Source organism: Rummeliibacillus sp. TYF-LIM-RU47, from assembly GCF_008638315.1.
Lineage (GTDB): Bacteria > Bacillota > Bacilli > Bacillales_A > Planococcaceae > Rummeliibacillus > Rummeliibacillus stabekisii.
Genome location: NZ_VVIR01000005.1, coordinates 1 through 115,343 on the forward strand (window position 1 = coordinate 1; position 115,343 = coordinate 115,343).

Genomic DNA, 115,343 nt, shown 5'->3' on the forward strand with positions numbered 1-115,343 from the left:
TATTAGGCACGCCGCCAGCGTTCGTCCTGAGCCAGGATCAAACTCTCCATAAAAGTGTTTGATTGCTCAAAATTTCACTAGCGCATCATCTTTACGATGATGACTTTAAAACTAACAATTGTTAGTAAGTTTAAATGATTAACATCTTGCTTGTTCAGTTTTCAAGGTTCATATAATGGAGCGGGTGAGGAGAATCGAACTCCCGACAACAGCTTGGAAGGCTGTGGTTTTACCACTAAACTACACCCGCGTAGTTAATATATTTTTTTGAATAAATGGTGCGCCCAGCAGAAGTCGAATCCACAACCTTCTGATCCGTAGTCAGACGCTCTATCCAATTGAGCTATGGGCGCATATATAATTTTTGGTGCGATCGAGAGGACTTGAACCTCCACCGAGTTGCCCCGACTAGGCCCTCAACCTAGCGCGTCTGCCATTCCGCCACGACCGCATTTCGACTTAACGAACAATAACTATTTTAGCATGTTCAACTTAATGTGTCAAGAAGAAAAATGGTGAGTCATGTAGGATTCGAACCTACGACCCTCTGATTAAAAGTCAGATGCTCTACCAACTGAGCTAATGACTCGTAGCTATTAATAAGAATGGCTGGGGTACCTGGATTCGAACCAGGGCATGACGGAATCAAAATCCGTTGCCTTACCGCTTGGCTATACCCCATTCATAATGGCGGTCCGGACGGGACTCGAACCCGCGACCTCCTGCGTGACAGGCAGGCATTCTAACCAGCTGAACTACCGGACCGTTATGAAAATGACCCCTACGGGATTCGAACCCGTGTTACCGCCGTGAAAGGGCGGTGTCTTAACCGCTTGACCAAGGGGCCATGGCTCCGAAGGCAGGACTCGAACCTGCGACCCTCTGATTAACAGTCAGATGCTGCTACCAACTGAGCTACTTCGGAAAAGTATTATTTTGTCGCGTCAGTGTGTTATCACCCTGTCGACTTTTATAAGTATAATGGGTTGTCCATAAAACGTCAACCCTTATTTCAAAAAAAGTTTATTTAATTATCTTTAGCTTCCCTAAACACTTGCCGCATCTATATCGATCTGTGTTCATACGTATCTTACGACTATACCTTAACCCGCATTCTGTGCATACATAAATATATTGAGCACGCTTTACCGGTCTCTTCTTTTGTTCTAAATTCGAACAAAATCGAGGAGCATTTGTTTCTTTTAAAAGTGTCCGAAAATCTGCATCACGATGTTTATATCCCTTTCCTTCTATATGAAGATGATAATGGCATAACTCATGACGGATGATTCCTTCTACTTCTTTCAAACCAAATTGCACATAAGCTTTCGGGTTAACCTCTATATCATGAGATTTAAGCAAATAGCGTCCACCTGTTGTTCGGAGACGAGAATTAAAATATGCCCGATGGCGGAATGGTTTATGAAATACTTCTCTGGAGATTTGGCGGACGAGCTCTTGTAGTTCGCAATCTGTCATATTATGTCCCTCCTTATAAATAAGTATACTCTCGTTTTGAATATTGTTGTTTTTTAATTTAGCAAGAAAAAACAAAGAGACTAGCGGTGGAAGCCAAGATTTTAAATGGACAGATGGCTGTACTTACCTCATAACAAACCACCGCTAATTTTCTTTGCCTCTTTAAATATGAAAACTAATCATTATTGATTAGGTGGAAGCATCGTTAGAGCAATTCTACCTTTATCCTTCTCTACATTGTCTACCCAAACAGTGACAATGTCCCCCAATGAAACTACATCTAATGGATGTTTAACAAAACCTTTTTTCAGCTTTGAGATATGGACAAGTCCATCTTGCTTTACGCCAATGTCGACAAACGCCCCGAAGTCGACTACATTGCGGACTGTTCCTTGAAGTTCCATGCCTGGCTGTAAATCCTCCATTTTTAAAACATCTTTTTTAAGCAAGGGCTGTGGAAAAGCATCTCGCGGATCTCGAGAAGGTTTCATTAATGAATCAATCACATCTTTCAATGTAACCTCGCCAATCTCCCATTCTTTACTTAGCTCTTTTATATTTAAATTTGAAATTGCTTGTTCTGCCTCAGCCGTGCCTATTTGTTTTTTATCCAACCCTACCGCTTCTAATATGCGGTTTGCTAAATCGTAGCTCTCTGGATGTATAGCAGTTGAATCTAATGGATTCTTTGCATTTGGGATTCTTAAAAATCCAATGGCTTGCTCATATGTCTTAGCACCAAGTCGAGGTATTTTCTTTAACTGCGTGCGGGCAGTAAATTTCCCTTGTTCTCCTCTTGTTTTGACGATATTTTCTGCTACTGTTTTTGATAGCCCTGAAACATATTGAAGCAATGAAGAAGAAGCTGTATTCACATCTACCCCCACTTGGTTTACTGCTGTTTCTACAATAAAGGTGAGTTGTTGTGCTAGTTTCTTTTGAGATACATCGTGTTGGTACTGGCCAACACCTACTGCTTTTGGTTCAATTTTTACCAACTCAGCTAGTGGGTCTTGCAATCGCCTTGCAATAGAGACAGCACTCCGCTGTTCTACCTGTAAATCCGGGAATTCCTCTCTAGCAATTGGCGAGGCAGAGTAAACACTTGCACCTGCTTCATTAACGATTACATAAGCTGCACTCGCATTGGATTCATTCAAACATTCCGAAACAAATTGTTCTGTCTCTCTGGATGCAGTACCGTTCCCTATCGCAATAATAGAAATAGGATAGCGATTCAACAAATCATTAAATATAGATTTGGATTTGTTAATGTCTGCTTTTGCTGTATGTGGATAAATAACCGATATCTCAAGCATTTTACCAGTATCATCAACTACAGCTAATTTACAGCCAGTCCTATACGCAGGGTCTACACCTAAAACATACTTTCCTTTCATTGGAGGCTGCAATAGAAGATTTCTGAGATTTTCAGAAAAAATATGGATAGCCTGTGTTTCGGCTTTATCTGTCAATTCATTGCGTATCTCACGCTCAATTGATGGCTGGATTAATCGTTTATATGCATCCTCTATAGCCACTTCAACTAGTTTGGAAGAAGGTGATGAGGTAGATACAATCCATTTTTTCCGCATGAGTTGATAGATAGATTCAGTCGGCACTTCAATGCCGATCTTTAATATATCTTCTTTTTCTCCACGATTAATAGCTAAAATTCGGTGGGGAACAATTTTATTTACCGGTTCTTGATAGTCGTAATACATTTCAAATACACTTTTTTCATCGAGTTCTTTAGCTTTCACAGTGGATTGAATGACTCCCTGTTTCCAAGAAATCTGACGAATGCTCTCTCTTATCGCTGCATCATCAGCAAATCTCTCAGCTAAAATGTCACTCGCTCCCTGCAAGGCCTCTTCAACACTTTCTACATTTTCATTAATAAAAGGCTGAGCTAGAGATTCTACTTCTGTTTGGTTAAATTGCAATAGGCTATCGGCCAATGGTTCAAGTCCTTTATCCTTTGCAATCGTCGCCTTTGTTCTTCTTTTTTGTTTGTATGGTCGGTATAAATCTTCTACACGTTTCAAAACAGTAGCTTCATTAATATCTTTTGTAAGTTCTTCAGTTAACTTCCCTTGTTCTTCGATAATACGAAGAACCTCTTGTTTACGTTGCTCTAACTGCATTACATAATGATAGCGATCTTCAATCGCTTTAATTTGGACTTCATCTAGTGATCCTGTAGCTTCTTTTCGATAGCGAGCTATAAAGGGTACAGTATTTGATGCTTCTAACAATTGAATTACTTGGTCTACTTGTTGTGTGCGAATGCCGATTTCTTTCGCAATAAGTTGATGCATTTTTTGAGTGTCCATATATTCACTATCCTTCCTTTGACTTCCCTATTTTAACATAGAGCAGCTATTGCTTATTCGCAACAAAAAAGAACAGTTCAACAAAAGTTGAACTGTCCTTCTTTTAAATACCACCTGACGCAACAATAATTTGCTGCAGTTTCTTGATAGCTTTACGCTGCAATCTTGAGACATGCATTTGGGAAATACCCAGCATCTCCCCAGCTTCTTTCTGGCTAAGCTGTTGAAGGTATGTAAGCTGAATAATTTGACGTTCTCTTTCTGACAATTCCTTCATTGCGTTTTCTACAATAATACGGCGGTTTGTCTTTTCGAATTCATCATCCTGCTTGCCTACTATATCAAATAACGTTGCAGTGCTACCATCGCCATCAGAATCAATAGGTCTGTCCATTGAAAGCGCTTGATAACTTTGGCTCATTTCCATCGCTTCCAACACTTCATCTTCTTCTACTTCAAGATATTCTGCAATTTCTGCAACTTGGGGTGAACGTTGCGTTTCGGTTGTTAAAAACTCAACAGCTGCTTTAATTTTGGGGCCAAGTTCTTTAATACGCCTTGGCACATGGACATCCCATGTTTTATCTCTTAAGTAGCGTTTGATTTCACCGATAATCGTCGGTACCGCAAAAGCCTCAAAACTACGACCAAAGGAAGAATCAAACCTTCTAATAGCACCAAGCAGGCCTAACATGCCAACTTGTACTATGTCATCATGATAAGAGCGCCCATTAGAATACTTTCTTGCGATGGATTCAACCAAGTATTGATAATGCAAAACTAAATTCGTTTGCGCCTCGTCGTCTTCAGTTTGTTGAAAACGCTGGATCCATTCTAATACTTGCTCTTTTGATGCCGAACTAGAAGGAGATTGTTTCCGCATGGTCATTCACCTGCTCTCGTGATACAAATTTTGTCATGAAAACAGTCACGCCATTGTCGTTGAGTACTTTCACTTCATCCATAAGGCTTTCAATAAGGTATAGACCTAATCCTCCTTCACGAATAAATTGTACATCTTCTTCTTCGTGATAAGGACCGACCTTTTCTTTTACCTCTTCGAATTTAAAACTGCGTCCATAGTCGGCCACCATGATTTCCATTTTGTCCTTATACAAGGCACAGCCGATTACAACTTCTCCATCTTCTTTGTCTGCATATGCGTGCTGAATCGCATTGGTGATTGCTTCACTCGCTGCAATTTTCACATCTTCAATATCATCATATGAAAAACCTACACGGTTCGCCAATCCTGAAATAGCAAGTCGAGCAACACCAACATATTGCGTTTTAGCAGGAACGCGCATCTCCATATAATCAAATTCTCTCATTGTTTGAAATCACCTTCCTAACTTCGATGTTCATAATATCCGTTAAACCTGTGATGTCAAATAAGCGTTTTAAGCGTTCAGATAGGCAAGTAAGTACGATTTCCCCACCATTTGCTACAACGCTTTTATAAAAAGCAACGATAACACTTAAACCTGTGCTATCCATATAATTTACATTTGAAAAGTTCAATTCTACTTGAGTGCCTTCTGATATAGAAATACCATCCAATTGCTCTCTTAAAACAGGAGCAGTATAAGCATCTATTTCTCCTTGAAGAATTGCTTGAACCTTTCCTGTTTCTTCTACTACGTCTAATTTAAAGTCCATCTCTATCCCTCCTGTATTGTTCTCTATAAAAATGCATAAAAAACCGATGCATTATCTAAAATACTACAAGTTATTGTTCCTGTTTGAAAGTATGTATATCGTTTATTGCTTTCAATTTTTAGACCAACATATATGAAATACCCGCATTATATAAGGGTTAAACCTAAAAATAAAACTTTTTTTATTTTTTTTATTCTTCTTTGTTGATTGATAGCCATTTTTTAATTTTCACGGTTGTTCCTATAGTAAGTTGTGAATCTAACTGGAACTCGTCCATGATTCTTTTTACACCAGGCAGCCCAAACCCAATGCCTTTTGTTGTGGCCAAATCCTTTTGTAACAATTCATCGATTTGTGGAATACCTGGTCCATTATCAGATGCTATTACATAAATGCCAACTGATTTTTCCTGTATTAATTTTTTCACTTCAATCTTCCCACTCTCTGCATATAAGTGAATGTTTCTGGCTAGTTCACTGATCGCTGTAGCAATAAGTGCTTGGTCAATAATATCGAATCCAATCGACTTAGCTTCCTTGCGGCCAACCTGCCGTGCAGTAACAATATCCCACTCCGTTAAAATATCTATCGAAGAACCTTCCATGAGCGCCTACCTCCAAATCCTTATTTAATAACAATCTATTTTAATGTCAGATGAATATTTTCCCTTTTTCACACACACAAATCAGGCATCATATAAAAATATGATGGTTAGGGACTTAATAGTTTATACGTTAAATAAACTGAAAATATTTAATTTCTCTATAATGGATTCTTTTTCTAATTGTATAATATAGTTACAAATATTACACTCCATTTTTTGAATATTCATTGTAAATAAGTTGTAAAGAGACAAAGAAAAACACCAGATGACTAGCATCTGGTGTTTCAATATGTATGCTTAAAATTTTAAAAGCCCTAAACTTATTTCCAAAGCTTCTTCTACCTTTACCATTAAAGGGCCATCTAGCTGCGTGATTTTATCTGTTAATCGTGATTTATCGATCGTCCGCAATTGTTCCAACAAAATAACTGAATCCCGTTCAAATCCATATTTCTTAGCGTCAATTTCCACATGAGTTGGGAGTTTCGCCTTTTGAATTTGAGCTGTAATTGCTGCGATAATAACAGTTGGACTAAACCGATTTCCGATATCATTTTGAATAACCAGTACGGGTCTGGTGCCACCTTGCTCAGACCCGACTACTGGTGATAAATCTGCAAAAAAAACGTCTCCACGTTTTACGTTCAAGTTTTCATCCTCCGCTTACGAGTCGCTCCACCATATGTTCCGCTTCATACTCAACATGTAAGCATTCACTACATATAGATAAGTTAATCTGTGACATTTCTACATATCCTTTAACCATTGCTTCTCGCATGTGATTTTTTTGTTTCGTATGAATAGATCTTTTTGTCGGAATATATACTAAATCATTTGCGTCTTTTATTACTATTTGTCTATATGCTTGTTCTATACTTTCAGAAACCAATCGTTCTGGCATCTGAATCAGAACGTTTTCGAGTCCTTTGTGGTTCACAGCCAACACCTCCAGAAACAAATCGCCAATATGTTCTCAACTATCATAATCCTAACATTAAAATATAATATTGAAAAGACAATATCAGTAAGCATTTGACATTATCGCGGTTTTTTTTCTGAATTTGTCGACTACTAGGAAACTCTGTTGCTCTTTATCGCTATTTATATTCCACTTCAAGTTGGCGCGAGGCCAGAAAAAATGATTATTGCTCTTTATATACCCGCGGAACCCGCTCTGAAATCATACATGGTATTTCATAGACGATTGTATGAAGACGGTCTGCCCACTCTTGTATATGAATTTCATTTCCATGTTGTTTGCCAATTAGTGTCACTTTCTCACCAATCTCATACTTTTTAGGCAGGCGTACCATACACTGATCCATACAGATCCTTCCTACAATTGGTACCCTTATACCCTTTATTAAAACTTCTTGACCAGAAAGACAGCGCAGCAAACCATCGGCATAGCCTATTGGCAACGTACCAATCCACTCGTCTTCTTTTGCTATATATGTACCTCCATAGCCGACTCTGTCGCCCTTTTGAATCTTCTTAACATGTACTAATTCACTTTCTAATGCGAGCGCTTCTTTTAAAGGGTATGGAAGATTTTCTTCAATATAAGTAGATGGTGCAAGTCCGTACATAGAAATCCCAAAACGCACAGCGTCAAATTGGGCACTTTCTTTAACTAATGCAGCAGCTGTATTTGCAGCATGCACTAAGCGTGGTTTTTCAGGCAAGCTGGCGATCATCTTTTGGAATATCGCCAATTGCATTTCGTACTGCTCTTGATTCTCTTCATCCGCTGTAGCGAAATGTGTGAAAATACCATCCACTTCTATATTATTAACCATTTTAGCCGCATCATATACAGCCTGTAATTCTTTTTCTTGGCGCACACCAATACGATTCATCCCGCTATCAACTTTTATATGAACTTTAAGCGGCTGTTCGAAATTTTTGGCTAATGGAGCCACTTTGCGTACCCAATCCTCTGAAAAAACCGTTAGGATAATGGCTTCTTTTGCTGCGATAGGTGCAAAAACAATTGGAGAAGCACCTAAAATCATGATTGGAGTATGCGGTATTTCCTGCCGTAAATGCAATGCTTCTTCAGGAGTGGCTACTGCTAAAATAGTAGCACCTGCTTTTAGTGCCTCTTTGGCCACCTGTACATCGCCATGACCGTAAGCATTTGCTTTTACTACTGCAATAACAGAGACATCTGAATGCAAATGCTTACGCAAGTTTACAATATTATGGCGAATAGCTGATAAATCAATAATTGCCTTAGTGGGTCGAAATATTTCATTTTCTTGCATGTCTATACCCTCTTATTAGTTTTTATCTATTATCGTCCCAACCAAGGATTTGGTCAAACATAATGATGTAATAATATAGCCCATCATTCATGATCAGAAGATCAATTTCTGCAGCAAAAAGGGACTATCACTCAGTAAGAAATTCTACAATCTTACCGAGTGATGCTTCCCTTACTATTTCATTTCTCCATTTACCATTGAGGATGCTACTTCTACTAACTCCGTCTTACTTAGATCGTTTGAGGCGATAAAGTATGATACACCATCCGCTTCCCAGCTAATAGAGTTGTCCGTGATCGCTCCTACTGTAAATCCTAGATCAGCAGGGTCTCCCGGAGAGAATACTGGAATATACAGTTGTTCCGCTCTAGTTGTTTTTTCTTGGATAATAGTGAAGTTCTTATCTCCCTCGAATGATAAAATTTTACGAGTACCAGCAGTTGTGTTCATTGATTTCTCATCCGTTAATTTTAAATTCCAATCCACTACCGGATAGTGCGTTTCGAAATCTGTATTGGTAGCTTCTTCACCGGAGGCATCTGCATCTGCTGAAGTTGCCACTTTTTCACCGTTTTCATCAGCTGTGCTTTCTTCATTAGAAGCATTATCTTCCGCAGCCTCTTCTTGAGCTGTTTCGCCTGCTGCTTCCTCTTCATTTACAGCTGCTTTGTCATCTGTTCCTTCTGTTTTTCCTTCTGTTTTTCCTTCTGTATTACCTTCTTTATTTTCCTCTGCAGTAGCTTCTCCGTCTGCATCTTTAGCTGCATCTTCTGCGGCTTTCTCATCTACATTAGCTTTATCTTTGTTCGCCTCATCTGCGTCGCTAGGTTTTGTGAAATCTTGCAAGTCATAATCCCCAGCTTTTTTAGCAACGCCTAACGTGATTTTTTTGAAGGTGATTTTGATTTGCTCTTCACTTGCTTCGTTTAACACAACTACTTTCGTAGGTAGCAAGGTCTTTTTATTAATGTAGACCTGTTGTGTTGGCAACATCTTCGAATGTGTATTACGTGTCTTCGCTTTAAAGATGTATGAATCCTTTGTTTCTTTCATAGTAGCCTGTGAATCAGAGGCTAAATCTTTCGCCAAAGAATTGATTAAGTAGCCCTGGCTGTTTTGCTTTGGCCAATCACTTTGGAACTTGTACGTCTTTTTCATCGAAGGCGTAACTACAAATACTCCTTCTTCATTGCGGATAATCATTTGAGATGTTTCTTGTCCTTCTTCTGAAACAGCTACACGGTAAAATTCTGGCTTCGTATGCCATACATCAACGTTATACTTTTTAGTATCACCTGTTGTTTTAATTTCCATATTTGCTTTGACTTCATAGCCCTTTGAATCCGCCCATTTCTTGCTTGTCTTTTTGACAATATCCTCCTTTGAATCTGATCCACATGCTGCTAACATCAATACTGCTGCGAAACAAAGCAATCCTAGTGTGAGAAGTTTTCGCAAAACCCCATCCTTTCTCATTTTCCATAAGACATCCTATGAACGAGCTCTACGTTTTATGCAAGCAGTACAACTTGAGCGGCCGCATACTCCTTTGAATGCGTAATACTTACAAAGCCTTGGACAATTTCTTGTTTAAAATATAATATCGGCTGGCCTTTGTCGTTTGGCAAAATTTCAATATCCTGCAATGAACACTCCTTTCCAATTCCTGTGCCGTTTGCCTTTGAATATGCTTCTTTAGCTGAAAACCTGCCTGCAAGAAATTCTAGTTGGCGTCTTGTTTTTAACTGATTGAAAATCGCTAATTCATTTTTTGTGAGGATTCTTTCTTTGAAATGTGGATTGAGATCATTCGCTTTCATTATTCGAGAGATTTCTACTATGTCTAGTCCTATTCCTTTGATCAACTTGGTTTCTCCTTTCATTCAGCCATTAAAACAATGTATAATAATCATATTAAAGTTGAGGTGAATACATGTTTAATCGGACAGAAAAACTTTCACAATACATATTATTATATCCGGTGATTTCGATAATAATAGGTATTAATATCGCAGTCTATTTAATTGGGCTCATTCCTCCGTTAGGCCTCAATATTGTTATTAAAGGCGCAGCAGCAAATTATTTAATTGCTGATGGCGAATATTGGCGGCTGCTCACTTCTATGTTTATCCACGGAGGATTTTTCCACTTGCTCTTTAATATGTTTTCATTGTACGTTTTCGGTCCTGAGTTAGAGCGTCTTGCCGGAAAACTCCGATTCTTCACTATTTATTTTGTATCTGGTTTCATGGGGAATGTCGTTTCGTATTTAATCCAGCCAGCAAATTATGTGAGCTATGGGGCAAGCGGTGCGGTTTTTGGTTTGTTCGGCGCCTTTTTGGCATTGGTGTACTATACGAGAAAGACCATGCCGCAGCTTAAACAAATAATTATGCCAATTGTTGTGATCTCTGTTATTATGACTTTCTTGCAGCCCAATGTGAACGCAACTGCACATATTGCAGGATTAGTGACTGGATTGATTATCGGATTATTTGACTTTCATCCCAAACGTGTCCTTCGCTGGATTAAAAAAAATTAATATACATAAAAGCTGGTGAGGTTTCTAAGAAACTCTACCAGCTTTTTGTATGTTCACTTTCTCTGTCATTCGGCTTATACCATTCAAAAATATCTTTTACTCTCTCATCATCAAAATGTCTAACCTTCGCATGACTTCCCGTCTTTCCTGACATCATCACAACTTTAGCAGAAGCGACATGCTTTTTTTTCGCATAGTAGCTTTGGGACATCGTGAGAGATTGAATTCTCTTTTTCCACACAACAAGCGTTGTTCGGCTAAGTCCTCTTTCAACAATCGTAAGCTGCTGGGAGGTTATGTTAAACCCTGCAGTGCGATATTGCCAATACCCTAGCAACACAGCAATCGGTATTAAAATTAAAGACCATGCCCCGTAAGGAAATAGGAAAAAACATAAAGCTGCTGCAAGCGGGATAGACCAATAAAGATGGATCTTTATATAACGAAATAAAGCTCTTTGTGGAGCTTTTATTAATTGAGACTCCGTCCAAATACCATTCGGAAAAATTTCTCGTAAGATGAAAAAGCTATTTTTCTTTTTAATGAGTGGAAGCAGAACAATTTTCTTTTCATTTTTTTCACCAGAACTTCCAGCACTCTCAATAACAATCGAGACATACCCGAACAACTGTCTAAACGGCGACTCCACAATGCGAACCCCTTGTATCCTATTCAAAGGAATAGTGAGTCTTTTTTTCTCTAGTAACCCTTTCGACACGAAGAGCCGCTGCTCCTCTTTCTCTATACGAAAGCCAAAATTATTGATAAACGTAACGGCAACAGATAGCATCCACGATACAAATAAAATGAGAAGCGTTATAACACAAATAAGTACGACCCCAAATTTTATATAGTTTTTCACTTCTCCATAAATTTGATCATACGGAATCCAATCGTTTAATTGTGATAGCACAGCAGCCAAACCTGAAAATACAACACCAATACTGCTAGATGTTGTGGCCAGCACTAACAGATCTTTTTGGGACATTTGATGAACCAATGTACGGGTCGGTATCTGTTCTTCTTTATCATCCTTCGCAAGGATAGGTTTGTCATTTTCTGATGCCTTTTCAATATGGTGGTGTTCTTTTGCTCGCTTCATTTGTGCCTCAATCAGATCAGCTTGATTTCTAGTGATAGCAGTCAGGTCTGCTTCCGCCTCTCCGCTATCAGCCGCTGTTTCAATCTTTACTTTTACTAACCCAAATAGTCGATGAAGTAAGCTTTCTTTATAATTTAAGCTCTGTATTCGTTCCAGAGGGATATAGCGCTTCTTTTTTACGAATAAGCCATATTCTATTCTCAATTCTTCCTCTTCAAACCAATAAACAAACTTCTTCCACTTTATAAAAGAGAAAATCAAAATAAGGACTAATAGCAACAAGATACCTGAAAACAGCAAAAGGGTCACCATAAATTTCGGGCTGCTTGGACTAAATGAATAGCGAAATCCATTTCCGACCAAGATTACAACCCCTGGAATCACCAAGCCTTTTAAGGTTTGAAGAAAACCCATTAGGATAGTAATTGGATGGAGATGATTCATTTTATTAGACATCGTCTTCTGCCACCCTTGCCAAATCTGAAATACTCGCTCGCAATCCATCTGCTTCCTCTACCGTTAAAGCAGGGATGGTATGTATAGTGGCAGCTGTGGAAATAGAAATGCTCGCCAAATGGTAATGCTTTAATATGGGACCTTGGGAAGAGTCGACATGCTGCACACGCACCATGGGAATCAATGTGCGCTTCACAATAAAAAGGCCGTGTTGAATTTCAATCTCTTGTTCTCTCACTTCATAACGCCAATGGTCCCAGCGAATATTTGGAAATAAATACATATTTAAAAAACTATAAATAATAACGACTGCAATGCTTACTGCATAGATCCAGTACGGACCCTCAAAATAATAAGTGAGTGCGCATGCAATGAGAGCGATTACTAATACACTGAGACTTTCAATCGCCGCATGGATACGCCAAACCGTTAACCCCTTCTTAGATAGTTGATATTTAGGTTGCAATCTTAGAACACGTCCCTTCTTTTAATCTTCGCGCTTTTTACCTACTTCTACTATACGGTATGATAGGTGCTTTTGTTTCATAAAAAAACATCTTGCTTCGATTGCTCGAAACAAGATGTCTTGTATATTAGTCTTCGCTACGACGAGGTTGGCGACGTCCGCTATCACGGCGTCCACCTTCACGACGGCTACTGCTGCTACGATCGCTGCGGCGACCGCTGCCGCTGCGTTCTCCGCGTTCACCGCGAGAGCTACCGCTTCTATTGCCACGGTAATTGCCACGACCTTGACTACGACCGCCACCATTACTATTGCCGCGAGAAGATGTGCGACGCATAGGTAATGGACGTTCTTCAGTAATTTTGATTGGTGTATCATCAGGTTCTTTTGTTAGAGATTTCAAAGCAGCAGCTATTAAATCAACTGCATCATGTGTAGTCAACAGTTCTTCTGCCATCGCTCTATAATCACTTAGATGATTTTTCTCTACTAGTTCTTTTAATTGCTCCACTGCAAGAGCTTGTTGGCCAACCAACGCTTCATCAGCAGTAGGTGGTTTTAGTGGCGTCATGCGTTTTTTCGTTGTTTCTTCAACGATGCGCAGATAACCCATTTCACGTGGTGTCACAAATGTAACAGCAAGGCCTGATTTACCGGCACGGCCAGTACGTCCAATACGGTGAACATAGCTTTCAGGATCTTGTGGAATATCAAAGTTGTACACATGTGTTACGCCTGAGATATCCAAACCACGAGCAGCAACATCTGTTGCTACAAGAATATCGATTTTATTTTCTTTAAACTGGCGCAGTACAGATAGACGTTTTGCTTGGCTCAAGTCACCATGAATGCCTTCTGCTAAATAACCACGGATATTTAAAGCATGTGCTAGCTCATCTACACGGCGTTTCGTACGTCCAAAGACAATAGCTAATTCCGGTTGATGCACATTCAAAAGACGAGATAAAACATCGAATTTTTCACGTTCTTGCGCTTTCACGAAGTATTGATCGATATTTTCAACTGTCATTTCTTTTGATTTGATTTTAACGATTTCTGGATCCTTCATGAAAGTTTCTGCAATTTTACGAATTGGTGCAGGCATTGTTGCAGAGAACAACAATGTTTGGCGTTCTGATGGCACGTTTTCTAAAATTGTGTTGATATCTTCAATGAAGCCCATGTTTAACATTTCGTCCGCTTCGTCTAAAACAAGTGTTTCAACGTTTTCTAGTTTTAGCGTACGGCGTTTGATATGGTCAAGAATACGGCCAGGCGTACCTACAATAATTTGAGGTTTATTTTTAAGCGCGCGAATTTGGCGGCTGATATCTTGGCCTCCGTATACTGAAAGAATGCGAGCGCGTTTGTCATATCCAATTTTGTAAAGTTCTTCTGAGCTTTGAATCGCTAGTTCGCGAGTTGGGGCAATAATTAGAGCCTGTACGACTGGATTTTTAGGGTCAACTTTTTCAATAAGCGGAATCCCGAAAGCAGCAGTTTTACCAGTACCTGTTTGCGCTTGACCGATAATGTCGCGTCCTTCTAGGGCGTATGAAATAGTACCTTCTTGGATGGGTGTAGCTTCTTCAAATCCCATACGTTTAAGGGATCTTTGTGTAGAAGCGCTAATATTTAATTCTGAAAAATTTGTCAAACTTCTCATTCTCCTTCTTTGCTATGCAGTTGACAAATGGTTACATTTTCAGATGAATATAGGGCAAATCGAGCCTTTATGGTAGGAACGTTTCCGTTACATATACTATCTCTGCTTTTTGCAGAGGAATTTTATATAAAAAGGGAAAGCCCGGTCTTTGCCGAGCGGTTTAATTCTGAAACATTTCATAATAAATGTAGAATAAACCGTAATGTTCAAAAAAAAGTACTCTCCATCCATTTGGAGAGTCTCCGCACAAAATGTATCCATTGCTTTCAATATTCTAACACGGTAAATACTTTCTTGCAATTATAACGTACATGAAACTCTATATACTTTTTTTATTTATACACACCCTCTCATAAACTCTAACACCTTTGGAAACCACTCTTTTGTATCATCGCTGTAACAGATGAGATGTTTTCCTTCAGGGGAGAAAATTAATTCTTTCTTTTTGCTTGCTACAGTTTGGTATAGGTAAGTTGCTGTGCCATATGGAACAAGCTCATCTTTTTTACCTTGTACAAAACAAACCGGTGTATTTATTTTGTGATAATATGGCGACACTATACGTACTAGGCGCGTGAATTCTGTCACCGAATGTAAGGGAACCTCTATAACCTTTTTTTCATACAGCCGAAAAAAATCATTTTTTTCATAATCTCCATGAAGGGTATCCATAAATAATTTACTTAAATCAATCGCAAATTGTTTAGTGCGAATATATCTGGCTGCGGGACTCAATAGAACAAGAGCTTGAACTTTATAACGCAATGCCAAATACATAGCGATAATCCCACCCATAGAGAAGCCTACTATGTAGACCATATCTACTTTCTTATACAATCGTCTGTAGGCTATTTCTGCATCCATTAACCAATGCTCTGCTGTATAGTGACTAAGATTAAGTTTGTCGCCGTGTCCAGATAAAACGGGGACATGGAGAATCCAATCTGTTTGTTGTTCTAGATATTGAGTAAACGTCTTGATTTCATGTCGTCCACCTGTAAAACCGTGCAAGCATAAGACACCGATTTTCAAATTCGTTCCTCCTCATTGTTGAGACTTTTGTCCGCTGACAAGGAGGATATTCGGGGGTGGCAGTATTCCCTCCTCCTCAAATCCGTAAGGCGATAAATGACGGATGGAGGTTTTATTTCAGTGAACATAAGATAAAAAAAAACGCCTAGGAAAATTAGTCTTCCCTAAACGCTTTCTCTTTAATCCTCTTTCGTAAATGCTTTTAATATATGCTCTAAAGCCATGCCACGTGAACCTTTTAGGAGAATGATCGAATGTTCGTCCGCTTGTGAGCGGATACTTTCGATAATTGGCTCATAATCCTGCTCTGTCCAGATGAGACGTTCTGCTGGCACCTGCGCTATCAGCTTTTCATAGAGATGTTTCATGCGAGGTCCATATAAACAAATATGATGTATGGCTTGCAAGTCTATCTCCACCGCTAAATCCTCATGGTATTGCTGTTCCAATTGGCCTAGCTCCAGCATGTCGCCAAGTACAATCCATTTGTCCTTGCGCATGGTGGTTGTCTTCATGAATTCTAGTGCAGCTTTCATTGAAGTAGGAGCAGCATTATAGGCATCGTTTACAAATAAAGTGCCCTGTTCTCCATTTACAAGTTGCATCCGCATATTCGTTAAAGAAACATTTTCTAAAGAATTGCGAATTTCTTCGTCAGTTAAACCAACCTGCTGCGCAATCAAGATTGCGGCTAACGTGTTCTTTACTTGGTGCTGGCCTAGAACAGGAATAAAGAACTCCCCTTCTACCATTCCTTTTACACAGAACACACTGCCTTCTTTTGTTGTCTCCATCCAGCTTACCTGAAGGTCATTGGATGGGCCGGTACCAAAGGATTTTGTATTTAGATGCGCCTCTTTTGCCACTAATTGCTGTAGCAAGGGCTCATCGCCATCATAATATAGCTTTCCTTCTGGCAAGAGACCTTGAATAATCTCAAATTTGGCTTTTGCGATACCTTCTCGAGAACCCAGCGCTTCCATATGCGCTTCACCAATATTGGTGATAACAGTGAACATTGGCTTTGCCATTTTTGATAAAAATTCAATCTGTCCGTAGCCATCCATACCCATTTCTAAAATAGCAAACTGTGTATCCTCATCTAAAGAAAGGATTGTTAATGGCAAGCCAAGTTGGTTATTAAAGTTACCTTCTGTCTTTTGAACTTTAAAGTAGGGAGAGAGCGTTCCAGCTAAAAGGTCTTTGGTAGATGTTTTCCCATTCGACCCAGTAATGCCGATGAATGTAGCCAGATGTTCTCCGCGATATTTAACCGCCATTTGCTGTAAAGCTTTCTCTGGATCTTCTACAAATAGCAATGGCACATCTTGCGGTGGATTCGGCTCATCTTTTTGCCAAAGAGAAGCTACTGCGCCATTTTCAAAGGCTTGAGCTACATATTTATGACCGTTTGTTTTTTCGCCACGAAACGGTATAAACAAGTCGCCTTCTTCTAATGTACGTGTATTGATGGATACCCCAGTCACCAGACGTTCATCCACTTTTTGGTCAAGTTCTAACCAATCTGCAATTTGCTGCAATGTTTTTTTCACAAGAAATCACACTCAATCTTTTTTATTGGTATTGAAGTTGTTGCTTTTCTTCATGGCGTTCAATGGCTAAAGAAATCAACTCTTCGATTAAATCGCTATAAGAGAGATTTGTATTTTGCCAAAGAATTGGATACATGCTGACAGGCGTAAAGCCGGGCATTGTGTTTATTTCGTTAATATATATCTCATCCTCTGCTGTCACAAAGAAATCAGCACGGACAAGTCCAGAACAATCTATAATTTTGAATGCACGTTTAGCCATATCGGACATATTAGCAATCACGTTATCTGATACAGGTGCTGGAATCAATAAATCTGTTTGATTATCATTGTACTTGGAATCATAATCATAGAAATCTGTGACTGGTTTAATTTCACCTGGAACAGATACCTTTGGTTCGTCATTGCCCAGTACGGCCATCTCTACTTCACGTGCAGTAATGCCTGTTTCTACGACAATTTTACGGTCATATTTTAAAGCAAGGTCCACTGCTTTGATTAGCTCTTCATGATTAGTTGCCTTACTGATACCTACACTAGATCCTAAGTTAGCAGGTTTTACAAACATTGGCCAAGAGAGCTTATCTTCCATTTCTTTCAGCAGTTCTTCTTGCTTCTTCTGCCATTCTTTACGGATAAAGTACACATATGGCACTTGTTGCAGACCAGCTACTTCGAATAATTGTTTCATTATGACTTTATCCATACCCGCCGCTGAAGCCAAAACGCCATTGCCAACGTAAGGCAAATTCAATACTTCTAGCAATCCTTGAACAGTACCGTCTTCACCATTCGTACCGTGAAGCAACGGGAAAATTACATCAAACGGTTTCTCATCTGATACTAAGAAACTTGATATATCATTGGGTTTTTCTTCGTTTCCATCCTTTTGGAATACTAAGTCATCCGTATTTTCTACAGGCATTGTTAGTTGTGCGCCTTTTCGCCATTCTCCCTCGCGCGTGATGTAAATTGGAAACACATCATATTGATTAAAATTCAATGCTTGAATGACAGCCTTGGCAGTTGATAATGACACATCATGTTCTGCTGATTTACCACCATATAACAAGCCTAATTTTCTTTTCATTCTTTATATTCCTCCAAGTTTTTTCTACTTCCCATTTTAACACGACTTATTTACATCATAAAATAATACAAATGATTTAATACGCCCTGTAATTTAATATTTCTATCATAGCACTTTGAAGTAATAATACAGTAAAAAAACAAAAGATTCCTACTTATGATATGTAGGAATCTCAAAAAAGCAATTTATAATGCAACGATTCATCCATTTTTACATGGGTGGAATGTGTGCGTTTTTAAAAACTGTCCAGGCAATTTCCTATTTGTGTATTTCTAATACCTTATCCGGAGTTCTCTTCAATAAATTATTTAAATCATCCCATATTTCATCAGGAAAGTACTCTTCAGAAAGTGAGCGTAATTCCAAAACATAGGAGAGCTTCGGTTTTTCAATTTTGTATAACGAAAACAATACGCCATCTTCTACATCTTCACGGAAATTCCCCATTAATTCTTCTCTAATAATCGGTATCATATTCCCTGTCTTTCGTCTCCAAAAATTAGTCCGTTCTTTTTCTTGGATGATATTATTGAATACTTGCGTAACAAGTTTTCTTAAGTCTGACATGTCGCGGAAATAAATTTTCGATGTTTTTGCATCTTGGGAAGATAAATAAACGTATTTATTTTGCAATTGGTGGTAGAAAGGAGAACGAATCGCTTCCTTTTTATGTCCAATATAAAGCAATTCAGCTTGTTCTTGTGGAGTTAGAAGATTTAGTTTACGTTCATCCGAGAAATCAATCCAGCACAAGTCTTTTTTAGAGTCCATGGCCTTCTTTACAAATTTCGGTATACTTTTCTCTTCCACAAACTCTAATCGCGTATGCATGTTGAACGAACCATCATCATACTCATTCTTCAGCAGCAAAATATTTTGAAGCGGACCGACTGCAGAGACAAATTCGCGGAAAGTCAAACCGCTCAACATCGCAAATTGGTTTATTTCATTCTTGTGTACATATAGATGATGCAAATAGTCATCAGCAGCTCGCATTTTTTTTGCCAAGTCGATCACCTCGTTTCCTATACTATTATAAGAGGAAATAAACATTTTTGAAACATTTGTGATCTATTTTCGTTTCACTTTATACAGGCCATGATACAATAGGAGAAGTGAGGCTTTTTTGGACATGCCAGATGCTTTAAAAAAGAAAGTTTTCCACATTGAAAGATTGGTTAAAATTTGATAGGCTAGGGTAGTTTTTACTGGTAGGCTTAGTATAAATGACCAACTGAAATCGGTAACACAAGTATCAATGGTGGAAAAAGAAAGAAAAGCGCCCATTGATTGAAGCTTCACTATATTTTTTTGTATCAAATCTACTACTATAGGTGACTATCATGAATTCAAAAAGAAATTTTTCCGATCGTTTTGACTGGACGCTCGCTTTTATATTGATATTATTTTGTATTGTCAGCGTGATGGCAATCTCCTCTGCCCAAATGTCAGGCCAATATATCACTAACTTTGTGCCAAAGCAGCTTTTTTGGTATTTTGTCGGCGCTTGTATTGTCGCAGTCATGATGTACTTTGACCCAGACCAATACAAAAAGATGGCTTGGTATCTATATGGAGCCGGTATCCTAGTGCTAATCATCTTAATGATCGCACCAGAAGGCATTGGACAAATCGCCGAACGTCGAAACGGAGCGAAAAGCTGGTTCCACTTACCTTTTGCTGATATACAGCCATCCGAGTTTATGAAAACTTTCTATATTCTTGCACTCTCAAGGACTGTTAGCAAACATCATGACTCACATCCCTTAAAGACTTTTAAAGCAGATATGATTTTACTAGGAAAAATCTTTTTAGTTCTATTGGTACCATTGAGTCTAATTATGGTACAACCTGACCTTGGTACATCCCTTGTATTTTTGGCTATTACTAGTGCGGTTATCATTGTAGCCGGCATTCCGTGGAAAATCATACTCCCTGTTGCCTCTTTTGCAGCTTTTATGGGTGGTTCACTATTGTGGATGGCTATTAATATGCAGGACTTCTTAATCCATAAACTTAAATTCAGCCCATACCAACTAGCACGAATCTATTCGTGGCTAGATCCTTACTCGTATTCATCCGGCGATGGTTACCATTTAATTGCATCGTTGAATGCGATTGGTTCTGGGGAAATCTTCGGTAAAGGGTTCAGGCATAAAGAAGTATATGTACCAGAGAATCATACCGATTTTATTTTTAGTGTTATAGGTGAAGAGTTTGGCTTTATCGGAGCAAGTGTTGTCATTTGCTTGTTCTTCTTCCTAATCTTCCACCTAACAAAACTCACACTCCGAATGAAAGATCCGTTTTGTACGTACGTGTGTGCAGGCATTATTGCCATGATTACATTCCATGTCTTTGAAAATATCGGCATGACAACACAGGTACTGCCTATTACAGGAATACCTCTTCCATTCATTAGTTATGGAGGGAGTGCTATGATGGGGAATGCTTTAGCATTAGGTTTGGTCTTCAGCATGAAATTCCACCATCGCACATATATGTTTGGCAATCATGATGACGATGATGACTTTTAACTAAAAAAACGCCTAGAGAGCATCTAAAAGCTCTTTAGGCGTTTTTATGTATAATAAAACGCTATCGGTTGTTTGCGTTCGGTATACATGTATTGATGGACCGAGGCGTTTTAAAAAACTCCGACTAGTAATGGGGCCGAAGTTTGGGATGTCTATTAAGTTAGCTTTGCGTTTGGGGAGATGATTTTGGTGGTGCTAATGCTTTTAATAATTCTAAGCGAGATTTTGTAGTAGTCGCCTTTACGCCAAGTTTTGATAAATTTGAAATAATTTTTGTGATATCTACATCTCTTGACATTCTTTCCACCTCTTCTTTTTGCTTATATTCATTGACGAAGCTGTTTTTAAAAAGTTGCTTCTCCACTTTAAATTAACCAAATAAGCTTCTATATATTCATTTCTATAATACCATTTTTAAACCCTTTAAATTTTTCAATATTGTTACATAATTAATGATTTTTTTATAGGATACCTTCCCAACTTAGATACCCATCTCTATATGTATTATAATTATTCCCCTCTTAACTCTCTCTAAACCACATCTAGAAGAAAAAAGCTGTCTTAAATGGAGAGCCCTTTGTCAGACAGCTTTTATCCCTCCCTTTATATCATTCCTTTTAACTCCTGCAGTTCAAAATACTGCCCATTTGCCCGCAAGGCATAGCTAAATGAAATCTCCGTTTGGTAAGACTCACCATTAAATACGCTTGTGGCCACATATTTATTCATTTCAAGCGACTGGGCTTTAATATCCGTATGGCCAAGATACTCTAAGGCATTTTTCACTTTGAATTCCCGTGCGGATTCCATTTCAACTAATACTGGCTCCTTTAAGTCTAGAATGCCTTCTGATCCGTCATTCGTTTTCATTTTTGCTACTACTGTGATATCCATTACTCTATTCCTCCTTAAATCTTCCTATTCTTATGATGTCTATTCCCGAAAGGAAAGCCCTCATAAACAATGAATTTAATTTACAAATAGCACTTAACTAATAAATTTCTTTACTTCTCATGGCTAGGCTTAGCATTCATCCGTTGTTCACCTTATACTAGAAATTATAGGTGAAACGTTTCACTATTTATTCAATCTAATGGTTGGGTGTTGAATCGAATGTCTTTAAAGAAAGTTGGGTTAACATGAAAAAATCGCTCTTCTTACTGATGTCTGTTCAGTTTTTTGTGTATTTTGGATTTGGCTTGATCATACCTGTCTTGCCTGAAGTAGTAGTAAATCAAGGGTTTGCCAAAATGCATGTTGGCGGACTTTTAACCATTTATTCACTTGCAAGTTTTTTTACCGCTCCCTTATGGGGGATGCTGAGCGACAAGATGGGACGAAAAAAACTAATTTTAATTGGTTTGCTTGGATTTAGTACAAGCTTTATATTAATTGCATTATTTATGAAATCGTTAACCATGCTTTATATTTCCCGAATTATAGGCGGTTTATTCTCAGGCGCTCTTTATACGGCCGTTACTGGTTTTATTGGCGATATGTCGACTGAAGAAAACCGCAACAAATATATGGGCTTTATGGGCATGTCTATTGGTCTTGGATTTATCTTTGGACCGGCTTTGGGCGGGGTGCTTGGACAGATTAGTTTAAGCACGCCATTCACTGTATCTAGCATCCTTCTCATCCTGTTACTTATTTACGCAAGCATTGTATTGCGTGAACCTGTTCGGCAAGGTGAAGCTACAAAAAGAGCTATTATACCAAAAGGGACCTCTATGCTTTTTCAATATCGCGTGAGATATTTATTTATTTTCTCGTTTATTGTGACATTCCTGCTAGCAGGCGTTGAATCGACACTTCAATTATTCCAAATGGAAAAAATCCAAATTACTCCTGCTCAGTTAGGGTCACTCTTTTTATTCAGTGGCTTTGTTGATTTCTTAATACAAGGCGGTCTTGTGCGCCACATCAAAGATGGAACAGAAACCAAATGGCTTATGGGTGCACAAGTCGTCACAGCAATCGGCTTATTGTTATTCCCGTTCACCAAGAGTCTTGCATTCGCAGGATTCGCGCTTTGTGTATTTACTGCTGGTAATGCTTTAGCTAGAACCTTGAATACGTCCCTCTCCTCTAAAGAATCGGGCGGGAAATATGGCACTGCTGCTGGTCTTTCTTATTCCATGGACAATATGGGAAGGATTATTGGTCCATTATTCTTCACATGGGTTTTAACAAAAGAAGCAAATTTCGTTTACGATATAGCTGGCGTGCTTGCCCTGGCAAGTATACTCGTACTCCTTGTTTATCGTTCAAGCAAGAAAACATTGCGGGAACAAAAACAAAGTTAGTACATCAAGCCTTCAATCATTTGGTTGAAGGCTTTTATTTTGCCAACAAAAAAAGCTGCCCTCCCCTTTAAAGAGAAGGTAGCTTAATATCATTAAATTTCAGCTAAATCTTGTTGTTCTTTAGAATTGTAAACGTCTTTATCTAACTCACCAGTGATACGTGCTGTTGTTACACCAGCTACCATAGAGTCATTTACATTTAATGCTGTACGACCCATGTCAATCAATGGTTCAACTGAAATTAAAACACCCGCTAATGCGACAGGCAAGTTCATAGCAGACAATACGATGATAGCTGCGAATGTTGCACCACCGCCGACACCAGCCACACCGAATGAACTAATGGCAACTACAAAGATTAGTGTAAGGATAAATCCAGGATCTAATGGATTAATTCCTGCACTAGGTGCAATCATGATGGCAAGCATCGCAGGATACACACCAGCACAGCCATTTTGGCCAATAGAGATACCGAATGAACCCGCAAAGTTGGCAATCCCTTCAGAAACACCTAAACGTTTTGTTTGTGTTTGAATATTGAGGGGTAATGTACCAGCACTAGAGCGTGAACTAAAAGCAAACACTAATGTAGGCAATACCTTTTTGATATAAGTCACAGGACTCATACCTGTTAAAGTAATGATGATCATATGGATAATAAACATCACTGCTAACGCAACATACGAAGCGATAACAAATTTACCCATATTGTATATAGCACCAAAGTCAGATGTAGCAATAGTCGATGTCATAATTGCTAAAATCCCGAAAGGAGTTAAACGCAAGACAATTTTTACGACTTGCATGATAAGTGAATAGATTGTATCTATACCTGTTTTAATCATGTCAGCTGTTTTCTCATCTTTACGTCTTACAGCTAAATAGCCGAAGCCTAAGAATGCTGCAAAAATAACTACTGCAATCGTTGAAGAAGAACGAGCGCCTGTTAAATCTAAAAATGGATTAGCAGGAAGCAGATCAATAATTTGTTGTGGCATTGACTTATCGCCAAGGTCTTCTGATTTTTGAACAATTTCTGTCCCACGCGCTTGTTCCGCATCACCTTGTACAAGCTGTGTTGCATCAAGATGGAAACCAAGTGCTGAAGCTATTCCGACTGAAGCAGCGATAGCTGTAGTTCCAACTAATATAAATAAAATTAGAGCAGCAATTTTACCGAAGTTTTTACCAGCAACTACTTTTGTAAATGCTGAAATGATTGAAATAAATACTAATGGCATAGCGACCATTTGTAACAGTTTCACATAGCCTGTTCCGACAATGCTAAACCAGTCAACTGTTTTTACGACAACATCTGTCGTTGGACCATAAACAAAGTGCAAGAATAGCCCAAATACGATACCTATTCCTAAACCTGTAAATACACGTTTAGAAAATGAGACATGCTTTTTATTCATATAAATAAGCAAGCCAATCAGCAATAGCAGGACTATCACGTTTATTATTATTAAAAAGGTATTCAACCCTTCACAACCCCATTCTATAAAAATTGTATTCTTAGATTAAAACAAGAAAACCTATTAGTCAAGTAGGTTTACTCAAACTTTTTAAAACATCTTAATCTCCTGTTAAATAAAATGAAAATTGAATTTAAACGTTTCGAAACAGGAAAGTAATGTTTGTTTCTTTATCCAGTTGAATTCGGTATTATATAGGCTATACTAAAGAGAAGTACACGGAAGAAGGTGACTACTAAATGGATACAGCGAATTTAACTTCCTTAATTGTTTCCATTATTTTAGTATCCAACATCCTGCTAGCAGCTATTATCATTTTTTTAGAAAGAAAAGAGCCTACGTCAACTTGGGCGTGGATTCTTGTTCTTTTCTTTTTGCCTGTCGCTGGATTTATCCTTTATATATTATTGGGCAGGCAGCTCCGCAAGAAACATCTTTTCAGATGGGAAGGACGCAAGAAAATTGGGATTGATCAATTAATTGAATATCAAATGGAAGCGATCCAAGATAATACATTTGAGTTTCGTCTTGATGACGCAGCGCACTTCAAAGAGTTGATTTTTATGAATTTAACGACCAACCATGCGGTTTTGACGCAAGACAATGCTGTCACAATTTTTAATGATGGTGAGGAGAAATTCAAAGCATTGCTTGAAGACATAGAATCTGCAAAACATCATATTCATATTCAATATTATATTTTTCGCGTTGATCGGCTAGGCACCAAAATTGTAAAGGAGCTTACCAAGAAAGCGAAGCAAGGCGTGCAAGTAAGGTTACTTTATGATGAAATGGGTTCTAGAGGCGTGCATGTGAAGCATTTCCAAGAACTTATCGATGCAGGTGGTGAGGTTGAGGTATTTTTCCCTTCCATCTTACCACTGATTAATCCGCGCATGAATTATCGGAATCACCGTAAGCTTGTAATTATTGATGGGCGCGTTGGTTATATCGGTGGTTTTAATGTGGGTGATGAATATCTTGGCTTAAAGAAGAAGTTTGGTTATTGGCGAGATACACATCTGCGACTTGAAGGTAGTTCTGTACATCCTATGCAAACAAGATTCCTTTTGGATTGGAATCAAGCCTCCAACACAAAAGATATTCAATATGCGGATCACTACTTCCCTGCTATTACGCGTAAAGGAGAAGTCAGTATTCAAATTGTTTCAAGCGGTCCCGACTCTGAATGGGAACAAATTAAAAATGCCTACCTTAAATTAATCGGCATGGCCCAAAAGTACATTTACATCCAAACACCCTATTTCATTCCGGATGACAGCTTTATGGATGCCGTCCGAATTGCTTGTTTATCAGGTATAGATGTCCGGATTATGATCCCTAACAAACCAGACCATATGTTTGTGTACTGGGCAACTTACTCCTATGTCGGACAGCTATTGAAAGCCGGCGCCAGAATATATATTTACGAAAATGGATTCTTGCACACTAAGATGATTGTGATTGATGATGAAGCATCCACAGTAGGAACAGCCAATATCGATTTCCGTAGTTTTAAGCTAAACTTTGAAGTAAATGCCTTTATCTATCACCGCGAGACATCTCATAAGCTTGCGGAGCTATTCGAAAAAGACATGCTACTTTCTACAGAGCTTACACAAGAGTTATACGATAACCGTTCACGGACTATTAAGATGAAAGAATCAATTTCACGATTATTATCTCCAATATTATAAAATGATAATCAGGATTTACGGGATACTTCCTATAGAAAAAGCTTAAAGCAAGTAACTTGCTTTAAGCTTTTTCTTTTACTATTTATTTAATACCAAGATATTCTTCTAATGTCTCATTCTTTTTATAAATTTCTTTTGCCGCCTTCGGACCTACATAACGGAAATGCCATGATTCATGCATATAACCTGTGACAGTTTCTTTACCTTTTGGATAACGCATAATAAAACCGTATTTATGTGCATTTTTTGCAAGCCATTTGCCTGCTTCTGTTTTACCGAAAGCATTATCTGCATAGGCTGCTTCATTTCCTACTTCACCGATATCGAATGCTAAACCCGTTTGATGCTCTGAATAACCCGGTCGAGCACTATACCGATCGGCTGCTTTCTTACCATCGCGTTTTACATACGCATTATATAACTCTACTTGACGATCATATGACCGATAGGTGCTGAATGCATCAAAATGAAAGCCGTCCAAAGAAGCTGCAGCATTTAGCTTATTAAATGCATCTCTAGCCTCCGGATTCTCTCCTGGCGCATAGCTTGCAGGCAAAGGATATTGCTTACTTGCGACCAAAAACCCTTGCATATACGTGGCTTTTTTAGGCAATTTCTTGCCAATGATATAGCCCCCTGCATCTACTTTCTCGTCTTTGATTTTAGTCTTTTTCTTTTCTGTTGCTGGATCATGAGATACTTCCTTTTGAACAGGTTTGTCAGATGGCTCTTGTTTTATATCATTGCACCCTGCTAATATACTGCCGGCAAGCGCCGCCATCGACAGGAATGCAAATGAAGATTTCTTAACATGTTTTTTAATCACTGCTTACACCTCTTATATTTAAAACTGCTGACTACATCATTTTAAAAAAGAATCAGCGCTAATACAACAAGCGTAGCGATTCCAAAAAATATAGCCGTCCCTTTCATCCACTTCGCTTCTTTTGTATACCCCTGCCTAGCCATATCCTTTGCACGGAAGGAGTTTGTAATCGTAAACATCAACGAAATGAAAAGAACTGCCAAATCAAAGTTTTGACGAATAATAAAAATAACAGCCAGAATACTTGTAAGCGCTACAAGTACACCTGTTAGTGCTTTCGAACTCAATTTGTTACCTCCCTTAACCAATTAAAAATCGAGGCAAAATTCGCCTCGATTTAGAAGTTTATACCGCATTCAAAAGTAGTAAGATCCATATCTAAAAAGATAGAGCTTCTACATGAAAATGCTTTGAATCGTTCACGAACACTCAAGTCGATGATTATAACTTTTGCATCGTTACTTTATTTTTTTGATTTTTTCTTTGCTGATTTCGCAGCCTGCTTTTCTGCAGGAGTCAATTTTCTATCCGAATCAGGGACAGCGGTTTTTTCAACTGCTTTCTCTGGATGTTGAGAGTAAAATTTACGTCCAAGATATGTTTGGAAAATCAATAAAGCACCACTGACAGACCAATATAAAGGAAGTGCAGCCATACTAGTGTACGAGATGAACATGATCATTATTGGAGAAATGTACATCATGATTTTCATCTGTGCTTTTTGTTGCTCAGGCACTGTCCATAATGAAACTTGTGCTTGTACAAAGTAAACAGCACCAGCGATAAGTGTCATAACAATATCTGGGTCTCCAAGCTTAAACCATAAGAAATGGTGCGCTTGTACTTCAGACGAATAACGAATGGAGTAGTATAAGCCCATAATAATCGGCATTTGGATAATGACAGGCAAACAGCCCATATTCAATGGGTTGACATTGTACTTTTTGTACAATCCCATCATCTCTTGTTGTAAAGCCATTTGTTCTTCTTTTGATTTAGCGGCTTTTAATTTTTTTTGGATCTCGTCCATTTCGGGTTTCAATTGATCCATTTTTTCTTTCATACCCTGTTGATTTTTATAGTTCTTCAACATGAAAGGCATTAGAATAAAACGGATTAACACAGTAATTATGATAATCGCTGCGCCATAGTTCCCATTAAAAAGGGAGTTCCCAATAAAGTCTAGCAAGAAATCCATCGGTTTTACAAATGTACTATAGAAAAAGCCTTCTTTATTTTGCACTGAACTACAGCCAGCTAGCAAAAATGGAGCAAGACCGACCATTGAAACTAACCAAAGTTTCTTCTTCAATATATTCACCTACAATTTCTCAAGCTATAGTGAAGTATACATTATATAGAGGATACTAATCAAATCAAAATTGTGTTTATTCAATATATATGTAACGATTTCAAATTATAATAGTCTTTCTGGTAATTTATAACGGTAATATTCTTCTTCAGGCTTGTCTCTAAAATGCTTCGGTGTACAACCAACATATTTTTTAAAAATACGTGTGTAATAGCTTTGATTGCAAAAATGGAATTGATCTGATATTTCAGATATGCTTTTGTTCGTATGCCTTAGATAATATTGAGATTCTTCCACTCTTCGAACATTTAAATACTCTACTAAAGTAATGCCAACATGCTCTTTAAAAATACGCGATAAATGGCTTGTGCTAATGGAAAAATACATGGCGATGTCTTCGACGGAAAAGTCCGATTCGACTTCATCATCTATGTACATAATGACTTTATTTACTGTTTGGTGTCTATAGGATGGTTGTTTTCTTTCTGAGATGACATAGATATAAAATTCTATTAAATCATCCGCAAATTGCAGGAATTCTGCATCTTTCATCTGTTTATCGATCATTTGTATACATGCTGTGTTAAACGCAAACACTTTCTTTGATGGTGCTTGGTTTTCAAGTAATTTTCTTGTGACAACAGATGATAAAATGACAAAGTAATGCCTTACTGAACGGATGAAGTCTTTCCCAGCTCGTATAGCTAAAATATCTATTAGTTGGCGCAGTGATGCCCTTGCCTCATTTAACTCTAATTGGTAAATCTGCCTTAAAAGTTGTGCTTCTATTTCAAAAAACTCTTCTATGCCTTCGTAGTTTTCTATAATTTCAATTTCTTCAAAGTACTTTTTCGAGATTGTTTCTGAAATGGAATATTGTTTTTGCAGCATAAACTCCCCATCTTTCTATAAAATTACACAGTATTTTATCACGTTAATCTTACTATATAACGAAAATGGTAATATGAAAATAGTTTTATTACCCAATCTTAAAGAAAATTTGAGTAAATTGGTTCTTTTAAAAATTGGGTACTAGTTCTTATAAAAAATACATTTAAGGAAATTAGCCAAATTATAGCTATATTGGTGTAAGAGTCTCCCTTTGGGTGTTGTAGTTAAAAGAATTAAAAGTTCTGTCCTATTATTACTATTTTTTATCTCGTTTAAATCGACTATAAATATACCGTTCTTATTTCTCCAATATAAAGCAGTGTAAAAACCAACAATTTTTCGCGAAGGAGTATTTTCAAAAATAGAATTGTGTCATAATATGTGAAGAGAATAATTATAACAGTGCTTAATCATCCTATGTTTTATAGGGAGTACTGTATTATGATGAATGCAAAGAAACGAGGTAGGTATTCATGGATCCAAAGTCTATCGAGGAATTGATAGAAGTTATAAAGGAATTTTTCCCTGACAACACATCAATAGTTATTTCAGATACAGAAAAATATATCTATTATCAACCAAGCAAAAAGATTGATTTGAAAATTAAGCCGGGCGATGACATTCCTGAGGGCTCTGCTACTCGCAAGGCACTAAGCTACGGTCAAAAAATTAATTCTTTTATCGAATCAGACGTATTTGGCGTACCTTACTATGGCATGAGTATCCCTTTAATGGAAGAAGGGGAGACAAAAGGTGCAATTACAGCTATTTTCCCACAAAAACCTTCTCCTTTTTTAACTAATTACATTACCATTAAAGTCGATGATTGCTGGTATCCTGTCAAACATGAAAATGTGATCTACTTAGAAACACAGCTACGTAAAACATACGTTAAATCAATCCAAAAAGAAGGATACCATCGATTAAACTTAAGCGATTTGGAATTGTTCTTATCTCCTGATACTTTTATTCGTTGCCATCGCTCTTATATTGTTAACATTGATTATATCGAAGAAATTCAACCTGATTCGCATTCCACTTTCTTATTAATAATGAAAGACGGAACTCGGATACCTGTGAGTCAGCGCTATGCTAGCTACTTCCGCCGGTCTTTAGGATTCTAAAAACACATAAAAAAGAGTTGTCACAAAGACAACTCTTTTTTTATTTATTTATTTTCTTCAGGAGGCTTAACGCCATTTAATTTATCATCTTGTTCAGCATTTTCATAGTTGATGCTTGTCATTGTTGAACCTTCATATGTCATTTTGCTATCTTCTTCATCATACGTAAGTTCTGGATCTGTATGTCCATCACCAGTAGTTGTTCTTACAGCATCTTCTTTTACATCTGGGGAAGAAGAGAAGTTTTTGTCTACAAACTCATTTACTTTATCCTTTGTTGAGTTGAAGGCCTCCATTGCTTTGTCGCGGTTTTCTTTCTTACGGAAATAAGCGTACGCTCCTGCCGCTAATCCTGCTAGTAATAATGATTTACTTTTTCCCATGTTCATCATTTCCTCCCGTTATATCAATTTGTTCTAGGATAACTATACCCTTTTTTAAAAATCCTACACCTTTTCAATCATAATTTTTGAATGGCTTCTCCCCACATCATCTGCAACCATTGAAAAATCTATACATATTTCTTCTAAGCTGAAAGGCAAAAAACATACGCGCTTTCCCTAACAGTTAAAGAGCCCTATCTGTTTGGATTGTGATAGGGCCTCCCATTAGTTAACAAGCGTTTGATCTTCTGTTTTCGGTTTGCGGACAAAGCAAATGATTGCTGCAATATAATAAGCGAAAGAAGTAAAGGAAATAATGCCCGCAAAGATAGCAGCCACGATAAAGAGCCACCCTGCCATATTGGCTTTTTTGTTCTTTGCTTTATATGCTTGAATGCACGCTACAATTCCTAATACCAAGCTAATGACAAAGCAGATAATGAAAAACCAACCGAATGGTCCAAAGCCATCGGTGAACGCTACAACCGTATCTGCAAAACTTTGTGGATCAATATCCTGTAGATTCGGATTATTAGCATAGTTTTTCTCCATCTCCGTTACAAGTTCATTCTGGAATTGCTCGTTGACTGAAACACTTGACATAGAGACGACGAGTAAGCCCACAAAAGAGATGGCAATCAAATTAAAGAGCGATCCAATAATGCCGAAAACTAATTCTCCTGTTCTTTTCATGTATACACCTCATATTTAGTTTCATTGACACTCAAGTAAGAAGAAAGCTTCTCACTAAGTGAAGTCTCACTTCATAGTAGTATACGTATCCAATTATGGAAAAGATTCATGTATCTTTATCTTTTCACGACGAAAAAGCCAATTTGCAGATAGTATCTACCCGCAAATCGGCTAATCAGTTATCGTGTTCTTTTATGCTTTAATATCATCATACTTATCGGTTGAGCTGAAGGCCTTCAGTACGAATGAGCAAACAGCCTCGATTTTATAATCTTTCTCACGTGCATATTCTGCAGCACGATCCAGCAGCTTAACTGCCAAACCCTGTCCGCGCAAAGATGGATCTACAAATGTATGGTCAACTACCATAATATCTCCAAGCTGCGTCCATGTTAGCTCTGCTAACACTTGACCGTCTTCTTTATATTCAAATGCATATCCTTCACTTCCACGGTTGTTTAATTGGAAATCCATGAATAACACCCCCTGTAATAAATAGTGTAGCACACTCTTTCTATTACCCTTTGCTATTTTGCCCAAATCATACATCTCTCGTCCAATGGGGGTAATGTTCAACCAACAACTATTTTCTAACCGAATAGGCCGCTGATACCATCAATGATTTTTTTAAAGAAATTTTTAACGCTTGCCCAGAATCCTGTGTCATTTTTTATATCATCATTGATTTTAGACAATTTATCTTTTATATTACCGCTTAAATCATTTAATTGAGATGACCATTTGCCAAAATTGATATCGAGATTACTAATTTTGTTCATCAAGTCGATTAGTAATTGACGGTCTTTATCGCTTAAACTGATTTCTAATTTTTTCAGTTGTTCATCGACAATTTTAGCTACATCTTCTTTTGTAGCTGGTTTTTGCTCTGCAATTTGCTTTTTAATTTCTGTTAACAATTCTCCAACCTTTTTATCGTCCACATTGGAATTTTGGGCAATATCCGTCGCTACAGAAAGTTCTTGGTTGGCTACATCTGTCCGTTCAGGGTCTAATTTTTTACCTGTTGTAACTTCATACGCTTTATAGATTCCAGCCAAAGCAGAGTGGCCTGTTACCTTTTTAGGTGCCGCTACTTCAACTGTTGCGTCTTCGATACCTGCAGTCAACATTGCGTTAGAATACATATCCGAAGTGACTTCAGTAATATTTTCTGGGGTTACAATATTAATAACTAGTCCGCTGCCCTCATTTTTAGGCGTAATTTTTGCAGAAGAATATAGGCGTGCACTTGCATTTCCATTTTCAATATATTTAGCAATATCCGCACCGGTAATTGTAATTTCTTTTATACCGGAATTGCCGGAAACCCCTAAACTACTTTTTACGCTTGCTTTTTCACTATCTGAAAGGCTACCGCCATAAACGACAATAGGATCCCCTAATTTTTCATTGACAACTTCACCCGATGAATCTGTTGTACTTGTGCTGGCATAACTTTTAATAGGTGTTGCGATAGCAGTAGTCAAACAGAACGCTGCCAAAACAGCTACAAGTTGTTTTTTCATTATTGTTCCTCCTCCAATTGGTTTGTATCCTACTTACCCACATCTTCTTTCAATGAGGCCTACTAATAATACGCTAAAAAGAGCAAAAAGTTTCTGGGTTGGCCACCGAACCTTTTTGCTCTATTGCTATTACTTTATAATGGTCCAGCCATCTTCTTGTGTCACACGGCCACTTTTCATCAGTGTACCTAATGCACGTTTAAATGCACCCTTGCTCATGTTAAACATTTCTTTGACTTCTTCAGGTGAAGATTTATCGCTAAATGGCATTTTCCCGCCTACTTCTTGCAGATATTTATAGACCTCTTCTGCATCCTCTGATAATCTTTCATGAACACGTGGTAGCATGGAAGCATTAATCGTTCCATCTTCTTTTACCTCAATGACACGAACAGAGATATCTGCTCCAAGACGTGGCTCTTTCTTACGTTCAGATTCATGAACAAAGATACGGTATGGCTTATCAACGCCAAGTAAAAATGTACCGACTGGTAATAAGCGATATGGACGTGCAAGGATATTTTGGTTGAACAGCTCTGGTTCAGCATCCTCATACATTTCCAATACTTTCTCTTCTGTGATCAAACGGCCAAAAAGCCCTCCTTCACGATCAGTTCGCAAAGTAATATATATATGATTGCCCGGCTCTGGCCATAATGGCTTTAACTTCGGCAAGTCTTCAGCAGGAACTAATACCTCTCGTGATGTGCCAATATCAACATAAGCCCCTTCACGATCTTTCACATGTAGCACACGTGCCCATCCGTATTCTTCTTTGCGAATATGCGGAATGGCAAGCGTTGCAGCTAAATTTCCTCTTCGGTCAGCGAAAAGAAATACTTCTACCTTCTCATTTACCTTTAACTCTGTCGTTGTTTCAGATGCATTCAAAGGAATTTCTATTTCGTCATTAGTTAAGATATATTGAGATCCGCGCTGTTCTTTTACTACTAATTTTACAACGTCTCCAGATTGTAGTGATGCCACCTATTCTAACTCCTCTCTTTAATTAGGAAATCATTCTGCTGGGCTGGTCTTTAAGTCTTTCAGCTTTTGAATGAATTCAGGGTTTTCTTCTAATACTTGATTTAAATCTGCAATGCATTCGATTGAATTCCAGCTCAAATGATGTTCGATTCCCTCCACATCATCATAAATCCGTTCTTCCTCTACACCAATCAACCGTAAAAAATCTTCAAGCAAGCTATGCCTTTCCACTAGGCGCTTTCCTAGCTTTAACCCTTTCGGCGTCAAAGATAAGCCTCTATATCGTTCGTATATTAGATAACCATCTTTATCAAGTTTTTGAACCATTTTGGTAACAGAAGAAGGAAGAACTGACAATGCTTCCGCGATGTCCGATACACGCGCATATCCTTTTTGGTCAATTAGCAAATAGATTTGTTCGATGTGATCCTCCATACTCGGTGTCGGCATCCTTTTACCCTCTCTTTCAGTATCTATCTCTCTAGTTTACTACATGAAAGTCTAAAACGTAACTTGTAGAACTATTGCGAAAGGTTTTCAACTCAATCTGCTGGGGTGGATTTTGGCATATACGCATGTATCGCGCAAACTCTTGCCATCCGCTGAGAAAGAATCCTGCTTCATAATGCCTTCCAACTCAAATCCTGCACGGCTAGCGACGGCACGGCTGCGAGTATTATCTGAGTCACATCGTATTTCCAACCGATTAGCGCCTAACTCTTCAAAAGCGAATTGGACAATTCTTTGCACGGCTTCTGTCATATATCCTTTTCCCTCATATCGCATATCCAACCAGTAGCCAATCTCAAACTTAGGAATTTGCCAATTGATATTATGCAATCCTGTAGAGCCAATATATTGGCCGCCGTCCTTTAAAAATACATGCAGTCGTAAGTCTTTTCTTGCGATAAAGTTTGCGATTGCTTCCCGTATATTTTCCTTTGTCTCTTCTTTTTTAGGTGCTTGCTGAGCCCATTCCATAAATGGCTTCAAGGTTTTTGCAGAGTAAGAGATTGCCTCCCAAACAGCATCTGCATCTTGCATACGGGGCATTCGAATGATCAATCGTTCAGATTCAAAACTGTCATCGAAATCCCATGTTTCTTTATAATCAATCTCATCACTTTTACCTTCGTCGTCCCAGCTTACTGGCGTTGTTTTGCCTTCTAAGTAATCCTGACGAGTAATGCCATATGTAATAGCATCATAATAGTCATCTTCTTTTGGGACATACCATGCCTTGCGAAGATGAGCTTCTTTTACGAAACCAGCATTTTCAAATGTTTTCCGCATAGCAATGTTATCTTGCCTAGTATGGCCTTCAAGTCGAATTTTATTGCCGGGCAACGAAAAAACATACTCGCTGACCAATCTCAATGCTTTAGTGCCATAACCATGGCCGCGCCACTTTTCTCCAATTCTTAGATCAAATAGTGGAATATCATCCTGCAAATCATATATTTTTACCATACCTACTTGGATATCTTCATCATTAACAAGCCAAAAGGTTTTTGATTCATCCGATTCGTAGCCGCCCTCGTCAATCGTCTTTTCGATTAACTCTCTTACTGGATGCGAATTGATATGATATGGCCATACATTTGTTGTCATAAATTCAATTAGTTGTTCTTGCTCTTCCATTGTCCACTCAATTAATTTCAACGCAACAACCCCCTAGGCTACTATTATAGCAGTGACAAATAGATTTAATAAATACCATGAAATAATTTGTTCTATTTACTGTTGACTATGGACATTTGGCATTAGCTAAATAGTCTTTTATCATTATGAAAAGGCATAAGAGAATTTTCTCTTTATGCCTTTTTTTCATGCACTATTCTATAGTACGCTTAAAATCTTAGCCTATTTGCCAACCAAACGTTACGAAGGCAATTCCGGCAAGCAATGTAAGTGCAGGGTATAAAAACACCCCACGATGATTTCCTTCTTGCATCAAGCGAACTGTATCAAATGCGAATGTTGAGAATGTCGTGAAAGCCCCTAAAAAGCCTGTTGCAAAGAAGGCGGAAAGCAATTGTTGGTCAGTTGCTATATGAAGAGCCAATCCCATTAAAAATGAGCCTAGGCTATTGACGATAAAAGTAGCCACATAATATGGCTGCGTCAACCTTCCCATCCATAATGTAACCATATATCTGCTTAGAGCCCCCAATGCTCCACCTGCAGCTAGTATAAGCCATATCATGAGCGTTCACCTGCTTTTTTACGACCTATTCCCATCAGATAGCCAAATGATGCGAGAATTACGCATAGAGCCGTCATCAACACTGCATAGATCACAGCGGTGAGTGCATGATGCTCCATCAACTTTAGCCAGCTTGCTGAAAAGGTGGAAAACGTAGTGAACGCTCCAAGCATTCCTGTTGTCAAAAAAAGCTTCCATCTTGCATATTTTGATGTGATGGCAAATAGGCCATTTAATGCACCCATTGCAAAACTGCCCACACCATTTACGATCCAAAGCAGCCACTCAGCAGGCACAGAAATCATGACACCATAACGCATCCAAGTGCCAACAATGCCGCCAAGCATCACTGCCGCTATATTCTTAATCATTTTATACTCACTACTTCGCCTTTAAAATTAATGTTTGACCGTTTGGCACTTTGCCTTTTATCACCGTTTCATGATAAGTGCCATTTACCCAATCGTCTACTTGGTCATTATACCATACGGATTTGACGTGGCCACTTTGTCCCGGCCCCACAATATGATAGGCTTTGGATAAATCGCTTAAATCAGCTACAAAACGCCATGAAGCACCGTGATTGACGATACCGTTTTGGTCTGGCGCTGCTGCTCTAACTGTCACTTTTGACCCCGCCACAGGCACTTTCTTCGAATCGAGTACATACGCTAATACTTCAGAAGCGGAAGATATCGGATGCTTAAATTGGACCTGGTGCTCTTCTCCCCATTGCCATTTTGACATGTCATCCCCGTATGTTTCCTTTAAATCCTTCATTGACTTTTGCAGGGCCTTTGTAACAAGCTCATCTACTCCGCCTGCTTCATCGACAAATTCTCCTGGTTTCCCTTTATATGCCTGCCGCAATAATTCATCTGTGATATTATATTTCCCTGGCATCATAGCATACACATCTGCTGGCATTGCCTGTTTAAATAATCCTTCCTGTATAGCGATCATCCAATGTTGGAAAATAAGCGGCGCTGCTTGTGATACAGTATCGTTGTAATCCCATTTTTCTAACAGCTCTACCGCTTTGCTTTCCTTCCCTTGTTTCTTGACAGAAGAAATCATAGACGGCAAAAATTCTTTGGCATACAAATTTTTTGTATCCATCTGAATGTTTTGCATATCTTCTGCTGTAAAGTCATCTTTCTCTTCTAGCATCTCCACAATCCGTTCATACCGATACGGCTGTGCCCAAAAGTCTGTAATGTGATACGGATAGCCGCTGCCGACCACTTTATTATTGGCGGTTGCAATATAGCCTGAATCCGGATTGACAACCTTTGGCAACTTGTCATAGTCGATATAGCCCTTCCATCCATAATCCTTTGAGTAACCAGGCACAGGGAACTGGCCATCCCCTCTTTTGCGAATAGGAATTAGCCCATTTGCTTTATAAGCAATCGTGCCGTCCTTTGCGGAAGCAAAAACAAAGTTTTGCGCAGGTGCTTTAAAGTCTTTCAGCGCTGTTTCAAATTGATGCCAATCCTTCGCTTTATCCATATTTAAGATAGCTTGCAATTCTTGCGTTGATTGCAATGCTGTCCACTGCATAGAAAAGACGGCGGTCGGCTTTTCCTTTTTAAAGGCGAGGTCAGAGATGATAGGTCCATGCCTCGTGACAACGACTTCATAGTCGACTGCCTTTTTCCCTTTTACTTTTATTTTTTCTTTACGTACTTCTGCCTGCTCCCATTTGTTTTCATACTTAAATTGTGTAGGATTGTCTGGGTTTGGCATTTCGATATATAAATCCTGCACATCTGGCCCTACATTTGTTACGCCCCATGCAATGTCTTCATTATGTCCGAGGATAATACCTGGGATTCCTGCGAAAATAACACCGCTGACATTTTGTGATGGTGAAGACAGATGCATTTGATACCAAATCGAAGGCGTACTAAGTCCTAAGTGAGGGTCATCTGCCAACAATGGCTTGCCGCTCTTTGTTTTGTCCCCTGACACTACCCAGTTGTTACTGCCATTGAATTCATTGGGTATAAGTGATGTATCAAATTGATTCGATACCTTTACTGGATGTTCAATATTTTCTTCAATAATAGACTTGGCATTTTCAGGATAATGAATCATTAATTCTTGTACTTTTTCTGACGATAGCTTAGTTAGCGCCCAGTGCCGGAATGCCAGCATATCCCAATGACCGCCTAAATCATACGCCATATATTTCCCGATAGTTAATGAGTCAATTTCCGTCCACGGCTTTGGTTGATAGCCAAGTAATTTAAATTCGTACGGCAGCTTCCCTTCCTTTTTTGCATACTGGATATAATCATTCACGCCTTCTGCATACCATGAGAGTACTTGCTTAGCTTCATCAGAGTAACCGTCTAATGATTTTTCAGCTGCATCTCTAAGACTGAATGTTCGGAAAAATTTATCCGTTTGTATAGCTTTTTCTCCTACCACTTCTGATAGCATGCCGCTCGCCTGTCTTCTAGAAAGATCCATTTGGAATAGGCGATCTTGTGCTTGCACATATCCTTGTGCCCGATACAGATCTTCATCGTTCTTTGCTTTAATATGAGGAACACCTTTATTATCTCTAGTGACCGTTACATCCTGTTTTAAACCTGCGACTTCTACTTTCCCTTCAATTTGCGGCTTCGATTTGTCCACAAAGGCATCTAATAACAATGCCGCCGCAATGATAAGAACAATGGCCACACCGCCAGCTATTAAAAGCCATTTCCATATACGTTTCCCTTTTTTCATACTTCATCCCCCTTATCTTCTCTATATTCCTTCCCCGCCCCCTATATCCCTTTAAATATGATGAAATTTTGCGTCTTTGAAACTGTAGTTAAAAGACTGTTATTGGCTATGTAAAAAACCAAAAATAAAACCGAACTATATGTGAAATTCAATATCACATTGGTTCGGTTTACTGTAAGTATTCTTTTATACAAAAAGTATAAGCATTTAATTTTTCGGTCTATTCCTGGGGGGATTCAGCTCAAGCTTTTCCCGCAAGAGAAGCCATAATCCACTGCATATCATTGTAAATATGTTCTCATTGAAGGAGGAACATTTTATTCTGTTCTAGTCTCAACCATTTGGTCAATATTCATTTCTAGAAGAACTGGACAGTGGTCACTTCCTGCTATTGCATGATGGATGTCTGCTTTTTTTATAGATTCCTCAAGCCTTTTAGAGATAATAAAATAGTCAATGCGCCAGCCAATATTTCTTTCTCTTACTTTGTTCATATATGACCACCATGTATAACGATCTGTTGCTTCAGGGTAAACCGAGCGGAATGAATCGACAAAGCCGCTGTTTAATAGTCTCGTCATTCTGCCTCTTTCTTCCTCTGTAAAACCAGAGTTCCCTATGTTGGCTTTAGGGTTTTTTAAATCGATTGATTGGTGTGCTACATTCAAGTCACCACAGTAAATGACAGGTTTCTTTTCATCTAACTCTTTTAAGTAAGCACGCAGTTCATCTTCCCACAGCAGCCTGTACTCTAAACGAGCCAGATCCCGCTTCGAATTCGGTGTATATACATTTACTAAGTAGAAGTTTTCATATTCCAATGTAATAATTCGGCCTTCGTCTTGTGTGTCTGCATCGCCAACACCATAACTGACTGATAAAGGTTCATGTTTAGTAAAAATAGCTGTTCCTGAATACCCTTTTTTCTCCGCATCATTCCAAAATTGATAATACCCAGGCAAATCGATCTCTACTTGCCCAGTTTGACATTTTGTTTCCTGAATGCAGAAAAAATCTGGTTCTTCCTGATGAAAATAGTCAAGAAACCCTTTCTTTAAGCATGCCCGAATACCATTGACGTTCCATGATATAAATTTCATTCTATAAAACTCCTTCAAAAAATATAGATTTTGGAAGAATACAATATTCCTCACTAGAAAAGACATTTCCCCTGTTTATTTCATGCTAACCCATCTATAAAAATAGACGCCCTCCCTGATAAAACGGAAGGCGTCTTCTTAACATTATATCTAGTCTTATTTTACATCCTCGCCGACAATTTTAACTTCTGTTTCAAGATCTATGTTGAATTTCTCTTTTACAGTACGCTGAACCATACGGATTGTCTCAATATAATCCGTTGCTGTCGCATTTCCTTTATTGATGATAAAGCCGGCATGTTTTGTGGATACTTCTGCTCCTCCGATACCTTTACCTTGCAAGCCACTATCTTGAATTAGCTTGCCTGCAAAATGGCCTGGAGGACGTTTGAACACACTTCCTGCTGAAGGATACTCAAGCGGTTGCTTCGACTCTCGCTTGTATGTTAAATCAGCAATCGTTTCATCAATAGTTGCTTGGTCGCCTTTCTTCAATTCAAAAATGGAAGAAAGCGCGTAATAACCCTTCTTCGCAATAATGCTTTGGCGATAGCCGAGCTCCAACTGTTCCTTTGTCAGGTTTAGTATATCGCCACTTGGCGTCATGACCTTGCAGCTGACGATTACATCATTAATTTCGCCGCCATATGCGCCTGCATTCATTGCCATCGCTCCACCTACAGACCCAGGAATACCGCAAGAAAATTCAAGGCCACTCAATGATTGCGCCGCAGCTGCTCTTGATACATCGATGATCAGCGCTCCAGCTTGAGCATACACGGTAGTCCCTTCAATACGGATTTCATCCAATTTAGAGAGGTTTAGAACAATTCCACGAAGGCCTCCGTCACGGATGACCATGTTCGATCCATTTCCTAATAGAAATAGAGGTACGTCATGCTGGTGGGCATACTTGACAACTTCTGCCGCTTCTTCTTCAGTGGAAGGCATAACAAGCAAATCTGCATTGCCGCCTAGCTTTGTCATTGTGTATTTATTAAGTGGTTCATCTATTTTGATATCATCGGGATTTACAATCGTTTTTAAATCATTCATCCATTGTTCTTTCATCTCCGAAAGTCCATTCCCTTCATACTTATTCATAACTAAGTATGAATAACGAAGGCCCATTTTACAAGTAATATTCTTTGGCTAAAGCATCAGGAACATGGGTTGAAACTTTCTCTAGGTCTATTCGTATAATAAATTGAAATACATATTATAGGATTATTGTAAGGGGTGGCAGGAATGATATTAGAAGAACAAGGAATTAGCTTATTTACGATTGTACCGATTATCGTTGGCATTGGTTTTGTGATTGTAATCGGTATTTTAATTATCAGTGCAGCCAAGGGGCTGAACACGTGGACAACGAATAATAACTCACCTATCCTCACTGTTCCTGCTGCAATCGTAGCCAAACGCACCGAAGTTAGCGGCGGAGGCCAGGATACAAGTGCCAGCACAAGCTACTATGCGACATTTGAATTAGAAAACGGAGAACGAGTTGAATTGCGGGTGAGCGGTAAAGTATATGGTTCTTTTGTTGAAGGAGACAATGGGACGCTGACATATCAGGGAACGCGCTATCATCAATTTGAACGAAAACTATAATTTGGCCCTAACTATTTCAATAATAAGTAAAGCACCCCCAAAGCTAGAGTTATCTCTAACATAGGAGGTGCTTTTTATTGTTCTATTTCTAACTTGTTGCTTACGCTTTAACAGCCATTTCAACTAAACGATTTGCTGCTGCTTTAACTTCTTCTAAACCATCAGCGATGATTTCTTGTGCTTTAGCAGGCATTGCATTATGGCCTTCGATAACGACTTCTTCGATAATGTCCATACCGAAAACGCCGCCAAATACATTACGCATATAGTTAACAGCCATTTCCATAGATGCCATTTCTGGAGTAGAATAAATGCCACCACGTGCGTTTAGCAAGATAGCTTTTTTCTCAGGCATTAGGCTAATCATATTGCCTGCTTCATCGTATTTGAATGCAAAACCAGCTGCATATACATAGTCGATGAAAGTTTGTAATTTAGCAGGAATAGTCAAGTTCCATAGAGGGAATGCAAATACTACTACATCAGCAGCTGTAAGTGCGTCCATTGCTTTTTGTTTAGCAGCAAGTGTACGTTGTTGTAGCTCAGACAACTCTTCACCGTTTTGCAATTTACCAAAAGCATCTAGTAAATCTTGACCGAAATAAGGAGTATCTTCTTCATATACGTCATATACAGTCACATTTAAATCAGAACCTTTTAAAGTTTCCATAAATGTTTCATACATTTTGCTTGATATAGCTTGATCCGCTGGGCGGTTATTTGCTTTAACAACTAATACGTTTGTCATTAGTCACACACTCTCTTTTCGTGTAATATTATATCTCAAATTCAAGATATTTTAATTTTAATGTAAAACCCATTCGAAGTCAACGAATGGGTTTTCATACTTTTGACTGAAATTTTTAGAAATCACAATGATCGTCTGTGCATATTCCCTGGCCATCTTGCCCCATCATCTTTAATGTAGGACGAAGGTTTTCTTCCTCTGCGACTTGTTGAATTGCTTTTTCGAACACTTCATTAGGTTGAGCTCCTGAGATCGCATACTTCCCATTCAACACAAAGAAGGGAACCCCTCTCACGCCAATTTGGGCTGCTTCTTGTATATCTCGCAATACGTCGTCAGCGAATGAGCCATTTGCCAAGATTTCCTCTGCGTCTTTGCGTTCGATACCTACTTCTGCGGCTAACTCAACTAATGTATCCGTTAAGCCAATTTCCTTCGCTTCGATAAAATAGGCACGAAGCAAACGCTCGCTCATTTCGGCCCCTAACCCTTTGGTTGCTGCATATTTTGCAAGGCGATGTGCCTTAAATGTATTCGCAGGTTTTAAGTGGTCGTAATCATAATCCAAGCCCAATTCCTTCGCACGGGCAATGATGCCTTGTGATTGAATTTTTGCTTGTTCTACTGTCGTGCCATATTTCTTTGCAACGACTTCATACATGCTTTCATCTGATGTATCTTTCGATTCAGGACTAAGCTGGTAGCCTTTAAAGACAACTTCCACTTGATCCTTAAATCCTGTTTTATTCAATGCATTCTCTAATTCTCGTTTACCTATATAACAAAATGGACATACATAATCTGACCAAACTTCTATTTTCATCATGATCACCTCGCCTCTATTGTATCTACCACTTCATTCAAAAGGCAATTTTATTGCCCGGCCTTTCAATCCATGACAACTAAATGTTTAAACTTCATATGAATAACACAACCTAGGAAAAAACAGGAGATTATACATGTACAAATCACTTTGGCTACAACAACCAACAGAGCATTCAAAAGCTGCACTTGGCGAATCAATCGAAACAGATGTATGTATTATTGGTGGCGGATTAAGTGGCATAATGACTGCCTATCATCTGTCTAAAGCAGGAAAAGACGTAGTATTGCTAGAAGGAGATTCCGTATTGGGAGGTGCAACCGGCCATTCTACCGGGAAACTGACAGCTCAGCACGGTGCCATCTATCAAACACTGATCAAGCAATTCGGAAGTGATGGGGCTTCTCTTTACTATAAACTCAACCAAAAGGCAGTTTCCTCGGGATTCGATTTAGTAGGCTCAGATGTCATCCAGCCCTCTACATCTATCCTGTATACACAGGAAGAGTTTAATAGAAAAAAGCTGGAAGACGAATGGGATGCCTATAAACAGTTGAATATCTCTGGCACAATGAATCCGAAGAGTGAAATCCCTTACCCATTGAAATTGTCTGTTTCAATGTCAGAGCAAGCTCAAATCCATCCTGTTCGTTTCGGTCGTGAAATGCTTGCTAAAGCCATGGCTGCAGGAACGAAGGTTTATGAGCATACGCGAGTCCAGCATGTGGATATTCAAAATAAAAAGACGACAACGCATAGCGGACATACGGTTTCATGCAAAGATTTAGTCATTGCATCTCATTACCCCATTGAAGCACTTAGGGGACTTCATTTATTTAAATTAGAAATCAATCGTTCTTATATTATTGCTTTTAAAACACCCAACCCTTATAAAGGGCAATATCTTTCAGTTGATACCGCTGTAAGATCTATACGAACAGCACTGATTGACGGTGATAATTATTTGTTGCTTGCAGGGCCAAGTCATAAAGCAGGCACTAAATCGGATACGTATAAATATTATGATGAGATTGAAGCAGAGGGACATGACAGATTCGATGCAAAAGATATTCCTTTTAAATGGTCGGCACAGGACCCTGAGACACCTGACTTGCTTCCATATGTTGGAAATCTTAGCTCTGGAACTCCACACGTCTGGATTGCGACAGGTTTTAGAAAATGGGGAATCTCCAACTCTCTTGTCGCAGGACAGCTAATTAGCGATGGCATATTAGGTACCCCAAACAAGGGCTTAGATCTTTATTCGCCTAGCCATACAAAGCTAGGTACTGCACTCGCACAAGCTTTAAAAATCGGCAGCCAAGTAGCCGTTGATTTTGTAGGTGGCTATATTACTCGAACTTCTACACCCCGCTGTACACATATGGGCTGTAAAACTAGATGGAATGAAGCGGATGAAACATGGGATTGTCCGTGTCATGGATCACGTTTTTCAAAAGAGGGCTTGGTCATAGAAGGTCCTGCTGTTGACCCGCTTGAATTGTGATGATTGATCTTATAAAAAAGAGCTGACTCTCTTGTTCCAGGGAGTCAGCTCTTTATTTTTAACCTAATACTTCAGTTAGTGTTGGGACGATTTGTTTTTTACGTGATACAACACCTTTTAATACAATACGGTTGTTTTCTAGCACTGAACGGAATGCAGGAGCAGCTTTATCTGCAACCTTACCAACCGGTACAGCAACAGAGTCATTGTTTAGAATGTCTGTGACTACAAAGAAGAATAAATCTAACTCTTTATCTTGCACTTCTTTTTCTAACAATTTTTCTAACTCTTCTTGGCGATCAAGTACATCATTGATATCTACTGCGTTTACTTGCGCAATCACAACTTTATGGTCGCCCATTGCGAATTCTTTCGCATCTAATGATAACAAGTCTTCCAATGTTTTATCACTTAGGTCGGCACCTGCTTTCAACATAGAAAGTCCATATTCTTCTGCATTCACATTTGCTTTTTCTGCTAATTCTTTCGCTGCTTGCACATCTTCTTCTGTGCATGTAGGTGATTTAAAAAGCAATGTATCAGAAATGATAGCAGAAAGCATTAAACCTGCGTAATTTGCAGGAACTTCTACATTTTTTTCTTTAAAAATTTTATTTAAGATGGTTGCCGTACATCCAACTGGCTCAGCACGGTAGTATAGCGGATCAGCCGTTTCGAAGTTCGCGATGCGGTGGTGATCGATTACTTCAAGTACTTGTACTTCTTCTATATCAGCTACAGATTGTTGACGCTCATTGTGGTCGACTAAAATGACCTGTTGTACTTCTGGTGTAGCTTTTTCAATCAAGCGGGGTGCATCAAAGCCGAATTTTTCTAGTGCATAAGCCGTTTCATTGTTTAGCTCTCCTAAGCGAACAGCTTCAGCATCGACGCCGATTTGTTGTTTTAAATATGCATATACTAATGCAGATGTAATTGTATCTGTATCAGGGTTTTTATGTCCGAATACTAGGACGTTACTCATGTATATATTCCTCCCAAAATGAATTACCGATTCTTTTTTTATTTTATCAAAAAGATAACATATAGTCGCTAGATTCGCACAAAAAAGATCTCCTCGTCCGCAACGAGGAAAACTGGAGCAATGCTACTTCTAAAGCAAGCTATCATCTATTGGCACGATAAACCTTTTCCTTCACTGTATAACGTTCAATCGCAGAATGATTGATTTCATAGCCTATTCCCGGTTCTTTTGAAATGCTAATATAGCCATTTTTCACCGTAATTTCAGGTGTGATGATGTCCTCTTCCCAGTAATGGGTAGAGCCTGCTGTATCTCCAGGCAGCGTAAAATTAGCCAGCGTAGATAAGGCGATAGCGTGTGCCCTTCCGATCCCCGATTCAAGCATACCACCGCACCATACTTCCATCTCATGTTTAGCACACAAATCATGGATACGTTTTGCTTCCGTCAGGCCGCCTACTCGGGCATATTTGATGTTCATTACTTTACAGCTTCCAAGATCAATCGCTGCCTCAGCATCTTCATATGAAGTGATGCTTTCATCTAGACAGATAGGTGTTTTTAACTGACTTTGAAGCTTCGCATGCTGCACAATATCATTTGCGCCTAGCGGCTGTTCAATCATCAACAAACCATATTGATCTAGTTCTTGAAGCAATGCTAAATCATTAAGCGTATAACATGAATTGGCATCCGCCATTAAAGGAACATCTGGATATTCATTTCTAATTGCATTAAGCAGTGCAATATCCTCGCCTGGTTTAATTTTCACCTTTATACGCTGATAGCCAGCTTCTAAAGCATCCTCAATTTTTTGATAAAGCTGTTGATGTGTAGGCTGTATACCGATACTCACTCCAACAGCCACCTTTTCTTTTTGACCGCCTAAAGCTGTTGCAAGAGGAATAGATTGCTTCTTAGCATAAAGATCCCATATCGCGGTTTCCAACGTAGCCTTAGCCATGTTGTTACGACGGATACTGCTAAAGATTTCGCTGACCATATCCGGGTGATGAATCTCTTTGCCCATAATAAGCGGTAGTAGAAAGTCCTCTAGTACATGCCAGCTCGTTTTCATCGTCTCTTCCGTATACCAAGGCACTTCAAATGCGACGCCCTCTCCATATCCGGTAAGACCATCTCGATCTCTTGCTTCAAGGATAAGAAATTGTTTATCCTGCACGCTACCAAAGCTGGTTTTAAAAGGAGATTTCATGCGCATCTTTAATTGGCGGATCTTAACTTGTTCTATATTCAACTTTAAACTCACCTATATTAGTTTCATTATTTGACTGTTGAACCAGTTGCTTTTAAAACTGATCTCGTTAGTATTTCAACTCCAGGCAAAAGCTGGTCATGGTTGAATGTCATATCAGGGTGATGTAGCCCAGGGGATAAACCACACCCTAATCCTAGCATAGTTGCTTTAATATGTGGCCTCAATTTGCTGTAAAAATGGAAGTCTTCCCCTCCAGGTGTAAAGAGGGCAGGCCTTAGTTTTTCTTCACCGACAGACTCTATAATCGCGTGTTTTAGAATTTCTTCCGCTTCCTCATTTACTTTCGCTGCCGCTATATCAGTCAAAACCTTTAACTCAATATTCGCTTCATATAAAGTACTAACGCCTTTAACAATGCGCTGGATATCTTTATATAACTCTTGCATGCCTTCGTTCGTTTGAGCTCTTACATCCACGTTAATGAATGCTTTGCCGGGTATGATATTGCCTGATCTTCCTCCAGCCTGGAAAACCGTCACCTTTGCGGAATAGGGAATCATCGAATCGATACGAATGGATTTTAAAGCTTCCACTAGGCTGCTCCCCACTTCGATTGCGTTCTTACCTAAATGCGGCCTAGCAGCATGGGCTTCAACACCATAAATTTCCGAGGAAATAGTCATGGATGCACCATGATGGATGGCCGGCGAAAAAGTGCCATCTTCGAGCTCCTGAATAGGGCGCAGATGCACGCCAAACAAATAATCTACATCATCAATCAATCCCCTTTCCACAAAGGAAAGAGCCCCTTGTCCCTTTTCCTCAGCCGGTTGGAATAAAACACGCAAGGTTCCCTTCCACTCGACTGACAAATTTTTCAAAAGAAGCAAGACACCAATAATCATGGTCATGTGCCCATCGTGGCCGCATGAATGATTAGCCCGCATTTCTCCGTCTACTTCCTGCCAAAGGGCATCCATATCTGTCCTTAAACCAACCACTGGCTTCCCTTCCCCGATCTCAACATACAGACCCGTACTGTCTTTTAATGTATGGACTTTATAACCTTCTGCTTGCAATAACGATTCAATATATTCTGTTGTGCGGTATTCCTCCCACGCGATTTCCGGAATAGCGTGTAGATGTTGAAATATTCCCTTGAGCTTCGATTCTATTTCCTTTAGCTTTTCTTTCATCATACCCCATCCTTTCTCGTTAAATAGCCTTTCAAGAAATTGAGATCATGCTTGTCAGATTATAAAAATATATCGTGTAAATTCATGAATTTAGATGAATTCGCTTTCAATAATCTATTACTCCTTAAGGAATTGTATTTGCATTTATCAGGATTTATGCCCTGCTGTTACATACGGCAAACCTATCGGAAAGTCTCGAGGGGATTGGGGTTACTCAACCGGCATCGCATGATTACGGTAACTTGGCTCTATTAGCGTCACTCATCTCCCTTTCACATTCACCTGCCCTATTCATACCACTTACCTTCTTAAGCAGAAAAAAGCTTGCTGACCCGCTATTCCTGATCAACAAGCTTTTCCTATTTATGAACTAAAACTTTCTTCTTGTAATTCTCTTTTTCTTTCCAATTTCTTCACGATATATATACTGATCTCATAAAGAAGAATCATCGGTACGAGTACCAACAATTGGCTCATAAAATCAGGCGGTGTTATAAGTGCTGAGAAAACGGCCATAATAACGTAAGACCATTTTCGAATATTCTTCATCGTATCCGATGTTAGAACGCCTATTGTCGATAAAAACATGGCAATAATAGGTAATTCAAATAATAATCCAATTGGAACTGTCGTCATGATGAGATAGCTCATGTACTGAGCTGCTGAGATCATTACGTTGAAATTCGATTCGCCTATTCCTACAAGGAAATGGTAGCTAATTGGGTTGATAACAAAATAGCCGAAAGCCACCCCTAAGAGAAATAACAGAAGCATAACGGGCGAATATAAACCAAGAAAACCTTTTTCGTTTTCCTTCAAACCAGGTTTTATAAATGACCATATAAAGTGCATTAAGAATGGCAATGAAAGTCCTACAGCAACTGTTGTAGAGATGGACATATAAAATTTAACAACTTCAAGAGGCCCTAAGATGACTAAGTCGTGCCCTCTTGTTACATACGGAAGCCATTTGTTGACTGTCGCAAATACAAGAATAAAGAAAAAGAGAAAAACAGCTAACCCTTTGATAAGTTGTTTTCTAAGTTCCGCCAGATGTTCAACAAATGCTTCGCTCGTATCCCTAAAGGAGCTTTCCAATCCCTGCTCCTCATCGGTTTCGAGAGAGGCGGAAGGAGCTGGGGAGACGGGCTCAACAGCCGCAGCCTCTTCGCTCCCTTCGTATTCGCTTTCGTCTAATTTATCCAAAGGGCTAAGTACTTTCTTTTTATTTTCTTCATACGGATCCATACGAACACCCTCTAATTAAATTTCGTTTTTATCCTTTACTTTGACAGTTGTGATCGTTTCCTTTTTAGGTTCTTCATGTTCATCCATTAGGCCTTGAGTAGATTTTTTAAACTCAGAGAAAGTTTTGCCTACTGCAGAACCAATCTCCGGCAATTTTTTTGGACCGAAAACGATAAGTACAATGACTAAAATAATGATTAATCCAGGAATACCAATGGCGCCTATGCCCATGATGTATCACTCCTTTAATTGATTTTTGATTTAGCTTTAGAGAAGGTTATTGGTTAAACCAAAGATCCACCTTTTTTGCTATACTTGATAATCCCTTCAGAACAGCGAAGCGCTAAAGCGCCAACAGTGTCAGTTGGGTTATAACCTGAGTTATTCGGGAATGAACCAGCGCCCACTGCGAATAGATTTTCGCAATCCCAGTGTTGTAAGTAATTATTAACTACCCCGTCCTCAGGTGTTTTACTCATTACAGTACCACCTGTGTTATGTGTTGATTGATAAGGGACGATGCTGTAATCCGTTAGATCTGCACGAACTTCTACTTTTTTGGCATCCATTTGTTTTAAGATATCGCCACATTTTTTTGAGATAAAGTGGTGCAATTTACGGTCTTGATCAGTAAAGTTATAGTTTACTTGCAATAAAGGCACGCCATACGCATCTTTATATTTCGGATCCAATGTTAAGTAATTCTCTTTATGAGCAATAGAAGCTCCTTGTCCACCTACAACTAGAGTACGCGTATAGTTTTCGATCGATTCTTTCTTAAATTCCGCACCCCATGTCGGTGTATCTTCATGTGTAGGGTTGTTACCGATCGGACGTAAACCAATTTGAGTTAAGGCAATATTCGCACCGTGAATAAAACCTAGTTTAGAGTGGTCAAAGTTATCGCCATTAAAGTCGTCTAAACATTCACCTAGTGCACCAGCACCCATAAATGTATTAAATTGCTCATCGTAGAAACCAGTTGCACCTGGCATAATTTGATAGCAATAATTACGCCCTAAAGTTCCTTTACCTGTATTCGGGTCATACATAGTACCAATTTTAGAAATCATCAGCAATTTAGCGTTATTCATCATAAATGCGCTGAGAACAACCACATCTGCTGGTTGAATATATTCTTCTCCTGTTACGGAATCAATATATCTTACGCCTGTTGCTTTATTTCCTTTAGTAAGAACTTCTACAACATTTGAGTTAAAGCGAATTTCATATTTACCCGTTTTTAATGCTGCTGGAATAACACTTACTTCCGGTGTTGCTTTCGCACCATACTCACAGCCAAAACGTTCGCAGAAACCACAATATTGGCATGCATTAATATTTTGGTCATATTGGTTTTTGTACGGTGCAGATAGGTTCGCAGATGGCATCATGTACGGGTGATACCCCATTTTTTTAGTTGCAGTCTCGAACTTTTTCAACAGAGGTGTCTTTTTCATCGGCTTTGTTGGATAATCATCTGATCGCTTGCCACCAAGTGGATTTTTTTCACCACTAATACCGGCTATTTTTTCAAATTTATCGTAGTATGGCTCTATTTGATCATAATCCATCCCCCAATCTTGCAGGATGTAATCGGATCCTAAGAAATTCTTTCCATACTTTTTATCAGTAATAGATTTAATTTTAAAATCATACGGTAAGAAACGGAAAGTTTGTCCATTCCAGTGTGTACCAGCGCCGCCTAGCCCTTCACCCAATAGGAATGAACCTAGTTGGCGCATCGGCAAAGCTTGTTGTTTACGGTTGTTACGGAAGGTAACTGTTTCTTTTGATAAGTCTTGCATCAATTCATATCGAATAGCATAACGGTATTCATCGTGGACGTTCGCAAAGTTTTTGGTTCCACGCTCTTTACCTCTTTCCAAGCCAACTACTTTCAATCCTGCTTTTGTACATTCTGCGGCTACAATTCCGCCTGTCCAGCCTACACCGACTGTTACTACATCAACCTTTGGCAATGTTTTCGCCATATTCCATACCCCCTATTAATGCATACCTAAAGATTTTGGTGCAATTTTTTGGAATCCCTCTTTTTCAATCACATTGATATAAGACATTTGATGTCCAGGGAAACCTTTCATCTTCCATCCTTCCATGTTTCGATTGCCTCCATATAGAGGATCGGCATACACGCCCTCAATGGTTGCTGATCGGAGCAGATTAAAGAAGAATGCGGAAGATACGCCTTTCATCTTCACCTTGTCTTTTTGGAATGCCGTTAAAATCACGTCACGCTCTTTATCCGAAATATCAGTAAAACCTTTTTTATAGCGTTTTTGCGCTTCTTGTTCCAGCTTAGAAACACCTTCTGAGAAAATCTCTGCGCGCGTTAAACGTGTTTGATAACCTTGTGTTGGGGATCCATCATGGAAGGGTCCTTGCATATATTCTTTCGAATTACTGCCATATTGGCCTGCCAGCTGACGGTCAATAAAATAAGGGACGCCAAGATCAATAGCTCCGCCACCTAAATCATCCTTTGGAAAAATACGTTCTGTAGCAGCCGCTAAAACATTAAAATCTGCATCTGTTGTAAAGTACATCTTCCCTTGGCTAGTCTCAGATGTCTTGTTCGAATGTGACTGATTAGTTTTAGACGGTGCGGCAGTTTTTTTCGAATTGTAGCCTATCAAGCCACCGATTAAACCTCCGCCGATCAAAGTTCCTGTTGCAATACCAGTTGTTTTCAAGAAATCCCGTCTTGAGATATCTTTTTGATTGTCATTGCTCAATTTGTTACCTCCCTTAAATACATAAAATTACATAGCAATTTATTGAATAAAAAATTGCTCTTTAAGGTAATTTGTTCCCTTTTTGTTTCGAATTTAATCTTTCTAAATAAAAATAATTACAAAAAAGGACTAGCAACCTATGCTAGTCCCTAAAAATTACTTTTTAATTAATAATTGTTTGCTTCGTTTCCTTCCCAAGTACTATTACAGCTAAAATACCGATTAATATAGCAAGGCAGAAGATAGAGAATATCCAACCAATCGATATGCCTCCTGCCATTAGTGATCCAACAAGCAAAGGTCCAAAGATGCCGCCTAACCTTCCTACAGATGCTGCCATGCCGACACCTGTGCCCCTTATCACGGTCGGATATTGTTCTGGTGTATAAGCATAGAGTGCACCCCACGCTCCGAGGTTAAAGAAAGAAAGTAGCATGCCCGAAACCATTAAAAGCCAAGTGCTATCAGCCAGACCAAATGCCAGCGAACTAAATGCCGTGCCGAGCAGGTACACAGAAAGCACCCATTTCCTTCCCCACTTTTCAATCAGCCAAGCAGCTGTAAAATAACCTGGCAATTGAGCTAATGTCATGATTAATACGTACTCAAAACTTTTTATCAGGCTAAACCCTTTTACCACCATAACGCTCGGAAGCCATAAGAAAATACCATAATACGAGAATACAACCGTAAACCATACGATCCACAGCATGATTGTTTGCTTTGCATAAGGTTTAGACCAAACAGCCGCTAAATTTTGTAGCACGCTTCTTTTCTCTTTTTTCTCTTCATACTGTGGCGAATCTGGCAAACGGAGACGGAGGTAAACAGCGTATAATGCTGGTAACGCCGTTAACAACAATGCAACACGCCAGCCATAATGCGGAATGACAAAATATGAAATCACCGCTGCAAGTAGCCAGCCCACTGCCCAAAAGCTTTCCAGCAATACGACTACCCTTCCTCTTTCTTTCGCTTCCACACTTTCTGAAACCAATGTGGATGCCACTGGGAGTTCTCCTCCTAGTCCCATACCAATCACAAAACGTAATGCCATAAAAATGGCTAATGAAGAAGCAAATGCAGATATGCCGCTTCCTACTGAAAAAATGATTAATGTCCAAACAAAGACAGACTTACGGCCGACACGATCGGCAAAAATACCAAATACTAATGCCCCTACGGCCATGCCAATCGAGTTAACGCTGCCAATCCACCCCATCTGTTCTGAGGTTAACCCCCAATCGCTTGCAAGTGCCGCAATAACGAAAGATAAAATGCCTACATCTAGTGCATCAAATAACCATCCTACACCTGCTACGCCCAATAATTTATTGCGCGAAACAACTTGTGCATTTACTGCTTGTTTCATTCTATTCTCATCCCCTATTAAGTGTCTTTACACATGTAAACATTCACATGTATTTACTATACAACATGAGTAAACCTGTGACAATATCTTAAATATTTTACGAAATTTTAGAATATTGATAGGATAGCATTGAAAGCAGGATCTTTTTTTGATAAAGTGTCTCTTATACATAAACAACTGTATTTTTAGAAAGTACATTGATTTACATTTACTAAGGAGGAAATATCATCATGACTGCTATATGGAATGGCTTGCTTCATCATTACAGTGAATTTTTACCAATAAACAGCAATACACCGCTTCTAACACTTCACGAAGGAAATACACCATTAATCTATCTTGCCAAATTATCTGAAGAGCTGGGGATTGATTTGCACGTAAAGTTTGAAGGTTTAAATCCCACTGGTTCCTTCAAAGACAGAGGAATGGTGATGGCCGTGGCTAAAGCGGTAGAAGAGGGAAGCAAATGCGTGATCTGCGCCTCTACCGGCAATACTTCTGCGGCTGCGGCTGCCTATGCGGCACGAGCAGGCATTGAGGCTATTATCGTGATTCCAAAGGGTAAAGTTGCTGCAGGCAAATTAGCGCAAGCCTATATGTACGGCGCAAAGATCATTGAGATTGATGGCAATTTTGACGAGGCATTGCAACTTGTACGCCAAATCAGTGATACAACAGCCGTAACCTTAGTAAACTCGGTCAATCCCTATCGTTTAGAAGGTCAAAAAACAGCTGCTTTTGAAATTTGTGATGCATTAGGAGAGGCACCAGACATCCTAGCTATTCCGGTTGGCAACGCAGGCAATATAAGCGCATATTGGAAAGGCTTTAGAGAATACGCACAGAAAAAAGGTACATCTCTTCCTAGAATGTTTGGTTATGAAGCGGAAGGGGCTGCCGCCATTGTCCGAGGCGAACCAATAGCACATCCTGAAACCATCGCTACTGCCATCCGCATTGGAAATCCAGCCAGTTGGCTATTGGCTGAAATGGCACGCGATGAATCGGACGGTAAAATCAGTGCTGTAACTGATGAAGAAATTCTAAATGCCTATCGATTGATTGCCTCTAAAGAAGGCATTTTTGCTGAACCTGGATCAGCCGCATCTATTGCAGGTGTCTATCAATCTGTAGCGGATGGTTCTATCGCAAAAGGAAGCAAGGTTGTAGCAGTCCTTACAGGTAATGGATTGAAGGATCCTGACACAGCTGTCAGTGCATCCTCTGCCAATGTGGTAACACTTTCGAATAACGAACAGGAAATCCGTGAGTATATCGAGGGACTACTATGAGCAAAACATGGAACATACAAGTACCGGGCAGCACAGCGAATCTAGGCCCAGGCTTTGATTCAATTGGAATTGCACTAGGACTATATTTAACTTTAGATGTAACATTAAGTGATCAATGGGCATTTGATCATCAATCAGTTCATTTACCTCAAGAAATAAATACGGAAGACCATTTAATCTATCAAAGCGCAAACTATGTAGCAACATGCTATGATGCCATACTCCCCTCCTGCAAGGTAATTGTACAAAGCGAATTGCCCTTGGCTCGTGGTATTGGGAGCAGTGCGGCTGCCATTGCTGCAGGGATTGAATTAGCTAATCAACTTTGCGAATTAAACTTATCATTAGAAGAAAAATGTCGTATTGCTACTGATTTAGAAGGACACCCAGATAATGCTACGGCGTCCATCTGCGGTGGACTGACAATCGGGGCTATGTTGCCGGATGGAGGACTAAGCCTGCTGAGTGTAAAAGAAATAGATATAGCCTTCGCCCTTTTCATCCCAAATGTAGAGCTTAAAACACAAGAAGCAAGGGATGCCTTGCCTTCTACTTTTGAACGAGGATATGCTGTACGAGCAAGTGCCTATGCCAATGTATTAACAGCCGCCCTATTAATGAATGATTGGAAACGTGTAGGTGAAATGATGGAGGCTGACTTGTTCCATGAACCTTTCAGGACAAATATAATTCCCTACTATAATGAAATTAAAAAATTGGCGAAGGAAAGCGGGGCTTACGGGACAGCGATCAGCGGAGCAGGTCCAACCATGATTTCTTTAGTTCAACCTGAAGAAGTAGATGAATTTGTTGAAAAGATGCGTCCTCACCTGCCGGATTATGAGATAAAAGTTGTTTCCATTGATCGAAATGGGATTCAACTAAAAGTATCAGAGTATATTTAGAATGTAGTAAGGGGCTAGCCATATTGGCAACCCCTTTTTTCGTTATTAATAAAATAACAGAATGACTCCGAATAAAAAGCAGGAAACAACAAAGATAGCATAGAGACTATAATTATCAAACACAATATTGAATATGACAAAAAAGATAGATCTAAACAAACTAGCGCTATCTTTTTTATATTCTTTTATGATTATGTAAATAATCCAAATTAAGTTTGCTACAAATATAACCATTAATAAACTGCCAAGCAACTTGTCCATTTTCTTCCCCTAATTTCCCATGATGAAATATTCTTTGGTGTGATTCTTCGCCATTATAGTTGGAAACTGCTCGACATGCAATGTAGTGCCACTCCCATTTGCACCAAGAAAGAGGATTGCCGTCAAGCAATCCTCTTAAGGCACCAACAACACTAAACTAATAGCCATAACAATCATGCCAAGAACAACGCCATAAATTGACGAGTGAGCTTCATCGTATTTGCGGGCCGCCGGCAATAATTCGTCTAGTGAGATAAAAACCATAATTCCTGCCACCCCAGCAAATATCATACCAAACATAATATCATTCAAAAATGGCATCAATAATAAATAAGCAACGAATGCTCCAACCGGCTCAGCTAAGCCTGATAAAAAAGAAAGCTTAAAAGCTTTTTTCCGGTCGCCTGTTGCAAAGAAAATAGGAACAGATACAGCAATACCTTCAGGGATATTGTGAATTGCGACAGCAATGGCAATCGCTAATCCTAAATTTGGATCACTCAATGCGGAAACAAACGTGGCAATCCCTTCAGGAAAGTTGTGTATGCCAATGGCAAGTGCAGTAAAAACGCCCATCTTCATTAAGCTCGAATAATCTTGTTGTGACGGGCCTTTCTTCAAATCTTCTACCATTTTGACTTCATGCGGATTTCCCTGTTTTGGGATCAATTTATCAATCAAGGCGATAAGCAGCATGCCTGAAAAGAATCCGATAATTGTAAAAAGATAGCCTTGTTTTTCTCCTAGCTCCCCCACTAGTGCCACTTTAGCTTTGACAAATATCTCAACAAGGGAAACATAAATCATAACACCAGCTGAGAAACCTAAAGAAAATGATAAAAATTTAGTATTCGTTCTTGAGGTAAAAAAGGCGATTAAGCTGCCGACTCCTGTTGCCAATCCTGCAAAAAGAGTTAACCCCAATGCATATAGTACACTTGCATCCATTTACATACTCCTTTATGAACTGACTTTTTATTTACTATATGCTTAATGTTTCCTTTATGAAACAATTTTCTTTAAAGTCAAAATAAAAGATGAACCACTTCCCTCTTTCCGGGAATAAACAGGAAAATGTATTTCTTTATTATTGCGTTTTATAATAAGGGTATCGAGGTGAAAAATATGGAGGAATACATCAAAAGAGGAACATTAGATTTTCGCAAAGCCAACTTGGCATTATTCGCTGGAGCGTTTAGTACTTATGCTAATTTATATATGACGCAGCCAGTGATGCCGACATTAACGAAATTTTTCCATATATCGCCGGCTGCGGCTAGTCTTTCCCTCTCATTTACTACAGCATCACTTGCCATTTGTATGTTAATAGTAGGTTCTCTTTCAGAAGCATGGGGCCGCAAACCTATTATGACATTTTCTATGATTGCGGTAGCTATTTTAACTTTTCTTATTGCTTTTTCGCCTAACTACCACGTCTTGCTGATCTTGAGAGTTGTCCAAGGCGCTGTTTTTGCAGGTCTACCAGCTATTGCGATGGCTTATTTAGGTGAGGAAATCGATCCAAAAAGCTTAGGAGCGGCAATGGGGCTCTATATAAGTGGAAATTCCATTGGCGGTCTTGCCGGACGGATTGTGATGGGTTCTGTGAGCGATTATTCGAATTGGCGCGTCGGAATGATTGTGATTGGCATTATTAGCTTGCTTCTTGCTATAGCATTTTACTTTTTATTGCCAAAATCTCGACATTTTGAGCCAGATAAGCTTGCGTTAAAGCCACTCTTCCAATCTCTTCTTATGCATTTGAAGGATCCTGCATTATTAAGTTTATTTGGTGTTGGATTCTTGCTAATGGGATCTTTTGTAACGATGTACAACTATATAGGTTTCCAATTGATAGAACCGCCTTATTCTCTTAGCCAAACAATTGTTGGCTGGATTTTTTTAATTTATCTTGTAGGGACATTCAGTTCGGCATGGATGGGTAGTTTAGCGGACCATCACGGGCGTTACAAAATTCTTTTGAGCGGGATAGGGCTTATGCTTGCCGGTGCTCTCTTATCATTAACGGATAACCTATTTATCAAGATTGCAGGAATAGCGATACTTACTTTCGGTTTTTTTGGAGCTCATTCCATTGCAAGTGGATGGGTTGGAAAAAGAGCAACCCATGAAAAAGCACAAGCTTCTTCGCTGTACCTCTTTTTCTACTACGTAGGATCCAGTGTCGGCGGAACAACCGGCGGGCTCTTTTGGTCTAAGTTCGGCTGGAGCGGTGTCGTAGGGATTGTTTTAGTCTTTTTAATCGCAGCGAGCATCCTTGCTTTTGCAATCCATAAGATTACAGTGCGCCAATCGCTCAATGCTCATCAATAAGGAACAAGACACAATAAAATACAAGACACAATAAAATACAAGACACAATAAAATACAAGACACAATAAAATACAAGACACAATAAAATACAAGACACAATAAAATACAAGACACAATAAAATACAAGACACAATAAAAGGCTTCTGTCATCCCAAACGATGACGAAGCCTTTTTGGTGTTATTCTAGTGTATTTAACAAAACGTATCCGTAGATTTTGGATTTTTCAATCCAAAGAGCGGACGTATAAAGAGTGCTACATATGTGCCGAAAAAGGCCATTACTGCCCACACCCAACCATGAAGGCTGAAGGAAGCTATACCGCTGAAATATGCACCAATGTTACAGCCGAATGCAAGACGGGCACCATAACCCATCATAAGACCGCCTACTACTGCAGCTGCTGCTACTTTCGGTTGAAGTTTCTTCGGTTTAAATGTACCTTGGAATGCAGCTGATATAAATGCGCCAAGGATAATACCGAAATTCATAACACTCGTTGCATCAAGGAGCACTGATTGGCTTAAAGCATTGCCTTTAGCTCCTGCGAAAAAGCCCCAGCTTGACACGTCTACGCCCATTGCCATTAATGCTTTGCCGCCCCATAGAGCAAAAGCAGAAGTAATACCCCAAGGACTGCCTTTTACTGCTAGAGTCAACGCATTTAACAATGCAAGAATAATAGCAGCTGCAAATAATGGCCAAGAACCGCGAATCATTTTTTTAAAGCCTTTAGTTGTTGGTAGAGGCTTCATCATCGGCGGGCGTTTCTTTTTCGCAATCTGTATAGTAATCCAGTAGATGACAGCAAATGCGATGAGTTGGACGATTAATGCGCCTACATAACCAAGTCCTGTTGATTCAGCTAACGAAATGGCTGGCAATGAAGGTGTGTCCTCCATCCAAAACGTGAAATTATATGCACCTAGAACAGACCCCGCAATGAATGCAATGAGCGTTAAAAGCATGGAAGATGTTCCTCCACCCACTTGGTAAAGTGTTCCTGATGCACATCCATTTCCAAGTTGCATACCAATCCCGAAAAGAAATGCACCGACAAGCAAGCTTGTGCCTACAGGTGATACATTGCCCTCAGGAGCGACTCCAGTAAAACTAAAGCCCGTTCCGAGTATTATCGCGAACAAAATAGATGCAATTGCAAGCATGAGCATATGCGCTTGCAACCCTTGCACATTACCGACTGATGCCAGACGACGGAAGGCAGAGGTAAAACCAAAGCGTGCATGCAGTAACGTCATGCCAAGGGCAATGCCGATAATAAATAGTACACCTTGGGTCCAATTTGCCACGTAAACAATTGAAATCAAAAGAATAATTGCTATAAGAATCCCTGCTGAAGCTAGCGGTTTTTGCATAGGGTTCAGCTTGGCAACCACTGTTGTTGATTTGTGGTCCCAATTTGAGACAGTTTTTTGAGTCATACTTTTCCCCTCTTATCCTATTAGAATACTTGGTTTTATGTTCTTTATAATAGTCTCTTTTCGATAAAAAGTAAAGAAGTTTGCTATTCATTTGATCTGTAATACATAAAATTTTGTTATTTACTAGATAAAAATGGAGAATAAGACTTCATTTGAATTATTGAAACCTCTATAAATAAACAATCCCCTTTGAGCTTCTGTTAGGGGATTGTTATGGACTACGTGTTTTGCCATTTTTTGCGACGTACATACCATGCCCAAACTATAACAAACCAAGTGAACCCCAATGCCCATCCAGCTGCTACATCTGAAGCGAAGTGCCTGCCTTCCGCGATACGTGACAAGCCAATTAATAAAGACAATAGTATTGCTACTAGCCATACAATTATTGAACTAGCGCTCTTCCTTTTATTCTCAGTCATAAAATAAGCGAGGGTGAATAAAAAGAGGACACTCATCATCGCATGATTAGATGGAAAACTAAAGGATGCCAATTGATTAGGAATGTCTGGTCTAGCACGATGCACCCATTCTTTAATAAATTGATTAATCATATTTCCTCCGCCGATCGTCAGCAGTGTAAACATCATGCCACGATAATTGCGATCGCGTAGCCATAACCAAACTAGCAGCAAAACAGCGATCGTTAAGATAAATGTTTGTTCGCCAATATAATGGAAAGCAATAATAAATCCATTGCCCTTAAGTAAATGAGCTGCTACTAAATCGATTGTCGTTACCCATTCATTCTTTAAACTTATCCATAAAAAAATAAAAATAGCAAAAGCAAGAATGCCTAAGGAATACATGATTTTTGACATGCCCAATCCCCCCTTGTTTATTAGCATACCCTTTTATACACAAACCTACTTCATCTAACGCAAGCTACTCCAAAGTAGTTTCACTTTAACATATACACAAAAAAACACCTAGCCATCTTGGGCTAGGTGTTAACAATGATTATAAAGCCTTTTCTACTTCTTTAACCATTTCTTTTACAGATTGGATACCTCCACCAGATAAGTACCATACTTCTGGGTTTAAGTAGATCATTTTTCCATCTTTATAAGCAGTTGTTTTCTTTACAATATCGTTTTCGATATCTTTTTTCGCTGAAGCGCCTTCTGTTACAACAGCATCACGGTCTACTACGAAGATGATATCTGGATTTTTCTCTAATACATATTCATACGAAACGTTTTGTCCATGAGTTGATACTTCAATGCCTTTATCTACTGGTTTAAAACCAAATACATCGTGAATCAAACCGAAGCGTGAAGCAGGACCGTAAGCGCTGATTTTACCTTCAGAACCTAGGATAATTAGTGATTTTTTATCTAAACCTTTTGTTTCGCCTTGAACTTTTGCGATAGTTTCATCTACACTAGCAAGTTCAGTTTTCACTTGATCTTCTTTGCCGAAAATTTTGCCTGCTAATTCTGTGTTTTCTTTAAATGATTCCATATAGCGAGTTGTATCTAAACCAACATAAACAGTTGGCGCAATTTTGCTGAATTCTTTATAAAGGCTAGCTTGACGTCCAGAAATAAAGATAACATCAGGATTCAATGAAGCTAATTTTTCAAAATCTGGCTCTTTTAATGAACCAACGTTTTCGTAATCGCTACCTTCATATTTTTTCAAGTAACCAGGAATCGAATCTTGTGGAATACCTGCAACTTTTACACCAAGTGTATCAAGTGTATCTAAGAAGCCCATATCAAATACAACTACTTTTTTCGGGTTTTTCGGAACATCAACTTTATCTTTTACAGAATCAGATGAACCATCTTCATTTTGTACTCCAAAATCGTTTGTTACGGCAATTGTTTCTTTAGAACCGCTATTAGAATTCCCTTTATCTTTGCTAGAATCTTTTGAATTACAAGCACCTAGCACAAATAGTACTGCAAATACTAATGTTAGTAATGACCACTTTTTCATTTGTTTTTCCCCTTTATCATGAATTAAAATACACACAGATTCGGCAGCTATTCATCTCTTGAATAGGTATATCCATATCGTATATTTCTTTGAGTGACGCGGAATTAATGATTTCACTGGTTGGTCCTTCTTTTACGACTTTCCCATCTCTGAGCGCCACAATAAAATCTGAATAAACGGATGCGAAGTTGATATCATGAAGTACAATCACTACAGTCTTGCCCAATTCATCAACAAGTTTACGCAAAATCTTCATGATTTGAACAGAATGTTTCATATCCAGATTATTTAATGGTTCGTCTAGCAAAACATATTCGGTATCTTGAGCAATAACCATCGCAATAAATGCGCGTTGTCGTTGCCCACCAGACAATTCATCTAAATAATCATGTTGGATATCCTCTAAGTTCATATAATGAATGGCTTCATCAACTTTTTTTTGGTCCTCTTCAGTAAGATGGCCTTGGGAATATGGGAAGCGTCCAAAAGAAACGAGTTCACGAATGCTTAATCTAACATTCATAAAATTGGATTGTTTTAGAATAGATACGCGTTTTGCGAAATCATTGGACTTCACTCTCTTTACATCAGTGCTGTCTAACAATACTTCACCGGTATCCGCATCAAGTAAACGGCTTACCATCGACAATAGCGTCGATTTTCCGGCGCCATTTGGGCCAATAAAGGAAGTGATTTTACCTCTTTGTATATCAACACTTACCTTATCAACGACCATTTTCTTTCCAAAATACTTGGAAATCTCTTTTACTTGGATCATGCAGATCGACTCTCCTTCAATAATAAGTAAATAAAGTAGATACCACCGATGAAATTGACGATAACACTTAATGTTGTTGAGAATGTAAATACTCGCTCAACTATCCATTGGCCTCCGATTAATGCAACTAAACTCATAAATGACGCACCCGTAATCAAAATGGAATGCTTATACGTTTTGAAAAATTGATAAGATAAATTGGCTACTATCAAACCGAAGAATGTAATAGGCCCAACAAGTGCCGTTGATACTGAAATAAGTATCGCTGAGATGATCAGCATGCGCTTGACCACTTTATCATAAGGCACACCTAAATTAATCGCTGTATCTCGGCCGAGTGATAGAACGTCTAGTTGATTGATCATTCTAACCCCATAAATCATGACAATCACAACTACCACTAATGCCAGCCATACGAGATCACCGTTGACATTATTGAAACTAGCAAACATTTTGTCTTGTACGCGGGTAAATTCATTTGGATCAATCAAAACTTCCATAAAAGTGGTGATACTTCCTAAGAACGTCCCCACAATTATGCCCACTAAAAGCAAAAAGTAAATCGGTCTCCCACCAGCGCGAAATAAAAATTGGTATAGGATTAGCGCAAAGCCTATCATAACGACAACTGACACAAAGAAGTTCACTTGCGCGTTCATAATGACAATATGGCCAGATCCAAAAAAGAAAATAATAAACGTTTGCAAAAGCAAATATAGAGAATCTAACCCCATAATACTTGGAGTCAAAATACGGTTATGCGTAATCGTTTGGAAAATGACCGTTGAATAAGCGATAGAAACACCTGTCAAAGCCATTGCCAAAATCTTAATTACTCTCCGAGGCAATATGTAATCATAATTGCCGTTCAAGCCCTGGAAAATATACAGTGCGCTAAATATAAGCGCAACGCCTAGCAATATTGCTAATTTAATACTATTACGCATACGCCTTCCCCCTAAACAACAAGAATAGGAAGACTGCACTGCCTATGACGCCTACCATTAAGCTGATAGAAATCTCATATGGATAGATAAGGACACGGCCTAATATATCGCAGATTAAGAGGAATATAGCCCCTAAAAGCGCAGTATGTGGCAGTGTTTTTTGCAAGTGGTCTCCTTTAAAAATGGAGACAATATTGGGAATGATCAATCCTAAAAATGGAATCATACCAACTGTTAAAACAACAGTAGTAGTAACTAAAGCAACAAGGATTAAGCCGAAATTAACGATACGTTTATAAGCAAGCCCTAGGTTTTTTGCGAAATCTTCACCCATTCCAGCCACTGTAAAACGGTTGGCATAGAAGTAGGCGATAATCAATACAGGCACACTAATATAAAGCAGTTCGTAGCGACCTTTCATGATCATCGAGAAGTCACCTTGTAGCCACGTGGAGATATTTTGGATGACATTGGACTTATAAGCAAAGAACGTCGTGATAGAAGACAATATATTCCCAAACATCAATCCGACAAGCGGTATGAAAATCGCATCTTTAAATTTAATGCGGTCCAATATTTGCATAAATAATAATGTGCCGGCAAGCGCAAATACGAAGGATACCGCCATTTTTTCAAGCATCGAAGCGTTTGCAAATAACAGCATCGATACAAGAATCCCTAAACGAGTAGCATCTAGTGTACCAGCCGTTGTAGGCGATACGAATTTATTGCGGCTCAAACTTTGCATAATTAAGCCTGCAATACTCATCCCAAAGCCCGCCAAAATAATCGCAACCAATCTTGGTACGCGACTGATGAGGAAAATTTGTGTCTTTTCTGAATGTAAGTTTAATAAGTCCTTTGGTGTGATATCACTTACCCCCACAAAGAGAGAGATAAGAGACAACACAACAAGTGCTATCAATAAATATCGTTTTTTCATGGCAATCCCGTCTACTTCCTCTTCCTTTATTAGGTGATACATCTGCAAATGAAAATCATTATCACTTGCTCCTACTTAATTATAGCATCTGAATATTATATTTCAACCGTTAATTGAAAATGATTATCAAAAGGATTTATATATTATAGATTAGTATTTCTTTCGTTATCTTAGTACGTAAAGTAATGCTTAAACCTCTACGAATTGAAAAATCTCTTTATTCGACAATATGTTTATTCCTAGTAGACAAGGGTAATAAAGTCGATATCAACAGGAATATTTTATATTTGGAGGTAAAAAGATGGTCAATCGATTTACAGGTGAATTTCATGACATGTGGTACAGAGTAGCAAACTTTATTCCCAATATATTAGGAGCTATTCTGCTACTGGTCGTAGCTTGGCTTGTTGCAACTCTTATCCAAGCTATTTTTACAAAAGGCCTCAAAAAAATCGGCGCATCACGAGTAATGACGAGAGCTCATATGGCTACTGATGATAGGGACGCCTACAATAAGCTCAATTCTATTGGTAAGATACTTTACTATCTTGTGTTCATATTGTTCTTGCCGAGCGTATTAGATCAGTTGAGAATGAATTCAGTAGCGAATCCTATTTCTAATATGATGGATAAAACGCTCGATTTCCTACCTAACTTATTCATGGCTGCTATTATTTTAGTGATTGGTTATTTTGTAGCCAAATTTGTTCGCAACATCGTTTCTATGATTTTAGGAACAATCAATATTGATAAATGGTTCAATAAATTGACCAAACGTGGAAACGGAGAAGTAATGTCTCCTGATAGTAAAACTACGCTTACCAATGTACTGTCCAACGTTGTTTTCATTTTAATCCTGATTCCGATTGTCACTGTTGCACTTGAAACACTTGGAATCGACTCCATTACACGTCCAGTTACTGCTATGTTAAATGAAGTGCTCAATATGATTCCAAATATTTTTGTAGCGGTTATATTAATTCTTATAGGTATCGTTCTAGCACGTTTTATCGGAGAATTGCTTAGCAATCTATTAAAAGGTACAGGCATCGACGATGTATCAAAATATTTAAATCAAAAACAACAATCATCTATGCCATCATTTGATATTGCCACAATCATTGGTAAAGTCGTGCAAGTACTTATTATTATATTCTTTACAGTTGAAGGACTCAATGTTTTGCATCTAGAAGTTCTACAAGATATCGGTATGGCTGTTATTAGCTACTTGCCACTTCTATTAAGTGCACTCGTTATTATTTTGCTTGGCTTTATTGGCTCTACCCTTCTTGGCAACTATATTCGCCAAGCTACAGGCAATCGTTTATTTGGCGGCATAGTTAAGTATGCCATTCTTATCATGGCAATCTTTATGGCCCTTTCACAATTGCACTTCGGTACAAGCATTGTCAATCTAGCCTTCTTGTTCGTCATAGCTGGCCTTTCAGTGGCATTTGCCCTATCATTTGGGCTTGGCGGTCGAGAATTTGCTAGTCGCCAACTGCAAAAGTTTGAAGCGAAAATGGAGAAAGAAAGTAAGAATTCAAAAGACGAATAAACGCTCCATCATTAAAGCCTAATTTCTAAATATGGAAATTAGGCTTTAATATTGTCTTAATGGAAATAAAATAAAAAGCTTGCCTGCAAACCATATAAACTGATTTACAAGCAAGCTTATTTTAAAATCGCTATAAAGCGAATTTCAATTTTATTTAATATCGCCCATTTTTTTAGAGATCCATGGACTTAGTATTAACATGATGATAAATAATGCAACGGAAGCACCGCCAAGGAATCCGAAGTATTGTACCTCAGAAATTTTATCAAACAACTTAGCTAATTGAGCATTCAATGCTTGTGCTGCAGTACTAGTCAAGAACCATAGTGACATTGTTTGCGCAGCAAATGCAGCCGGAGCTAATTTTGTTGTTGCCGATAAACCAACCGGTGACATTAATAACTCACCTACTACTACTAAGAAGAACGAAATAACGATCCACCATGGGCTAATTAACTCTGTACCGCCTGAAGAGATTGCTGGAATAATCATAATCAAGAAAGATGCCCCTGCAAATAACAAAGAGAATGAGAATTTAATCGGCGTAGATGGTTGACGATTGCCAAGCTTCATCCAAATAGCTGCAAAGATTGGTGCCATTGTAATAATGAATAATGGGTTCAATGATTGGAACCATGGTGCCGGGATATTATAGGAGCCAATTGATAAATCTGTACGCTGTTTAATATAAGTAGCAAGTATAGTAGAACCTTGCTCTTGAATAACCCAGAACATTGTACCAGTAATAAACAAAGGGATATATGCAAGAAGGTGAGACTTTTCTTTCGCTTCTGTTTTCTTACTAGTAAACATCCAAATGAAAACACAAATTGGTGCTAATAAACCAATGACTGTAAAGAAGTTTACAACATTGTTAATTGTAATGAGGCCAACCATTGCCGCAATAACAACTAAAATTGCTATAATTACTAGGGAAATTGTGAAATTCTTAATGATTTTCCCACGTTCAACATCAGTCAATGGATTTTTAGGTTCCATACCTGCTAGTCCTAATTTTTGCTTTTGATTATGTGTATAGAAGAACAATCCAATTGCCATACCAATAGCAGCAACACTAAAACCAACGTGATAGTTGTATTCTTCTTTTACAGCACCTACAACTAACGGAGCGATAAATGCCCCTGCATTAATTCCCATGTAGAAAATATTAAAGCCTGCATCACGACGATTGTCATCTTCGGCATAAATTTCACCAACAATTGAAGATACGTTTGGTTTCAATAAACCTGTACCTAGAATAATAAATACCATTGAAGTGAATAAGAATGGCAAACCTCCTGGAATCGCCAGACAGATATGTCCAACAATAATTAATATACCACCCCAGAATGAAGTTCTTCTTGTTCCTAACAAGCGGTCAGCAACCCATCCGCCAATAATACCTGACATATAAACTAATGAGCCATAGATTGCCATAATGGAAGAGGCAGTAGTTTCACTAAGGCCTAAACCGCCGTTTTTCACGGTATCATACATGAAATAAATCAGAATTGCTTTCATTCCGTAATATGAGAAACGCTCCCAGAATTCAGTAAAGAATAAACTAAACAGGCCTTTTGGATGACCAAAGAATCCCTTTTGAGGGACTGATTTAACGATTTCCTCTCTTGTTGCCATAAGAAACTCTCCTTCTTTCAATATAAAAAATAGTCCAACAATTCTAACTATAAACTATATCTCTTTTCATAACTTTAAAGTTTAGTGAAGTATGTTGTCCATTATACATGCACACTTGTGTTATGTCAAAAAAATTTTTCATGGTGGAAAATTTTATATTTTCTGATTTCATATGGAGTAACCGCACGTTTTTCCCTATTATTCAATAGCATTATTAATTATTAAATAAATATGTATATTTAAAAATAAAATATTAAAAAAACAATAGAGTTTTACGTGTATGCTCTATAAATACAAATAACCTTGTCCGACTTAGTAGCATAATCCCTATTCCACAGGAAAGACTGTAAGCATGCTTTATAATACCTGCACGTTTACAGTCTCATTATATTTCTATTATGGAGTGTCCCTTGTGAATTTGCTAAGCATGAGGACTAAATTAAGTATTGCTTGTACTTTTGCATAATAGCTTCCTTAACTTCTGCTTTGACGACTGTCCCTGATTCCTCATAGGATGTCTCCAGTATATGGGCATGCTCATTTAAATAAGATACGATCTCTCCCTTTTCATACGGGATGCAGAGTGTGCAGGTAACATAATCTTTAAAAATATGGCTGCGAATGAGCTGCAGCAATTCATCTATGCCTTTTCTTTCCTTAGCTGACATCCATATCTGATTGTGATTGGTGTATGGGTAGGCCAAGTTTGCAAGATCTGCTTTGTTGAAGACATTGATTGTTGGAACATCTACTACACCAACTGCTTCAAGCGTATCATTGGTGACTTCCATCATATATTGATTTTCCGGATTAGAGGCATCTACCACATGAAGCAACAAATCCGCATCTCTCGCTTCTTCCAATGTTGAACGGAAAGCCTTTACTAAATGGTGAGGTAATTTGCTGACAAAGCCAACTGTATCCGTCAGCAAAAAGCTCTTGTTATCAGGCAATGAAATCTGTCTCACAGAAGTCTCTAATGTAGCAAAGAGCATATTTTTTTCAAATACTTGCTTGTGCTCTTCCTGGCTTGAGTTTTGAAGCAGCTGATTCATGATAGTCGATTTACCAGCGTTTGTATAGCCGACAATGGAGACAATAGGAATTTCGCTTTTCCGTCGTTGCTTCCTTTGCGTTTCTCGCTGTTCTTTTACACTCTCCAGCTCTTTATGAAGCTTAGCAATTTGATCTTCAATTTTACGTCGATCCAGCTCCAGCTTTGTTTCGCCGGCGCCTCTGTTTTTGAAACCACCGCCTGTACCGCCACCCTGCCTACTTAATGAATCGCGAAGACCGACTAATCGTGGCAGCATATATTGCAATTGTGCGAGTTCCACTTGCATTTGCGCTTCCTTCGACTTGGCGCGCCTTGCAAAAATATCCAGGATGAGCATAGTTCGATCAATGACTTTGCATTCCAGGTCTCTTTCAAGATTTCGTATTTGAGATGGTGATAATTCATCATCGAAGATGACTAAGTTTGCATCGACTGCTTCATAATATCTTTTGATTTCTTCTATTTTACCAGTCCCTACATAGTGTGAAGGATTGACTCGTTCCAAATTTTGCGTAACCACACCCACTACTTCTACATTCAATGCTTCCGCTAAATTTCCAAGCTCTTCAATTGAGTAGTCAAAGTGCAAATCATTATGTAGATTGACTCCAACTAATACCGCCTTTTCTTGCAATTCTTCCATGTATGTTCCTCCTTCGTGCGACTGGATGCTAAAAGAAAGGAGAGCAGATAGACCACTCTCCTTTTCCTTTTCTTCTATATATTATGTCCATCCTATCACAAGAAATGTTTACGATTCAAATTTTCCCTAATTCAATATTGTGCAAACGTTCTTTCTGTTCATTAGAAGCTTGGAATACAAATGTTGTATTAGGAAGTTTTAATGTGTTGCCATTTACCGGCAAAGATAAAAGTCTCGACCATTGAGTAATTTTTTGATCGGTGTTTCTTACATTGAACAGACAGCTTTCAATAATTAAATCCTCATTTCCCTCTTGTACCATCCCAGTTGCTTTTAGATTTTGATATCTTACTGCTAAAGGCTGCTCCCATTGGATGAAAAATGGATATGGCAGATCATCCCCTATCCTCTGCTCAATAAACAGCATTTTCCATCTTAATAGCTCACCATCTTGTGTTTTTCTTTCTGCTGGAATGACACCCGTTGTCCGGTACCCCAGCTTCTGAAAGTAACTATTTTTCTCTTCTATACTATCTGTTCTAAGACATAACGTATAAAAACCTTCACCGCCAGGCAAATCATAGAGCAGTTGTTGCACTAACGGCTGGGAAGATTTTCGAGCCACTGATTCATCTTCAACTGCTAAATACTCGATATAACTATCTCTTGTGTATAATAATGCATTATGAGTTCCCCACTGAAGGTGTTGTCCGCCAATAACAGGATGTAGACTTTCAATCGTCACTTCTTTTGTAATTTCTTCTGGCGTTTTTTTCGTAAAATAAACCACATGATCGAGTTCAAACATATTTAGACACCCCTTAGAAAAAATGCCTGCAGCTTTTCAGATACTACAGGCATTCTTTTAGTTTATTTTCTTTTCTCTTCCGCTAATAGATCAACCGTATTATCAAATTCTTCATCAATCTCTTGATTTGGTCTATATGTCAATAAACTGACAATAACTGCAACGATCAGACAGACAAGGAATCCCGGAACAATTTCATACAGACTATTGTGCAAGGTTTTAATAGATCCCCAGACATAAGCGGTGATGGCACCAGTGACCATACCCGCAAGTGCTCCCCAGTTCGTAATCTTCCTCCAATACAATGTAAGCAATATTACTGGACCAAACGCTGACCCAAAGCCCGCCCAGGCAAATGATACCAAGTCTAATATTTTATTATCTTGATTCCAAGCAAGAGCAATCGCTAGAAGGGATACAATCAATACAGCCATTCTGCCTAAAAATACATAATGTTTATCAGTTGCATTGGTTTTAAACACAGCTTTATAGATATCTTCTACTAAAGCAGAAGACGTTACAATCAATTGAGAAGAAATCGTACTCATAATCGCAGCCAGTATCGCTGCTAACATAATTCCTGCGATAAATGGATGGAAGAGTATTTGGCCTAAAGCAATAAATACAGTTTCAGGATTTTTCAGTTCTAAACCATTTTGTTGATAATAAGCAATCCCGATTAAAGCAGTGGCGATAGCTCCAAACAAACTTAAGAACATCCATCCAATGCCGATTCGTCTCGCTTGTTTTGTTTCTTTCACACTGCTAATTGCCATAAAACGTACTATAATATGTGGCTGGCCAAAATAGCCTAAGCCCCATGCTACAGCTGAGATGACCCCTGTTACAGTTGCTCCTGTTAGAAAGCTTAATCGCTTTGGGTCTACTTCACGTATCGATTGAGCAGTGTCTGAAAACCCACCCGTAAGGAACAATCCGAAAATTGGGACTATAATAAGTGCTAAGAACATGACAAGCCCTTGAATAAAATCTGTATAACTAACAGCTAAGAAACCGCCAAACAATGTATAGGCTATCACAACTCCTGAAGTTACCAATAACCCTGTATGGTAATTAAAGCCGAATGAGCTTTCAAAGAAAACGCCGCCTGTTACCATTCCAGAAGACACGTAGAAAGTGAAAAAGACTAAGATAATTAATCCAGACGCAATACGAAGCAACTTTGTTTTATCTTTCAAACGGTTATCCAAATAACTCGGTATCGTAATAGAATTATTCGCTACTTGTGTATACATCCGAAGTCTAGGAGCAACAAATAGCCAGTTTAGATAAGCACCTACTGTCAGCCCTATTGCCATCCAAGCTTCCATCAAACCGCCTACGTAGATGGCGCCCGGCAATCCCATTAAAAGCCATCCCGACATATCCGCAGCACCTGCACTTAAGGCGGTAACTGCCGGACCTAGTGAGCGCCCTCCTAACATATAGTCTGTTAAACTGGAAGTTTTACGAAACGCATACCAGCCAATCACCAGCATGGCAATCATATAAATCAATATTGCCAGCAATTGATACATATGATCCGACATAGAAATTCCTCCTTTTTCTCAACTATATTCATTCTTTCTTCCATTTACATCTTGCTCTATGGAATATGTAAAAAGAATTCATTGAATCTACTAAAAATTGATTCAATTTCATTTATCTTAACATATTACTTTATCCAATAAAAATACGAAAACACGCTTCCACACTAGGTATATCTGTACTTTACTTTTTTTATTTTAACTCCTTTCTGAACTCGAATTTTTCCATCTTATTCTTTTTCTCTAAATCTTATTGACGTAAGCAAATAAAGTGGTAAAATACTTTATAACTTCAACGCGTTGAATCGCAAAAGTGAACAAGTGCAAGTGATGGAATTAAAGTAGCATTGGTAAGTACAGTAAAAAGAAACTTGGCGGGTGATGTAAGCCAAGGTTTTACCAATCGTGAATTACACCATGGATGCTTGTATTTCCGAGAGTGGCCAAGAAAGCTTTGGCAATAAGGGTGGTACCGCGGAGTTTCCCTTCGTCCCTTACTAAAATTTTTTATTAAGAGATTAGGAGGAACGATGAGATGTTTCGTATAGAAGCAAAAATGATGCCGCGTTTTCTAGAGGCAGTTAGTTTAATTGTTGTTATTATTGCCATTATGGCTCTATGTATCGCAAAATTGGATGCCCCACCGCATATGCCGATTCTCATATCAATTATGTTATTAATGGTGTATGGGCTGTTTAAAAAAGTGGCTTATAAAGATTTAGAAAAAGGGCTGATTGAGGGAGCTTCCGCAGGACTTGGCGCTATCTTTATATTTTTCTTTATTGGTGTGCTAATTAGCAGCTGGTTGATGAGCGGCACAATTCCTACTTTTATCTACCTGGGCTTTGAATTAATTACGCCACACTTCTTTTATGCCATTGTTTTCCTTGTGACCTGTATGGTTGGCGTTGCTATCGGCAGCTCACTTACGACAACAGCAACAGTTGGTGTAGCGTTTATTGGCATGGCAAGCGCAATGGATATTTCACTTGCTGTCACTGCTGGCGCTATTGTTTCCGGCGCGTTTTTTGGGGATAAGATGTCTCCCCTATCTGATACTACCAATTTGTCTTCGGCAATATTGGGCGTTGACTTGTTTGTTCATATAAAGAATATGTGCTGGACAACAGTTCCCGCATTTATCCTATCATTCATACTGTATGCAATAATGTCACCTACTGCAACGCTGCATAATAAATCCAAAATCGCATCCTTCCAGCAAGGCTTATTGGATACAGGAATGATCCATTGGTACACATTCATACCATTGGTTGTCCTTTTTCTATTAACATTAAAAAAGGCACCGGCCATTATGACCTTAGCAGCCAGTTCTGCAGTTGCCATAGTCATCACATACTTCCATCATACTTACGGAGCGGGAGATGTAATGAATATTCTATTCAATGGTTATACCTCTGAAACAGGTATTCAAGATATTGACTCATTATTAACACGTGGTGGCATTAACAGCATGATGTTTACGATTGGGCTTGTTATATTGGCTCTCAGCATGGGCGGCTTGTTATTTACATTAGGCATTGTCCAAACAATCCTTCTGAAGGTAGAAACCATTTTCAGGAGTGTCGGTTCCGTCATTACTGGGGCTGCCCTTACTGCTGTATCAATCAATACGCTAATTGGGGAACAATATTTGTCCATCCTGCTTACGAGTGAAGCATTCCAGTCGCAATTTCAAAAAGTTGGCTTACAAAATAAGAACTTAGCACGTGTAGCAGAGGATGCCGGCACTGTCGTGAACCCACTAATTCCTTGGAGCGTGTGCGGTATCTTTATTACAAAGGTATTGGGTGTACCTACAATTGATTACTTGCCATTCGCATTGTTCTGTTTGCTGTCACCTATTCTTACCATCGTATTTGGCTGGACTGGCAAGACACTCAGTTATCTGCCAAAGGAGCAGGTGAAAAATTAAATTTATGGTACAATACATGGAGCAATTAAATCATAAAGAAGGCGATATTATTGGACTTTAATGAAATGAAACAACAGCTCCTCGAGCAATTAACGGATGAATTGCTAGTGACTGCAACGATCAGCCAGCCACGCGCAAAATCAAATGAACTAAAGCGCGTGAAGCTAAAGCCTTTAATGCTCAAAGGGATTTACCATATCCAGCTTGAATACCAGACGGCACAGACCATTAAGCATGAAAATATAACGAAGGATCAAATCGCTTCATACCTAGACAGCTTATTTGATCAATTCCGCCAATTCCAAGGCGAAATGACGACTGAAAAAATACATGTACAGCTTTCGAAGAAAAACAAAGTGTTATGGAAAGCAGAAAAAACAGAAGCCAAATCAGTTGATTTACAACATAACAGAAAGAAAAATTATTTGTTAAACCCTGATACTCCCTACCCTTTCCTGATTCGGCTAGGTGTTCAATCGCCTGAAGGAAAAGTAAAAAACCAAAAATACGATAAGTTCAAACAAATAAATCGCTTCATTGAATTTATTCATGATTCTCTGGATTACTTGCCAAAGGATCGCACCATTCGAATTTTAGACTTCGGTTCCGGCAAATCTTATTTAACATTCGCTTTATACCATTATTTAAAGATTGAACAGGGCTTAGATATTCGTGTCACGGGCTTAGATCTGAAAAAAGATGTAATTGAAGAATGCAGCCAAATTGCGAAGGACCTTCAATATGATGGGCTAGAATTTTTAGTTGGGGATATCAATGATTATAACGATGAAAATACAGTTGATATGGTCGTCACACTGCATGCATGCGATGTAGCAACAGATATGGCATTAGCACGCGCTGTAAAATGGGGAGCAAGCGTTATCTTAAGCGTCCCTTGTTGCCAGCATGAATTAAATCGCCAACTCCAATCACCTCAGTTGGACATCATGCTGCAGCATGGCTTGATCAAAGAACGATTCGCTTCCCTTGCCACAGACTCAATTCGTGCCGAAATTCTAAAGCTTGTTGGCTATGATGCGCAACTGCTCGAATTCATCGATATGGAACATACGCCTAAAAACATTTTGATTCGTGCGTACTATACTGGTGCAAAGCCAAAGCAAGAACAGCGGAAACGTTATGAAGACTTTACAGCGTTTTTATCTGCCGAACCGTTCTTGGAAAAAGAATTGAAAGAATACCTTAAATAATAAAAACCGTAGCTTAACAGGTGATCCTGGTTATGCTACGGTTTTTTGCATCACTTAATATATTTATTGCTCACTAAATCTTTTTCAATCACATGCGTTGGGATAGTAAATTTCACAACACCCATATATCCAGGAGCTACTTCATATTCATCGAAGGCAATCACCAATTGATGTTTTTTATTGATATAGAAGTTTTGATTCGTTTTAATGCTTTCGAATAGTTCATCCTCTGCCAAATCATCAACTGGCACACCTGCACCGCGTACCCAATATACTTTTTCTTGGTTGGATTCTTTGATTTCTTTAATCATTTCATCTTTTATATAACTTGAAATGTGATCAACATAAGCTTTGTCTTTAAATAACATTGGTAATGATAATACAATCTTGTTTTCTTTATCAATCGTATCGTATTTCATTGTAGTCGAAGAAGAAGCTGCAGTTTGTTCCTCATAGCGTTCAATCGTTAGTAGTTGTTGATCGTTCAAGAGTACTTTATAGCCGCTGTCTACGCTATAATGCCCCCCGCCTTTTTTCTCTAAATCTTTTACTGTTTTCTCATAATGGCTGTAAAGCTTTTGTCCATCTGCAATGTAACGCTCGTTTAGTGTTTGTTCTAATTTTTTATTATCTAAGCCTTTTACGTTGGCGACTTTAATATCTGCTCCATAGTTCTTGTCATTTTCCTTATATTCACGGAACGTTAGAACCTGCGTAACCTTGCCAATCACCGGTATATCGTTAACCGTTTGTGCTAAAGCAGGACTTGTATTTAATCCAACTGTAAAGATGGCTGCTGCTGCTGCAACACTTCCCACCCATTTCGTTACGACCGTTGGCATTTTTTTATGATTCTTCATCTTTTCTTTCTTCCCTTTCATTATTGCTGCCTCGACAATATCATCCAGTTCATCTGGAACGCGGGCATTCTGATATTGTTTTTTCAATTCATTTAGCTTTTTGTCCATCATCTCATCCTTCTTCCTGTTCCATATCGATGCGCAAAATTTTTAAAGCTTTATATAAACGAGTTTTAATGGTATTTGAATTTTCATTTAAGATATAGGCAACTTCCTCAATCTTGAGATCTTCAAAATAGCGAAGAATCACAATTTCCCGATACTTTGTCGGAAGTCGTTCTAATGCGCCAGCTAAATCTAGATTTTCATACTGGTCTTCACTAGACGATGAGAGATAGCGCAATGTCTCGTCATCTGTCACTTGAACTCTGCGAAATTTTTTTAGGAAATCGAGCGATGTATTTATAACAATTCGATAAAACCAACTTTTCAATTTTTCCTTGTTCAGCAGTTGCTGATAGTTTTGCATTGCTTTTTGAATACTGTCTTGAACAATATCCAACGCATCTTGCTCGTTTTTAACATAACTGTATGCAAGCCAGTATAATTGTTTTTTATTTTGCCTGATCCACTCTACTAGATCATCGTCATAGAACAATTGCTTTTTTCTTTTCATTTTAGGAGCTCCTTTAGATCATCACGTGTATACATTAAAAAGACGTCGCACATGTAGTAGAAAGTTTTAATAACTTTTTAATTCATCCTTATATATTGTTTCTTTAAAAGAGAAATATATGAACTGCTATTATATAAGAAGAAACACTGTTTTAATATTTATAAAAAAACCAAAATAATGTTATTTTATCTAATGAATTCTAATTATCTTTCTAAATATTTTTGCCCCTATTAATTTTTATTAAAAGTTCAGAAAAACAACTATTGCTTTTTCTTTTGATAATGATTATCATTACTAACAGAAAACAGATTCGTGCTTAATTTTTATTCCCCTCCCCTTATATAGCCGCTCCAAATTGGGCAGGGATTTTTTAGCTATTATTCCATATGAGAAAGAAGGATTATTTTAATGAAAGCAACTCCATTCGCAGCGGTCCTGCTTGCAGGAAGCATTTTAATGACAGGGTGCAATAATTCAGATGATACGAAGACTAGCTCTGCCGCAAAAAAAGAGGAAACAACTACTTCTTCTACAAATTTACAAAAGGAAGTGGATGCATATAAAAAGTTTGCGCTTGGCCAAATGGACCATTTCATCGTTGAAACAGATAAGTTTGTGAAAGCCGTAAAAGCAGGCGACATAAAAAAAGCGAAGGAAATTTACCCTGTGGCTCGTATGTATTTTGAACGCTCTGAACCAATTGCAGAAAGCTTCGGTGACCTTGATCCTCGGATTGACGCACGTTTGGCAGATTTAAAAGAGGAAGGACAAGGAGTAGAAGACTGGACTGGTTACCACAAGATTGAATATGGCTTATGGAAAGAAAATAAAACAAAAGGCTATGAAAAAACAGCTGATCAGCTGCTAGCAGACTCTAAGGAATTGCGCGCACGTGTGGAAACAGTTGAAGTAACCCCTGATACAATGCTAACTGGTGCAGTGGACTTGCTAAATGAAGTATCTACATCGAAGATTACCGGCGAAGAAGAAATCTATTCTCACACAGATTTATATGACTTCAAAGCAAACGTCGAAGGTGCTGAAAAAATCTTCACTATCTTGAAAGACCAAATTGAAAATAAAGACCCTAAATTAGTCAAAGATTTAACTGAAAAATTCGAAGCAGTCAATGATCTATTAGCTAAATATCAAACAAAAGATGGCGGCTATATCTCTTATACCAAACTTACAAAAGAAGATACCAAGGCTTTATCTGAAGCAGTGAACCACTTAGGTGAACCATTAAGCCAAATGGGCATTATTATGGAGTGATTAAGCAATGACTAAAACAAATGATGAACGTTTACTAGATAAAAAAATCACACGCAGACAAATGATGAAAATGACTGGCGCAGGTGCAGTAGGATTAGCAATCGGTGCTTCAGGTATGGGCGGTGTTCTTAAAGCCTTTGGAAAAGATATCTTAGAGGATCAATCTACTGTAGCCAATAAAGTTGATTTTTACGGAAAACATCAGTCAGGCATCGCGACTGCTGTACAGACAAGTATCTATTTCGCATCATTAAATGTTTTAGTAACCTCTAAATCCCAACTGCAAGAGCTGTTCCAAATGTGGACACCCCTCGCAGTCCAAATGATGAATGGCGATTTAATTGGCACAGCTTCAGAAAATGCGCTTATCCCACCTAAGGATACAGGTGAAGCAAAGGGGCTAGATGCCAATAACCTTACTATCACATTTGGAGTGGGACCCTCTCTATTTGAGAAAAAAGAGTTAGGGCTGGCACAGCTGAAGCCTAAAGAATTACAAGACCTACCCCACTTTCCAAAGGACCAGTTAGAGGAAACATTTACGGGTGGAGATATTTGTATTCAAGCTTGTGCTGATGACCCGCAAGTAGCTTTCCATGCGGTCCGCAACTTGATTCGTGCGGCGTCAGGTAAAGTATCATTGAAATGGTCGCAAGCCGGATTTAATTCTATCCCCATAAAAAATGGCAAAAAAGAAACACCACGCAACTTATTTGCTTTTAAAGATGGCACAGAAAATCCTATAACTGATAATGAAAAAGATATGAACGAAGTCGTATGGGTACAACCCGGTGATTCGAAGCCATGGATGGCAGGTGGCACTTATTTAGTAGCACGCCGTATACAAATGCATTTAGAAACTTGGGACCGTACAGCTTTAAGAGAGCAAGAAGCAACATTTGGGCGGCATCGCGACAGTGGTGCACCTCTTGGCAAGAAGGGCGAATTTGAAGCGATGGATATCGACCGTAAAGATGCAAACGGCAATCCGATCGTACCTGAAACTTCACATACGTTCCTGGCGAAGAAGTCAAATGCGCGTTTATTACGCAGATCATTTTCCTATTCATCTGGCGTGATGGATGCTACGGGCACGTTTGATGCCGGATTGCTTTTTATCTCGTTTCAAAAAAATCCTAAACAATTTATCAAGATACAGAACAGTTTAGGCCGCTTAGACAAAATGAATGAATACATTACCCATCGTGGGAGCGCTTTATTTGCATGCTTCCCAGGTATAAAAAAAGGAAGTTATATAGGTGAAGCATTATTTAATACGCTGTAGTCAAATTCTTATACTATGTACTTTAGCTGCTTTTATTGCCATAAAACCCGTATCAGCAGCCGCATCCTATAGCAACCTGTATATTTCAATCAGCGATGCGATTATGGACAGCAAAAAAGGCGATGATAAAAAGGCTGAAAAGGCGCTCTCTGCTTTTGCACAAGATTGGAAGAAAGTACGTTCACAAGATTCCAAGGAAACGAAAGCAGTTGACCAAGCATTGAAAGAAGCCCAAGCAGCTTCTTCAACTGACATACGTCTTGATGCCCTATCTACTCTTTCTAAGGCTCTAACAGCTTTAGAAAAAGCAGAAAACCCTGTTGATGAGAAAGCGGAAAGACAGTCCTTCCTGACAGCGATGAATCCTGCGCTAGACCAGCTTCAAGCTGCTATTAAAGAAGGCGATGTACCCAAGATGACAGCAGCATATACTACATTCAACGCTTATTGGAAGAAGAAAGAAACACCTGTTAGAGAGCAAGACATTGCTGCTTACGGCAAGATTGAAACACAAATGTCGTTCATCCGCATTGCGCTAGCTGACGAACATCCCAACTTTGATACCATGCAAGACCAGTTTAACGTATTAAAACAAACAGTGAATGACTTTGGACTAGGGAAAAAAGTGGCTTCTTCTACTAAAGGAGACACATATTCACTGCAATCGCTCATTGATTTAATTGATAAAGCCAACGGGCAAATCGTTGCCAATGATTATTCAAAGGCTTCCGCCACTATCAAACAGTTCATCGTCACTTGGCCAAATGTAGAAGGCGATATACGCACTAAAAATGCTGGCCTTTATACAAAAATCGAAAGCGAAATGCCCATTATTGCTGGTGATTTGATGAAAGATCAGGTGGATGCAAAAGGTATTCAAACAAAGCTCGGAGACCTAAAACAACAAATCCAATTAATTCAGGGCGACCAAAATTATACACTCTGGGATTCTGCACTTATTTTACTGCGTGAAGGTTTAGAAGCACTTTTAATTATGATCGCATTAATTGCATTTCTTAAGAAATCAGACCAACGTCATATGGAAAAATGGATTTATATTGGAGCAGGACTCGGGATTGCATGTAGTGCAGTGGCAGCTATTTTAATGTCAACGCTGTTCAACTCCTCTACAATCAATACTAGCCGCGAAATGATTGAAGGATATGTAGGTTTAATTGCTGCAGCCATGATGATTGGTGTTGGTGTTTGGATGCATAGCAAATCGAACGTCAAAGCTTGGAATGCGTATATTGCTAAACAGATGAACCATGCAATGTCCAAACAAAGTGTGTGGGCAATGGCATTCATTAGTTTCCTTGCCGTCTTCCGCGAAGGGGCCGAAACATTGATTTTTTATGCGGGAATAGCACCAAAAATGTCTACTTCCCAATTTTCACTAGGTATCGGGATTGCAGCCGTCATTTTAGCTGTTGTAGCATTCATCTTATTGCGTGCGACAAATAAAATTCCTGTTCATAAATTCTTTGCCGTAGCGACTATATTCATCTATTTGCTGGCATTTAAAATAATCGGTGTAAGTATTCATACGTTGCAATTGACTGATGTTGTACCTTCGAATGTTATGAGCCATATGCCAGTATGGGCTACGATTGGCTTTTACCCAACAATTGAAACCATTAGCGGCCAGGCCATTCTTCTTGCGCTGATTATCTTTACGATTCTATTTAAAAAACGCAATGCAACAACTGCTTAGCAAAAAGACTGTAGACAGCTTGAAAAAGCTAATCTACAGTCTTTTTATTTCATTCTATTCTATCTCGCAGCTTAAACAATAAACAAGACAGCTCCGCTAAGAATAATGGAAACAATCGTCATCATTAACAGTGGCTTCAATGCTCTTGATTTCAATTCCTTTAAGTCAACAGACATGCCAAGGGCAGCCATAGCAACCGCTAAGAAAAATGTGCCTGTTTGTGCGATGGCATCTTCTACAGATGCACTCAGGAATCCTTGCTGTGTTCCCCAGGTGCCAAGCGCAGAGACCGCTAAAAATCCTAGTAAGAAATAAGGGAAGGAAGCTTTCTGCCCTGTTCCCCCTTTTTTAAACTTCAAGAAACCTACAAGCACAAGTGTTACAGGGAACAATAATAGAACTCGGCTCAATTTTGAAAGCAATGCAGGTGTCAGGGATTCGTCGCCATAGGCTGCGCCTGCTAGTGCAGCATGTGCGATTTCATGCAAGCTGAAGCCGGACCAATAGCCATATACGGCTGGTGCTAAGTGTAAAAGTGACCCTACTGCCGGATATAGTAACGAGAAAATGGTGCCCATCAATGCAATCATACCTACAGCCATTGCTGTATCCTCTTCTTTAGCCTTTAGGATTGGTGAAATGGCTGCAATGGCTGCGGCACCACAAATTCCTGTACCAAATGCCAGTAACATCATTAAATTATCTTCTACCTTTAAAAGCTTTCCTATAATGATGGTTAGCAAAATGGCTCCTACAATAACGCCGGCCGCACGAGCAATTAACGGCAGCCCTTCATGGGCAACGACAGCGATATTGAGGCGGATTCCATACATAATGATAGCAAACCGCAAAATCTTCTTCGCGGCAAAATCGATGCCAGTTTTCCACTTTTGTGGATAAGGTAGTGTATTACGTATAATCACTGCTATCAGGATGGCTATAGCTAAAGGTCCCAGATAATTGAGCATCGGAACCTTGCTTAGGAAGTAGGATGCTATTGCAATGATGAGTACCATTAAGATTCCTTTATAGAATCCACTATTGTGTTTCATACGCTCATCTCCAGTTCATAATTTCTATTTATATGATAAGATGTACTCACCTAAAAAGATAATTAATCATTTTAATCTTTATCATAAGTGATTACTTATAGAAGGATGGTTATATGAATGATAAGTTAAGCATTTTCCTCCTCGTTGTGAAGAATATGAATTTTTCCCGTACGGCGGAGGAATTATTCATGACGCAGCCTGCTGTCAGCCAGTATGTAAAGAATTTAGAAGAAGAGCTTGGAGTCCAGTTATTTGATCGCTCCCATAAGCAGGTTCAATTAACGAAGGCCGGAGAAATCGTAGCCTATTACGGAAAAGAAATAGATACACTGTCCCAAAGCATGAAGCGAAAATTAGATGATTTAACAAGCCATGTGGGCGGTGATTTATTGCTAGGTGCGAGCTACTCTTATGGGGAATATTTGCTTCCAAAAAGACTAGCAGCCTTTCTTGATGTTTATCCACAAGTTGTGCCGAGTATTTGTATTGCCAATACAGCAGAGATTGCAGAAAAGATTGTGGATCAAACATTGGATTTGGGGATAATTGAAGGTACTGTCAACAATAAGTGGATAGAATCGCACAAAATTGCTACAGATCATTTAGTTGTAGTAGCAAAATCTGGACAACCTGTGCATAACTTAGACGCACATACATGGATTATCAGAGAAGAAGGATCGGGTACACGAGAGGCTTTTGACAATTTTAAAAAAGAGCATAGATTGAATCCAACACATACGATGGTATTTGGCAGTACTCAGCTGATTAAAGAAGCGGTTGCGAATGGTCTCGGACTTGCATTGCTTTCTGAATGGACCATTCAAGATGAAATTCACCTAAATAAATTGCAAATCATCCGCCGAGAAGACTTTCATTATCAGCGAGACTTTCATGCAATCCATCTGAATACTCCCTTTTTAACCAAAACAACGGATACATTTTTAGACTATTTGAAGAGAAATAAATAAAGCTGTGGAAAACTTGCATCTTTGCAAGCTTATCCACAGCCTTTACTTTTTAAAACTTAATCATTTTGCTTGGTACAACCCATTCATTAAATTGTTCTTCTGTCACAAGTCCTGTATCTAATGCGGCTTCTTTCAGCGTTAATCCATTTTTATGGGCATGTTTTGCAATTTTCGCTGCATTTTCGTAGCCGATGTGTGGATTTAGTGCTGTCACCAACATTAAAGAATTATTTAAGAAGTGTTCTAATTTGTCTTCATTTGCTGTAATGCCTTGCAGGCAGTGTTCATCAAAGCTTCTGATGACATCAGATAACAATTCAACTGATTGCATGAAGTTATACAGAATGACTGGTTTAAATACGTTCAATTCAAAGTTACCTTGAGAAGCTGCCATGCCTAATGTAACGTCATTACCCATCACTTGGACAGCCACCATTGTCACTGCTTCACATTGTGTAGGATTAACTTTACCTGGCATAATGGATGAACCTGGTTCGTTTTCTGGAATTGAAATTTCTCCAAAACCTGAACGAGGGCCAGAAGCTAACCAGCGAACATCATTGGCAATCTTCATCAAATCTGCAGCTAAAGCTTTCATTGCACCATGCGTTGTAGCCATTTGATCATGAGAAGTCAGTGCATGGAATTTGTTTGGCGATGGTACAAATTGCAAACCTGTCTCTTTCGCAAGAACAGCTACTACTTTTTCATCGAAGCCTTCTGGTGCATTTAAACCTGTTCCGACAGCCGTGCCACCGATTGCTAGCTCTAGCATGTGCTTAGCACTTTCTTTAATCATTTCCTCTGATTTTTCAATCATGTAAAGCCAACCGCTGATTTCTTGGCCTAATGTAAGAGGTGTTGCATCTTGCAAGTGTGTACGACCAATTTTGATTAACTGCATGAATTCTTCAGATTTTGTTTTCAATGTTACTTTTATTTGTTCCAATGCAGGAAGTAAGTTCTTCTCTACCGCAATCGCTGAAGCAATGTGCATAGCAGTCGGGAATGAGTCATTGGAGCTTTGTGATTTATTGACATCATCATTTGGGTGCAAACGCTCATCACTGCCTTGTGCTTCTAGATACTCATTGCCAAGGTGTGCGATGACTTCATTGACGTTCATATTTGTTTGTGTCCCGCTTCCGGTTTGCCAGATGACTAAAGGAAACTCTTGATCCCATTTGCCTGCAATGATTTCATCTGCTGCATGTGCAATGGCATCTGCTTTTGTTTGTGACAAGGTTCCTAGATCAACGCAAACTTTCGCTACTGATTTCTTAAGTAATGCATAGCCATGGATAAATTCGATTGGCATATGTTCAGAACCAATTCTAAAGTTTTGCTTGCTTCGCTGTGTTTGGGCTCCCCATTTATGTGCTGCAGGTACTTTAATTTCTCCCATGGAATCATGTTCAATACGATAGTCCAAATTCTCCAACTCCATTTCTTAAGATTGTTGAATACTCACTTCATATGATAGCGTTTTCCCCATTATTTGTCTGCTAATCTGTTTAGAATGAGCAAATTGCTGAGAAAGCTAGAAAGAACCTATCTAATCTTTAAGCTGGTGGCATTGGTGTTTTTGTTGGTTTCGCATAACCTTCTTTATAGTCTTCGTCGATCTTTTTACGGATATCTTTTAAAGGAACGCCTTCTTGTGCTTGTTTAATGGATTTAATAGCAATTTCTACACAAACAATGCAGCGTGTACCATGATCATCCCAGACGATCGAGCCGTCTTTTTTAACTTCTTTAATAAAGCAGTTTAGATTGCTTTCATGATTTGCGCTTTCTGCGCAGCCACAATAGCATGGCATCCATTTAAGTACTTCTGTCGCTTTGCCTGCTGCCTGATAGACCAATTTTAAATCCTCTGATTGTTTGTCCAAGAAACTCGGCAAAATATCACTTGATGCTGTTTCCTCTTGTAAATCACCATTAGGCAACTCATGCTGGCCCCCTTGGTGTGCCATGTGTTCTGTCTTTTCTGAATGAGTTGCTTTCTCGCTATCTTGGTTTTCTTTCGCTGTTTTATCTGCACTGTTGCCACAAGCAGCTAAAAGCATCGTGCCCGCCAATAAACATGATAACCACTTTTTCTTCAAATTGTTCTACTCCTTCAAACGTTTTTCTTTCATTATACCTTATCAGGGTATAACAGTCGTATGACAAATTGACGTCAAGATGCTTTCAAAAAAATAACCTCTATCGGAAAAAATTCCGATGAGGTTATCTGTGTTATTTCTCTACAGTTGCTGCTGTATGAGCGTCATTTTTGCTTTCTGCTAAGCGCTCAATGCTTGGTCTAATATTATATTTGCCTGAATAGTTTTCAAGCATCTCTTTCAAATCTATACCCGAAGAGGCTTTCAATGATTCTTGTAATGAAGCCATCAAATCTGTTGCATAGCCTGTCACCTTATTTGCGCCGCCACCAGCTCCGCCGCCAGTGTCCACAACCGTAATTGAATCGATATTAGATAGTGGGCCCGCCACTTGTTTTGCATATTCAGGCAGCATGCTAATCATCATATCTAATACTGCAGCTTGGCCGTATTGCTCAAAGGCTTCTGCGATTTTACGTTTAGCTTCTGCTTCCGCAAGACCTTTCAAGCGGATAATTTCTGCTTCTGTTTCCCCTTGGGCTTTTTCTGAATCAGCTTTAGCCAAACCGTCTAAACGAATTTTTTCAGCTTCTGCTTTCGCTTTAGCTTCAATACGATATTGTTCTGCATCAGCTTGGGCTAGTTGTTTCATTTTGTCAGCCGCTGCATTTTGTTCAACAGCATAGCGATCTGCATCTGCTTTTTTCTTCACTTCTGAATCGTATTGTTTTTCACGACGAAGAATTTCTTTTTCTTCTAGCTCGATTTGCTTTTGACGCTCAATGATCTTGATTTGCATTTCTTGTTCTGTTACTTCTTGCTTCGCTCTTGCTGTTTCAAGTTCATAGGCTTGGTCGGCGCGCGCTTTTGCGATATCTTGCTCACGGCGATATTCAGCCACTTTTAGTTGGTTCTCTTTTTCTGCTTCCGCAATTTCAGTGGCACGTTCAAGCTCTGCCTTTTGTGCTTCTTTATCTGATTCCGCCCGTTTAATGCGAGTTTCTTTTTCAGCATCTGCTGTCGCAATATCCGCATCGCGTCTAACTTGAGCGATACGTGGTTTACCAAGTGATTCCAAATAGCCATTTTTATCGCGTACATCTTTTATGGTGAAGGATACAATTGTTAAGCCCATTTTGGCTAAATCTTGTGAAGCTACACGCTGTACCTCTTGCGAGAATTTGTCGCGGTTTTTATAAATTTCTTCTACTGTCATCGACCCTAAAATGGAACGTAGATGGCCTTCCAATACTTCTCTTGCTTCCATTTCTCGTTCTTCTTTTGGCTTTCCTAAAAACTGTTCGGCAGCTGTGGCAATTTCCGTAATAGAGCCACCAATTTTGATGATAGCAATACCATCGGCCATGACAGGCACACCTTGCTCTGTGTAGACTTCTGGCGTAGTAACTTCCAGTTTGCTTGATAATAAGCTAAGCGGTTCTGCTTGTTGGAATACAGGTAATACAAATGTACCGCCACCGCGAATAATCTTAATGCGGTTGCCTGCTTCATCCTTATGGACATTTTTAGAGCCAAGATAGCTCCCTGTCACAATCAATGCTTCATCTGGTCCTGCTGTACGATATTTCTTTACATAGACGCCAATAATCGCCAATACTAAAACAACTATAATTCCGCCAACTATCAATGCTAAAGGCATAATTTTTTCCTCCTATTTTTACCTGTTGAGCCAAGTAGTTATCAAAAATATTACTTCTTCACTTGAAAAACAGCTTTAGAAAATCGGGCAATACTCCCTTACAAATACAGTACTTTCTTTTACTTCTATAACTAATACTTTTGCGTCATAGGGTATTTCCACAAGATCATAGCTTGCCGCTCTTTTTGATATAATGCCATTCACCGTCTCGATCACAACTTCCCCGTATCCATCAACAGGCACCGGTACGATGACTTTTCCTACTTGCCCTCCAAGAGATTCTTCTGTATAGGCCATGGAAACTTCGGCTGATTTTAAAGGAATAAGCACAAAATAATATAAAAGAATATCTAAAATAATAGCGCCTATTACTGAAATGATGGCAATGCTTATACTATTTAGTGCAGTGAAAGTTTCAAGGACCCACCCAATTGCAGTATAAAAGGTTAAAAATGCAAGTATGACTGCCGGATTAAAAAAAGGAATACCTTCTCCTACGCCCTCAACCATATCGCCAAAAAACAAATAAAAGACCATGCAAATCGCTAAAATAATCAATAAGCTTAAATACCACTGTTCAATCGACCAAGTGTGAAAATCCATTGAATTCACCCCCTTCTTCGCTCGCTTTCTTCGTTACTATCTATATCTACGGTTCAGGAGGTCAAAAGTTTCATTTTTTCTGATTATTTAATTTTAAATGTGTGCAATCTAAATATTACGGGAATGTAAATTTTAATCGGACCATGACGAAATTTGTAGGGATTTATATCGCAATTTGTTATTATTATAGTTGTGTTTTTATTTAAAACATCTACCGGTTTTTATAATTAGGAGGCTTTGTATGTTTAGCACAAAAAAAGAAGATCCCTTCTTTGCAACATTATTGAAAATTGCTGAGAATTTAAAAGAAGCATCTCATTATGCAGATGACTTTAAAATTACAAGCATTGCGGGTTTAAAAGAACTCAGCGTTACGCTGAAGAAATATGAAACAGATGGCGATTCGCTGATCCATGACCTTATTCAAATGTTGAACAAGTCTTTCATGACCCCAATCGAGCGTGAAGATATTTTGGAATTAGCTGTACGGATGGATGACATTCTAGATGGAGTGGAAGGTTGCATTGCCCACTTTGAAATGTTTTCACTTACAGAAGTCGATGATTATATGAGAGATTTCTTGAAATACATTGTGTTAAGCACCGACGAAATTGCTGCTGCTATGCAGCATTTAGCAAATAAAAAACTAATTAATATGCGCGATCATGCCATTTTAATTAAAGATTATGAGCGTAAGTGCGATGAAGTATTGCGTACTTCCATTAAGCAACTATTCCTACATGAAAAAGATCCTATCCGCATTATTCAATTTAAAGATATCTACGAACAGCTTGAAGAAGTGGCTGACTATTGCCAAAACGTAGCCAATGCAATGGATACGATTATCATGCGCAACGCATAGGAGATGTAGTAATACATGAATACAATACTGATTTTAACTGTACTGGTCGTAATCTTTGCTCTATTATTCGACTTTATTAATGGTTTCCATGATACAGCCAATGCGATTGCCACTGCCGTTTCTACACGTGCGTTAACACCTCGTACAGCCGTTATTATGGCAGCTACAGCAAACTTTATCGGCGCGGTAACCTTTACAGGGGTAGCCCAAGCAATCGCAAAAGACATTGTAGATCCATTCGCTTTAAAACATGGTGTTGTCATTATCTTAGCTGCATTGCTATCTGCAATCATTTGGAACTTACTGACTTGGTACTTCGGTATCCCGTCCAGCTCCTCGCATGCCTTAATCGGTTCGCTTGCAGGTGCAGCGATTGCATCTTCTGGATTCAGCGTGATTAACTATGACGGATTTGGGAAAATTTTTAAGGCGTTAATCTTCTCTCCTTTTATCGCGATCATTGGTGGTTTCCTTATGATGTCGCTGTTTAAATTCGTATTTAAAGATCGCAACTTAAGCCGTATGAACAATACGTTCCGAAAAGTGCAAATTTTCACAGCTGCTCTACAATCTTTTTCACACGGAACGAATGATGCCCAAAAATCAATGGGTATCATTACAATGGCTTTAATTGCCGGCGGTTTCGTGAACCAAGGCGGAGATGTGCCTATGTGGGTAAGAATTAGCGCTGCAACCGCTATGGGCTTGGGTACATCAATCGGCGGATACAAAATTATCAAAACAGTCGGTGGCAAAATCATGAAAATCCGCCCTGTAAATGGGGTGGCTGCTGATTTATCTTCAGCAATCATTATTTTTGGTGCTACCCATTTCCATTTGCCTGTCTCTACAACACATGTTATTTCTTCTTCTATCATGGGTGTAGGTTCTGCGCAAAATGTAAAAGGCGTTAAATGGGGCGTGGCACGTAAAATAGTCATGACATGGATTATTACACTCCCAATCTCCGGATTGCTTGGCGCTTTGATTTTTTATATTTTTAACTTATTTATGTAATAGTATTTTGCTATACAAAAAAGCCGCTCCTAGGAGCGGCTTTTCTTATTTATCCTCTAATACTATTATCCACATGTAGCTCTGTTGCATGGCCAGTCTGATTAGGTTGGTGAGGATTATTTTTAAAGAAGGTCGCAATAGACAGGTAGATTAAGATTAAGCATACAAGGACAATTCCAATGATTAGGAATGTCATCTTTTTACCAGACATAGTCTTCTCCTTTTCTATTCATTATTATTGGGCAGACGGCTTAAATCCTTCTGCATATAAATAGTCTTCAGCATCATCGCGTGTACCAAAGCTTTCTTCTAAATTTTCTCCATGATAAATATTCCAATAAGGATCATCATTTACAAGCAAAAGCTCTGCTTTATCTCGATTGAGCCAGGTTTGCTCAAATTTTTCTTCCTCTATAGGCTCATCCACTTCTGAAAGATACATGATTGAATCCTCGATCACTTCACGCAGTTCTTGCTCTGTGAAATCTCTAATATTCACAAGGCCTTTTTGGGCTGTTGGATAACGAAGCAAATCGCCAACATAAACAAACCCATTACCATTTGGATGAAGCTTCTCTACTACAATCTTCTTCTCAAACTGACTCCCCTCAAAGTGGTAGTTTAAACGACCCATCGATATCTCTTTACGGATTAATTCTTTAAAACTCTCAATGATATGTTGTTTTTCTTCAAATGTTAGCATATGATCTCCTTTTCAAAATCGTTCTATATATTTTTAGTAGCTGCAGATTTAATATCTTTCCGATGTTCATAGATATTTTTGACGATGACTTTACCGACTGCATAGAGAGGCACTCCGAGTAAAATTCCGATAAACCCAGCGATATTGCCTGCAGCTAAGATAATCGTAATAACGGTAAGCGGGTGAATATCAAGCGTCTTACCCATAATGTTTGGCGTGATAAAGTTGCTGTCAATTTGCTGAGCGACAAGTGTTACCACACAAACCCATACAGCTTTCATAGGATCGTCTAGGAAGCCTACAATGATGGCTGGCACAAGTGCAACCCACGGACCGATAAATGGCACCATATTCATGAAAAACGCAAACATGGCAAGCAGAAGCGCGTATTCAAGACCAATAATTTTATAGCCGATAAAAATAAGCGTCGCTAGTATAAAACTGATCAATATTTGACCCTGTATATAATTGCGCAACACATCATCAATATCTGTTAACGTTTTTTTCACCCATTGGCGACGTGAGCCTGAGAATAAATTATAGATGGCAGGAGCAAACTTCTCATGGTCCTTCAACATGTAGATGAAGAAAAATGGTACCAGGATTAAAATGAATGCACCTGAAACGATGCTTGAAATGAGTTGGACCAAAAACTTACTTGTAAATACCGCGTATTGTTGAATCGAATTGGTCATTCGTTCAATCGCATCATTCAACTGGTCAGGGAAATCTTCGCGATTCTTCAAGATATAATCAATCATATCTGAAAGCTCATTTGCCAAATTTGGCGTTGCCTTAATCAAATGATTAATTTGGTTATTGATTGGCGGCACAACAATTGCGATAAACGCATATATAAGAGCCCCTATAATGACAAGTATGGATAAGATGCTTGCCCATCTTGGAAACTTTCTCTTTTCTAAAAAGCGCTGAATGGGTTCTGTGACATAGTATAGAACGCCCCCAGCTAGCAACGGAATAAAAATAGCACTTAGTATGACTGCAATCGGATAGAAAAGGGATTTAATCTCTAGAAAATATTTAATAATCAATAGAGCTAATAGAATCCCGACACCCGCTTGAAACCATAGTTTCTTTGTCAAATGGTTCACTTCCTCTTCGGCATTAATAACGGTCTGTAAAAACTACAATAATTGACGTTTCACTATATATTCTTATATCAGTATACGCTATTAAACTATAAACTGAAAATAGCCACCTTACGCTCAATAAAAAAATCCCGTACTCTTAGAGAGCAACGGGATTTTCAGATTATATAATTCTATAATTGGTCATCCGCTACACTATCAAGATAGTCGCGAATCGCAACCATAACAGAATCTACACAGCCATCTTCGAATGGAGAAACAAGATTTGCTTCTTCCACCAATTTTGTGAAGGACATTTTTCCGCCTAGCTTGCAAAGGTGGATATAATCCTTCCATGCTTCCTCATGATTTTCACGAGATCTCTTCCAGAATTGGAATGCGCATACTTGAGCAAGTGTGTAATCGATATAATAGAACGGGCTGTTATAAATATGTGCTTGGCGTTGCCAGAAGCCACCCTTTTCTAAATAGTCGATGCCATCATAATCACGATGTGGCAAGTAGATGCCTTCGATTTTCTTCCACGCAGCTTTTCGTTCCTCCGGTGTCATTTCCGGATTTTCATACACGACATGCTGGAATTCATCGACGGCTACACCGTAAGGCAAGAATAGAAGTGACTCGCTTAAATGCGCAAATTTATACTTCTCTGTGTCTTCTTTAAAGAACAATTCCATCCATGGCCATGTGAAAAATTCCATACTCATAGAATGAATCTCGGCTGATTCAAATGTTGGCCAAAGGTATTCTGGTATTCCAATCTTTCGGCTTGAGTATACTTGGAACGCGTGACCCGCTTCATGCGTCAATACATCGATATCCCCTGATGTGCCGTTGAAGTTTGAAAAGATAAACGGCGAGTCATAGTCTTCGATGAATGTGCAATAACCACCGCTTTCTTTCCCCTTTTTCGCTACTAAATCCATCAACTCATGGTCAACCATGTAGTGGAAGAACTCAGATGTTTCATGAGAAAGCTCGTCATACATCTTTTTGCCGTTGTCTACAATCCACTCTGGCGTTCCTTTTGGCGTTGCATTGCCGCTTAAGAAATTCAGTCCTTCATCATGGAACTTTAAATCTTCTAGGCCAATTCGTTTTGCTTGGCGTTTTCTAAGCTCTGTTGCATAAGGAACCACTACATCGCGAATTTGATCTCTGTACTTCTTAACCATGTCTGCGTTGTAATCAATTCGGTTCATCAGGACATAACCAAGCTCTACATAGTTTTTATAGCCAAGTTTGACTGCCATCTCATGGCGCACTTTGACTAATTCATCATAAATACGATCAAAATCTTCTTCATGCGATTGGAAGAATCCAAAGCGAGCTTCATTCGCCTCTTTCCGTGTCGCACGATCTGTAGACTCTGTATAAGGACCAAGCTGGGCAAGCGTCAATTCTTTGCCATCATAAGAAATTTGTGCAGACGCCACCAATTTGGAGTACTCAGATGTTAGCTTGTTCTCTTTTTGCATAAGATCCATAATTTCCGGTGAGAATCCCTTGATTTGGTTATCTGCTAGAGAAAATAATTGAGAGCCCCACTTTTCTTCTAGATTATTGCGGAAAGGGGAAGCAATAAGAGCTTTATAGTAATTCGTTGTTAATTCTTCCACTTCGGGTGTAATTTCATCTAAATAGTCTCGCTCTTTTTGATAGAATTCATCGTTAGTGTCGATAGAAGCACGAATATAAACCAAGTTATATTTCGTTGAGAAATCATTACGCAAACGATTGATTTGTTCAATCACATCACTTTGCACTTCTACCGTTTTTGACTCATTGAATTCTTGTAGAAGACTATTAAATTGTTTCTTCATGTCTTCCAAGTCTGGGCGTGTATATTGATATTCATTAAATGTAAGCATCTACTATTCCCCATTTCTATTATGTACTTGTACTCTTCGTAAAGCGAAGTATTGATTACATTATTTATTATATTCAGAAAAATTTCAACTATTCTTATGAAAATCATTCTTTTTTGATAGTTTGTTTAGTTTTTGACGCTGGAAAAATTATAATACTTATTTTTTTCTTCAAATTGTGCTAACCTATTTCTATGTGCAATTTTTAAAGTGAGGTGCAATACATTGATAGGTCGTAATGATCCTTGCCCATGCGGCAGCGGAAAGAAATACAAAAAGTGTCATGGTAAAAACGCTCAAGGCGATATTACTACACTTGTAAGCGAAGAGATTGATCGTATTGTGGAGGGCTTTGTGAAGGAATCTTTCCATCCTGCAGATTACCGTCAATTAGAAAAAAGAAATCAAGTTTGGCGAGATTCTTTACAACAAACTTTTTCAATTAAATTAATAGATAAAATTGCGATGGAAACTTACATTTACATCGACCATCTTGAACTATGGCAAAGCTATATCAATCAACAGCTAACATTGCAAACTCGCAAGCAAGTGAGCGATATTTTGACTTCATGGCTAAAACCTATTTATATGCTGGCTAAAGTGGATGCCCAAACACCAGAAACTATCTCTATTACAGATATGGTGACAAACAAAAGTTACGTAATGAGTGGCACTCCATCGAAAACATTCTCCGGCAATTGGTTATTCGGTATATTTATGCCTGATGCACGCCAAGGCGAAAATGGACTTACTGCTACTAGCAGTGTTGTATTTATTCCAGAAGATAAAGAAAATGTCACAGAGATTCTATGCTCAAAACTTCAAAATGGCTATAAAGATTCACTTGATCTTTATCAATCATTTGTAGAAGAGGGAAAAATGCCTGTAGAGGAAGCAGCTCAGGAAATAAAAAGCGCAGATGATGAAGTAGCTTCGACAGTTGATAGCACTGTGAGTTTATCACCTTTTACAACTGAGGTACTAACATTAACAGACTGCTATTTAACAGAGCATGGACTAGTGGCACCTGCATTTATTGAATTACTAACACGCTTCCTTGAAGAGACTTCAATCAAAGCGAAAAAAGCCGAAACAGTTGCTGCAGGCGCTGTCTTAGCTGGACAAGCAAATGGTCAAATTCCAGAAGGCGGCTTGGTTAAAGTGAAAGATGTAGCAGGTTACTTCACTGTGTCCGCTTCTTCTATTTCCAAATACCGAGACCAAATTAGCGAATATATTAACAAATAGATAGAACAGCCAACATGGCTTTCCATCCTTTCTGTTCTTTCTTTCAGAAAGAACAGGCACTAATAAAAATAGCCACCCGCATATCACCTGCGAGGTGGCTATTTTTTATTTCCCTAAGACAACTGTTTTTAAAAGTGCTAAACGTTCTCTCAATCTTGATTTTGCTTCGACACTTTTCGGTGTTTTTGCAGGAATAACATCACAATCTAATCCCACATTCTCTGCCAGCATTTTCGCACGTGCCAGATGGTAGTCATTCGAAACGATTGTGATTTTCTTACTCTCATTCCCAATTATTTTTTTAGCATTTACGAGGTTTTCATATGTCGTAGTAGATTTGTCTTCCAGCTTAATTCTTTTTTCATCTATCCCTCTGTCTACTAAATAGTTTTTCATCACAGAAGCTTCTGTCGCATCTTCGTCAGGACCCTGTCCACCCGTTACAATGATCAGAACTTCAGGATACTTTTTAGCGTATTCGAGTGCTGCATCTAAACGATATGCCAATGACTTAGATGGAACCGCTCCCTTTTTCACCTTTGCCCCCAGGACCACTAGATATTTGTTAGCACCTGTTGCTCTTGGCTTTTCCCCTTCAGCTAGCCACTTTGACGTCAATACCCAAAAGCCAGCGATTACCAAAACTATGACTACTATAATCCACATCTTCTTCCTTTTCACCTCATACCATTCCTTTATACTTTATATGTTGTTATGTATTTTAATAGAATCTATAAATCTCTTTTAATCTAGCACCCTATAGCAAAGGCCTGGCAATTAATTATACCAGGCCTTCTACCATTTATTTTACAAGTCTACGTTATGGTACACTTGCTGTACGTCTTCTAGGTCTTCCAATAGTTCAATCAGGCGTTCAAATTTTTGTAAATCTTCGCCTTGTAGCTCAACCTCTGTTTGTGGAAGCATTGTTAACTCCGCTACATTGAATTCAGAAATCCCTTGTGCTTTTAATGCTTCTTGGACTGCATTGAATTGATCAGGCTCTGCATAAATAATAGTTGTATCCCCTTCTTCGAATACATCACGTGCGTCAACGTCTGACTCAATTAATAGCTCGAGTACATCATCAGCTGATTTGTTTTCTAGGGCAAATACGGCTGTTGTGTCGAACATATAAGCTACAGAACCGCTGACACCCATATTTCCGCCGTTTTTCCCAAAAGTAGCGCGCACTTCTGCCGCTGTACGGTTTACGTTATTTGTAAGTGCATCTACGATGATCATGGAACCGCTTGGTCCAAATCCCTCATAGCGTAACTCATCATAGTTTTCTTCACCGCCGCCTTTTGCTTTTTCAATTGCACGGTCAATGATATGTTTTGGTACGCTGTATGTTTTCGCTCTTTCTAACACAACTTTTAGAGCGCCGTTTGATTCTGGATCTGGTTCGCCTTGTTTTGCAGCAACATAGATTTCACGTCCAAATTTTGCATAGATGCGAGATGTGCTTTGGTCTTTTGCTGCTTTTTTCTCTTTAATGTTATTCCATTTACGTCCCATCGGATTCACTCTCTTTCTTCTAATCGATAGATATGCTAATTGCTTTTTCATATTCAATAAGCCATTAAATTACTGTTGTATTATACACTATAATTGAAAAATGAAAAAGCTAGCCTATCTATCTACAGCTGCTACAGATCTTTCGCATTGAAAGTGTCGCCATCTTCAATGGTACCGTATTTATAACCTCGCTCTAACCATTTCATTCGTTGAGCCGATGTACCATGTGTAAAGGTTTCTGGCACTGCATAGCCTTGCGCTTTCTTTTCAAGTGTATCATCGCCAATTGCGTTGGCAGCTGTAAGAGCTTCTTTAAAGTCGCCTTTATCTAGATATCCTTCACCTTGTACATAGTGCGCCCATACCCCAGCATAATAATCTGCTTGAAGCTCGAGCTTGACGGATAGCCGATTCGCCTCTGCCTTTGATGCTCTCTGTTCAAGCGCACTAACCTTGGAGGAGGTGCCAAGCAGATACTGCACATGGTGGCCTACCTCATGCGCCACAACATAGGCCATGGCAAAATCTCCTGGTGCTTTAAATTGGTTTTTCAATTCCTGATAAAACGATAAATCTATATAAAGCTTTTGGTCGCCTGGACAATAGAATGGCCCGACAGCTGTGCTCATATTACCGCATTTTGTTTGGACACTGTTTGTGAAGAGCACAAGCGTTGGATCCTTATAGGTTTTTCCTTCTCTTGCAAATACATCTGTCCAAACATCTTCAGTATCAGCGAGAACGACTTTAACAAAGTCCGCTAATTCATCCTCTTCTGCAGTGGATTTATAGCCGGTACTCTGGCTTTGCGGAGCTTGCGTATCAGTATTTAATATATCTTGGGGATTGCCTCCAAGTAATGTATAAATAATCACGATGATAATACCAATGCCGCCAAGGCCTCCACCTACAACTGCAGGTCCACTCATCCCCCGACGGTCTTCAACATTTTTACTTTCTCTTCTTCCTTTCCAATCCATTAGAAAAATCACCCGCCCTTATTGAAGTCCATCTATTTATACCCCTTTTTATTCCCCTATAGACACTAAGCGAAAATAGAAAAAACGCAAAAATGCGATTGACTCTGCATTTTTGCGTTCAGTTTTAATAAGAATCTCATTTTATCATTTGTTTTTGTCGGCATCAATTTTCTCAAGCAATGCCTTACAGCCTGCCAAGCAAAGTTGATAGGTTTCCTCAAAGTTGCCTGTAAAATAAGGATCTGGCACATCTTTTTTCTCTTCGACCAAATCGAGCAGACGAAATACCTTAGAACTTGCCTTTACGCCTAGCATCGGCAGGGCATTTTGAATATTGCTGTCATCCATACAAACAATATAATCAAAGCGACTATAATCTTCTTGCTTTAATTGGCGGCTAAACATGCCATTAGCAGGTATTTGATACTGAGCAAGAATCTGTGCTGTTCCAGCATGTGGCGCTTCACCTATATGCCAATCACCTGTGCCAGCTGAATCAATGTCAAATGCGTCTGTTAACCCTTTTTCTTCCACGAGGTGGCGAAAGATTGCTTCGGCCATTGGCGAGCGGCAGATGTTCCCCAGACACACAAAAAGTACGCTAGTTTTCATCATTTACCTCCTAGAACTTCAGCGGATAGAATTGGAATTTTACTTCTCCCGTAACAGCTGACTTTTTGATAAAGCCATAGTCGCGGCTATCGCTACTGTTTTGGCGGTTGTCGCCCAGTACGAAATAGGAATTCTTCGGTACTTTCTTTACACCTGACACTTCTTTTAATGTAAAGTCTTCCGTAAAGTTGTCGCCTAGACTTTCATATTCCTTAATGCCTTGTTTGAGGTATGGCTCTTTGTACTTCTTCCCATTGATATACAATTGATCATCTTTTACTTTTATTGTATCGCCGGGCAAACCGATAACTCGCTTAATGTAATGGTCATCTTCAACGGGTGAATCAAAAACAATAATATCAAAACGATCGATATGACTGACCTTACTAATAATAATTTTATTATTGTTATGGTAAGTAGGCTCCATTGACTCACCTTTGACCGTTACAGGAGAAAACAAAAACTGTCTGCATACTACAGCAATAATGACTGCAAGCAATATTGGCCAAACCCATGACAGCAATTCCTTGCCTATATTTCTTTTTTCCATTTTTATCACCTTCTATATGTGCGGCCTTCTTTAATAACTCTATCATATTATGCCACTAGCAAGAAGGAACTGTCATTTAAAAAACAAATAATTCTCCAAATAAATCCTTTTAGCTACATCGGTGTACATGTTACCTAAAATATGGTCATTGCTTCCTTATGTATTGAGCTGTGCTTTTAGTGCCTCTAGCTCCTCATCCGGTATACCTAATACTTGATACACTTTTTTCAATGTTGTTTGTCTTACATTGCGATCTCCACGCTCAATCCGACTAATTGTCTTTTGCGTTACATTTGCTTGCTGCGCTAGCTCTGATTGCGTAAGACCGACAGCCATACGATATTTAAAGATTAATTCACTACGCTTTACTGCCATCATTGCATCTGGTGAATTTTCTTGTTGTACTACATTTTCATCTTGTGGGTCATATACATTTGAAGTAACCACTAGACCACTCCTTTATCGAATTATTAGGCTTTCTGTTTCCTTGCCAGTAGTTACTTCCGCTAATTGTTGCATAATCATAGATGAAAAATTCCCTCTTAAAATTATTGTAAGTAACTAATGGAATGATTAAATAAGAATATTGACTATACAACATTAAATTTACAGAAAATTGAAATATAGTTAATATTCTTATAATTTAAGTTGCTCCATTGTATAAACTAACAATGGTTGGTTTTGACTCTATTTATTTGCCATTCATTCTATTGTAATCTAAATTTTCTAAAAGTGTAATAACTTTTATCATATTTTTAGGATAATATTCTAAATGGTTTATTCTTATTTGGGTTGACGATCACTTTTTGCCAAAAAAATCATAAGTGCAATCAGGCTGATAATATTGATTAACGTTCCACCTATAAGTAATACCCATTGCATTTTCATAGGGATATCTCTTGTGACAGCGAACGTAATGCTTAATGAACCGATAGCTATTAATACTACATAAAATGGCAGTCCTTTTAACATGGCTCTCACTTCCTGTTATTTATTTTTTTCATCTTATCATTAGCACTAGGAATCTTCTACCGTTCTGTATATAAAATAATATGCAAAAAGCCTATATTTTCAATAGGCTTTTTTACATTCTTTATGAAAGTTTTCTTTATTGTGCCACGCGTGTTTCTGAGTAAGATTTTAATTCGTTATAATATTTGTTTAGAGAAGAAGCAGAAACTCCAAACTCCTCCGCTATTTCCTTGATTGTCATTCCAACAGGCTCGAATAGCCCTGCCTCGCCACCAAAACGGATGGCACCTGCGGCGATGGCGACGGCTTTTCGGGCTTTTGGCTGAATTTCAACTACATAGTCTTCTACTATATCTACAAGTTCTTCCCATGGACGATTTCGTTCTTCCAAGAATGCTTCTATTTTCAAGAAGACATCTGCTTCGAAATCAGTAAACTCTAAACCGTCAAAGCCATTTTCACCTAAGCTCTCCCACAATTCAATTGAATGTACCTTGTAGAACTCTTCTGCACTTTGCTCTTGTTTTTTAAAATTCCCGATCCATGTATCAAATACCTGTTGTTGGTCTTTCGGGAAGAAGATCATGCTTGAAATGGCTAAATAGCTCTCTTCCATTCCAGAACCATCTGGCAAGATAAAGCAGAAAACATGGACATCCAGCGGAACTGGTTTTTCGCCTTCTCTTCTTACTTTTACTTGCTTTCTAGTCAGTATGTCTTCAACAACAATATAGTGGTCCTCTACTCCAACAACTCTAGCTAGAATCATATACGGATGATTCCATGTCTCTAGAACTTCAATCGTTTTAGGTCGAACCATTTCTTTTTTAGTTTTCTCTAAATAACTTGTCCATATATCAGTACGTTCATGGAAAAAGAAATAATCCATTACAATGGCCTCTGTCATCTCCTCAATTAAGTAAGGAGAGAGGCTTTTTTTCCATTCATCCGCCATTTGTATATAAGATTGATAGTCTTTCCTTAACGGATACACATCGTAAAAAGTTTGCAATACACGATCTAATTCTTCTATATAAACATCTTCTACTGTTATTGCCGCTTTTTGCGCACAGCACTTTTTGTATTTCTTTCCGCTTCCACAAGGGCATGGATCATTACGTCCTGGCATTCTTAACACTTCCTTTATCCTGCTCTTACGGCAGCAAGCCTTCGCTAATCTATAGCTGGTTTACTGACCGAAATCTTTATTAAAAATAAAGAGCTTTTTTAGCATATCATTTTTTGGCAGCTAGTGAAAGTTTACATAAAATCTATGAATTTTTGCTATAAGTATGTTACTGTTTTTATATGAAAAAATATATTCCGCTCCTTATTCTAATTTTGGCTATCTTTATTTCTTCAAGCCAATCCTATGAGCAGCAAACTATTGTCCCTACCTTGCAAGCATATTTTCCAAATGAACCATTCAGAGATTTACTTTCAAAACTTCACTTCTATTACTATGGGATGGATATCTCTGTAGATACAAGAGGCTACTATTATTTCCTTGAATTCCTATGTCGAAAAGCTGCCCATTTCTTTACATTTGGGGCCATTGGGATTGCTGTATATATTGCTTTACCAAGAAGAAAGTATCGTTTTGTCTTAGCTGTCTTGGCAGCATGCCTTTTAGCGGTGATAGATGAATTTCATCAGTATTTCACATCAGGACGTACTGCTTCCTATCAAGATGTGCTCTTAGACACTAGTGGAGCCATTGTCTTATTGCTCATCTGGAATGGCATCTCAATCCTTGTGAAACGACGTGCGAAAAAGAAAGCACATTAAAAGAGACTATGATAAAAAAATAAGGTAATGAAAAAACCGAACTATATGTGATAATTTCACATTTGTTCGGTTTATCTTTTTATTATTTTGTGTTCCGTGTCAGGCAACTTTCCACGAGCTTGGCTTCAATCTCCTCATTACTACGTTCCTGTGGGAATTTCAGCTCAAGCTATTTCTACAGAAATCGCCGCCTTCTATTTCTATCCTCTTTAAGTTTGTTCTTCTAGCTTCTAATTCAGCTTATACGCAGCATTTCATTAAAACTTGCCGATACATACGTCCAAATCAATAGTTACCTTACTTAATGATTTCTCGTTTATATCTTCCTTTTGATGCCAGCCAAGCGGTGTCATGTGGGCTAAATCTGGTACGAGTTCTTTTTCAAGCGGCAAGGTTGCAGTGATGCGAGCGACCGTTACTTCTTTGAACTGTTCATTAAACCGTTCAACCGTTTTGGCATTAGAATATGTCTTTTTATCTTCGTCCACAAAGAATTGATCTCTTAATTCTTTCAAATAACCGCTTTGTGGCACGACTTTGACCACGACTCCATCGGGTTTTAGAAGCCTTTGGAACTCACTATAATTAGCAGGCGAAAGGATATTTAAGATACAATCGAAACTTTGGTCTTTAAATGGGCTTTTAGCTAAATCACCCACATACCACATCATTCCACCGTAATTTTTGGCAGCAGCCACTATACCTTCTTTAGCAATATCAATTCCTGCAGCGTGCATTTTGTATGTCCCAGACTGCTCATAAGCTTCTTTTATTTTCACCAGATGGGAGCCTTCACCGCAGCCTGTATCTAATACAGTCAAATCTTTTTCATAGAGATTCAGCTGCTCAACGATTGTTTCATACATTAAGTGATAGAGATTTCTATCAATAACCTTTTTTCTTGCATTGAAAAGTTCACTGCCGTACATAGATGGAGCAGGATGAGTCATAAAATTAACGTAGCCTTGCTTTGCCAGATCAAATGTATGGCGATTTTCGCAGATCACGGTTGATTCCTCTGTGACCTTCATCTCTTTTTGACAAAGAGGGCAAGACAATATATCTTGGTGTTCCCGCATATAATTGGCGCTTGCTTCTTTCTTCGTCATTCCCATCAAAACACCTCCCGGCAAATTTTAGTATCCCGTGATATAGCTAAGTAATAAGCCTACAGAAGAAAGTAGTCCGTAAAGCGTATTCGTTAAAGCTGTGGACTTCATCGCTAGGCCCAACTTTGGCGGATTAGATTCTGCTTCTTTAAAGCTTTTAATGGCTTTAATAGGTTTTGGTACACTAATCAACACAACCAACAACCAAGGACTGACAATACCACAAAGGATAAGTACGATCATCCAAAGATATGAAACGATAAATGACCACCCTAGTATATTAATTGCTTTTTCACGCCCTGCTAGTATTGCTAACGTTTTTCGTCCGCCTTTTGTGTCTTCTTTGATATCGCGAATATTGTTTGCCATGTTAATACCACCGACTAAAATGCCAAGCGGGATGGAAACTAGAACGCTTGTTAAACTAATATCCCCTGTTTGAATATAGTAAGATATCAATACAAACGCAAAACCCATGCTGAGTCCTGCAAATAATTCACCAAATGGCGTATAAGCAATCGGATAAGGTCCACCTGTATAAAAGTAACCGATTGCCATACCTATAAGACCAATAACAACTAGCCACCAGCTGCTTTCCATACAGATATATACGCCTATAACAACAGCTAATGCATATAGTATCAAGGCAAAATTCAATATAGTACTTGGCTTCGTCCCATGACGAACAAGCGCGCCACCAATCCCAATTGATTCAGCCGTATCTAAACCACGTTTGAAATCGTAATATTCATTGAATAGGTTTGTTGCAATTTGGAGGCATAAACAGCACACCAACATCGCAATAAATAAAAGCCAATTTATTTTAATATCGAACAGCGCAAGTACTGTCCCTAATATGACTGGTGAAAAAGTAGCTGTTAATGTGTGAGGCCGAGTCAGCTGCCACATTAACTTAAATGTGCTAATTTCCTCAATCTGTGAAGAAGTTTGATTCATCGTAAGTCTTCCTTTCTACTTTGTATAACTACTCTATCTTAACTGATTTTTCGCTACTGTGCCAAAAAGGATTGTGGTTTGAATTTGGCTAAATGATTTGTTAGAATAAGGCTAATTAAATAAATGATTGATTTCTAGGGTTCCGCAATTTGATTTGGTCTGGTCCGAGAGAAATCACATAGCAATTGCTATGCCACGGAAGGAGAAAAGCCTGGGAGATTACTGATGTTTGCATCAGTACTCTTCAGGCTTTTTTCCATGAAAGGAGATATTATGCTTAGACATTGGTTAATTGTTTTAATCGCAGTATTGTTTGAAGTAGGTTGGGTTGTCGGCCTGAAACATGCCCATACGCCACTTGCATGGATTATGACTGTCATTGCTGTTTGTTTTACTTTTTATCTTTTATTAGTAGCAGGTAAATATTTGCCTGTTGGGACTGTTTATACTGTTTTCGCAGGCTTAGGGACAGCAGGCACTGTACTCGTAGGTGCTTTTGTATTTGGTGAATCACTTAATGCTATAAAAATTGTACTGCTACTTCTTTTAATGGCAGGAGTAATAGGCCTAAAAATGGTCACGCCAGCATCAACAGAGACGGAGGGTGATTCATAATGGCTTGGGTTGCTATTATATTGGCTGGATTTTGTGAAGTTTTTGGAGTTGCAATGATGAACCGTTTTCAATTAGATCGAAAACTGTCGACGGTTCTTCTCCTAATTATTAGCTTCGGTGTCAGCCTCTTATTATTGTCATATGCCATGAACACTGTTTCGATGGGGATTGCTTATGCCGTCTGGACTGGAATCGGTACAGTTGGTGGCGCCTTGGTTGGTATGATCTTTTTTGGCGAGTCGACCAATTGGCGTCGTATTCTTTTTATCGTCATGATTTTGACTGCAGCTGTCGGATTAAAACTAGCTTCTTAATTCTTTTTTGTGCAGAATCTATATTCTGAAAATTTTTTTAGCTATAATAGAGCAAAAGAGGAGATGGGGAATTGAGATGAAAATATTCGAAGTTACTACACAAGAAGATTTGCAAAGAGAATTTGATATCCGTCTGAAGGTTTTTGTAGACGAACAAAAGGTGCCGGCAGAGGAAGAACTAGATGATCTAGATCATCTTGGCGGCAACTGCAAACATTTTCTTGTCACTACTGATGACAATATCGCTGTAGGTACAGGACGTGTTCGCTTACTTGAAGACTATGGAAAGATTCAACGTGTTGCCGTATCAAAAGAGTACCGTGAACATGGAATCGGGCGCTTAATCATCCAAGCTTGTGAAGACAAAGCAAAAGAACTGGGCGCTAAAAAAGCAAAATTAGATGCACAAGTGCAAGCACAAGGTTTTTATGAAAAGCTTGGATATGAAGTCAAATCAGGCGTCTTTTTGGATGCAGGCATAGAGCATGTACTCATGGTAAAACCGTTATAATGAACAAAAGCTGTTCAGGAAGTCAACTCGCTTCCTGGACAGCTTCTTTTTTATCTGTACTTTTTTCTGGTTGTTTCAGCGTATAGAGAATGCCCCCAAATATAAGAATCATGCCAAGCGTTTGCCAGATGGTTGGGCTAAAATCTAAAAGAGTGATATCCAGCAAAATAGCTACAAGCGGATCTAAAAAGACTAAGGCAGACACAATGATGGCTGGAAGGCTACGTAAACTATCAAAGAAGAGATAATATACAAAACCAGTATGAATGATGCCGGTCCCTAAAATGTAGAACCAATTTAAACTGGTCAAACCACTAAAGACGCTGAAATCCATAAATGGCAATAGTATCACGATACCAACAGAAGTTTGAATAAATGTTAAAGCATAAGAACTAAGCTCTTTAATCCCCTTTCCAATAAACATCGTCATCGCATAACAGATGGCTGAAAGAATCGCCCATACAAATCCAGAATCTATCAGCATACTGAATGACGAAAACTGTTTTGTGCCGACAATTAAAAAGCTTCCTAAAAAGCAGACAATTACTGCTAATACTGCACCAACCGACATTCTTTCTTTTAGAAAAACACTTCCTAAAAGAAGCAGAAAAATGGGTGCTACATTATAGATAGAAATAGCGAGAGAAATCGCCATATCATGGAAAGCCTTAAATAGAAAAACCCAATTTAATACGAGAAATACACCGCATATAATCGTGTAAAGCATCTCTTTTTTGCTCCACTTTTCTTTCTTGTAGCTGCCGGTTAAAGCCCAGACAGCACTTAAAAAAAGAGTCGCAAAAATGCATCTGATAAAAACAAGCTCCTCAGCAGGAATGCCTGTATGAATTGTAAAAAAACCAATTGATCCAAAAATGGCCATAGAAATAGCCATTTTTACCGCTGCAGATTTATTCAACTTTTCTCTCCCCTCCCAATTGACTGAATGTTATAATAACTATACTACTAATTTTATAGTGAAGACACAAAAAAGAAGCTGCTTTCTCAGCAGCTTCTTCCTATCAGAAGAATAAGGCGCTCAATCGCCCTACTCTCTATTTTCCATTTCACCTGGCAATAATAGTACACCTATACCGAACGCTATAATGCCGGTGTACAACATATATTTAAATAGATTAGCTTCAACAATACCAAGCGGATGTGCCAGCCCAATAATCAATAAGAGAAGGCCAGCATAAAACAATAAATATCTCATTGGGTAAAGCCTCCTTACTTGTGGCGAAAAGTGTATCCTTGCGCTTTATACGTTTTCTTCACTTAATATGCCCAAAATTTCAGATGCTTATATATACCCTATTATTATCATTTGAAACTTTTTCTTATTTAGTCAGATGATAAGGTACTGAAATAATCACTACATTTCGTTTATACAAAAGCCATGTTCGGATCAATAGGCTAGACTGGTTGTGCAATATATTTTGCCACCCTTTTTTCGGTATGAACTGTGGAATAATGATCGACACTTGTCGGTTTTCACAATTAGCCTTATGTTCAATTTTATCAATGGCTTTCGTTAACGGGGAAACGATGCTCCGATATGGTGAATAAAGAGCTAAAAGCTTAACATCCGGAAATCTACTTTCCCATTTTTTCTCAAATGCATGCAATTCTTCTTTATCAAATGCTACATAAATGGCAATTAACAGATCTGGAGACAATGACTTTGCGTAGCTGATAGAATGTTCTACTACCTTACTAATGCCTCCAACCGGCACTAAAATAACATTTCCATCAATACGTGGAAGTTCATTTGTTAATTTATTTACGCGTAATTGTTCGCCAACTAAATCATAATGATTTTTAATCCTATGGAAAATATAAATCAATGTTGGCAAAAAGATGAGCACTGGCCACACATGATCAAACTTCGTTAAGAAGAAGATCGCCGCAACAACAAATGAAATAAAGGCGCCGACCGTATTGATCAAAAATTTCCCTTGCCATCCTTTAGGCCTTTCTCGCCACCATTTCACCATCATACCTGTTTGCGCCAATGTGAACGGTATGAACACACCGACTGCATATAAAGGGATCAATTTTTCTGTAGAACCTTGTGTAACAAGAATAAGTAACATGGCAAATACGCCCAGCATAATGATGCCGTTTGAATAGCCTAAACGGTCACCTCTTACTTGAAACATTCTTGGAATGTATTTGTCTTTCGAAAGATTGACTGCTAATAGCGGAAAAGCTGAGAAGCCTGTATTAGCCGCTAATACTAAAATGAGCGCTGTAATTCCTTGGATAAAGAAGTATAGCCATGACCGTCCAAAGACTTCTCTTGTCATTTGGGAGACAACAGTTTCCTTTGGATCCGGCGCAACCCCTAGATAATAAGCCAAGAATACAATTCCGGCAAACAGCACAGCCAACAATCCGCCCATAACCAATAAAGTTTTGGCTGCATTGACAGGAGCAGGCTTTTTAAAATTAGGAATCGCGTTTGAAATGGCTTCAACTCCTGTAAGAGCGGAACTACCTGAAGCAAAAGCCTTCAGCAGGATAAATAAGCTGACCCCTGCAACTGGCGTACCAATTGCCGTATGGAGATTAGGCGAAAATTGCCCAGTCAAGATTTTATAAATACCTGTGACAATTAGTATAATAAGGGCAGCAACAAAGAGATACACAGGATATGCAAGGATTGAAGCAGATTCTGTTACTCCTCGCAGGTTGATGATTGTCAAAAACAAAAGAAATAGTATGGCGATTTCTATATTATATTCATGCAAGCTTGGAAATGCCGATGTAATAGCATCTGTTCCTGCAGATACACTTACAGCTACTGTCAGAATATAATCGACCAATAATGAACCACCAGATATAAGGCCCGCAGTTATCCCTAGGTTTTCCTTAGAAACAACATAGGCCCCCCCACCATGCGGATAGGCAAAAATAACTTGCCTGTATGATAAAATAAGCGCCACTAAGAGAACCACGACAAACACGGCAATTGGGATGGAGTACCAAAACGCTGCTGCCCCCAATGCCATTAGAACAATTAATATTTGTTCAGGCCCATAAGCAACAGAAGATAGCGCGTCTGATGACAAAATAGCGAGCGCCTTTGTTTTACTCAGTTTTTGCTCACCTAGCTCTGTTGATTTTAGTGGTTTGCCAATTAACATTCGTTTTACTGAAATTCTCAATAAAAACACCTACTTTGGATGCGTATCGCTTCATAACGTTGTTTTATAAGCAGGCAGAAATAACCTGCAGGCGCATAAATCCTTTATAGGCATTATGCATCCATGCAAGCCTCAGTTTCTCTTTATTAAGATGGCCGACCCAACCTAGAAAAAGTGTTACAGCAAGTTTTGCTGCTCTGCAGAATTACCTTTTTAGCTCGTAGCCTGACAATCAAATTATGAAGCGTGCCGTTATATTACTCCCATTTTCATCAAAAGTAAATAGGTTATTTTGAAGAAAAAAAGAGACTCATTTGTATGAGCCTCCCCCTTTTTTCTAGTCTTTTTTCACTGATGTAGCGGTTTTTAACATATCCATTGAATCTTCTATTCTTTCTAATGAATACACGACACCATTATTTTGCCATTTTACAAAGTTGCCTGATGACTCTTTGGCAGACAGGTGAATCATACCGTGGTCTTTAGGTGCTGGCAACGTATTGTCTTCTAAATAATTTACTGCTTTCTTTGCGAGTTCAAGGCCATCTTTTGGCTTGTCTGTTGACGTACGAGCAGCAAGTGACCATCTGCCTTCATTCCAGCCAATCCACAATGAACCTGCACCTGCATCTTGGTAGCCTGTAATGTTATGTCCTAAATCGACTTTTTCTCCACCGGCTTTACTGTATTCTTCAAAACCGATTTGGTCGGATGCCTCTCCAGTGCTCGCATATTGGTGTCCTGTAAATTTCGCGATCACATCGTCTTTACTTAACTTTTTGACAGATTCATCATTAATCGGTACTTCTTTGTCCGTTTGGTAATAGACAACTGAGTAATTATTGTTATTTGATTGCACTTTTGCAGTCAAATATTTACCGCCTTCTACTGGTAAATTGGTTGGCAGCATCACTGGTAAGTTTGTTTTTATTTGTTTTCGGATGGATTCAACCACTGTACTATTTGTATTATCTACTTCTTTCCCCGTTTTTGACGTACTTGAGGAAGAATCATCGCTCGATTTATTGCCTTGCCCTTCTACCTTATTCGCCTTTTCCGTATCGGCCTCAGGCTCTGTGCCACCTAATGTGTTTGTGCTACCTGTTTCATTTGTTTTTTTATCATTGTCACTTTTTGCTACTTGTCCTGTTTTTTGAGTATTTTCATCATCGTTTTGGTGATCTGCACTCTTGTCAGTATTGCTTGAACATGCCGTCAGCAAGCCAACAGCGACAAAACAGCTTAAAATTTTTGCAGAATATTTCATGTTGGCATCTCTCCTTTTTTGTCTCATTATATCACTTCCCATTTTTGTTAAATCTAAACGTTGCCTTGTCTCCTGCTTCCAATAAAAAAAGCCGTCATAGGACAGCTCTACACTTTCGGAATTTCCCTCGTAGCTATTAAAAAAACGACAGCAGATAAGACAAAAAAGATGAACGGTTTAATAGCGACATCCAGTCCTTGTCCAACCATTAAATGTGTGGAAACGGCACCTGCCATCAATGCAGCCAAGATACAGCTAGAAATTGGCACAAAACCTTTTTTCCAGAAGCCAAGCAATAAGCCGACCCCTGAAGTTGCTTCGAGTGCACCCACGCCGTACATGATTACTTTTCCGTAGCTAAATACTTCCGAAAAGTTTGCAACATGCATGGTGTGGGCGGTCAGCTTCAAATATCCAAAATACATAAAGCCAACAGACAAGAGCAACTGAATAGCAAGAGCTGAATATTTTCTAAGCATTAAAAAATCCCCCTACTATATATTCATTATTACTATATATAGGCGAGGGATCTTTTTTAGAATCTATAAAGGCAAATTTATGCTGTTTTAAACGTTATACGTATAATTTCATCCATTCTACGAAGTTTTCGATAACAGAGTCTAAAAACTTCACTGTACTCTCGTCAGTTAAGTTTCCATTGCTATCGAATTTATTATGCGCTGCTCCCACATACACTTCATTTCGTTGAAGAACTGGAGAACCTAAGCCTGGGGCAAATAAAATATCGCGTAGATGTCCTTGCGCTTTAACTGTGCCCAAGTTACCCATAGAAGCACCCATAATAAGCGAAGGTTTACCAATCATTACTTGGTCAACACGAGATAACCAGTCAATCGCATTACCAAGTACACCTGGAATAGAAGCATTATACTCAGGAGTTACCCAAAGAACAGCATCTGCTTCTTTTACTTTTTGTTTAAAATCAATCACCGATTGTGGTGGCTCATTTTCTGTATCTTGATTGTACATTGGGATATCATTTAAACGTAAAATTTCTAAATCAAATTGGTTAGAATACTTTTTCTCGATATATTGTGCCAACATTAAATTATAAGACTCTTTTCGAATACTTCCGACAATTGCTACGACTTTCACTTTAATTCCTCCTCTAAACTCTTTTCATTATTTTCCTTCTTTATATTACCCATTAATTCTGATATTGTCACAAACTTGAACCCTTTTTTCTGCAATTTATTTAAGATGACCTCAAGAGACTGAATAGTTTGCTTCCGATTCCCGCCTCCATCATGGAATAGTACAACATCGCCTGGTCTTGCTCCATTTAATACTTTTTTAGTGATTTTGTTAACACCAGGATTTTTCCAATCTTGTGTATCTAGATGCCATGACCATATCACGACTTTATAGCCTTCTTTTTGCGCTATCCGTATCATTTGGTCATTGTAATTGCCGCCAACCGGTCGAAAAAGATTTGGCGAAAAGCCGGTGATATTGTGAATTATATCATTCGTTTGATTCAATTCTTCCACTAATGCCTTGCTATTGACCTTATACGGATGTGAATAAGTATGGTTTGCTAATTCGTGTCCTTCAGCGTATTGACGCTTAATAATATCTGGATGCTTTTCTGCGCTTTTGCCTAGAACAAAAAAGGTGGCCTTCGCATTATATTTTGACAACACATCTAAAATCTCCGGCGTGTATGTTGGATCTGGCCCATCATCAAAAGTTAATGCAATCATTTTTTCATCTGTTTCCACATCCCACAGCACTTGCCCTGTTTTCTCATAGTATTCCCGTCCCTTATTTTCCGCTTTGCTTAAGGTAGCGTAACCAATGGAGATGACTAGAACACAAACAGCAATCCATATAAATTTATTCCTTGTCACATCATCACCTCCAAAGCATTTATAATTACTATTTACAGATAGCGATAATTTATGCCTCAAAACAGACATAGAAAAATTCACTTCAAATAAGTTTAATGCAGTTTTTTTTATGTAAAAAAGGGAACACTTTATACAAGTAATCATGCGTTTTAGGAGGATGAATTCACGGATGCCAAATGAAAAAGCTTTACCCAAAGAAGAAGGCGTTGATCACACTCTCAGTTTATTAAAAGAAGGCTATCTATTTTTAGCTAATCGCCGTAATACGCTGAATTCCAAAGTTTTTGAGACCCGAGTACTTGGAAAAAAGGCAATTTGTCTAAGCGGCAAAGAAGCAGCGGAATTATTCTACGATAATAAAAAATTTATTCGTCACGGCGTCGTACCCGAACGAGTTATTCAAACCCTTTTTGGAAAAGGCGGTGTACAAGGTCTTGATGGTGAAGAGCATACACATCGAAAAAAAATGTTTATGTCCGTTATGACAAAGGAACGGCTACAACAGCTTGCAGATATCACCGGCCAGCAATTCGCTATGGCTGTAGACAAATGGCGAAGCCAAGAACAGGTCGTTTTATTTGAAGAAATGCAATTACTTCTGACCAAAGTTGCATGTGAGTGGGCAGGTGTACCTCTATCAAAAGACCAAATACAAAAGCTTTCGAAGGATTTAACATCTTTATTTGAGACACCAGCAGCAGTAGGCCCTCGTAATTGGGGTGGCAGAATGTCACGTAATAGAATTGAAAAATCACTCATTGAGTTAGTAGAGGCTATTCGGGAAGAAAAGGTGACCGTTTCAGCGGATTCTATTTTATCGATTTTTGCTACACATCGTGATCTAGATAATCACTTATTGGATAAGCATGTGGTTGCGGTCGAAATATTAAACATCTTGCGCCCAATTGTAGCTGTTTCTATTTTTGTAAACTTTTTAGCTCTAGCTCTGCACAATTATCCAGAAGACCGAAAAAAGCTTGAAACAGGTGACCCAGCGTATGCGCAAATGTTCATTCAAGAAGTAAGACGCTTTTATCCTTTCTTCCCGTTCACAGGAGCCACAACAAAAGAAAGCTTTACGTGGAAGGGATATGACTTTGAAGAAGGTACACTTACCCTATTAGATTTATATGGAACAAACCATGATCCTGATGAGTGGGAAAATCCTGATAAGTTCTTACCTGAACGATTTAAAGATTGGAAGGAAAGTCCTTTTTCATTTATTCCACAAGGTGGCGGTGATTTTGTAATGGGACATCGCTGTGCTGGTGAATGGGCAACGGTAGAGATTTTGAAGGTCTGCCTTGATTATCTAGTAAACAAATTAACATATACAATGCCCCCACAAGATTTAAGCTATAGCATGTCAGACATTCCGAGCATTCCTAAGAGCAAAATTATTCTTACGAATGTGGAATCTAAAAAAGGATAATTATTTCTCTACAATAAAAAAGGCCTCCATATGGGGGCTTTTTTTCATTAGGCAGGCTGTAAACTAGGCACACTTTGAAGTTTTTGAAAGTGTTCCAAATCTTCCTGATATAATTTTCGATAAGTAGATAAACTATGTTCTTTTATTAGATGAAAGCTTTCTTCCTCAACAAGTTGATAAAGACGATTTAACTTTTCTGCGTTCTTCCATGCTGTTTCTTCAAATACTATATTCATTTCGTGCTCTTCAATTAGCACACTCATTAATGTTTGATCAGCATAAAACTCATCAAAAGTATGGCTTTCCTTTAAGTCAAAAATCTCAAAAGTTCTAGTCAACGATGCTAGCAAAGCATCCCTGTCCATAGCATGGCCGAGTTCATGAATCGTAATGGCTTTTACATATTCTTCAATTGAAACTCTATGTGATAGTTCATCATTTGCCTTCAACAAACGAGATGGATCAAAGCTAACATAATCTCCAATAAAATTATAGCTCATATTAATTCCTGATTGATCTTCTCTAAGTTCTTTTCCTATATTAACTACTTCCATAATTGATTGAATAAGTTCTTGAAAATGTTGTGATGTGTACTGTGCTTGCATAATGCATTAACTCCTCAAAATGTTCGTTCGCAAGAAATGGGCAAAGCCCGTCAATAAAAATCAAACTTGATTTAATATATACGAAGTTATATGTAAATTCAAGGAAAAATATTCATCACAATAAAAAAAACATGCTAAATATTAAAAAATACTATTTTTGACACAAAAAAAGAGTGTTTGTGAAGAATAAATCCTCACAAACACTCTTACCTAGTAATTTTCACTTTTGTGTGCTAAAATAAATACACCTAGTAATGATAGAGATTAATTAATTATTGATTAATCTCTGTCTTATTTTTTGCGGTTTTTACGAGCACGAGCTTCTCCGCCTTTACGGCCAGCTTCTTCGCGGCTCATTTTGCCGTCGTTGTCATCGCTATCAGAGCGTTGGTTGCTGCGAGCTTCTCCGCCTTTTTGGCCAATTTCTTCATAGAATTCACGGTCATGGTTTTTAGAAGTAGCTTCTCCACCTTTTTTACCGATTTCTTCGTAGAAATCACGATCATGGTTGTCAGCTGTTGCTTCTCCGCCTTTTTTACCGATTTCTTCGTAGAATTCACGGTCATGGTTTTCAGCTGTTGCTTCTCCACCCTTTTTACCGATTTCTTCGTAGAATTCACGGCCATGTGATTCTGCTGTTGCTTCTCCACCTTTTTTACCAATTTCTTCGTAGAATTCACGGCCATGTGTTTCAGCTGTTGTTTCTCCGCCTTTACGTCCTGCTTCTTCCACTGTCATTTTTCCATCGTTACGTTCTTTATTGTCTTTAGCCATTTTAAATTCCTCCTAGTATGTTTGGTATTTTGATGTTTTTTTGAACTTATTCTTTCTTAGTTAAGCTCATTATTTATATTCCCGCGGACCAAATTATTAAACTCTTTTTTTGAAATTTTTTAGATATTTATATACTTATCGCTTAATTAGTAATTATATTGCTTTCTGATTCCCCCTTTATTATCGTTTTCTATTAAACAAGTCTTCATAGGAACGTCCTTCATTATATAAAAAACCGCAAGCCATAGCCTGCAGTTCTTTTACGGATTTGTTCTTCCATCTGTACTAGAATATTCGTTAAACTTTACATCATTTTCATTGCTTAATGCTTGTCGACGTTTGCCCTCAGAAGAAACCGCTTCATTTGCAGCAATTTCGATTTGGTCGCCATCACTAGTACCGCTTACAGAGGGATTAGACTGCTTTTCTTCTAATAGATTGTTCTCAACAAGTCGACGTACATACTCTTCTAGTGGCAAGCCTTGTTCTTTGGCTTTCGCATTAAGTTGTGTCATCTCTTCATCCTGCAGCTGTATTGTTATTTGTTGTGCCATATGTTTATCATCCTTTCTAGTAGTTCTATCTACCTTTACCTACTTTCTTCGAATTTCAAACAAAACACGTCCGCCTTATAAACTTGAAAATTTCGCTAAATCATCTCTATGACCAATCATTACCAGGAGATCTTCTTTTTCGAATTTTTGATCAACAGGTGGTGTAACAATGATTTCTCCGTCTCGCAACAATGCGATAACGCTTAAATTATACTTCGCACGGATATCAAGTTCCCTTAATGTCTTACCTTCCATGTGCTTAGGTATGACTATTTCTTCGATATTATAGTTTTTAGAGAGCTCAATATAATTTAGCATGTTAGGTGATAACAGTTGGTTTGCTACCCGCTCGCCCATATCTCGTTCCGGATAAATAACCCAATCAACACCTACTTTTTCTAAAAGAATTCCATGACGTCGGCCAAGGGCTTTTGCAATCGTCTTTTTAACACCCAACTCTTTTAAAAGCATCGCTGTTAATATATTTGTTTGTAAGTCATCACCAATTGCTACAATGACACAATCAAACGTATCAACTTCCAATGAAACAAGCGATTTCTTCTCCGTAGCATCTGCAATAACAGCTTCTGTTACATATTGCTCAGCATCATTGACTCGTTCTTCATTAATATCGATACCTAACACTTCTTGGCCAGCCTCATGCAGCCTGCGTGCGATACTTGTTCCAAATCTACCTAACCCAATGACTGCGTATTGTCTAACTACCATCATTTTCACTCCTATTCATTAACCGATCATAATATTACCTTTTGGTCGATGGAACGTTTCTTTTTGGCGTCTCCGTGTAATAGCAATACCAATTGTAAGTGGACCTAGTCTCCCTGCAAACATCGTTAGTATAATGAGCAGTTGGCCGATCGGTGAAAGTTCAGTTGTTAAACCCATGGTCAAACCTACTGTCCCAAATGCTGATGTTGCTTCAAATAAATACATAATAAAGTGATGCCCTGTATCTGTAATGCTTAATATGAAGGTGACAAAAGCAACTATAGCAAAACCACACATTGCTACTGTGAATGCTTTAAATACTATTTCCTTTACCAGTCTTTTCTTAAAAATCACAATATCTTCGCGTCCTTTTATTTGGCTCCAAACTGTTGCAAGTAAGACGACAAAGGTTGTTACTTTGATACCGCCTGCAGTCGAACCTGATCCTCCTCCAATGAACATAAGAAACATCATAATTAACAACGTTGCGTGCGTTAAATCTCCTATAGGCAATGTATTGGCGCCCGCAGTACGAGATGTTACAGATTGGAATAACGCACCCAATACTTGCCCTAATGGTGAAAGAGGACCAAATGTTTTGGTATTGCCAAGTTCAAGTAAGTATATAGCTATTGTTCCGAAAAGCGTAAGAGATATAGATGTGATTAGCATAATCTTGGTATGCAAGGATAGTTTCCTTGTTTTTCTATACTCATACAAATCATTCATTACAATAAAGCCGATTCCCCCTAGTGTTATGAGAGCACAGATGGTTAGAACAATGACGGGATCATCCACATAAGATGTCAAACTACGAAATCCTCCCAATAAATCAAAACCAGCATTATTAAAATTTGAAATGGAATGGAAGACTCCATAATAAATAGCTTTTCCAATTGGCATATCGTACGAAAAACGAATCGCTAAAAGAAGAGCGCCCGAAAATTCAATTACCCCTGTAAAAAGCAATATCCTTCTCACCAAAATCCCAATACCTGTAAAGTCATTTAAATTAATAGCCTCTTTTAATACCAACCTTTCTTTTAAGGAAATTCTCTTTCCTAGTAGCATAAAAATAAAAGATGCGAAGGTCATGAATCCTAGTCCGCCAATTTGGATTAAAGAAAGAATGACTAACTCGCCAAAAAGAGAAAATGTACTCCCAGTGTCTACGACAACTAAGCCTGTAACACACGTCGCGGACGTAGCTGTAAATAAGGCCTTCAAAAAGGGCAATCCCTCACCATTCTCCGTTGCAGCTGGCAAAGATAAAAGAGTTGCGCCAACCAAAATTAAAATCGCAAAACCTAGCACCAAC

General features: G+C 38.7%; 116 protein-coding genes, 8 tRNA genes and 1 riboswitch (1 of these 125 running past the window's edge). Of the genes, 25 read left to right on the plus strand and 99 right to left on the minus strand.

Going from position 1 to position 115,343, the window contains the following annotated elements:
• Positions 1–176: 176 nt before the first annotated feature.
• From F0527_RS14685 to acpS, 19 genes are all read right to left on the minus strand, one after another.
• Positions 177–250: transfer RNA gene (locus tag F0527_RS14685), tRNA-Gly, on the minus strand.
• Positions 251–276: 26 nt separating this feature from the next.
• Positions 277–353 (minus strand) — tRNA-Arg (locus F0527_RS14690).
• A gap of 12 nt (positions 354–365) precedes the next feature.
• Positions 366–451: transfer RNA gene (locus F0527_RS14695), tRNA-Leu, on the minus strand.
• A gap of 62 nt (positions 452–513) precedes the next feature.
• Positions 514–589, minus strand: a tRNA-Lys gene (locus F0527_RS14700).
• 17 nt (positions 590–606) lie between these two features.
• Positions 607–681: transfer RNA gene (locus tag F0527_RS14705), tRNA-Gln, on the minus strand.
• A gap of 7 nt (positions 682–688) precedes the next feature.
• Positions 689–765, minus strand: a tRNA-Asp gene (locus F0527_RS14710).
• Positions 766–775: 10 nt separating this feature from the next.
• Positions 776–847, minus strand: a tRNA-Glu gene (locus F0527_RS14715).
• A gap of 1 nt (position 848) precedes the next feature.
• Positions 849–925 (minus strand) — tRNA-Asn (locus F0527_RS14720).
• Between the two features lie 98 nt (positions 926–1,023).
• Positions 1,024–1,479, minus strand: a complete 456-nt coding sequence (locus F0527_RS14725; protein WP_150285403.1) for a SprT family protein — start codon at positions 1,477–1,479, stop codon at positions 1,024–1,026.
• A 182-nt stretch (positions 1,480–1,661) separates the two neighbouring features.
• Positions 1,662–3,815, minus strand: a complete 2,154-nt coding sequence (locus F0527_RS14730) for a Tex family protein (RefSeq protein ID WP_150285404.1) — start codon at positions 3,813–3,815, stop codon at positions 1,662–1,664.
• A 103-nt stretch (positions 3,816–3,918) separates the two neighbouring features.
• Positions 3,919–4,698, minus strand: coding sequence for an RNA polymerase sigma factor SigB (gene sigB, locus F0527_RS14735; RefSeq protein WP_150285405.1), 780 nt, complete (start codon positions 4,696–4,698; stop codon positions 3,919–3,921).
• On the minus strand, positions 4,676–5,146 hold the full coding sequence (rsbW, locus tag F0527_RS14740) for an anti-sigma B factor RsbW (RefSeq protein WP_066790267.1): 471 nt from the start codon (positions 5,144–5,146) through the stop codon (positions 4,676–4,678). Before rsbW ends, sigB begins: the two co-directional genes overlap by 23 nt.
• On the minus strand, positions 5,133–5,474 hold the full coding sequence (locus F0527_RS14745; RefSeq protein WP_066790269.1) for an STAS domain-containing protein: 342 nt from the start codon (positions 5,472–5,474) through the stop codon (positions 5,133–5,135). The genes rsbW and F0527_RS14745 overlap by 14 nt, the downstream gene beginning before the upstream one ends.
• 190 nt (positions 5,475–5,664) lie before the next feature.
• Complete coding sequence (locus tag F0527_RS14750; RefSeq protein WP_150285406.1) at positions 5,665–6,078, minus strand: anti-sigma regulatory factor; 414 nt, start codon at positions 6,076–6,078, stop codon at positions 5,665–5,667.
• 297 nt (positions 6,079–6,375) lie between these two features.
• Positions 6,376–6,726, minus strand: coding sequence for a type II toxin-antitoxin system PemK/MazF family toxin (locus tag F0527_RS14755; protein ID WP_066790273.1), 351 nt, complete (start codon positions 6,724–6,726; stop codon positions 6,376–6,378).
• A gap of 4 nt (positions 6,727–6,730) precedes the next feature.
• Positions 6,731–7,015 (minus strand): transcriptional regulator, encoded by a 285-nt coding sequence (locus F0527_RS14760; protein ID WP_223823621.1) that lies wholly within the window; start codon positions 7,013–7,015, stop codon positions 6,731–6,733.
• A 205-nt stretch (positions 7,016–7,220) separates the two neighbouring features.
• A complete protein-coding gene (gene alr / locus F0527_RS14765) occupies positions 7,221–8,345 on the minus strand; it encodes an alanine racemase (protein ID WP_150285407.1) in 1,125 nt (374 codons plus the stop codon).
• Between the two features lie 174 nt (positions 8,346–8,519).
• Positions 8,520–9,803, minus strand: coding sequence for a prolipoprotein diacylglyceryl transferase (locus F0527_RS14770; protein WP_150285408.1), 1,284 nt, complete (start codon positions 9,801–9,803; stop codon positions 8,520–8,522).
• A 53-nt stretch (positions 9,804–9,856) separates the two neighbouring features.
• Positions 9,857–10,210, minus strand: a complete 354-nt coding sequence (gene acpS / locus F0527_RS14775; protein WP_066790282.1) for a holo-ACP synthase — start codon at positions 10,208–10,210, stop codon at positions 9,857–9,859.
• A gap of 68 nt (positions 10,211–10,278) precedes the next feature.
• On the opposite strand from acpS, the gene F0527_RS14780 reads away from it, so the two are divergent.
• The gene (locus F0527_RS14780) at positions 10,279–10,887 is read left to right on the plus strand and encodes a rhomboid family intramembrane serine protease (protein ID WP_066790283.1); all 609 of its coding nucleotides are present in this window, start codon (positions 10,279–10,281) and stop codon (positions 10,885–10,887) included.
• Between the two features lie 34 nt (positions 10,888–10,921).
• Here the strand turns inward: F0527_RS14780 and F0527_RS14785 are convergent, their stop codons facing one another.
• The 7 genes from F0527_RS14785 to F0527_RS14815 all read right to left on the minus strand — a co-directional run bounded on the left by F0527_RS14785 (position 10,922) and on the right by F0527_RS14815 (position 19,269).
• Positions 10,922–12,445 carry a PH domain-containing protein gene (locus F0527_RS14785; protein WP_190323507.1) on the minus strand — a complete coding sequence of 508 codons (1,524 nt, stop codon included), beginning with the start codon at positions 12,443–12,445 and terminating at the stop codon, positions 10,922–10,924.
• Positions 12,438–12,911: a PH domain-containing protein gene (locus tag F0527_RS14790; RefSeq protein WP_150285410.1), complete on the minus strand. Its 474-nt coding sequence runs from the start codon at positions 12,909–12,911 to the stop codon at positions 12,438–12,440. Before F0527_RS14790 ends, F0527_RS14785 begins: the two co-directional genes overlap by 8 nt.
• A gap of 127 nt (positions 12,912–13,038) precedes the next feature.
• Positions 13,039–14,568, minus strand: coding sequence for a degradosome RNA helicase CshA (cshA, locus tag F0527_RS14795; RefSeq protein ID WP_150285411.1), 1,530 nt, complete (start codon positions 14,566–14,568; stop codon positions 13,039–13,041).
• 345 nt (positions 14,569–14,913) lie between these two features.
• Positions 14,914–15,609, minus strand: a complete 696-nt coding sequence (locus F0527_RS14800) for an alpha/beta hydrolase (RefSeq protein WP_066790289.1) — start codon at positions 15,607–15,609, stop codon at positions 14,914–14,916.
• 179 nt (positions 15,610–15,788) lie between these two features.
• A complete protein-coding gene (locus tag F0527_RS14805) occupies positions 15,789–17,162 on the minus strand; it encodes a UDP-N-acetylmuramoyl-tripeptide--D-alanyl-D-alanine ligase (RefSeq protein WP_150285412.1) in 1,374 nt (457 codons plus the stop codon).
• Between the two features lie 22 nt (positions 17,163–17,184).
• Positions 17,185–18,252, minus strand: coding sequence for a D-alanine--D-alanine ligase (locus tag F0527_RS14810; RefSeq protein WP_150285413.1), 1,068 nt, complete (start codon positions 18,250–18,252; stop codon positions 17,185–17,187).
• Between the two features lie 258 nt (positions 18,253–18,510).
• Positions 18,511–19,269: a hypothetical protein gene (locus tag F0527_RS14815; RefSeq protein ID WP_335340647.1), complete on the minus strand. Its 759-nt coding sequence runs from the start codon at positions 19,267–19,269 to the stop codon at positions 18,511–18,513.
• A 326-nt stretch (positions 19,270–19,595) separates the two neighbouring features.
• Between F0527_RS14815 and F0527_RS14820 the strand changes: the two genes are divergently transcribed.
• Positions 19,596–20,789, plus strand: a complete 1,194-nt coding sequence (locus tag F0527_RS14820; RefSeq protein ID WP_150285414.1) for an FtsW/RodA/SpoVE family cell cycle protein — start codon at positions 19,596–19,598, stop codon at positions 20,787–20,789.
• Positions 20,790–20,949: 160 nt separating this feature from the next.
• On the opposite strand, the gene F0527_RS17140 is transcribed toward F0527_RS14820, so the two are convergent.
• Both F0527_RS17140 and F0527_RS14825 read right to left on the minus strand, forming a co-directional pair.
• Positions 20,950–21,087 (minus strand): Lmo0850 family protein, encoded by a 138-nt coding sequence (locus tag F0527_RS17140; RefSeq protein WP_173668485.1) that lies wholly within the window; start codon positions 21,085–21,087, stop codon positions 20,950–20,952.
• 305 nt (positions 21,088–21,392) lie between these two features.
• Complete coding sequence (locus F0527_RS14825) at positions 21,393–21,683, minus strand: hypothetical protein (RefSeq protein WP_147197123.1); 291 nt, start codon at positions 21,681–21,683, stop codon at positions 21,393–21,395.
• Positions 21,684–21,928: 245 nt separating this feature from the next.
• On the opposite strand from F0527_RS14825, the gene F0527_RS14830 reads away from it, so the two are divergent.
• The gene (locus F0527_RS14830) at positions 21,929–23,098 is read left to right on the plus strand and encodes an MFS transporter (RefSeq protein ID WP_150285415.1); all 1,170 of its coding nucleotides are present in this window, start codon (positions 21,929–21,931) and stop codon (positions 23,096–23,098) included.
• A gap of 92 nt (positions 23,099–23,190) precedes the next feature.
• Here F0527_RS14830 and F0527_RS14835 read toward each other — a convergent pair whose 3' ends face one another.
• A complete protein-coding gene (locus F0527_RS14835) occupies positions 23,191–24,582 on the minus strand; it encodes an L-cystine transporter (protein ID WP_066790298.1) in 1,392 nt (463 codons plus the stop codon).
• A 233-nt stretch (positions 24,583–24,815) separates the two neighbouring features.
• On the opposite strand from F0527_RS14835, the gene cls reads away from it, so the two are divergent.
• Positions 24,816–26,273, plus strand: coding sequence for a cardiolipin synthase (gene cls / locus F0527_RS14840; RefSeq protein WP_066790300.1), 1,458 nt, complete (start codon positions 24,816–24,818; stop codon positions 26,271–26,273).
• An 82-nt stretch (positions 26,274–26,355) separates the two neighbouring features.
• Here the strand turns inward: cls and F0527_RS14845 are convergent, their stop codons facing one another.
• The 4 genes from F0527_RS14845 to F0527_RS14860 form a co-directional block, all read right to left on the minus strand.
• Positions 26,356–27,099: a M15 family metallopeptidase gene (locus F0527_RS14845; protein WP_223823623.1), complete on the minus strand. Its 744-nt coding sequence runs from the start codon at positions 27,097–27,099 to the stop codon at positions 26,356–26,358.
• 41 nt (positions 27,100–27,140) lie between these two features.
• Positions 27,141–27,386, minus strand: coding sequence for a hypothetical protein (locus F0527_RS14850; protein ID WP_066790302.1), 246 nt, complete (start codon positions 27,384–27,386; stop codon positions 27,141–27,143).
• Positions 27,387–27,562: 176 nt separating this feature from the next.
• Positions 27,563–28,411, minus strand: coding sequence for a membrane protein insertase YidC (gene yidC / locus F0527_RS14855; RefSeq protein WP_147197112.1), 849 nt, complete (start codon positions 28,409–28,411; stop codon positions 27,563–27,565).
• 105 nt (positions 28,412–28,516) lie between these two features.
• The gene (locus F0527_RS14860) at positions 28,517–29,302 is read right to left on the minus strand and encodes a helix-turn-helix transcriptional regulator (RefSeq protein WP_066790306.1); all 786 of its coding nucleotides are present in this window, start codon (positions 29,300–29,302) and stop codon (positions 28,517–28,519) included.
• A gap of 473 nt (positions 29,303–29,775) precedes the next feature.
• Here F0527_RS14860 and F0527_RS14865 point away from each other — a divergent pair, with 473 nt between their 5' ends.
• Positions 29,776–30,426 carry a LytTR family DNA-binding domain-containing protein gene (locus tag F0527_RS14865; protein ID WP_066790308.1) on the plus strand — a complete coding sequence of 217 codons (651 nt, stop codon included), beginning with the start codon at positions 29,776–29,778 and terminating at the stop codon, positions 30,424–30,426.
• A gap of 44 nt (positions 30,427–30,470) precedes the next feature.
• On the opposite strand, the gene F0527_RS14870 is transcribed toward F0527_RS14865, so the two are convergent.
• From F0527_RS14870 to murB, 12 genes are all read right to left on the minus strand, one after another.
• A complete protein-coding gene (locus tag F0527_RS14870; RefSeq protein WP_223823624.1) occupies positions 30,471–30,809 on the minus strand; it encodes a hypothetical protein in 339 nt (112 codons plus the stop codon).
• Positions 30,810–31,034: 225 nt separating this feature from the next.
• Entirely contained in the window at positions 31,035–31,502 is a 468-nt protein-coding gene (locus F0527_RS14875) for a DUF4064 domain-containing protein (RefSeq protein WP_147197108.1), read from the minus strand.
• A gap of 192 nt (positions 31,503–31,694) precedes the next feature.
• Entirely contained in the window at positions 31,695–31,976 is a 282-nt protein-coding gene (locus F0527_RS14880; protein ID WP_147197106.1) for a GNAT family N-acetyltransferase, read from the minus strand.
• Between the two features lie 116 nt (positions 31,977–32,092).
• Positions 32,093–33,028 (minus strand): DUF1002 domain-containing protein, encoded by a 936-nt coding sequence (locus tag F0527_RS14885; RefSeq protein ID WP_066790317.1) that lies wholly within the window; start codon positions 33,026–33,028, stop codon positions 32,093–32,095.
• A gap of 129 nt (positions 33,029–33,157) precedes the next feature.
• On the minus strand, positions 33,158–34,015 hold the full coding sequence (locus F0527_RS14890) for a CvfB family protein (protein ID WP_066790319.1): 858 nt from the start codon (positions 34,013–34,015) through the stop codon (positions 33,158–33,160).
• A 30-nt stretch (positions 34,016–34,045) separates the two neighbouring features.
• A complete protein-coding gene (gene mntR / locus F0527_RS14895; protein WP_066790320.1) occupies positions 34,046–34,465 on the minus strand; it encodes a transcriptional regulator MntR in 420 nt (139 codons plus the stop codon).
• Between the two features lie 87 nt (positions 34,466–34,552).
• Positions 34,553–35,677, minus strand: a complete 1,125-nt coding sequence (locus F0527_RS14900) for a GNAT family N-acetyltransferase (protein ID WP_150285416.1) — start codon at positions 35,675–35,677, stop codon at positions 34,553–34,555.
• Positions 35,678–35,873: 196 nt separating this feature from the next.
• Entirely contained in the window at positions 35,874–36,221 is a 348-nt protein-coding gene (locus F0527_RS14905) for a fluoride efflux transporter FluC (protein WP_066790323.1), read from the minus strand.
• Entirely contained in the window at positions 36,218–36,592 is a 375-nt protein-coding gene (locus tag F0527_RS14910; RefSeq protein ID WP_150285417.1) for a fluoride efflux transporter FluC, read from the minus strand. Before F0527_RS14910 ends, F0527_RS14905 begins: the two co-directional genes overlap by 4 nt.
• Positions 36,593–36,602: 10 nt before the next feature.
• Positions 36,603–38,963 (minus strand): penicillin acylase family protein, encoded by a 2,361-nt coding sequence (locus F0527_RS14915; RefSeq protein ID WP_150285418.1) that lies wholly within the window; start codon positions 38,961–38,963, stop codon positions 36,603–36,605.
• Between the two features lie 317 nt (positions 38,964–39,280).
• Entirely contained in the window at positions 39,281–40,063 is a 783-nt protein-coding gene (locus tag F0527_RS14920; RefSeq protein WP_150285419.1) for an exodeoxyribonuclease III, read from the minus strand.
• Between the two features lie 156 nt (positions 40,064–40,219).
• The gene (gene murB, locus F0527_RS14925) at positions 40,220–41,134 is read right to left on the minus strand and encodes a UDP-N-acetylmuramate dehydrogenase (protein ID WP_150285420.1); all 915 of its coding nucleotides are present in this window, start codon (positions 41,132–41,134) and stop codon (positions 40,220–40,222) included.
• A 177-nt stretch (positions 41,135–41,311) separates the two neighbouring features.
• Here murB and F0527_RS14930 point away from each other — a divergent pair, with 177 nt between their 5' ends.
• Entirely contained in the window at positions 41,312–41,677 is a 366-nt protein-coding gene (locus F0527_RS14930) for a DUF2500 domain-containing protein (RefSeq protein ID WP_150285421.1), read from the plus strand.
• Positions 41,678–41,777: 100 nt separating this feature from the next.
• On the opposite strand, the gene F0527_RS14935 is transcribed toward F0527_RS14930, so the two are convergent.
• Both F0527_RS14935 and F0527_RS14940 read right to left on the minus strand, forming a co-directional pair.
• Positions 41,778–42,425 carry an FMN-dependent NADH-azoreductase gene (locus F0527_RS14935; RefSeq protein WP_066790332.1) on the minus strand — a complete coding sequence of 216 codons (648 nt, stop codon included), beginning with the start codon at positions 42,423–42,425 and terminating at the stop codon, positions 41,778–41,780.
• Between the two features lie 115 nt (positions 42,426–42,540).
• The gene (locus F0527_RS14940) at positions 42,541–43,248 is read right to left on the minus strand and encodes a DsbA family oxidoreductase (RefSeq protein WP_150285540.1); all 708 of its coding nucleotides are present in this window, start codon (positions 43,246–43,248) and stop codon (positions 42,541–42,543) included.
• 136 nt (positions 43,249–43,384) lie between these two features.
• On the opposite strand from F0527_RS14940, the gene F0527_RS14945 reads away from it, so the two are divergent.
• Positions 43,385–44,755 (plus strand): FAD-dependent oxidoreductase, encoded by a 1,371-nt coding sequence (locus tag F0527_RS14945; RefSeq protein ID WP_150285422.1) that lies wholly within the window; start codon positions 43,385–43,387, stop codon positions 44,753–44,755.
• A gap of 58 nt (positions 44,756–44,813) precedes the next feature.
• On the opposite strand, the gene F0527_RS14950 is transcribed toward F0527_RS14945, so the two are convergent.
• The 8 genes from F0527_RS14950 to F0527_RS14985 all read right to left on the minus strand — a co-directional run bounded on the left by F0527_RS14950 (position 44,814) and on the right by F0527_RS14985 (position 53,531).
• Positions 44,814–45,740, minus strand: coding sequence for a manganese-dependent inorganic pyrophosphatase (locus F0527_RS14950; protein WP_150285423.1), 927 nt, complete (start codon positions 45,738–45,740; stop codon positions 44,814–44,816).
• Positions 45,741–45,882: 142 nt separating this feature from the next.
• Positions 45,883–46,998, minus strand: a complete 1,116-nt coding sequence (menC, locus tag F0527_RS14955) for an o-succinylbenzoate synthase (protein ID WP_150285424.1) — start codon at positions 46,996–46,998, stop codon at positions 45,883–45,885.
• A gap of 26 nt (positions 46,999–47,024) precedes the next feature.
• On the minus strand, positions 47,025–48,155 hold the full coding sequence (locus F0527_RS14960; protein ID WP_150285425.1) for a M20 peptidase aminoacylase family protein: 1,131 nt from the start codon (positions 48,153–48,155) through the stop codon (positions 47,025–47,027).
• 363 nt (positions 48,156–48,518) lie between these two features.
• Positions 48,519–49,403, minus strand: a complete 885-nt coding sequence (gene tatC / locus F0527_RS14965; protein ID WP_150285426.1) for a twin-arginine translocase subunit TatC — start codon at positions 49,401–49,403, stop codon at positions 48,519–48,521.
• 15 nt (positions 49,404–49,418) lie between these two features.
• On the minus strand, positions 49,419–49,634 hold the full coding sequence (gene tatA / locus F0527_RS14970; protein ID WP_173668486.1) for a twin-arginine translocase TatA/TatE family subunit: 216 nt from the start codon (positions 49,632–49,634) through the stop codon (positions 49,419–49,421).
• A gap of 53 nt (positions 49,635–49,687) precedes the next feature.
• Positions 49,688–51,397 (minus strand): GMC family oxidoreductase, encoded by a 1,710-nt coding sequence (locus tag F0527_RS14975; RefSeq protein ID WP_150285427.1) that lies wholly within the window; start codon positions 51,395–51,397, stop codon positions 49,688–49,690.
• Positions 51,398–51,412: 15 nt separating this feature from the next.
• On the minus strand, positions 51,413–52,159 hold the full coding sequence (locus F0527_RS14980; RefSeq protein ID WP_150285428.1) for a gluconate 2-dehydrogenase subunit 3 family protein: 747 nt from the start codon (positions 52,157–52,159) through the stop codon (positions 51,413–51,415).
• A 163-nt stretch (positions 52,160–52,322) separates the two neighbouring features.
• Positions 52,323–53,531: an MFS transporter gene (locus F0527_RS14985; protein ID WP_066790351.1), complete on the minus strand. Its 1,209-nt coding sequence runs from the start codon at positions 53,529–53,531 to the stop codon at positions 52,323–52,325.
• A gap of 239 nt (positions 53,532–53,770) precedes the next feature.
• Between F0527_RS14985 and thrC the strand changes: the two genes are divergently transcribed.
• Together thrC and thrB are read left to right on the plus strand one after the other, a co-directional pair.
• Positions 53,771–54,823 carry a threonine synthase gene (thrC, locus tag F0527_RS14990; protein WP_150285541.1) on the plus strand — a complete coding sequence of 351 codons (1,053 nt, stop codon included), beginning with the start codon at positions 53,771–53,773 and terminating at the stop codon, positions 54,821–54,823.
• Positions 54,820–55,728 (plus strand): homoserine kinase, encoded by a 909-nt coding sequence (thrB, locus tag F0527_RS14995; protein ID WP_150285429.1) that lies wholly within the window; start codon positions 54,820–54,822, stop codon positions 55,726–55,728. The genes thrC and thrB overlap by 4 nt, the downstream gene beginning before the upstream one ends.
• A 396-nt stretch (positions 55,729–56,124) precedes the next feature.
• On the opposite strand, the gene zupT is transcribed toward thrB, so the two are convergent.
• Complete coding sequence (zupT, locus tag F0527_RS15000; protein ID WP_150285430.1) at positions 56,125–56,937, minus strand: zinc transporter ZupT; 813 nt, start codon at positions 56,935–56,937, stop codon at positions 56,125–56,127.
• A 177-nt stretch (positions 56,938–57,114) separates the two neighbouring features.
• Here zupT and F0527_RS15005 point away from each other — a divergent pair, with 177 nt between their 5' ends.
• Positions 57,115–58,323, plus strand: coding sequence for an MFS transporter (locus tag F0527_RS15005; RefSeq protein WP_150285431.1), 1,209 nt, complete (start codon positions 57,115–57,117; stop codon positions 58,321–58,323).
• A gap of 192 nt (positions 58,324–58,515) precedes the next feature.
• Here F0527_RS15005 and F0527_RS15010 read toward each other — a convergent pair whose 3' ends face one another.
• The 6 genes from F0527_RS15010 to F0527_RS15035 all read right to left on the minus strand — a co-directional run bounded on the left by F0527_RS15010 (position 58,516) and on the right by F0527_RS15035 (position 64,375).
• Positions 58,516–59,763, minus strand: a complete 1,248-nt coding sequence (locus F0527_RS15010; protein WP_150285432.1) for a YeeE/YedE family protein — start codon at positions 59,761–59,763, stop codon at positions 58,516–58,518.
• A 218-nt stretch (positions 59,764–59,981) separates the two neighbouring features.
• Positions 59,982–60,584, minus strand: a complete 603-nt coding sequence (locus tag F0527_RS15015) for a phosphatase PAP2 family protein (RefSeq protein ID WP_150285433.1) — start codon at positions 60,582–60,584, stop codon at positions 59,982–59,984.
• 139 nt (positions 60,585–60,723) lie between these two features.
• A complete protein-coding gene (locus F0527_RS15020) occupies positions 60,724–61,707 on the minus strand; it encodes a siderophore ABC transporter substrate-binding protein (protein WP_150285434.1) in 984 nt (327 codons plus the stop codon).
• A 16-nt stretch (positions 61,708–61,723) separates the two neighbouring features.
• Complete coding sequence (locus F0527_RS15025) at positions 61,724–62,485, minus strand: iron ABC transporter ATP-binding protein (protein WP_150285435.1); 762 nt, start codon at positions 62,483–62,485, stop codon at positions 61,724–61,726.
• Positions 62,482–63,432: an iron chelate uptake ABC transporter family permease subunit gene (locus F0527_RS15030; protein ID WP_066790370.1), complete on the minus strand. Its 951-nt coding sequence runs from the start codon at positions 63,430–63,432 to the stop codon at positions 62,482–62,484. The genes F0527_RS15025 and F0527_RS15030 overlap by 4 nt, the downstream gene beginning before the upstream one ends.
• Positions 63,425–64,375 (minus strand): ABC transporter permease, encoded by a 951-nt coding sequence (locus F0527_RS15035; RefSeq protein ID WP_066791983.1) that lies wholly within the window; start codon positions 64,373–64,375, stop codon positions 63,425–63,427. The genes F0527_RS15030 and F0527_RS15035 overlap by 8 nt, the downstream gene beginning before the upstream one ends.
• 301 nt (positions 64,376–64,676) lie before the next feature.
• On the opposite strand from F0527_RS15035, the gene F0527_RS15040 reads away from it, so the two are divergent.
• A complete protein-coding gene (locus tag F0527_RS15040) occupies positions 64,677–65,933 on the plus strand; it encodes a mechanosensitive ion channel (RefSeq protein ID WP_223823625.1) in 1,257 nt (418 codons plus the stop codon).
• Positions 65,934–66,083: 150 nt separating this feature from the next.
• Here the strand turns inward: F0527_RS15040 and F0527_RS15045 are convergent, their stop codons facing one another.
• The 4 genes from F0527_RS15045 to putP form a co-directional block, all read right to left on the minus strand.
• The gene (locus F0527_RS15045; RefSeq protein WP_150285436.1) at positions 66,084–67,571 is read right to left on the minus strand and encodes a peptide MFS transporter; all 1,488 of its coding nucleotides are present in this window, start codon (positions 67,569–67,571) and stop codon (positions 66,084–66,086) included.
• A 434-nt stretch (positions 67,572–68,005) separates the two neighbouring features.
• Complete coding sequence (gene hflX, locus F0527_RS15050) at positions 68,006–69,271, minus strand: GTPase HflX (protein ID WP_150285437.1); 1,266 nt, start codon at positions 69,269–69,271, stop codon at positions 68,006–68,008.
• Between the two features lie 115 nt (positions 69,272–69,386).
• Positions 69,387–70,079, minus strand: coding sequence for a VOC family protein (locus F0527_RS15055; RefSeq protein WP_150285438.1), 693 nt, complete (start codon positions 70,077–70,079; stop codon positions 69,387–69,389).
• Between the two features lie 62 nt (positions 70,080–70,141).
• On the minus strand, positions 70,142–71,629 hold the full coding sequence (putP, locus tag F0527_RS15060; protein WP_150285439.1) for a sodium/proline symporter PutP: 1,488 nt from the start codon (positions 71,627–71,629) through the stop codon (positions 70,142–70,144).
• Positions 71,630–72,161: 532 nt separating this feature from the next.
• Here putP and nhaC point away from each other — a divergent pair.
• Both nhaC and F0527_RS15070 read left to right on the plus strand, forming a co-directional pair.
• On the plus strand, positions 72,162–73,559 hold the full coding sequence (gene nhaC / locus F0527_RS15065; protein ID WP_150285440.1) for a Na+/H+ antiporter NhaC: 1,398 nt from the start codon (positions 72,162–72,164) through the stop codon (positions 73,557–73,559).
• 50 nt (positions 73,560–73,609) lie between these two features.
• The gene (locus F0527_RS15070) at positions 73,610–74,770 is read left to right on the plus strand and encodes a class I SAM-dependent methyltransferase (protein WP_147197051.1); all 1,161 of its coding nucleotides are present in this window, start codon (positions 73,610–73,612) and stop codon (positions 74,768–74,770) included.
• Positions 74,771–74,820: 50 nt separating this feature from the next.
• On the opposite strand, the gene rsiV is transcribed toward F0527_RS15070, so the two are convergent.
• Both rsiV and F0527_RS15080 read right to left on the minus strand, forming a co-directional pair.
• A complete protein-coding gene (gene rsiV, locus F0527_RS15075) occupies positions 74,821–75,738 on the minus strand; it encodes an anti-sigma-V factor RsiV (RefSeq protein ID WP_150285441.1) in 918 nt (305 codons plus the stop codon).
• Positions 75,739–75,742: 4 nt separating this feature from the next.
• Positions 75,743–76,246: an RNA polymerase sigma factor SigV gene (locus F0527_RS15080; RefSeq protein ID WP_150285442.1), complete on the minus strand. Its 504-nt coding sequence runs from the start codon at positions 76,244–76,246 to the stop codon at positions 75,743–75,745.
• Positions 76,247–76,654: 408 nt separating this feature from the next.
• On the opposite strand from F0527_RS15080, the gene efeO reads away from it, so the two are divergent.
• Genes efeO through F0527_RS15095 form a run of 3 tightly spaced genes read left to right on the plus strand, consistent with a single transcriptional unit; the run spans position 76,655 to position 80,517 of the window.
• Positions 76,655–77,518: an iron uptake system protein EfeO gene (gene efeO / locus F0527_RS15085; protein WP_147197045.1), complete on the plus strand. Its 864-nt coding sequence runs from the start codon at positions 76,655–76,657 to the stop codon at positions 77,516–77,518.
• Between the two features lie 7 nt (positions 77,519–77,525).
• Positions 77,526–78,803: an iron uptake transporter deferrochelatase/peroxidase subunit gene (gene efeB, locus F0527_RS15090; RefSeq protein WP_150285443.1), complete on the plus strand. Its 1,278-nt coding sequence runs from the start codon at positions 77,526–77,528 to the stop codon at positions 78,801–78,803.
• Positions 78,778–80,517, plus strand: coding sequence for an FTR1 family iron permease (locus F0527_RS15095; RefSeq protein ID WP_150285444.1), 1,740 nt, complete (start codon positions 78,778–78,780; stop codon positions 80,515–80,517). The genes efeB and F0527_RS15095 overlap by 26 nt, the downstream gene beginning before the upstream one ends.
• Before the next feature lie 71 nt (positions 80,518–80,588).
• On the opposite strand, the gene F0527_RS15100 is transcribed toward F0527_RS15095, so the two are convergent.
• Positions 80,589–81,569 carry a YeiH family protein gene (locus F0527_RS15100; RefSeq protein WP_150285445.1) on the minus strand — a complete coding sequence of 327 codons (981 nt, stop codon included), beginning with the start codon at positions 81,567–81,569 and terminating at the stop codon, positions 80,589–80,591.
• Between the two features lie 113 nt (positions 81,570–81,682).
• On the opposite strand from F0527_RS15100, the gene F0527_RS15105 reads away from it, so the two are divergent.
• Positions 81,683–82,537, plus strand: coding sequence for a LysR family transcriptional regulator (locus F0527_RS15105; protein WP_150285446.1), 855 nt, complete (start codon positions 81,683–81,685; stop codon positions 82,535–82,537).
• A gap of 49 nt (positions 82,538–82,586) precedes the next feature.
• Here F0527_RS15105 and fumC read toward each other — a convergent pair whose 3' ends face one another.
• The 4 genes from fumC to F0527_RS15125 form a co-directional block, all read right to left on the minus strand.
• Positions 82,587–83,969 carry a class II fumarate hydratase gene (fumC, locus tag F0527_RS15110; RefSeq protein ID WP_150285447.1) on the minus strand — a complete coding sequence of 461 codons (1,383 nt, stop codon included), beginning with the start codon at positions 83,967–83,969 and terminating at the stop codon, positions 82,587–82,589.
• Between the two features lie 130 nt (positions 83,970–84,099).
• Positions 84,100–84,645 (minus strand): PCYCGC domain-containing protein, encoded by a 546-nt coding sequence (locus F0527_RS15115; protein ID WP_223823626.1) that lies wholly within the window; start codon positions 84,643–84,645, stop codon positions 84,100–84,102.
• A gap of 133 nt (positions 84,646–84,778) precedes the next feature.
• Positions 84,779–86,305: a flotillin lipid rafts scaffold protein FloT gene (locus F0527_RS15120; RefSeq protein WP_150285448.1), complete on the minus strand. Its 1,527-nt coding sequence runs from the start codon at positions 86,303–86,305 to the stop codon at positions 84,779–84,781.
• Between the two features lie 75 nt (positions 86,306–86,380).
• Positions 86,381–86,908 (minus strand): NfeD family membrane protein, encoded by a 528-nt coding sequence (locus F0527_RS15125; protein ID WP_150285449.1) that lies wholly within the window; start codon positions 86,906–86,908, stop codon positions 86,381–86,383.
• A 241-nt stretch (positions 86,909–87,149) separates the two neighbouring features.
• Between F0527_RS15125 and F0527_RS15130 the strand changes: the two genes are divergently transcribed.
• Together F0527_RS15130 and F0527_RS15135 are read left to right on the plus strand one after the other, a co-directional pair.
• Positions 87,150–87,770, plus strand: a complete 621-nt coding sequence (locus tag F0527_RS15130; RefSeq protein ID WP_066790398.1) for a DUF47 domain-containing protein — start codon at positions 87,150–87,152, stop codon at positions 87,768–87,770.
• Between the two features lie 15 nt (positions 87,771–87,785).
• Entirely contained in the window at positions 87,786–88,787 is a 1,002-nt protein-coding gene (locus F0527_RS15135) for an inorganic phosphate transporter (RefSeq protein ID WP_066790400.1), read from the plus strand.
• A gap of 49 nt (positions 88,788–88,836) precedes the next feature.
• On the opposite strand, the gene F0527_RS17145 is transcribed toward F0527_RS15135, so the two are convergent.
• The 4 genes from F0527_RS17145 to F0527_RS15150 all read right to left on the minus strand — a co-directional run bounded on the left by F0527_RS17145 (position 88,837) and on the right by F0527_RS15150 (position 92,470).
• Positions 88,837–88,998: a hypothetical protein gene (locus F0527_RS17145; protein ID WP_190323509.1), complete on the minus strand. Its 162-nt coding sequence runs from the start codon at positions 88,996–88,998 to the stop codon at positions 88,837–88,839.
• A gap of 24 nt (positions 88,999–89,022) precedes the next feature.
• Entirely contained in the window at positions 89,023–89,490 is a 468-nt protein-coding gene (locus tag F0527_RS15140) for a hypothetical protein (RefSeq protein WP_150285450.1), read from the minus strand.
• A 23-nt stretch (positions 89,491–89,513) separates the two neighbouring features.
• On the minus strand, positions 89,514–90,593 hold the full coding sequence (locus F0527_RS15145; protein WP_066790404.1) for an AI-2E family transporter: 1,080 nt from the start codon (positions 90,591–90,593) through the stop codon (positions 89,514–89,516).
• Positions 90,594–90,772: 179 nt separating this feature from the next.
• Positions 90,773–92,470: a M3 family oligoendopeptidase gene (locus F0527_RS15150; RefSeq protein WP_150285451.1), complete on the minus strand. Its 1,698-nt coding sequence runs from the start codon at positions 92,468–92,470 to the stop codon at positions 90,773–90,775.
• 222 nt (positions 92,471–92,692) lie between these two features.
• On the opposite strand from F0527_RS15150, the gene F0527_RS15155 reads away from it, so the two are divergent.
• Complete coding sequence (locus F0527_RS15155) at positions 92,693–93,715, plus strand: YecA family protein (protein ID WP_190323510.1); 1,023 nt, start codon at positions 92,693–92,695, stop codon at positions 93,713–93,715.
• Between the two features lie 105 nt (positions 93,716–93,820).
• Here F0527_RS15155 and F0527_RS15160 read toward each other — a convergent pair whose 3' ends face one another.
• The 8 genes from F0527_RS15160 to F0527_RS15195 form a co-directional block, all read right to left on the minus strand.
• The gene (locus F0527_RS15160) at positions 93,821–94,396 is read right to left on the minus strand and encodes a YdcF family protein (RefSeq protein WP_223823627.1); all 576 of its coding nucleotides are present in this window, start codon (positions 94,394–94,396) and stop codon (positions 93,821–93,823) included.
• 126 nt (positions 94,397–94,522) lie between these two features.
• On the minus strand, positions 94,523–95,236 hold the full coding sequence (locus F0527_RS15165) for a YebC/PmpR family DNA-binding transcriptional regulator (protein ID WP_066790412.1): 714 nt from the start codon (positions 95,234–95,236) through the stop codon (positions 94,523–94,525).
• Positions 95,237–95,367: 131 nt separating this feature from the next.
• Positions 95,368–96,216: a KPN_02809 family neutral zinc metallopeptidase gene (gene ypfJ, locus F0527_RS15170; protein ID WP_150285453.1), complete on the minus strand. Its 849-nt coding sequence runs from the start codon at positions 96,214–96,216 to the stop codon at positions 95,368–95,370.
• Between the two features lie 144 nt (positions 96,217–96,360).
• Positions 96,361–96,831 (minus strand): low molecular weight protein-tyrosine-phosphatase, encoded by a 471-nt coding sequence (locus tag F0527_RS15175; RefSeq protein WP_370454698.1) that lies wholly within the window; start codon positions 96,829–96,831, stop codon positions 96,361–96,363.
• Positions 96,832–96,838: 7 nt separating this feature from the next.
• Entirely contained in the window at positions 96,839–97,378 is a 540-nt protein-coding gene (gene lepB / locus F0527_RS15180; RefSeq protein ID WP_066790420.1) for a signal peptidase I, read from the minus strand.
• Positions 97,379–97,534: 156 nt separating this feature from the next.
• Positions 97,535–97,825, minus strand: coding sequence for a helix-turn-helix transcriptional regulator (locus F0527_RS15185; RefSeq protein ID WP_066790422.1), 291 nt, complete (start codon positions 97,823–97,825; stop codon positions 97,535–97,537).
• Positions 97,826–98,161: 336 nt separating this feature from the next.
• On the minus strand, positions 98,162–98,350 hold the full coding sequence (locus F0527_RS15190) for a hypothetical protein (protein WP_066790425.1): 189 nt from the start codon (positions 98,348–98,350) through the stop codon (positions 98,162–98,164).
• A gap of 136 nt (positions 98,351–98,486) precedes the next feature.
• The gene (locus F0527_RS15195) at positions 98,487–99,479 is read right to left on the minus strand and encodes a YecA family protein (protein WP_150285455.1); all 993 of its coding nucleotides are present in this window, start codon (positions 99,477–99,479) and stop codon (positions 98,487–98,489) included.
• Between the two features lie 179 nt (positions 99,480–99,658).
• Between F0527_RS15195 and F0527_RS15200 the strand changes: the two genes are divergently transcribed.
• A complete protein-coding gene (locus F0527_RS15200) occupies positions 99,659–100,138 on the plus strand; it encodes a VanZ family protein (protein WP_066790429.1) in 480 nt (159 codons plus the stop codon).
• Positions 100,139–100,395: 257 nt separating this feature from the next.
• Here the strand turns inward: F0527_RS15200 and F0527_RS15205 are convergent, their stop codons facing one another.
• Both F0527_RS15205 and F0527_RS15210 read right to left on the minus strand, forming a co-directional pair.
• Positions 100,396–101,253 (minus strand): putative RNA methyltransferase, encoded by an 858-nt coding sequence (locus F0527_RS15205; RefSeq protein WP_150285456.1) that lies wholly within the window; start codon positions 101,251–101,253, stop codon positions 100,396–100,398.
• A gap of 21 nt (positions 101,254–101,274) precedes the next feature.
• On the minus strand, positions 101,275–102,204 hold the full coding sequence (locus F0527_RS15210) for a 1,4-dihydroxy-2-naphthoate polyprenyltransferase (protein ID WP_150285457.1): 930 nt from the start codon (positions 102,202–102,204) through the stop codon (positions 101,275–101,277).
• Between the two features lie 123 nt (positions 102,205–102,327).
• A riboswitch (guanidine-I (ykkC/yxkD leader) is annotated at positions 102,328–102,424 on the plus strand.
• A 53-nt stretch (positions 102,425–102,477) separates the two neighbouring features.
• On the opposite strand from F0527_RS15210, the gene F0527_RS15215 reads away from it, so the two are divergent.
• The 3 genes from F0527_RS15215 (at position 102,478) to F0527_RS15225 (ending at position 103,644) form a co-directional block, all read left to right on the plus strand.
• Positions 102,478–102,819 (plus strand): DMT family transporter, encoded by a 342-nt coding sequence (locus F0527_RS15215; RefSeq protein WP_150285545.1) that lies wholly within the window; start codon positions 102,478–102,480, stop codon positions 102,817–102,819.
• Complete coding sequence (locus F0527_RS15220) at positions 102,819–103,133, plus strand: DMT family transporter (protein WP_150285458.1); 315 nt, start codon at positions 102,819–102,821, stop codon at positions 103,131–103,133. Before F0527_RS15215 ends, F0527_RS15220 begins: the two co-directional genes overlap by 1 nt.
• A 76-nt stretch (positions 103,134–103,209) precedes the next feature.
• Entirely contained in the window at positions 103,210–103,644 is a 435-nt protein-coding gene (locus tag F0527_RS15225) for a GNAT family N-acetyltransferase (RefSeq protein ID WP_150285459.1), read from the plus strand.
• Positions 103,645–103,666: 22 nt separating this feature from the next.
• On the opposite strand, the gene F0527_RS15230 is transcribed toward F0527_RS15225, so the two are convergent.
• The 7 genes from F0527_RS15230 to F0527_RS15255 all read right to left on the minus strand — a co-directional run bounded on the left by F0527_RS15230 (position 103,667) and on the right by F0527_RS15255 (position 109,931).
• A complete protein-coding gene (locus F0527_RS15230; RefSeq protein ID WP_190323512.1) occupies positions 103,667–104,539 on the minus strand; it encodes a DMT family transporter in 873 nt (290 codons plus the stop codon).
• A gap of 153 nt (positions 104,540–104,692) precedes the next feature.
• The gene (locus F0527_RS17150) at positions 104,693–104,860 is read right to left on the minus strand and encodes a hypothetical protein (RefSeq protein ID WP_158512605.1); all 168 of its coding nucleotides are present in this window, start codon (positions 104,858–104,860) and stop codon (positions 104,693–104,695) included.
• 124 nt (positions 104,861–104,984) lie between these two features.
• Positions 104,985–106,793 (minus strand): APC family permease, encoded by a 1,809-nt coding sequence (locus tag F0527_RS15235; RefSeq protein WP_370454699.1) that lies wholly within the window; start codon positions 106,791–106,793, stop codon positions 104,985–104,987.
• A gap of 337 nt (positions 106,794–107,130) precedes the next feature.
• A complete protein-coding gene (locus F0527_RS15240; protein WP_150285462.1) occupies positions 107,131–108,060 on the minus strand; it encodes a hypothetical protein in 930 nt (309 codons plus the stop codon).
• A 107-nt stretch (positions 108,061–108,167) separates the two neighbouring features.
• Positions 108,168–108,539 (minus strand): DoxX family protein, encoded by a 372-nt coding sequence (locus F0527_RS15245; protein WP_150285463.1) that lies wholly within the window; start codon positions 108,537–108,539, stop codon positions 108,168–108,170.
• Positions 108,540–108,633: 94 nt separating this feature from the next.
• Positions 108,634–109,176: an NADPH-dependent FMN reductase gene (locus F0527_RS15250; RefSeq protein ID WP_150285464.1), complete on the minus strand. Its 543-nt coding sequence runs from the start codon at positions 109,174–109,176 to the stop codon at positions 108,634–108,636.
• On the minus strand, positions 109,173–109,931 hold the full coding sequence (locus F0527_RS15255) for a polysaccharide deacetylase family protein (protein ID WP_223823628.1): 759 nt from the start codon (positions 109,929–109,931) through the stop codon (positions 109,173–109,175). Before F0527_RS15255 ends, F0527_RS15250 begins: the two co-directional genes overlap by 4 nt.
• Before the next feature lie 169 nt (positions 109,932–110,100).
• Between F0527_RS15255 and cypC the strand changes: the two genes are divergently transcribed.
• The gene (gene cypC, locus F0527_RS15260; protein WP_150285466.1) at positions 110,101–111,363 is read left to right on the plus strand and encodes a CYP152 family fatty-acid peroxygenase CypC; all 1,263 of its coding nucleotides are present in this window, start codon (positions 110,101–110,103) and stop codon (positions 111,361–111,363) included.
• Positions 111,364–111,410: 47 nt separating this feature from the next.
• On the opposite strand, the gene F0527_RS15265 is transcribed toward cypC, so the two are convergent.
• The 5 genes from F0527_RS15265 to F0527_RS15285 form a co-directional block, all read right to left on the minus strand.
• The gene (locus F0527_RS15265; protein WP_150285467.1) at positions 111,411–111,968 is read right to left on the minus strand and encodes an integrase; all 558 of its coding nucleotides are present in this window, start codon (positions 111,966–111,968) and stop codon (positions 111,411–111,413) included.
• A 291-nt stretch (positions 111,969–112,259) separates the two neighbouring features.
• Positions 112,260–112,742, minus strand: coding sequence for a KGG domain-containing protein (locus tag F0527_RS15270; protein WP_150285468.1), 483 nt, complete (start codon positions 112,740–112,742; stop codon positions 112,260–112,262).
• Positions 112,743–113,002: 260 nt separating this feature from the next.
• Entirely contained in the window at positions 113,003–113,296 is a 294-nt protein-coding gene (locus F0527_RS15275) for a hypothetical protein (RefSeq protein ID WP_150285469.1), read from the minus strand.
• 75 nt (positions 113,297–113,371) lie between these two features.
• The gene (locus F0527_RS15280; protein WP_150285470.1) at positions 113,372–114,025 is read right to left on the minus strand and encodes a potassium channel family protein; all 654 of its coding nucleotides are present in this window, start codon (positions 114,023–114,025) and stop codon (positions 113,372–113,374) included.
• A gap of 18 nt (positions 114,026–114,043) precedes the next feature.
• Positions 114,044–115,343, minus strand: the 3' portion of a protein-coding gene (locus F0527_RS15285) for a TrkH family potassium uptake protein (protein WP_190323513.1). 38 nt of this gene lie beyond the right edge of the window; only the last 1,300 of its 1,338 coding nucleotides appear in the window; its start codon lies beyond the right edge, outside the window; the stop codon is at positions 114,044–114,046.

What these genes read in the sequence shown, in the direction of transcription:
- thrB (WP_150285429.1), top strand. Translation starts at nt 54,820, where the DNA reads ATGAGCAAAACATGGAACATACAAGTACCGGGCAGCACAGCGAATCTA.
- F0527_RS15165 (WP_066790412.1), bottom strand. Translation starts at nt 95,236, where the DNA reads ATGGGACGTAAATGGAATAACATTAAAGAGAAAAAAGCAGCAAAAGAC.
- F0527_RS15045 (WP_150285436.1), bottom strand. Translation starts at nt 67,571, where the DNA reads ATGGCAACAAGAGAGGAAATCGTTAAATCAGTCCCTCAAAAGGGATTC.
- F0527_RS15125 (WP_150285449.1), bottom strand. Translation starts at nt 86,908, where the DNA reads ATGGATTTTCACACTTGGTCGATTGAACAGTGGTATTTAAGCTTATTG.
- F0527_RS14940 (WP_150285540.1), bottom strand. Translation starts at nt 43,248, where the DNA reads ATGAAAATAGAAGTTTGGTCAGATTATGTATGTCCATTTTGTTATATA.
- F0527_RS15020 (WP_150285434.1), bottom strand. Translation starts at nt 61,707, where the DNA reads ATGAAAAAGTGGTCATTACTAACATTAGTATTTGCAGTACTATTTGTG.
- F0527_RS15270 (WP_150285468.1), bottom strand. Translation starts at nt 112,742, where the DNA reads ATGGCTAAAGACAATAAAGAACGTAACGATGGAAAAATGACAGTGGAA.
- F0527_RS15040 (WP_223823625.1), top strand. Translation starts at nt 64,677, where the DNA reads ATGGTCAATCGATTTACAGGTGAATTTCATGACATGTGGTACAGAGTA.
- F0527_RS15215 (WP_150285545.1), top strand. Translation starts at nt 102,478, where the DNA reads ATGCTTAGACATTGGTTAATTGTTTTAATCGCAGTATTGTTTGAAGTA.
- F0527_RS14830 (WP_150285415.1), top strand. Translation starts at nt 21,929, where the DNA reads ATGAAAAAATCGCTCTTCTTACTGATGTCTGTTCAGTTTTTTGTGTAT.
- F0527_RS15175 (WP_370454698.1), bottom strand. Translation starts at nt 96,831, where the DNA reads ATGATGAAAACTAGCGTACTTTTTGTGTGTCTGGGGAACATCTGCCGC.
- tatC (WP_150285426.1), bottom strand. Translation starts at nt 49,403, where the DNA reads ATGGATCCGTATGAAGAAAATAAAAAGAAAGTACTTAGCCCTTTGGAT.
- F0527_RS15005 (WP_150285431.1), top strand. Translation starts at nt 57,115, where the DNA reads ATGGAGGAATACATCAAAAGAGGAACATTAGATTTTCGCAAAGCCAAC.
- F0527_RS15055 (WP_150285438.1), bottom strand. Translation starts at nt 70,079, where the DNA reads ATGTTTGAACTCGATCATGTGGTTTATTTTACGAAAAAAACGCCAGAA.
- F0527_RS15220 (WP_150285458.1), top strand. Translation starts at nt 102,819, where the DNA reads ATGGCTTGGGTTGCTATTATATTGGCTGGATTTTGTGAAGTTTTTGGA.
- F0527_RS15205 (WP_150285456.1), bottom strand. Translation starts at nt 101,253, where the DNA reads ATGGGAATGACGAAGAAAGAAGCAAGCGCCAATTATATGCGGGAACAC.
- F0527_RS14905 (WP_066790323.1), bottom strand. Translation starts at nt 36,221, where the DNA reads ATGATATGGCTTATACTAGCTGCAGGTGGAGCATTGGGGGCTCTAAGC.
- F0527_RS14810 (WP_150285413.1), bottom strand. Translation starts at nt 18,252, where the DNA reads ATGAAAAGAAAATTAGGCTTGTTATATGGTGGTAAATCAGCAGAACAT.
- nhaC (WP_150285440.1), top strand. Translation starts at nt 72,162, where the DNA reads ATGTTTCGTATAGAAGCAAAAATGATGCCGCGTTTTCTAGAGGCAGTT.
- murB (WP_150285420.1), bottom strand. Translation starts at nt 41,134, where the DNA reads ATGAAAGAACAATGGATGAATGATTTAAAAACGATTGTAAATCCCGAT.
- cypC (WP_150285466.1), top strand. Translation starts at nt 110,101, where the DNA reads ATGCCAAATGAAAAAGCTTTACCCAAAGAAGAAGGCGTTGATCACACT.
- F0527_RS15015 (WP_150285433.1), bottom strand. Translation starts at nt 60,584, where the DNA reads ATGTCAAAAATCATGTATTCCTTAGGCATTCTTGCTTTTGCTATTTTT.
- F0527_RS15210 (WP_150285457.1), bottom strand. Translation starts at nt 102,204, where the DNA reads ATGAATCAAACTTCTTCACAGATTGAGGAAATTAGCACATTTAAGTTA.
- F0527_RS14880 (WP_147197106.1), bottom strand. Translation starts at nt 31,976, where the DNA reads ATGGATTTCCAATTAAACAACCGTGGAAGTGAAGGATATGCATTTGAA.
- F0527_RS15235 (WP_370454699.1), bottom strand. Translation starts at nt 106,793, where the DNA reads ATGTTAATTGGCAAACCACTAAAATCAACAGAGCTAGGTGAGCAAAAA.
- F0527_RS15150 (WP_150285451.1), bottom strand. Translation starts at nt 92,470, where the DNA reads ATGCTTACATTTAATGAATATCAATATACACGCCCAGACTTGGAAGAC.
- F0527_RS15280 (WP_150285470.1), bottom strand. Translation starts at nt 114,025, where the DNA reads ATGGTAGTTAGACAATACGCAGTCATTGGGTTAGGTAGATTTGGAACA.
- F0527_RS14920 (WP_150285419.1), bottom strand. Translation starts at nt 40,063, where the DNA reads ATGAAATTTATATCATGGAACGTCAATGGTATTCGGGCATGCTTAAAG.
- F0527_RS14945 (WP_150285422.1), top strand. Translation starts at nt 43,385, where the DNA reads ATGTACAAATCACTTTGGCTACAACAACCAACAGAGCATTCAAAAGCT.
- F0527_RS14725 (WP_150285403.1), bottom strand. Translation starts at nt 1,479, where the DNA reads ATGACAGATTGCGAACTACAAGAGCTCGTCCGCCAAATCTCCAGAGAA.
- F0527_RS15245 (WP_150285463.1), bottom strand. Translation starts at nt 108,539, where the DNA reads ATGCTTAGAAAATATTCAGCTCTTGCTATTCAGTTGCTCTTGTCTGTT.
- sigB (WP_150285405.1), bottom strand. Translation starts at nt 4,698, where the DNA reads ATGCGGAAACAATCTCCTTCTAGTTCGGCATCAAAAGAGCAAGTATTA.
- F0527_RS17145 (WP_190323509.1), bottom strand. Translation starts at nt 88,998, where the DNA reads ATGTCTGGTAAAAAGATGACATTCCTAATCATTGGAATTGTCCTTGTA.
- F0527_RS15030 (WP_066790370.1), bottom strand. Translation starts at nt 63,432, where the DNA reads ATGCGTAATAGTATTAAATTAGCAATATTGCTAGGCGTTGCGCTTATA.
- F0527_RS14730 (WP_150285404.1), bottom strand. Translation starts at nt 3,815, where the DNA reads ATGGACACTCAAAAAATGCATCAACTTATTGCGAAAGAAATCGGCATT.
- F0527_RS14785 (WP_190323507.1), bottom strand. Translation starts at nt 12,445, where the DNA reads ATGTCTAATAAAATGAATCATCTCCATCCAATTACTATCCTAATGGGT.
- F0527_RS14825 (WP_147197123.1), bottom strand. Translation starts at nt 21,683, where the DNA reads ATGGATATCACAGTAGTAGCAAAAATGAAAACGAATGACGGATCAGAA.
- F0527_RS14930 (WP_150285421.1), top strand. Translation starts at nt 41,312, where the DNA reads ATGATATTAGAAGAACAAGGAATTAGCTTATTTACGATTGTACCGATT.
- F0527_RS17150 (WP_158512605.1), bottom strand. Translation starts at nt 104,860, where the DNA reads ATGAGATATTTATTGTTTTATGCTGGCCTTCTCTTATTGATTATTGGG.
- F0527_RS14885 (WP_066790317.1), bottom strand. Translation starts at nt 33,028, where the DNA reads ATGAAAAAACAACTTGTAGCTGTTTTGGCAGCGTTCTGTTTGACTACT.
- F0527_RS14910 (WP_150285417.1), bottom strand. Translation starts at nt 36,592, where the DNA reads ATGATTAAGAATATAGCGGCAGTGATGCTTGGCGGCATTGTTGGCACT.
- F0527_RS14960 (WP_150285425.1), bottom strand. Translation starts at nt 48,155, where the DNA reads ATGAAAGAAAAGCTAAAGGAAATAGAATCGAAGCTCAAGGGAATATTT.
- F0527_RS15265 (WP_150285467.1), bottom strand. Translation starts at nt 111,968, where the DNA reads ATGCAAGCACAGTACACATCACAACATTTTCAAGAACTTATTCAATCA.
- rsbW (WP_066790267.1), bottom strand. Translation starts at nt 5,146, where the DNA reads ATGAGAGAATTTGATTATATGGAGATGCGCGTTCCTGCTAAAACGCAA.
- putP (WP_150285439.1), bottom strand. Translation starts at nt 71,629, where the DNA reads ATGTCGGATCATATGTATCAATTGCTGGCAATATTGATTTATATGATT.
- zupT (WP_150285430.1), bottom strand. Translation starts at nt 56,937, where the DNA reads ATGGATGCAAGTGTACTATATGCATTGGGGTTAACTCTTTTTGCAGGA.
- F0527_RS14870 (WP_223823624.1), bottom strand. Translation starts at nt 30,809, where the DNA reads ATGGGAAAAAGTAAATCATTATTACTAGCAGGATTAGCGGCAGGAGCG.
- F0527_RS14950 (WP_150285423.1), bottom strand. Translation starts at nt 45,740, where the DNA reads ATGAGTAACGTCCTAGTATTCGGACATAAAAACCCTGATACAGATACA.
- F0527_RS14865 (WP_066790308.1), top strand. Translation starts at nt 29,776, where the DNA reads ATGGATCCAAAGTCTATCGAGGAATTGATAGAAGTTATAAAGGAATTT.
- efeB (WP_150285443.1), top strand. Translation starts at nt 77,526, where the DNA reads ATGACTAAAACAAATGATGAACGTTTACTAGATAAAAAAATCACACGC.
- F0527_RS14860 (WP_066790306.1), bottom strand. Translation starts at nt 29,302, where the DNA reads ATGCTGCAAAAACAATATTCCATTTCAGAAACAATCTCGAAAAAGTAC.
- F0527_RS15275 (WP_150285469.1), bottom strand. Translation starts at nt 113,296, where the DNA reads ATGGCACAACAAATAACAATACAGCTGCAGGATGAAGAGATGACACAA.
- F0527_RS14935 (WP_066790332.1), bottom strand. Translation starts at nt 42,425, where the DNA reads ATGACAAACGTATTAGTTGTTAAAGCAAATAACCGCCCAGCGGATCAA.
- F0527_RS15035 (WP_066791983.1), bottom strand. Translation starts at nt 64,375, where the DNA reads ATGAAAAAACGATATTTATTGATAGCACTTGTTGTGTTGTCTCTTATC.
- F0527_RS14985 (WP_066790351.1), bottom strand. Translation starts at nt 53,531, where the DNA reads ATGAAACAAGCAGTAAATGCACAAGTTGTTTCGCGCAATAAATTATTG.
- alr (WP_150285407.1), bottom strand. Translation starts at nt 8,345, where the DNA reads ATGCAAGAAAATGAAATATTTCGACCCACTAAGGCAATTATTGATTTA.
- mntR (WP_066790320.1), bottom strand. Translation starts at nt 34,465, where the DNA reads ATGCCGACACCGAGTATGGAGGATCACATCGAACAAATCTATTTGCTA.
- F0527_RS15100 (WP_150285445.1), bottom strand. Translation starts at nt 81,569, where the DNA reads ATGAAACACAATAGTGGATTCTATAAAGGAATCTTAATGGTACTCATC.
- F0527_RS15140 (WP_150285450.1), bottom strand. Translation starts at nt 89,490, where the DNA reads ATGCTAACATTTGAAGAAAAACAACATATCATTGAGAGTTTTAAAGAA.
- F0527_RS15225 (WP_150285459.1), top strand. Translation starts at nt 103,210, where the DNA reads ATGAAAATATTCGAAGTTACTACACAAGAAGATTTGCAAAGAGAATTT.
- F0527_RS15230 (WP_190323512.1), bottom strand. Translation starts at nt 104,539, where the DNA reads ATGGCTATTTCTATGGCCATTTTTGGATCAATTGGTTTTTTTACAATT.
- F0527_RS15200 (WP_066790429.1), top strand. Translation starts at nt 99,659, where the DNA reads ATGAAAAAATATATTCCGCTCCTTATTCTAATTTTGGCTATCTTTATT.
- F0527_RS15195 (WP_150285455.1), bottom strand. Translation starts at nt 99,479, where the DNA reads ATGCCAGGACGTAATGATCCATGCCCTTGTGGAAGCGGAAAGAAATAC.
- F0527_RS15135 (WP_066790400.1), top strand. Translation starts at nt 87,786, where the DNA reads ATGAATACAATACTGATTTTAACTGTACTGGTCGTAATCTTTGCTCTA.
- F0527_RS15105 (WP_150285446.1), top strand. Translation starts at nt 81,683, where the DNA reads ATGAATGATAAGTTAAGCATTTTCCTCCTCGTTGTGAAGAATATGAAT.
- F0527_RS14745 (WP_066790269.1), bottom strand. Translation starts at nt 5,474, where the DNA reads ATGGACTTTAAATTAGACGTAGTAGAAGAAACAGGAAAGGTTCAAGCA.
- F0527_RS14820 (WP_150285414.1), top strand. Translation starts at nt 19,596, where the DNA reads ATGAATTCAAAAAGAAATTTTTCCGATCGTTTTGACTGGACGCTCGCT.
- F0527_RS14780 (WP_066790283.1), top strand. Translation starts at nt 10,279, where the DNA reads ATGTTTAATCGGACAGAAAAACTTTCACAATACATATTATTATATCCG.
- efeO (WP_147197045.1), top strand. Translation starts at nt 76,655, where the DNA reads ATGAAAGCAACTCCATTCGCAGCGGTCCTGCTTGCAGGAAGCATTTTA.
- F0527_RS14750 (WP_150285406.1), bottom strand. Translation starts at nt 6,078, where the DNA reads ATGGAAGGTTCTTCGATAGATATTTTAACGGAGTGGGATATTGTTACT.
- F0527_RS15240 (WP_150285462.1), bottom strand. Translation starts at nt 108,060, where the DNA reads ATGAAATATTCTGCAAAAATTTTAAGCTGTTTTGTCGCTGTTGGCTTG.
- F0527_RS15010 (WP_150285432.1), bottom strand. Translation starts at nt 59,763, where the DNA reads ATGACTCAAAAAACTGTCTCAAATTGGGACCACAAATCAACAACAGTG.
- lepB (WP_066790420.1), bottom strand. Translation starts at nt 97,378, where the DNA reads ATGGAAAAAAGAAATATAGGCAAGGAATTGCTGTCATGGGTTTGGCCA.
- F0527_RS17140 (WP_173668485.1), bottom strand. Translation starts at nt 21,087, where the DNA reads ATGTCAAGAGATGTAGATATCACAAAAATTATTTCAAATTTATCAAAA.
- F0527_RS14875 (WP_147197108.1), bottom strand. Translation starts at nt 31,502, where the DNA reads ATGAAAAGAACAGGAGAATTAGTTTTCGGCATTATTGGATCGCTCTTT.
- F0527_RS14975 (WP_150285427.1), bottom strand. Translation starts at nt 51,397, where the DNA reads ATGGCGAAAACATTGCCAAAGGTTGATGTAGTAACAGTCGGTGTAGGC.
- F0527_RS15080 (WP_150285442.1), bottom strand. Translation starts at nt 76,246, where the DNA reads ATGAAAAGAAAAAAGCAATTGTTCTATGACGATGATCTAGTAGAGTGG.
- F0527_RS15190 (WP_066790425.1), bottom strand. Translation starts at nt 98,350, where the DNA reads ATGTTAAAAGGACTGCCATTTTATGTAGTATTAATAGCTATCGGTTCA.
- ypfJ (WP_150285453.1), bottom strand. Translation starts at nt 96,216, where the DNA reads ATGGATTGGAAAGGAAGAAGAGAAAGTAAAAATGTTGAAGACCGTCGG.
- cls (WP_066790300.1), top strand. Translation starts at nt 24,816, where the DNA reads ATGGATACAGCGAATTTAACTTCCTTAATTGTTTCCATTATTTTAGTA.
- hflX (WP_150285437.1), bottom strand. Translation starts at nt 69,271, where the DNA reads ATGGAAGAATTGCAAGAAAAGGCGGTATTAGTTGGAGTCAATCTACAT.
- F0527_RS14915 (WP_150285418.1), bottom strand. Translation starts at nt 38,963, where the DNA reads ATGAAAAAAGGGAAACGTATATGGAAATGGCTTTTAATAGCTGGCGGT.
- tatA (WP_173668486.1), bottom strand. Translation starts at nt 49,634, where the DNA reads ATGGGCATAGGCGCCATTGGTATTCCTGGATTAATCATTATTTTAGTC.
- F0527_RS15120 (WP_150285448.1), bottom strand. Translation starts at nt 86,305, where the DNA reads ATGCCTTTAGCATTGATAGTTGGCGGAATTATAGTTGTTTTAGTATTG.
- F0527_RS15130 (WP_066790398.1), top strand. Translation starts at nt 87,150, where the DNA reads ATGTTTAGCACAAAAAAAGAAGATCCCTTCTTTGCAACATTATTGAAA.
- F0527_RS15025 (WP_150285435.1), bottom strand. Translation starts at nt 62,485, where the DNA reads ATGATCCAAGTAAAAGAGATTTCCAAGTATTTTGGAAAGAAAATGGTC.
- rsiV (WP_150285441.1), bottom strand. Translation starts at nt 75,738, where the DNA reads ATGGACAAAAAGCTAAATGAATTGAAAAAACAATATCAGAATGCCCGC.